The following is a 115343-nucleotide window of genomic DNA, read 5'->3' on the forward strand; positions in this document are numbered from 1 at the left end:
TAGAAAGTGACACGGCCCTTATTTTGGATAGAAAGGAACCCTCTGGATTTAAGCGATTTGTAAATGACAGTCTTATTGTATTGACCGATTCTCTAGCAAACAACTATGCCAATTCCGTGAACTCCGTGCATTATTTTGCCAATCTGCCCTACGGTTTGAACGACAGGGCCGTACAGAAGAAGCTTTTGGGTAAAGTCGACATTAAGGGCAAATCGTATTACAAAATCGAGGTTACCTTTAAAGAAGAAGGCGGCGGAGATGATTTTGACGATGTTTACATCTATTGGTTCCATACGGAAACCTTTAAACCCGATTATTTGGCCTATGAATTTCATGTTAATGGAGGTGGCCAGCGTTTTCGTGAAGCGTATAACGAACGTTATGTGGGCGATATCAGGTTTGTGGACTATAAAAATTATAAACCCAAATTAAAGAATACGTCCATCTACAACATTGACAGTCTATTTGTAAACAACCAATTGGAATTACTTTCAAATATTACCTTGGAAAACGTGAAAGTTAATCGGGGCAATTACAATTAAAAACCAATCGGGTACTTGAGGGGACACCGTTTACAATGGTCACTATGAACAAGGTTCCATTTTCAGCGTCGTCAATGGGAGCATATCGGTCCTCACCTAAAAGTAAGTTTACAAATTCTGGTGTGGTATTGCTATGGCCTACGACAAGAACATTTTTATTTAGATTGTCCTTTTTAAACTGGTCTATATCCAAAATTCTTGGATCGTAGTATTGCACGTCAATGTTCTTTTTCACCGATGTTGGTGCCGCTGTCATGGATGTCCTGTTGAAATTTGTGGAATAAATGGCATCCAAGTCCACTTCATTTAAAATTTCGGCCCAATGCATGGCCCTTCCCAGACCACTTTGGTTGAGTTCTGGGTCTGCATCCTCTGGATCGGTTCTATCCTTTTCTGCATGTCTTATAAAATAAAAGGTGGAAATACCCGAACTCGCATCCTGTTTTTCAACAGGCGTATCCTCTTTGCAGGAAAAAATAGTCAACAAAAGACAAATTGATAGAATCTTTAGTACATTCATAGTTCAGCGTTAACAATTGCGTTTATACAGAACTAAATTTACTTTAAAATAGTACGTTACACCGCTATTTTTTGTTTTTTTGCATATGAATAAATTTTGTGGGGCACTTCTTATTGTTTTTGTAGTTGTTGGTTTAAATGCTCAGGATGTTGCACTTCCTAGTGATTATCGACAGCACAATTTAACGGAATACAATTCCAGTCTACTGAACCCGGCCTTTGCATTGGATAGGAACGATCCATCCTCTTTTGCATTCTGGTCAAGGTGGCAATGGCAGACCGTTGATGGTGACCCAACGAGCTTATTTTTTAATTACTCCCATAGTCTGAACGAGCTTTCCACGGCAGGTTTGGGATTCTTTCAGCAGAATACGGAAATCTTTATTAATACAGGTATCGTTGCCAATTACGCCTATAATATTCCATTGAGCGAAACGGCAAGTTTGGGAGTTGGAATCAATATTTTGGGGTTTCAGCAAAAATTGGCGGACCAACGGTTTTTCATACCAAATCCGATACAGACCGAAATCACCAATGATTTCATTGTGCAAATGGCACCGGGCATCAATGTACGGATCGATAAGTTTAGTTTGGGACTGTCCTCGGAAAATTTAATGGATTACAATATCAGTACGAACGAAAGGAATACCAGTACCGACGGACGGATATTCCTGGCCCTCGCCAGTTACGATTTTCCGGTAGGTATACTTTCGTCGGATGAAAACTCGGTTTTAAGACCAACCATCTATTACAAATCCATACCCGGTTTTGATTCCCAGTTGGGAATTAATGCCCTATTAAGTACAAACAAGTTTTGGACGCAACTGGGTTACAATAGTTTTTATGGAATTTCAGGAGGTGCTGGAGGCCGATTTTTTAAACGCTTTTCACTGGGTGCTTTGGTGGAATTTGGTGTTTCCAATGACCTAAAAGGAACCGACCCTACCTTTGAATTGGTCACATCCTATAAATTGGGACCATTATCCTCAGAAGAACGATATCCACAGGAAGAGCTTATTGTTGACGAACCCGTTGAACCAGAGTTGACCAGATCCGAAAAACTGGCACAGCGTGAAGCACAAAAAGAGGAGGAGCGAATGGCCAAATTGGAACGCCAGCGGCAAAAAGATTCCATAAGGGAAGCAACTAGATTGGAGCAATTGGCCATGGAAGCATCAAAACTAGAAGTCCAAAGAAAACGGGATTCATTAAATTTTGCCAAGGAAAATGCGGCCTTGGCGGAAGCCCAAGCAATAGCTCAACAAAGAAAAATCGATTCTACCCATGCAGCCAAAAAGGCCATGGAAGAAGCCTTGGCATTGGAACAACAGCGCAAACAAGATTCTATAGCACAAGTAAAATTGGCGGAGGCCGAAGCTGCAAGGAAAGAGGTCGTAACCCCCGAGAAAGGCGAGCGTTATGAGGAAGTGACCAAACAGGGAACCTTGGAACCTGGCTATTATCTAATTGCCAATGTTTTTGGTACCAAACGTTATTTCGACGCCTTTATGGCTGATTTGCAGAAAAAGGGCCTGACCCCGGGATCATTTTATAGAGAGACGAACAAATACAACTACGTATTCTTGGCCCGGTACGATTCCATATCCGAAGCAAGGTCCGCACGGGATTCCAATTTTGGAGGAAAGTATACGGATAAGACCTGGATATTCCGGGTGGTTGGTGAATAATTCCTTATTAAAGGAGTTTATAGAAGAATGTGGTACGTGCTATAATTCCCGCTTTACCAGCACTTCCAAATAGGTCATGGTGTTCAGGAGATACTTTCGGTCCATTGTTATGGTAGACATGGCAACGGCACCTTGAACCATGGTAAATAATTGCTTGGCAAACTGTAGCGGGGATACCGGTATTTTGATTTCCCCTTTATTGACACCATTTTCCAATACCAAAGCGATTTTCCCCTCTATTTCCTTAATAGTTTCCTTAGCTGCCGAAGCCAATAGTTTATTGTTATGCTGGGCATCGACCCCAACATTCAAAACAGGACATCCACCCAAGGGAAGTGTAAAAGTGTCGTATTTCTTATAGAAATCCATGAGACTCTTTAATTTGTCCATGGTAGAACCGGAAACCCCAATGGCCTTGTCCAAAGCATCCAAGAGTATCTTGCTATTGTGTTCAAACGCCGAAAGCGCCAAGGCTTCCTTATTCTCAAAATTACCGTAAAGTGCTCCCTTTGTAAGACCCGTTGCATCCGTAAGGTCGCTCATGCTAGTACCTATGTAACCGTGTTTGTTGAAAATTGGGGCAACTGTTTCAATGATGTAGGCAGTGGTTTTTTCAGCTTTGGTGGACATGTTCCAATGTTTTATACGAAGATAAAAAAACAATACTGCATGGTATATAATACGAATAAAAAAACACCCTGAAAATATATTCAGGGTGTCTTTAGATTTAAAAATCCATTTACATGACCAAATCGTTCTGGTTTCTAAAGACCAGTTCGTCGTCAAATGCATCCAATAGAATCACACTATCGGATTTGATTTTACCGCTTAGGAGTTCCTTGGACATAGTGTTCAAAACCTCTTTTTGAATGGTCCTTTTTACGGGTCTTGCGCCAAATTGTGGTTCGTATCCACGTTCCGCCAGGTAATCAATGGCCTCATCGGTAGCATCCAAGGTAATATTCTGTTTGTCCAACATTTTTTTCAAGCCTTCCAACTGAAGCTTGACAATCTGCCTGATATCCTCTTTGGTCAGCGGAGTGAACATGATGATGTCGTCGATTCTGTTTAAAAATTCTGGCCGAATCATTTTGTGCAACAGCCCAAGAACTTCCACTCGTGCCGCTTCCGATGCACTATGGATATCCGTGGAGTTTTCAAATTTCTCCTGAATAATCTGGCTACCCATATTGCTGGTCATTATGATGATCGTATTCTTAAAATCGGCAACACGGCCCTTGTTATCCGTCAATCTTCCTTCATCCAAAACCTGTAGCAAAATGTTAAAGGTATCCGGATGTGCCTTTTCAATTTCATCCAGCAACACAACGGAGTAGGGGCGTCTCCTTACGGCTTCGGTGAGCTGACCTCCCTCGTCATAGCCCACGTATCCCGGAGGAGCACCCACCAATCTACTAACGGAATGTCTTTCCTGATACTCGCTCATGTCGATTCTGGTCATGGCATTTTCATCGTCGAACAAATAGGACGCCAAGGTTTTGGCCAGCTCCGTTTTACCAACACCCGTGGTACCCAGGAAAAGAAAGGAACCAATCGGTTTTTTCATATCCTGTAAACCGGCCCTGCTTCTTCGAATCGCATCGGAGACTGCCTGAATGGCCTCGTCTTGCCCCACAACCCTTTTATGTAAGACATTTTCAAGGTTCAAAAGTTTTTCCCGTTCGCTTTGCAACATTTTTGTCACAGGAATACCGGTCCATTTGGCTACCACTTCGGCGATATCCTCGCTGGTCACTTCTTCTTTAATAAGTGTGCCAGCATTTTGCTGTTGGTCCAGTTCTTCTTGCAGTTTTGCAAGGTTTTCCTGGGCCTCCTTGATTTTACCGTATCGTATTTCAGCTACTTTTCCGTAATCTCCATTACGCTCCGCACGTTCCGCTTCGGCCTTAAAGTTTTCAATGTCCATTTTGGTTTTTTGGATGTTATCCACAACCGATTTTTCAGTCTCCCACTTGGCAAAAATCTCGTTTCGTTCTTCCTTTACATTGGCGAGTTCCAAATTGAGCGATTTTAATTTTGATTGATCGTTTTCTCGCTTTATGGCCTCAATTTCGATTTCAAGCTGCATGATCCTTCTGTCCAGCACATCCAATTCCTCTGGTTTGGAATTGATTTCCATACGCAATTTTGATGCCGCCTCGTCCATGAGGTCAATTGCCTTGTCCGGTAAAAATCTATTGGTAATGTAGCGTTGGGATAATTCTACCGCAGCGATTACCGCTTCATCCTTTATACGCACCTTGTGATGGGTTTCATAGCGTTCCTTGATACCTCTGAGGATGGAAATGGCACTTTCCGTATCGGGCTGGTCCACGGTCACTTTTTGGAATCGACGTTCCAGTGCCTTGTCCTTTTCAAAATACTTTTGATACTCGTCCAAAGTTGTGGCGCCAATAGCCCTAAGCTCGCCCCTTGCCAAGGCAGGTTTTAAAATGTTTGCAGCATCCATAGCACCTTGTCCTCCGCCTGCACCTACCAAGGTATGGATTTCATCGATAAATAAGATTATGGCACCATCTGCACTCGTGACCTCTTTAATTACCGCCTTTAGACGCTCCTCAAATTCTCCTTTGTACTTGGCTCCCGCAATAAGGGCACCCATGTCCAGGGAGTAAATGACTTTGTCCTTCAAATTTTCGGGGATGTCGCCTTGCACGATTCTATGCGCCAATCCCTCCGCAATGGCCGTTTTACCAACTCCGGGTTCCCCAACCAGCATGGGATTGTTTTTGGTCCTTCTTGATAGGATTTGCAATACCCTTCTTATCTCTTCATCTCTTCCAATAACCGGGTCTAATTTTCCACTGTCCGCCAATTCATTGAGGTTTTTGGCATATTTGTTCAATGAATTATAAGTTTCCTCCGCACTTTGAGAAGTCACCTTGGTACCCTTCCGTAATTCATTGATGGCAGCTAGCAGATTTTTCTCCGTAACCCCTTGGTCCTTTAAAATCTGGGCTATTTTACTCTTAGATTTAAAGATTGCCAAAAGCAGGTGCTCTATGGAGACATATTCATCGCCCATATTTTTGGCAATGATGGAAGCTTCATTTACGGTCTTACCTGCTTCACGAGAAAGCATAATGTCGCCGCCCTGCACTTTGGGAAAGGAATTTAACTCCTTCTCCAAAATCTGTTTTATCAGGTTGGCGTTAAGTCCCAACTTTTTGAAAATGAAGGGAACCACATTTTCCTCTACTTCTGTTATGGCCTTGAAAAGATGTTCGTTCTCAATTTGTTGATGTCCCAATGACTGGGCAATAACCTGGGCCTGCTGTACGGCCTCCTGGGATTTTATGGTGAAATTATTAAAGTTCATATATGTAAATTTTGTGTTGAATGTTACTTTTGTAAGGAAGTACTCAACAATCCTACCAATTGAAATAATAGGACAAAATGTCCTGCGAAGTCAATTTTTTAAAGACATAAAGTCAGTTTTGACTAAAAGTTAAAAGCAATCATTTAAAGTTAGTTTAAGATGGCATTATTCGGGAATTTTTTTAATAAAAATAGTAACATTGAAAAGGATGGAAATAATGACATCCCGTGGATTACCCTTAACAATCCAGATCAATTGGAGGAAATCGTAGCAAAATCAAAAAATAAATCTCAGGCTATTTTTAAGCACTCAACAACCTGCGGGGTGAGCAGAATGGTGCTGAACATGTTCAATGCGTCTTTTTCTTTAGAACCCTCCCAAATGGACCTCTACTTTTTGGATTTACATGCGTTTAGGGCTATTTCCAACGAAATTGCGGAGAGGTTTGAAGTTTTGCATCAGTCTCCCCAATTATTGATAATTAAAAACGGGGTGGTAGTGGCGCATAGTTCGCATGGAGGAATCTCCGATATCAGCTTGGAAAAATATGTATAAAAAAACTCCGCAAAAGCGGAGTTCCTTTTTTAATTAAACCGTTGTCTTGTGAGTATGGATTTTAGATTGTTCTTTAAATCCTCACCGGCATCGTAGACCATTTGTTCGTTCGTTGGAAATGGTACCCGTGCCGCTTGTAAAAACGGTAAAAGATCATTGTCCAAGGCCCTTTTATCCCCATTGTAATTGGCATAAACATGTTCGAACACAAATTCACTTGCCAAAGGATACTGGTTTATTTGCTGTTGTTTTCGTAAATCCGTAAAATTGACTACTCCAACTACTTGGGCACTTTTGAACTGGGTGAACTGGTAGAAATCACAACGCACGGTTTTAAATTTGTCCACCTTGATCTTGTTTCCAAGACTGTCCTTGACAATGTTGCCATTTTGGTCCTCCACATACTGAAATCCGTCCTTGATCTGCTTTTCCTTTATGATCTGTTTTTCGTTTACCTGCTCAGGTGAAATGTTAATGTCCTGAAAGGAAACCTCCATCAAATAGTCGTAATCTATATTGGAAAGCCTATTGGTATGATATTCGGTCCAGAGGTTGTTCAACCCATAGGTATTCAGGTTCAATAATTCATCCTCCAAACGTTGGGGGATGACCTTATCCGTATTGTTTACCATTTCCACCAGGACAAAATCCAAACCTTTCTGATAGGCTTCGTCCATTTTATCTTTGGTATCCCGATAATTTGGATTGATTTCCTCTAAATACTTCAAATCGTCATAAGCTTCCCTATATTCATTTTTATATCTTGCATTTCCTAAAAGACCAACAGCATTGTTGTATAGATAATCCGACAAATAATCCTTGGAGGCAATAATATCGGAATCATAGTTATTGAAATTGAATCGGGCGTCCCTTCCCTCGTCCATGATGTATAAAGGAAGTAAGGGTCGGATCCCTTCCTGTATTTCCTTTAATCGAACATAGGACTCGTAAATGTTTTCATAATTTGCCGGGTTGCCATCCTTTTTTAGAAACTTGATGTTTTGAAGTTCCCTTTCCGTATTCTTTTGATAGGCCTCCTCCAAAAGGACAATGAATGCCTGATTACTTTTCTTTGTCTTGTTTTCAGCAATATTTACGATCGCTTTGTTAATGGCAGCATTGTAATTTCCTGTATTCAATGCCTCCTGAGTCCTTTTTACTCCATTACATGAAAGTAAAAAAGCACTTATTCCAAATAATAGTAGAAATCTTTTCATAACTAAAACTTTATGGGTTTCAATGTCATATTTCAAGACCTATGCCAGAAATATTCCCATACATAACGAAAAAGGATAAAGAATAGTGTAAAGTGAATGAACGGTACTTTTTAATTTCTTTTTAGGTACCATGTATGAATTCCCACATTTTAGTTATTAACGCTTGTTTAATAAAAATATATAGACATGCTAAATTTTATAGTAATAGAAATTAGGGCATATTGTACTTTTGCACAAGAATTAAAATTCATAAAGTCATGGAAAGGGATACCCGAATTTTTGAACTCATTGAAGCGGAAAGAAAGCGTCAAACAAATGGTATTGAGTTGATAGCTTCAGAGAACTTTGTAAGCCCACAGGTTATGGAGGCTGCGGGTTCCGTACTTACCAACAAATATGCAGAGGGATATCCTGGAAAACGCTATTACGGTGGTTGTGAAGTAGTTGATGAAGTGGAACAATTGGCCATAGATAGGGCAAAGGAACTGTTTGGTGCAGAATATGCGAACGTACAACCGCATTCCGGCTCCCAGGCCAATGCATCCGTATACCATGCCTGTCTACAAGCTGGTGATACTATACTAGGTTTTGATTTATCGCATGGCGGGCACCTTACCCATGGCTCACCAGTGAACTTTTCAGGTAAATTATACAATCCTGTTTTTTATGGTGTAGACGAAAAGACCGGAACCTTGAATTACGATAAAATCGAGGAAATCGCAAAAAGGGAGCAACCAAAAATGATCATAGCGGGAGCATCTGCCTATTCGAGAGATATGGATTTTAAAAGGTTTCGGGAGATAGCCGATAGTGTTGGGGCAATCTTACTTGCCGATATTTCGCATCCTGCAGGATTAATTGCTAAAGGTCTATTGAGCGATCCAATTCCCCATTGTCATATCGTTACCACCACCACGCATAAAACATTGCGGGGACCAAGGGGAGGCTTGATCTTAATGGGCAAGGATTTTGACAATCCGTTTGGGATTACTTTAAAAAACGGTAGTCTAAGAAAAATGTCCGCTTTATTGGATTTGGCGGTTTTTCCAGGGAATCAAGGTGGTCCCTTAGAGCATATTATCGCCGCTAAGGCCGTTGCTTTTGGTGAGGCCCTTACCGAGGAATTTGGCGTGTATATGACACAGGTAAAGAAGAACGCCGATGCCATGGCAAAGGCTTTTGTAGCCAAGGATTATAACATAATTTCAGGGGGAACCGAAAATCATATGATGCTGATCGACCTTCGTAACAAGGGAATTACTGGAAAGGATGCCGAAAAAGCCTTGGTCTTGGCCGATATCACCGCAAATAAGAATATGGTTCCTTTTGATGATAAATCACCGTTTGTAACCTCTGGCATACGTTTTGGAACTGCGGCCATCACAACAAGGGGATTGTTGGAAGACGATATGAAAACAGTTGTGGATTTGATAGATAAGGTTCTTACAAACCCAGAGGATACTCAGGTAATCTCCGAAGTACGGAAGCAGGTGAATGCGATGATGGGAGGTAGGGCCATATTCAACGAAATGACCGTTAAGGCTTAATTATCTACCTCGAGGCAGAGCCGTAGAGGTATCAGAAATCAAGACCGCTGCGCTACAAGAATAAAGAGATGAGACCTTTTGTCTTGGTCTTAGCCTTTTGTTTCCATTTAGGATGTGAACAACCTGATGCTATAACCGAGACAGAGACCAAAGGAATAGTTTAGATTAAACACCTTGGCAGCACTAATGAATTTCTTACTCGTATAAAAAATAATCAAGATTTGCGGAAATGAATTTTTTTTGCCGAACATCAAAAATTTCCCCTTCCTCGGCGGTATCCAAATAGATACCCCAATATTCGTTATACGAGGTTGGCTGTGGAAGCTTTTCCTGAAAATGGCAGTCAAATGGATTTGTCAATGAGTCTTCAAAAACAGGAATGAAAATTTCCTCGGGCTGTACAGTAAGTCCTTTTGTTATTGATACGTAGTGTTCTGCAATTTCTGTAATTATGTTGTTGAACTGATCAGGAATGCTATGCCGATATATATTCTTGATGATTACATTGGTATCCTTAAGGTAAAGGGTAAATTCCTGAATGTCTATTTCTAACTCTTTGTTTTGCTCCAATAGTACATTGAAACATTGAGCCAAAACGAAATTTGTAGCTTCGGTACTTCCCCAAAGTCCTTTGTTGAAGTGGCCTAGTACATCCAATAGATTTAATGGACAATCCAATTCCACAACCAAATCCAATTTTTGATTATATGTACCGGATGTTTTTAGGGTCACATCGGCAAAGAACCCTAATTCAATAGATTTTTTAAATTCTTCCAAGCCACCAACGGCATCCGAGCATTTTGCATTTTCAAAAAAAATATGTTGGTAATTATGTGGTTTGAAGTGCATACTTTATGAAGCTTTTATCATAAAGATAGCCGTAAAGAAAATCCGATGGACTTAGGAAAACCTTAGAATTTATGAGGATATTCTGATATTCTGAAATAAAATTAAATAATTGACTGAAAATCAACTACTTAAAATTTAACAAAAGTTAGTTATAAGAAGCCTCTTTTTTTGGCTTCCTCTATTAGTGCAAGATCATTACCATTTTTGACTCCAAATATGGACTTTAATTGTCGTTTCCGCGCTTCTACAGTTGTATTTGCCGATGCTATCAACGGGGCTATATCCCGCGTATTTGTTCCCAAGGATAAATAATAAAGAATTTTTTGGTCCTGCTCATCGATGTCAATATTACTGGCCATTCTCCTACGGACCGCTCCTAAGGCACTGGCCGTATAGTATGGAGGTTTTTTTACAACTGTATCCACCATGGTTCTTAGGGACATTTCATCTATTTCCGATTTTACCATGTAACCATCGGGATTCACGGCCTTGAAAATATTGTTGATTCTATAGCTATCACTGAAAGATGACATGAAAACTACTTTGGAGTCAGGTACGATTTCCCTCGCCAACTTACCCAAATCTACCCCAGATCTTGGATCTTTGGATTCAGCTGGGAATAATTGAATGTCCAATAGAATAATATCATAGGGGAGAGTTCGTGCAGAGTGCTCTATTTTTTCTTTACCCCTATCATAACTTTTAGCTATATCCACTTTCACGGTAAAATCTTCAAACTCTGAATCTTCAAGGATATACTTGTATCCTAAAGTTGTCATTTCATGATCATCAACCGCCAAAATCCTTACCGTTTTCATTTATTTTAATTAAATGGTCCTACTTTCAATTAACATCCAGATAAATTCTATAACAAGTTTTATTGATGCTTTATTGTTTTATTCTTTAAGCGAAATTAACTCAAACTTTCTGTAATGCGGCTTGAGAATTGGAATCCACATGTTGTAAGGGTATTTCCAAGGTAATAGTAGTTCCTTTCATGGGTTCTGATAATACCTTCCACGTTCCATTCAGTTTTTCTACCCTAGAACTGATATTACGCATTCCAATACCCCTCTTTTCCTTTTCCAAATCAAACCCTTTTCCGTCGTCGCCCATCTCTACATTTAGAATATTACCGTTTCTTTCAAATTTTACGAAGAAAGTTTTGCCATCAGAATGCTTAATGGCATTTTGCAAGCCTTCCTGAATCATTCGATATAAGTTTATCTTGATTTCACCCTTAAGCGCATCGTAATCCTCGTCTTCGTCGTAGTTGAAAATAGTGATTATTTGGGAACTTTCTTTGACCGTACCTAATAAATCTTCAACTGAGTTTATAAAATTATTGATTTTCTGGTAGGCACTATGACTCAGCTCATGAGAAATAGACCTTACTTCCTGCTCCACATTCTTTAGCGCGTTAATGGCCTCCAATCTCGCCTCTATAGCTTCTGGTCCCGTTCTTTTGTTTAGACCGGTCAACACCATTCTCGCACCTAACATTTTCCCAAGTACACCATCATGAAGTTCCTCTGAAATTCGTTTTTGTTCCAGTCTCTTGACCTCGTCCACTTTTTGTTTTTGGGTAAGCATCAAATTGAAAATCTCTTGATTGTTTGCCTGTTGCTGCTGGGCAAATAATAGTTTTTGGTTTTTGGCCCTTTGATTGATAATTATATAAACAGATATTCCCAAAAGAAAGAAACCCAATGCCACACCCGTCCAAATTTGCTTCTGCCTGGCCAATAGGGCGGTTTCCTCTTCCAATTGCTCGTTTTGCGCAATGAATTCATCCGTTTCAAAACGGATGCGTGCAAACTTATTGCGTGCCTGTCGTTCTTCACGTTGCAGACTATCGCTTAGCGTAATATATTTTTGGGCGTAATCTGAGGCATTGTCATGATCAATACGGGTAAGTAATGCGTAAGTATCCAGAGCCCTTTCGTTACTGGAACTCTCCAAAGCTTTTTCCAAGGCAGTTTTTGCATTGACAATAGCCTTCAGGGTATCCTTGGCATACAGGCTATATTGTGATAACGTGGAATAGGCGGATGCTAGGCTACGGGAATCCCCCAGGCTATCAAGTTTTTTGATGGAGGTTTTAATCAACTCTGCCGAACCCAGAGTATCGCCCAACTTAATTTTAGTCAGGGCCAAATTGTTCAAAGTTTTGGCATATAGATTTGGGCTTTGAATTAAAAGATTTTCTGTAGTCAAAAGGCCATCAAAAATGTTTTTAGAATTTTTATAATTTCCTTTATCCAAAGAAACAACACCCCTATTATGATTATTCTCCCATATTTCAATATCCGTATTTTCCATTTTTTTTAGATAAAACCGTGCTTCATTGTAATAATTAATGGCTTCATCATATTCCTCAAGGGCCTGTGAAATAATTGCCAAAGTATTGTAGCAATTATACAACTCCCTATATTTATTTAGAGGCTTTAACCTAGCAATGGCAGCGACCAAATTTGCTTCACTTCCTATATAATCACGTATCTCCTGTTGCTGTTTGCCCATATTATAGAGCATTCTCGCAGAATGGTACATATTTCCCTGTTCCTCAAAGATTTTCTGTGCATTGTAATAACTATAATATGAACTGTCCTTTTCTGAATTTTTAGCATAGAAATATCCTAGATCCCAATAGGCATTTGCCAAGGAAGTTGAGTCTTTAATTTTAAATGAGAGTTGCAGGGTAGCTGAATTTACCTGTCTAAAGAAATCCCTTTCCTCAGGAAGAATGTAATAGGAAAGATTGGATAGTAGTTTTAACCTCAGGCTATCATCGTCCAATTGCCTAATATAATCGAATGCATTTTGAAGATATGCTTTCTTATCTTGAATTGAAAGCGAATCGGCACTACTGAATTTAATTAAATCTTCTATTTCTTTTTTAAGCCTGGAATCATTATTTGAACCTGACTGAGAACAAATAGGGGACAAACAAGTGCCACAAATCAATATAAACCAAAAACAAATTCTCAAATCTTCTAGTTTTCACTTTGTAACTGAATACCTACAAGATAACAAAACGCCCTAACATTTATTGCAGGGCGCCTCAAAATATTTATTTATAAATTGACATTAAGCTTTACCATAAGGAGGATCTCTTCTATCGTCTTGTGATGAACAATTATCACAGGCCAACTTAGTGCTCAAATCTTTCATAAAGTCAAACTCGTTTGCGGTGTTTTCAACTACATAGGTGGTTAATCCTAATGCCATTAAGGCGACAGCTGCGATACTAACTATTTTTTTCATTTTTGTAAGGTTTTAAATTTTAGTGTTGCTTTTTTTATTACGTTACTAAAGTAATAGGTGTACAAGAGAATAAAACCTTGATTTCCCAAGAGTTAGTAGAGTGTCGAATTCTACGAGTATTTGAACCGGTTTTGAGAGAATCCGGTCAATTTAGCGAGGAGATGCTATTTTTGGATAAGATATTCTTTAGTTGGTCCATCCTGTCCTTGTAGGATTTTGAAAAGGGCAGATTTTTTTCGCCTTCCTTTAGCGCACAGATATTTTTACCAAAATTGATTCTTGACACAAAATCTGTATTAACTATGTAGCTTTGATGAATACGGATAAAATTTTGAGGCAGTTGGTTTTCAAACGTTTTCAGGGTCTTGAAAGCGTTTACAACCGTACCGTCCCTCATAAAGAATTCAGTGGTGTTATTGTCGGCCTGTAGATAGAGTATATCCTTAGTGTTCAGATATTGGAAATCATTGTAGGATTTTAAGCAGATGGTCTGAGGTTCCTGATTCTTAGGCATTCTCTTCCTCAGCTTTAACAAGGATTTTCTAATATCGAACTCATTGAAAGGCAACAGCCAATAATCAAAAAATCCGTTCTTTATGGCGTCATAGGCATGTTTCTTTGACTTTGATATACCAATGACCATAGGAATTTCCAAAAGGTATTGATGCATTTCCATCACCATTTGGAAAAGAGCGGGTGCCTTTTGGTCGAGGTTGATAAAAACCAAATCCGGTGCGAATTTTAAGATTTTGTTAAGTCCATCATCAGGCCCTTTGGCCATACCAGAGCAAACAAAGTCGCTATAATCCTCCAAAAATGTACCGAGTTGCAAATTGGAGACGGCATCAGAATCTATTATGACATACGAATATTCCAAATCCACTAGAGTTCTGGTGCAATTTACTAATAGACCAAAAGTCTTTGAACTAGGAAAACCTTATAAAAATGGAGGATATTGTAATATTTTCGCCTAATCAATTGATTATGAAAGTATTTTCCTCAATAAATATAAGATATAGACTACTCAATTTTTGCAATAGCTTGATAAACACCCAAATCCGGTGCGGAAGTTCTTGTGTTATTCAGTAAATCAAAAGGTACTTCCTGGGCAATAGGGATACTTCCTTTATTTATAACATCGGAATCAAGACCGATTCTAAAATCATTGTCACTGGGATTGAAATAATCCGGGTTACCATTTAAAATGATATTTTCAAAAGCAGGTCCCTCAAAATTATATAAAGTTTCGTCCTGTGAATCCGCACCCGATTCCCTGAATTTCAGGAAACAATTTTGAAATCGGTAATTGAATATGTTCTCCTTATTGGAGGCAAGCATGAGTTCCGACATGGAGTTACCGTCTATAATGCAATTACGGAAATCGGCCTGAATCAAATCGGCTCCAGCAGCTGTATCCATGCTTCCATAATTACTTAAGATCAAAGCTCTTCCCGTCCTAAAACCGTTCCAGTAATTGGCAATGGTGGCATGTGTAAATTCGTATCTGCCACCTAATTCACAATGTAAGGATGAACTACCCGAACTACCCAAAAGAAGATTTTTTGCAGTAATTGTGGACGACCGAGCCCAAAGATTATGAATAGCGCTATTATAGATCTGACTATTGTTAATCTCCAAGGAAATAGTATCGTTTTCTATATTCCCATCTACGTATATTCCAATTTCAGCATTTTTGATGGTAAGATGGTCAATGCTATTTTGGGTACTTCCACTGGAAATGAAAATGGTTCCCCACTGACCCGGAGTATTGGAAAAAGAAGGCTCCAATCTATCTCCCTCAAAAATCACCTCACCTTCCATTTGATCACGGTCGTTACTAAACGTTCCGTTTACCTTTAAGGAAGCCGTTGGTTTTACAAGTATTCCAGAATTCCTATGAAAATGGATCCTGGCACCTGCATCCATAACCAGCTCTTTGTTTTCCGGAACGGAGGCGTATCCATAAATGACATACGGTTTTTGGTTCGTAAAATGTAACTGGTCGTCCTTTAAATCGAACCCTTCCACAAAAACCTTTGAGATATCCTCTTGTGTAAATAATTCAATGGTCTCATTTTCGCCATTTGCATCCTTCTTTGGATAAAGAAAAATGGCATCCTTGACCAAGGTAACAAGCGTTACTTCCTGTTGATGGATATCGGTATCGAATTGAATGGCATCGGTATATAATAATTGTAGAGTTTCATCTGGAAGCGCGGTCACATTGGTTTCGATAAAGATAAAGAGGCTGTCTTCTGCATACAGGGGAATATCTGTAAAACTATTCCCAGCTTTGCCGTCCACATTCAGTTTATAATAACTATAGGGTCCGTTTCTTAACCCGATGGATGGAATGAGCACATCGTCCTTGGTGGTGTTGTATACTTTTAAGGTATAAGTACTACTCCCAATATTGCTAAATACAGTGTCCAGATAAACCGTATCCCTGGAAAAGGAAAGATGTCCGTCACTTGGCGCATATTCGAAATCCTTTCTGCAAGCGCTTCCCCAGAGTACAAAAAGGACCAGTATGATTACAATTGGAAATTTCAATTTTATTCAAATTATGACTTCAAGTAATTGAAAATTAACGGTCAAAAAATTCTGCAATCCAAAGTACACAGGAAAAGCATATATGTGCCCAATTAATTATAACAATATAAGATCTAAGAAAATATTTTTTTGATATCCTCCGAAATTCGCATAGGCTTGTTCGTGTCCTTGTTCAATAGACACCATTCAGTACATGAACGCACCAGAAGCGTATTTGTTATTTCATGGAACATTTCAACTATACGTACGGAAATAGCACCCTTGCTTTTTTCAATATAAGTGGAAATTAGTATGGGGTCGTTGAGAACTGCGGGCGATTTGTATTCAATGGTGTGTTTTAGTACTACCCAAATTACGCTGTTCTGTATTTGCAACGGTGCCTTTTCCTTCCAATGTTCCTTTGAAATATCCTGTATCCATTGCACGTACCTAACATTGTTTACGTGATTTAGGTCGTCCAAATCCTCAACAGAAACTTTTAGCCGTTTTGTAAAAGGCATATTACTTCTTTTGTATTTGGACTTCAAAAAGTTTGTCCCAGTCTTTTCCGGTCACAAAAAAAGTCTTTCTTTCAGGATGATAGGCAATACCATTTAGGACGTTCTCCGTATCTACCCAATTTTCTGTTTTGGTAACCTTATCGCTAAGCCCTCCAAAGTTTATGACCCCTTCAATGGCACCACTTTTGGCGTCGATTATCATGACACCCGGTTTCTGGTACACATTCGCATATATTTTGCCGTCTACGTATTCCAATTCATTGGTGTCCGCAAAAAGGGATTTATTCGTAGCAATCTCAATATGGTCCTCTTCTACTAGGGTTTCAGGGTTTAAAATCCAAATTTTATCCGTTCCATCGCTCTTATATAGCTTTTCTCCGTCATTGGCAAGTCCCCATCCTTCCCGACTTTTCCCGTATTGAAAATTGTCCAATTTTTTCATATCCTTTAAGTCATATATGAAGCCCATTCCACTGCGCCATGTGAGTTGATAAATTTTGTTTCCCAAAATTGTGATACCTTCCCCAAAATAGGTTTCGTCCAAATCGATTTGTTGATACACCTTTCCCGTTTTATAATCGAACTTTCTCAAAAAAGAGCGACCATTTTTTCCGGTACCCTCATATAAGGTATCCTTATAAAACTCCAATCCTTGCGTATAGGCGTTGGGGTCATGGGGAAATTCGTTCAGAATGGTATACGTATAAATGTCCGGGGCCTTGGAAGCCAAGACCTTTAGATTTTTAGTTACCTCTACGGTATTTCCCTCATAAGTTACACTGGCCTTCAATATTTTATTGCCCAATTTTGGAATGGAAAATTCCAATTGGTCGTTCACTAGCGGAAGTTCATTACTATCAATACTATAAATCACACTTTCAATTTCCTTGTTTTTGATGTTTTTAAGCGAAACACCCAACGCATCGTTTTGTCTTACTTCCTTTGCATTGCCCTCCAGTTCAATAGTAAACAGGGAAGAAGGCTTTTGATTTCCGCTACCACAGGCAAAAAATAACAGAACAATCAATAAGGTTAATGGGATTCCAATAATCTTCATGGGCAATTTAATGGAATAAACTATTTGAGAATAATTTTCTATAAATAACATGCTAAAAATTTAAGGCTCTCCTAAGTCGCCAGCAAGTTAATCCATTAAAATTAGAATCTAAAAAGGATTGCCAAAGATTTAAAAGGTTGTATATTTGCACCTGGCAAGTCCTACACGACCAGCTCCTGTAGAATCCCCCAGGGTGGGAACGCAGCAAGGGTATACGGTCGTAGCGGTGCGATGTAGGTAGCTTGCCTTTTTTTGTGCCTTATAGTTACAGCACTATGGCCATTTTCATGATGTATTTGAAAGAAGTCGGTTTTGACTTCAAACCAAGTTTCGGAGAATTCAAACACCATTTATCTCATCGGGAGAATTCGAATGCAACTCCAAATATATACGTCATTAGATTTTTAAAAAACGATTCCCATCGCTTACTTTTGGAACATGAATTCAAAGATCGTACTTATCACTGGTGGCTCTTCAGGCATTGGCAAAGCCATAGGAAACTATTTGAATCAACATGGTTTTATAGTTTACGGAACTACAAGAAACTTGGAAAAATATGCAAGTTTCAAAGATTTCGAATTGTTGGAGATGGATGTTAGGGTACCGGAATCCGTTACCAAGGCCATTGAATTATTGGTGCAGAAAGAGGGAAGAGTGGATGTCTTGATCAATAATGCCGGTGTAGGAATAACAGGACCTTTGGAGGAAACGCCTAACGCTGAAATACTAAATGCGTTTGACACCAATTTTATAGGACCTTTAAACGTCATTAAGGCTATTCTGCCGCAAATGCGCCAACAAAACAACGGATTGATCATAAACATAACCTCAATAGCCGGATATATGGGCTTGCCTTATCGTGGAATTTACTCGGCAACGAAAGGAGCGCTGGAATTAATCACTGAAAGCTTGCGAATGGAAACCAAACGGTTTGGCGTAGAGTGCACCTGTTTGGCCCCAGGTGATTTCGCCACCAATATTGCTGCAGGTCGTTTTCACGCTCCAATTCAAGAAAACTCACCTTATAAGGAATCGTATGGAAATATTCTCAAATCCATTGATAAAGATGTTGATAAAGGCGGTAATCCTAAAGTAGTTGCGCACAAAGTGCTTCAAATCATAAATGCCAAAAATCCAAAGGTACACTATACCGTGGGGGCATTTATTCAAAAGTTTTCAATCCGACTAAAAAAGGTATTGCCAGACACATGGTTTGAAACGTTATTGATGAACCACAGTAAAAAGTAGGGTATAAATACGGTAATCCTTAAAAATTGTTCCAATAGATATTGGAGAAAGCATCTACGATCAAAGCGTCATTGGTAATGACACATTTGTTCATCGGGTAGAGGATGAGGCTTTCGGTAAGTTGATGAAAATCTTCCGCCATAAATTGGCTATGGGCATCAAACTCAAATTTGTTGACAATAGCTTTCCAGTTGCTGGCATCGGTTCTGAAATTAATACCTATGTATTCGTATTCAGGTTTTTCAAGCTTTAGTTCGTTCACGCGATTGAAAATGTTCTCGTAATGATTTTTGTTGGTCCCTGACCAAAAGTAGAAAACCACTTTTTTATTCTTGCTCAGTGCAGGCAACGAAACCAATGAATCATGAATGGAAACCAACTTTATATCAGGTACTGGACTGTTGGGCTGTATATTGCTAATACCCTTATATAAGCGCTGTATCTCCTCAATATGCATGTTGTTCCCGGAAAAACGTTGGAATTCATCTATAAAAATCCTATTACTGTCGGCGTCATGCTCTCGTAACAAATAATCAAAGGCAACATTCCTAAAAAGGTTATCCCTTAATTCCTTTTCGCCCACCAAACTATCGATCATAGCAAGTTTGTGCTGATTAAAATGTAATTGATTATGTGCGGTACCATTGGATTTACCGCAAGACTTGGAACAGGTCATATAGGAAAGATTGCCCAAGTGGGATTTCATAAAATCATAATAAGGGCGTAAGTAAATTAAATTTCTATTGTTGTAATCGATTCCAGAGCGATACGCATAAAAAGTAGGTGGCAACTTATGAAGTTGCTCTTCTTTCAGTTTTCCTTTGTGTTTAAAAGGATAGACCTCCTTGAATCTATAAAAGGTATAATTGATACTGGCCTTGGCGATTTCATAGGCTATATCGGATAATTCCGCTTCGGAATTCAAATCTTCCAGATCCTGAATTTTTTCCTTTCGAAGACTTTCCACCTTCTCTGAAAATTCATCTATCTCCAATTCGAACAAATCGGAATACATCAGTTGTTCTACCTCTTCATCTTCTAAAAAGATTTCCAACAAAAAGTTGTTCAATTCCTCGTTAGTACCAGAAAATACAAGGGACTCGTCAAAATACAAAGTATTTAAGCGTATCCACACGCTATCACCTTTTTCTAAATATACATATTGTTGCTCTGGACTATGGTTAAAATGGTAGAGCCCATCATCCACGGCATCCAGTTGAAAAGAGAACCGGTTGGTATCGTCCAATTTTGCGGAATCCACTGCTTCACTGCCTTTATAAAGGACTACATATTCGCTGGTGGGATTCACAATTTCCCCTGCAAAAAAGACACCTTTGCTATCGGAAACGGGGGAATTACAACCAATCAAACCTAGAACAAGTGCAATAGGTAAAACTTTATCCATACACAAAACGGGCAACATTTATGGTCAAAAATAAGGATACGTATTCTCTGTGTCTGTTAATACCTAGTTAAAAATTAATGGATTAGGTTGTAAGGAAGGTTCTATAGGATGATGTGGAACGATAGTTGGTTTTCGCCTTTAAAATTCAGTATTTTTGCACGGATTTTTAAAACGTGTTATATGTTATCCGTATCCAATTTATCCGTTCAGTTTGGAAAAAGAGTATTGTTCGATGAAGTAAACGTGTCCTTTACGGAAGGCAACTGTTATGGTATAATTGGTGCCAACGGGGCAGGAAAGTCCACGTTCTTAAAGGTACTTTCTGGTCAAATAGACCCAACTTCAGGCCATGTGCATCTGGAACCGGGGAAAAGAATGTCCATTTTGGAACAGGACCATAATGCATCGGATGCGTTTACTGTTCTGGAAACGGTGGTCAAAGGAAACAAGCCGTTGTATGAAATAAAAAAGGAAATCGATGCCCTATATGCCGATTATAATGATGCCAATGCCGATAGAATAGGGGAGTTGCAGGTACAGTTCGAAGAAATGAACGGCTGGAACGCGGATAGTGATGCGGCCGCTTTGCTGTCAAATTTGGGGATTGGCGAAGAATTGCATTATACATTGATGTCTGACATGGATTCCAAATTAAAAGTAAGGGTGTTATTGGCCCAAGCACTTTTTGGTTCCCCGGACGTACTCATCATGGACGAGCCCACGAACGACCTGGATTATGAAACCATCAATTGGTTGGAAAACTTTTTGGCCGATTACCAGAATACCGTAATTGTGGTTTCCCATGACCGTCACTTTCTGGATACGGTGTGTACCCATATTGGCGATATCGATTTTGGCAAGTTGAACCTTTATTCCGGCAACTACACATTCTGGTACGAGAGTAGTCAGTTAGCGGCCAGACAAAGGGCGCAACAAAATAAAAAGGCTGAAGAAAAAGCCAAGGAACTTCAAGAATTCATTATGCGTTTTAGTGCCAACGTCGCAAAGAGTAAACAGGCAACGTCAAGAAAGAAGATGCTCTCCAAGCTTAAGGTGGATGACATTAAGCCATCCAGTAGGAGATACCCGGCCATTATTTTTGAAAGGGAACGGGAAGCCGGTGATCAAATTTTGAACATCGAAGGATTAAAAGCTACGACCGAGGAAGGCGAACTGCTTTTTGACAATGTGAATATCAATCTGGCAAAAGGGGATAAAATAGCGGTTATTTCAAGGGATTCTAGGGCAACCACCGCCTTCTATGAAATAATCAATGGTAATAAAAAGGCCGATGACGGAAAGTTCAGTTGGGGCGTAACCACCACACAATCGTACCTGCCGGCAGACAACTCTCATTTTTTTACCCAAGACATCAATTTGGTGGATTGGTTAAGACAGTGGGCAAAGACCGAAGAGGAACGTGAGGAAGTATATATTCGAGGTTTTTTGGGTAAAATGTTGTTCAGTGGGGAAGAGGCCCTAAAAAAGTGTACGGTGCTTTCTGGGGGTGAAAAGGTGCGATGTATGCTAAGCCGAATGATGATGCTCAGGGCCAACGTACTCATGTTGGATGAACCAACCAATCATTTGGATTTGGAGAGTATTACCGCATTCAACAATTCCTTGAAAAATTTTAAGGGAACGGTACTATTTACCACCCACGACCATGAGTTTGCACAGACTGTGGCCAATAGGATAATAGAATTGACACCAAAAGGCAACATTGACCGATATTCTACGTTTGATGAATATATGTCCGATAAGGCATTGAAGGAACAGAGGGGCAAGATGTATGCTGTTCCGGCATAAGGAAATATAACCCAAATCTTAACCTCATGAAGACCTACACCTACACGGTCGGCGTTATGCTGACGGTTTTTTTGGCTGCATGTAGTAAGTCAGCCACAGAACCCTTGCAAACGGAAACCCCTACCAACACGCAAGCAGATTACACCATTTTATTGGAGGCATCCGGTAGCTTGACAACGGAAAGTCTTAAAGCAACTGGAGATGACCTAACATTGAAAGCCAGTGAATTGGAATTTCCCCTTTTTTCCGATTCGGAAATTACCTTTGCCAATAATAACTCATTTAGTTTCTATGAAGTTACCGAAACGTGTACTGGAAAGGTCCTAATTTTTGATTTTAACACAGGAAATTACAAGCTGATAGATACCTTTTTAAACCTGGATGCCTGTAACTTAGAGGTTACTTCGGTTTCACATGATAGTGCGAATGTCTTCCTCACTTTTACCAAGAGCGAAATTGGTAAGGAAGATTTTCATTTTGTTCGAATAATAGATCAAAACAATACCGAGAATCAGGTAGACATACCGTTGAATTTAAAGCCGCTTCAATCAATTCCCTCCCAAGGTAAATTGTTCGTGCTGACCCTTGATGCAACAATCACGGATGAAAATGGCATTAGTGTCATCGAAATCGGACAACAATCCGTTGTTTACGAAAAACTGGTAGGCTTCAATGCAAAGAAAATTTTTAAGGACCCCGCTGGTGATATCGTAATCAGTTATCCAGAGCTACATACCACAGTGAATCGCAATACTTTTGAAGAAGCCTATACCCAATACGGGGAAAATATCCGTCCGAACCTATATCAATCCGTATATGCAACATTTGACACCTTTGGCAAGCTTTATTACACGATGAATATGGACGATGGAGGGGGAAAAAATCCGGCAGTATATGATTTTCAGGCCAATAAGGCCACTTTATACCTTTTTGAAAACTTCCTCTCCAATGAACAAATAACACAGTTACATATAAAGTCGGCAACGGCCATTGTCTATGATTTGGAACATGATTACATAGTGATAGGCTTTGCCAAGACGAATGGTACGGAAGGAGGAATACTGCGTATTACGCCAACACCGGATTTTAGGTATATCGATGCTATCGACCTGGAAGGAGTTCCACGAGCGATCATCGTGCAGTGAACAACCTCTGGGCAAGCCAAGGGGCATTCATTAAAAACGAACCCTTTATTTTGAACCAAGCATCGGGGTATTAAACCCCATTGGCGGTGCCAATAAAACTAGGCGTTATAATACTTACTGTTCCAAATAGCCGGACTGAAGTTTTTGCCCATCGCAAATCCATAGAATATAGCTATTGCCACGATGCTTTTGAACATAAAGAAAAACAGAATCCCGAATTCCGCTACGGAATTGGATTTTGAAAACAGGCCATTGGGAATTAACAGGGTCGTCAAATAGCTGATAAGCAAGATTACGAAAATAAGATTGCCCACATTCTTAAATGGCCACATCATTAATTTTCGAAACGGATTTAGGTCATTCCCCCATTTATGGATGAGATAATAATACCCGTTGCCCATTGGGGCAAATAAAAGTGGGTCATCCTTATCCTCAAGTTTAAAGAGCTTTGAAGGAGCAATAATCTTGAAACCCTTGAGCTCCGTATTGTGTTCCTTTTCAAGTGATCTTATCTTTGAATAGGCTTCGGCAGGAATTTCCCCTTTAAAATATTTTGTGTCCAAAAACCGTAGACGGTAATCGATACAGAGGTTTTTTATTTGATCGATATGGAAAATTTTATCGGAATCCAATAAATCGAAAGTAAAGGAATTCACCGAAGAACCTGACTGGGAATTGACCAGGTTTTTGGCAATGCGGGAATTGTGATCGTCCACTTTGGATAGGATGGCCTTTACTTCGTCCAAAATGAGTTCTTCTGATTTTCTAAGCTTCTCTTTTTCTAAGCGTAACTTCTCTAGTAGATTCGTTCTTTGGAATAGCATATTTCTTTTTTTTAGCAACTCTTTCAAAGTTAGACAATAAATGAATTTATAGTAAAGCCAAGAAAATCACATAATTGTTAAAATAATGTTAAAATTGATAATTGTCATGTTTTGATAGAAGGCACATACGTGTTAAGATTGTATCTTGTCCATGTTCAATGACCGTTCATCGAACAAGTACCATTGCCCCAAACCGAGAACCCTTTTGAAATGAAAAACTGGACATCCCCTGTGTCTTTTTTATGTATCCTTTTTACAGCGTTCTGCACTGCCCAAGAACCTAAAACGGATACATTTGAAACTACTTCCGCAAATTTCCTTCCCATAGGAAACTCATTATTGTCTATCACCGAAAAAACGGAAACGCACAGTGTGCTTTTGGCTGCCTTAAGGGCTTCGGAGTTGGATTGCCTGTTGGCGTACGATGCGCAATTCACCGTTTTTGCACCTTCCAATGCCGCCTTCAATAAACTATCTGACGTTACCAAGAAATTACTTCTAAATCCCGATAACAAGGAGAAGTTAAAAGCCATTATGTCCTATCACATCATTGCGGGAAAAATATCGGCCTCCACTATTTTAAGGGCGATGTGCAGGGGAAATGGCGAGGCCTCTTTCACAACCATATTGGGAGAGAAAATTACGGCTACCATGAACGGCATTGACATTGTGTTAACGGATCCAAAAGGCAATCAAGCTAAAATAGTCACAGCGGATTCCGAACAACGCAACGGGGTAATACACGAAATAGACAGTGTTTTTTTTCCTGTAAACCTTTTTTGATCCCTATCGAAGTTCGGCTTTAAGTTCCTTCTCGTAGGTACTTTGCAGCTTGGCCATTATTCTATCTATTTGTGCATCTGTCAAGGTGCCATTGGTATCCTTCAACGTAAAGCTTACGGCATACGACTTTTTGCCCTTCGGCAAATTGGTTCCTTGATAGACATCAAACAAGTTTATCTGCGTCAACAGTTTACGCTCCGTCCTAAAGCCAAGATCATAAACATCCTTGAAGGTTACGGCATCATCAAGAAGTAGGGCGAAATCCCTTTTTACCTCTGGATATTTTGAAATTTCCTTGAAGGTGATACCGGTTCTTTTGAGACTTTTTAAAACTTCGTCCCACTGAAAATCGGCATAAAAAATTTGCTGCTTAATATCGAAATGTTTTAAAATCCCTTTTTTAACGAGTCCGAAGGAAACGAGGGTAGTACCTTCATGATTTATATAGGAGACACCTTCCGAAAATAATTTGGAAGTGTCCGGTTCCACCTTTAAATCCTGAATCCCCAAACGTTCCAAAACAGTATCCACAATGGACTTGAGAAGAAAGAAATCCGTTTTTTTGGAAGGATCCGTCCAACTGTTTGCATTAGTATCACCACTTAAAAGGATACCAAGATATTTGTCCTCTTTGCGGTCCGTATCTTCATGGTAGTAGGTCTTACCGAACTCAAATAGCTTTAAATTCTGTCGCTTTCTGTTGATATTGAAACTGGCCGATTCCAAAGCTGTGAACAAGGAGGACTTCCTTAGTACCGATAATTCGCCACTCAAAGGATTCAAAATGGTCACATGTTTTCGTTCCTTTAAATCCTCCTCCAAAAGATTTTCGTAATCGGGGGAAGTCAAACTATTGGTCAGCGTTTCAAAATAGCCTCTGGAAGCCAATAAATCCCCAATTATCTGTTGAATTTTGTAATCTTCGTACGGACTTGAGGAAGCAACGGATGCATTCAATTTTTCGCTAAAAGCAATATTGTTATAACCATATACCCTTAGAATCTCCTCGATAACGTCCACTTGGCGCTGTACATCCACACGATAGGATGGTACGGTTAGCCCCATTCCGGCTTCTGTAACGTTCCGTACTTTGATATCCAACGAAGCCAAAATGGATTTGATGGTATCTTGGGGAATATTCTGTCCAATTAGTTTATTGATTTTTTCAAAGGCCAAAAAGACCTCAAAATCCTTGTGTTTTTTTGGGTATAGATCAACGATATCCGAAGTAATGTCCCCACCCGCTATTTCCTTGATCAGCAAAGCGGCCCGCTTAAGACTATACTCCACGTTTTCAATATCGATTCCCCGCTCAAACCGAAAGGATGCATCGGTGTTAAGTCCGTGCCTTTTTGCCGTTTTACGGATGGACACCGGATTGAAATAGGCACTTTCCAAAAATATGGCCGTAGTGTGTTCCGTAACTCCGGAATGGATACCACCAAAAACACCGGCGATGCACATGGGCTTTTCGGCATCGCAAATCATTAGGTCGTCCTCGTGCAATTCCCTTTCCACGCCATCCAGGGTAACGAATTTTGTTCCTTTTGGCAAGGTCTTCACCTCAATTTTACCCCCTTTTATTTTATTCGCATCGAATGCATGTAGCGGTTGCCCCAATTCGTGCAAAACATAATTGGTGGCATCCACCACGTTGTTCTTTGGCGTAAGACCAATGGCCTTTAAACGGTTTTTGAGCCAATCCGGTGATGGTTGCACCAGAATATTGCTAATTGTTACGCCGCAATATCTTGGTGCAAGGCTATTGTTTTTGACATCAACATCGATTCTTAGAGATCTGTTGGCAACATTAAAATGGCTCACGGGTGGGGTAATCAATTCCTTATTAATTTCCTTTTGTTTCAAGCCCGCCTTGAGGTCCCTGGCAACACCAAAATGACTCATGGCATCCGCACGGTTAGGTGTAAGGCCAATTTCAAAAACTTCATCCTTCTCAACCTTGAAAACTTCAGAGGCCAAAGTCCCCGGTTTCAAAGTGTCATCCAGGATCATGATACCGTCATGACTCTCCCCAAGTCCCAGTTCATCTTCGGCACAAATCATTCCATGGCTTTCCTCGCCACGTATTTTACTTTTTTTTATCTTCCATGCCTCTCCTTCCTTAGTGTACAGGGTAGTGCCTATGGTGGCAACGGGCACTTTTTGTCCTTTTGCAACATTGGGTGCGCCACAGACAATTTGTACCGGTGCTCCGTTGCCTATATCGACCTTGGTCACCTTCAATCTGTCGGCGTTTGGATGTTGCTCACAGCTAAGTACATGTCCTACTACAATGCCATCCAAACCTCCTTTAACGGATTCAAAGGGAGTTATTCCTTCAACTTCCAGTCCTAAATCCGTTAAAAGTTCTCCTGTTTTTTGGGAGTTCCAATCTATATTGATAAACTGCTTAAGCCAGTTGTAAGATATTTTCATGTGTCCATTTTAGAGCGCGTAAAGATAAAACAATGGTATAACAGATTCAACAGACGGCGGATTGTTTTATCCCGAATTTTAAAATGAGGTTTTTAAGTCGTTAATTCGCAATAGAATCCAAAAGTTATGAGAAAAGCCTTTATTCCCATTTTATTAATGCTTCTTAGCGGTTGTGCAAACAGTGAAAAAAAGAGTAGGCCAAAAGAAGGTATTTGGCAGGCCAGACTGGAAGTGAAGGACAAACAGATACTTCCCTTTAATTTTGAATTGACCGCTAATGAAGGGGAAACAATTCAAATGAAAATATTAAATGGGGATGAGACTATATTGGTTGATGAAATTTTGGTGGAAGGGGATTCTATTCTGATAAAAGCACCTGTTTTTGAAGGTTATATTTCCGCGAAGATCGATAGTGAATCCATGGATGGGGTATTTGTCATTGAAAGTTTGGATAGGACAGTTCCATTTGAAGCCGAATTTGGGATTGAAGAACGATTTTCAAATGTAAATTCAAACACTACCGATGCAACCGGAATATGGGAAACAGAGTTCAGCCCGGGAACTGATGACAGCTATATGGGCAAAGGTATTTTTAGCCAAAAAAATGGAATTGTTTCAGGAACCTTTAGAACAACTACCGGTGACTACCGATTTCTAGAAGGTGTCATGGACAAGGATTCATTAAAGGTTTCGGCATTTGACGGGGCGCATGCCTTTTTGTTTCAAGCAAAAGTAACGGATAGTACTATGTACGGGATTTTCTATTCGGGCAATCACTTTAAAGAACCTTTCATGGCCGTGAGAAACGAAAATTATGAACTCCCTAGTCCGGATTCCCTTACCTTTATAAAAGAAGGCTATGATAAATTCGACTTCTCCTTTCCAAACTTGGCAGGGGAAACGGTATCCCTATCCGATCCTACTTTCAAAGATAAGGTTGTCATTGTTCAACTTATGGGTTCCTGGTGTCCAAACTGTTTGGACGAATCCAAATTCCTTGTCGACTATTTGGAAAATCAAACAACTGGGGATTTAGCGGTATTGGCACTTGCCTTTGAACAGGCAAAAACAAAGGAACGCGCTTTACAGAGTATACAGCGGCTCAAGGATAGGATAGGCATCTCCTACCCAATTCTATTGGCACAATATGGCAGCTATGACAAAGAAAAGGCCCAACAGAAATTACCCATGCTGAATCATGTACTTTCCTATCCAACGACCATTTTTGTGGATAAAAAAGGCAACGTACGAAAAATACATACCGGATTCAACGGACCCGCAACAGGGGATAAATACGAAGAATTCAAGGTGGAATTCGATAGTTTTATAAAGAAACTATTATCGGAATAAGTGGGGTTTTGAACTAAATTATGGTAGACTTACCTAAATCAATGTTCTCATCGTTCATGTTGAAATGATCATCCAGTTCCATGATATTGTCCGCAATAAAATCGCCCACGTAATTGGTGCCATACTTACTGCTTCCCATAATATCTGGGGTAACAATTTTCTTTGAGAAGGATTTTAATACGGCCGCAACAAGGGCATCGGCCTCTTCGTTGAGTTTAAAATGCTGTAAAAGCATGCCGGCACTTAAAATAGCGGCTACAGGATTGGCAATGTTTTTATCCTTCGCATCGGGATAGGAACCATGAATAGGCTCGAACATGGCATGCTCCGTACCCACCGAAGCTGACGGGAGTAAACCTATAGACCCAGCCAGGACACTTCCTTGGTCGGACAGAATATCCCCAAACATATTGTCCGTCAGGATCACATCAAACTGGGATGGGTTGAGTATCATCTGTACCGCGGCATTGTCAATAAAAAGCGTTTCCAGCTCAATTTCAGGATAACTCTGAGCTATTGAGTTTACGACCCTCCGCCACAAACGGGAGGTTTCCAGAACATTGGCCTTATCGACCAAGGTCACTTTTTTTCTTCTGTTCTTTGCCGCTTTAAAGGCCAAATGTGTTATTCTGCTAATTTCCTCCTCGGAATAGGAACACGTGTCCGTGGCGACATTGGTACCGGAATCTATGGATTTATTTCCGTAGTAAATACCCCCGGATAGTTCCCGATAAATAACTAAATCGGTATCCTTGATCAACTTTTTATTGAGCGGGGATTGTTTTATAAGGGCGGGAAATACTTTGACAGGTCGGATATTCGCAAAAAGATCCAGTTCCTTCCGTAATTTCAAAAGTCCTTGCTCCGGCCATACCTTTGTGTTTGGATTACCATCATACTTGGGCATACCAATTGCCCCGAACAATATAGCATCGGAATTTTTACAAATCTTCAATGTTTCGTCCGGTAGGGGAGTCCCTTTTTTATCAATGGCCTCTGCACCGATCAAGGCCTTCTTGAATCGAAAGGTGTGTCCAAAAGTCTCTTCTACGGAGCGTAGGCATTTTAAGGATTGGGCAACGACTTCCGGGCCAATGCCATCCCCTCCAAGTACAGCGATATCCAAGCGCATATTTATCCTATACTTTGTAGATTCACCTTGCTGGACTCAATAATTTCATGGATGTCATCGTCAAGGATCTCCTTCTTTCTATCCGCAAAATTCAAAAATTCCTCATAGACTTTGTCCAGTTGGGTCTTGGTAAGCTCATAGCCCACCAACTTTGCACGGTAGGCCAATGCGGCCCTTCCGCTTCGGGCGGTCAATACAATGGAGGATTCGGTAACACCAACATCCGCGGGATCTATAATTTCATAGGTTTCCCTGTTCTTTATAACGCCATCCTGATGTATTCCAGAACTGTGGGCAAAAGCGTTCGCCCCAACGATGGCCTTATTGGGCTGGACGACCATACCCATTTTGTTCGATACCATTTTACTGGTATCAAAGAGCAATTGGCTATTGATAGTGGTATCCAAATTCAGACTAGGGTGTTGCCTCATAATCATGACAACCTCCTCCAACGAAGTATTTCCGGCACGCTCCCCAATTCCGTTTATGGTACATTCTATTTGTCGGGCACCATTGATTACCCCGGCAATGGAATTGGCAGTGGCCAAACCAAGATCGTTATGGCAATGGCAGGAAAGGATAGCTTTATCGATACCCTTCACGTTTTCTTTCAAATACTTCATTTTGGCACCGTATTCCTCGGGAAGGCAATATCCAGTAGTATCGGGAATGTTCAGAACAGTAGCTCCGGCCTTGACTACGGCCTCACACACCCTGGCCAAAAATTCGTTGTCCGTTCTACCGGCATCCTCGGCATAAAATTCAACATCCTCCACAAACTTCTTGGCATAACTCACTGCCTCAACTGCACGTTCAATAATCGCATCCCTGTTGGAATTGAATTTATGCTTTATATGTGAATCCGAAGTTCCTATTCCCGTATGGATTCGCGGTCTTTTTGCATATTTTAAGGCTTCCGCCGCTACCTCGATATCTTTTTTTACAGCCCTGGTAAGACCACAAACTGTGGCATTTTTTACCAGTTTTGCTATACTTTCAACGGATTTGAAATCGCCCGGACTGGAGATGGGAAATCCCGCCTCAATTATGTTTACACCAAGTTCGTCCAACCGTTCAGCTATAACTAACTTTTGTTCCCTGTCCAATTTACAACCTGGAACCTGCTCTCCATCCCTAAGTGTAGTATCAAAAATTTGTACTATATCTTTGCTCATTATATTTATGTAGTTTTAGCAAGTTAAACGAATATATAACGCTGCCGACGAAAAAAGCAAATTTCGCAGGAATATTTACAACGTTAATTTACTTTTCAATAATATCAATAAATTGATTTACAACAATTTAAACATATATTTTTACGATGACAAATGCTCATAAAGATGCGTTGTTCGTTTTGGTAAAATCGCTTTCAAAATCTGAAAAGCGGCAATTTAAACTTTATGTAGGTCGTTTGGGCGTGAATACCGATGCAAAGTTTCTAGCGTTGTTCAATCTTTTGGACAAAATTAAGCGATATGATGAAAAGGTAATACTTTCCAGCGGAATTGTTAAAAAAGCGCAGCTTTCCAATTTAAAGGCACATCTCTATAAGCAGATTCTGGTAAGTCTCAGGCTGAATCCCGTGAACCAAAATATTCGAGTTCAGATTCGTGAACAGCTGGACTTTGCCACCATTCTGTATCAGAAAGGGCTGTATAAACAGAGTCTCAAAATCCTGGACAAGGCAAAAACGACGGCCATTGAAAATGAGGAAAAGAACATCGCCTACGAAATTGTGGAATTCGAGAAAATTATAGAGACACAGTACATCACCCGCAGCATTCCGGACAGAGCGGATGAATTAGCGGTACAGGCAAAGGAATTGTCTGGGCAGAACGTTATCACCAGTAAACTTTCCAACCTTTCCCTGCAATTGTACAGTATGATGTTAAAGGTGGGGTATGTACGCAGCGATGAGGACCTTCAGAAAGTAAAGCAGTATTTTTCAAAACATTTGCCAAAGGTAGATGTGGAAACCTTGGGTTTTAGGGAAAAACTCTGGTTGTACAAAGCACATTTATGGTATAGTTTCTTGACCCAAGACTTCCTTTCCTCCTATAAATACGCTAGTAAATGGGTGGATCTTTTCTACGATTACCGCGAAATGATTTATTTGAATCCCGTATTCTTCCTTAAAGGAAATCACTACCTTTTGGAATCCCTTTTTTATGTGAAATACAGCTCCCAATTCAAGGAAACGCTCCAAAAAATGGAGGTGGTTCTGAAGGAGAAGGATTTCCCTAAGAATGATAATATTAATTCCCTGGCCTTTTTGTATCTCAATGCCAATAAACTGAATCTCCATTTTCTGGAAGGAAACTTTGAAAAAGGCCTATATCTGGTAAAGATCATTGAATACGGTATCGCCAAACACAAGGATAGAATCGATGCCCATCATGTGATGGTGTTGTATTACAAGATCGCCTGTTTGTATTTTGGTATTGGTGATAACAAAACCTCTATCGTTTACCTCAAAAAAATCATCAATAACAAGAATCTAAAAATGCGCGAGGATTTAATGTGTTTTGCCAGGGTATTGAGTTTGGTGGCACATTACGAAGCGGGTATGGACTATCACCTGGAAGTGCAATTAAAGAGTACCTATAAGTTCCTGCTGAAAATGAACGATATGCATGCGGTACAAAAAGAGATGATCAAGTTTTTGAGAAATCTTGGCAGTATCTATCCAAATGAATTGAGGGGGGAATTTGAAAAATTACATGCCGAACTTAAAAAATATGAGGACCACCCTTATGAAAAGCGTGCGTTCCTGTATTTGGATATAATTTCTTGGTTGGAAAGCCATTTGGAGAATAAACCTGTTTCGGAAATCATTCGCGAAAAAGCCCTGAAACAGACCCGATAGTTTCCTATGAATCGCTCCCATGTTTCCCACTTATTGGAAATCAATTTGGCGATGCTCTTTATTGCCACCTCCGGACCTTTGGGCAGGTTTGTGGATTTGCCCGTTCCCGTCATTACAGGGATGCGGGGAATTATTGCTTTTATCCTGCTGATACTTTTCTGTAGGTGGCGAAATATCTCGTTGAAGGTCAAAAATGGGGACATCCCCTTGATACTAGTCACAGGTGTATTGATGGCCGCCCATTGGTTGTTTTACTTTTATGCCCTGCAATGGTCCAGTGTTGCCATAGGCATGTTGTCACTTTTCACATATCCGGTCATAACGGCCTTTTTGGAACCCATTTTGTTAAAATCAAAGCTGCAAAGGATGCATCTCTTGCTCGGTGCCATGGTACTGTTGGGCATTTACTTTCTGAGTCCGAATTTCAATTTACGGGATTCCAATACCTTGGCCATTTTAATGGGGTTGGTCTCGGCCGTATCCTATGCCTTGCGGAATATCATATTAAAACTGAAGGTGGAAAAATACCAGGGAACCACTTTAATGGTCTATCAAACGGGGACGATTGCGATTTTGATGTTGCCCGCCTTGTTTTTTACCGCTCCAAAGGAAATCTTGGGTCAGTGGGAAGGACTTTTGGCACTGGGGGTCCTTACCACGGCCATTGGCCATAGTCTCTTCCTCATGACATTCAAGCATTTCAGTATCACAACCGTAAGCATTTTGAGCAGTGTCCAGCCCATTTATGGGATTCTAATAGGAGCCCTATTTTTGAACGAAATCCCAAAGGCTACCACCCTGTTTGGAGGAGCGCTTATATTAAGTTCCGTGGTTATTGAAAGTTTCCGAGCATCGAAAAAGCAACAGGTCAGTTCTCCGGATTGATGCCGGGTGCAAATTCTTTGATTACATTATTTCCGAGTGTTTCAAACTCATTGTTCTGGGCCATCTCACGGACTTTTATCGGGTCAAAATCGCCATTGAAGTACAAAAAAGAGCCAGTTTCGGCATTGTTATTATAAATGAGGATTTCCTTTACACTGTTTCGTTTTTCACGTATGGAAACCACGTTTCTTTTTAAATCATCGTTATTTCGGTAGACTTCTATAAACGAATTGCCGGTAATCCCGTTCATTTGCTGGTTCAAGAATTGAGTCCTTGCGGGGGTTGTGCTGGGAAACTTCATATATCTCAAATCCCTAGTGTTTCCTATAAGTGATTGCATTTCAGGCGATATGCCACTTATCAATTTGAGCATGAATTGAGGTATCCTAACGGCTGTTACTTGGGCATCGTTCTTATGTGCATTATAAAATGTGTCTATGGAATTATAACTGCCACAATTATAAAACAGGGCACAAATAAAAAGTATACAGATTTTCTTGTACATGATTATGGTGTTTAGTAAGCCCAATGTACAAAAATTATGTACAGGCATCCCAAATGGAATCTTTGGGGAGAGGAGCTAAAATGGTCAAAGGCTCATTTTTTACGGGGTGCAAGAATTCCAGCTTTCGGGCATGCAAGTGGATACTTGCATCTTTGTTGCTCCTGGGAAAGCCATATTTTAAATCCCCTTTGATGGGGCATCCTATGGCCGATAATTGTGCGCGGATCTGATGGTGCCTGCCTGTTTTTAAATCGATTTCCAAAAGAAAATATGTATTCAGGGCTTTGAGCATGCGGTAGTCCAGAACAGCCTTTTTGCTGTCCGGTACTTCCTTTTCATGGGCATACGACTTGTTTTGCTTCGGATTTCTTTTGAGCCAATGGACCATGGTATCGGCTCTTTTTGGAGGTGCATCCTTTACCACGGCCCAATAGGTCTTTTTTGCCTTTTTATCGGAGAAGAGCTTGTTCAATCTTGGCAGTGCCTTGGAGGTTTTGGCAAAAACCACCAGCCCGGATGTTGGTCGGTCCAATCTATGGACCACACCCAAATACACATTTCCGGGTTTGTTATACTTCTCCTTCAGGTATTCCTTGACGACTTCGCTCAAGGGCCTATCGCCGGTTTTATCACCTTGTACGATATCCCCGGGCCTCTTATTTACGATGATAAGGTGATTGTCCTCGTATAAAACCTGAAGGTTTTTTGGGGTGGACAGTACCTTTTCCGAAGCATCCATACCTGTTATATGGAGATTTTTTTCCCGAAAAGGCTCAAAAATAGAATCAGGAGTACCCCGGTAGTTACGGCGACATCGGCCATGTTGAAAATGCCTGTTTTAAAGAAGCCCAAGCGTATTTGGAAAAAATCGGTAACCGATCCCAAGGCGATCCTATCAATAAGGTTCCCAATTCCACCGCCAATTACAAAGGCAAAAGCCCATAGCATCCACTTGTTTGTATGGGTTCTCGTGAGGATTCTATACAACAAGACCAGTAGTACGATCAGCGGAAGTACTTGGAACAGCATCACCTTTAGGGCAGGTGGGAAGTTGGCCCCGAATCCCAACATGGCGCCGGTATTTTCCACATTGGTAAGAATGAAATGATCTTTGATCAGCGGGATATACTCCTGATAGGAAACGTTTTCACGTACGACCTTTTTGGAAACTTGATCACAGCCAATGTTCAAAAGCACCAAAAAGATGATCAAAAACCGACTCAAAAGCTTGCTACCGTTTGTTTTCATGATTCTCAATATTGTTCCTCATCATTTGGAAAATCCATGGATTTTACGTCTTTCACGTAGTTCGATATGGCATTACCCATCTCTTCGTATAAGTTCATATAGCGCCTTAAGAACCTAGGATTGAACTCATGGGTCATGCCCAACAGGTCGTGCACCACCAAAACCTGTCCGTCCGCATACTTCCCACCGCCAATACCAATAGTGGGTATGGTCAATTGTTCCGAAACTTTTTTGGTGAGGGCAGCGGGTATTTTTTCCAGAACGATGCTGAAGCAGCCTAATTTTTCTAACATCGTTGCGTCTTCCATTAATTTCCGTGCCTCTTCCTCTTCTTTCGCCCGTACGGTGTAGGTACCGAATTTATAAATGGATTGGGGGGTAAGTCCTAAATGTCCCATTACGGGAATACCAGCGGCCAAGATGCGCTTTACGGATTCCTTTATTTCATCACCTCCCTCAACCTTTACGGCATGGGCGCCACTTTCCTTCATTATTCGAATGGCAGACCTAAGGGCCTCCTTGGGGTCGCTTTGGTAACTGCCAAACGGCAGGTCCACAACGACCAGAGCCCTTTCTACTGCCCTTATAACGGAGGATGCATGATAGATCATCTGGTCCAAGGTAATGGGCAGGGTAGTTTCGTGGCCGGCCATAACATTACTGGCAGAATCGCCCACCAAAATAACATCGACTTTGGCCGCATCCACAATTTTAGCCATGGAATAGTCATAGGCAGTAAGCATGGATATTTTTTCCCCGTTGCTTTTCATTTCGACCAAGGACTTGACCGTTACCCGCTTATATTCCTTTTTTGCAGTAGACATAAAGATATTTTTGTTCCAAGCAAAAGTAATGAGTTTTGGTGAGATAAAATTTTAAGCAAAGTTTGAACGGCAAGGATTTGTGTTATCTTTAATTCACAATTAAAATTTTGCATTTTGAGAAGAACACTAACATCCCTGTTTATAGTAAGTACCCTAATTTCCTTCGGACAGTCCACCGATGAGGATGCTGTCAGAAATAAAGTTGACGAATTCTTTACCGCATTTCATGCCCAGGATTCCGCGGGATTGGCAAACCTTGTTTCGGAAAAAATCGTTTTACAGACCATAGGCACGGGTAAGGATGGGGAAACCATTTTGCGACAGGAAAATTTCGAGGACCTTATCCGGTCGATTGTAAGTATACCGGACTCCGTCAAATTCAGGGAAAAGTTACTGGATTACTCCATACAGATTGATGGCGCCATGGCGAACGCATGGACACCCTACGAATTTTGGGTAAACGATTCTTTTAGCCATTGCGGGGTAAACTCCTTTCAAATGGTCAAGCAACAGGGCGAATGGAAAATTATTTATTTGATCGATACCCGAAGGAGGGAAGGCTGCGAAGGTCAACCGGATTAATTCGCCAAACACTTTTACTCAACCTTTCCATTTTCTGGATGATGTACCCGTTTCAGAAGGAAAGTCGGAAGGCAACTCCTGCGTAACGTTTCCGGTTGCGGCCCATTCAGAACCTCTTTGTAGCGTGGTTATAAACCCGACACATTCCATCGAATAATCAAAGTGGCCCAAAGTAGTATGAAAGACCCTTCCCTTTCCATAATCAATGGCCATTAGCATGGGGACGTTCTGGCCCAAGCCCTTTACCTCGGGGTTCCATGGTGGGGCATTGCGTTCAACATCGGCGAAAGCGGTTGCCAGAATGGTGGCATTCTCGAAAGGACCACGCATCCGTTCGTACAATTCGTCCTGGGTATGCATCCATGTGGTAGGAAGGCCCTTCATTATGGGATGTTCCGGTGCACGCGTCGTAATGGGGAATTCATATTCGGGTCCGTGGGAACCACAAACACCGGCGGCTTCGTCATGGATCACTTCACCAGCATCATTATAATAAACATAAGGGCCCGTACTTTCATCCCGACCACCCCATGCACCCAGGGCGATCATTTTATTGAATTCATCCCAGTCGCCCCAAGCATTATTGGCGGCATGGACCACTACGAATCCACCTCCGTTGGCAATGTACTTTTCAAAATCGGCCCTAGTAGCTTCTGGCCACAGGGGTGATTCAGCACCTAAATTGGAAACTATGACATCGTATTTTTCAAAATCCATGGAGAAATTGGAAGATTGTATCGGCTGATGGGAAACGCCGTATTTGGTAGAATCCAACGGGTATTTTTCGATGAAGGAAGTGTAGGCTTCAGGTCGGGATTCATTGTACTTTATACCCAACCAAACGGAATCCATCCGATGGATGTCCACTTCAAAAAGCTTGGTTTCCACTAAGTAGTCTTTCATCATCATGGTGGTCTTAGGCCAAACATAATGATTGTTCTGTCCGTCTAAAATCAAGGCTTTTAATTTGGCAGGGGCCACTTCCTCGGGCGTTTCGTTTTGTTTCGCTTCTTCCTTACAGGCTATTGTCAACATAGCGATAAGTATAAACAAAAAATGTCTTTTCATCTGTTTATTTTAATTGTTATTCAAAGGTCAGATGTAATTCGCCTATAACCATCTTGGTGGGTATCAAGACTTGTTATGGCTCATTTCATGATGTTTTAGGTTGTATTGACCTTAAATGTAATGGAAGTTCCCCATATTTACAACAGAAGGTCTTGCAGGGAAGTTTATCGTATTCCTACCCAATTTTTCCTTGTTGATAATTAACAGAGGTGCTACCTTAGCTTTTAAATCAAACAGTAGGTATGCAATTATTAGGAATTGGGTCGCGCATTAAGCACGCAGAATTTGGAATGGGAGTGGTAACGAACGTCTCCTCAAAACACTATTGGGTAACTTTTATGGACAAAGGCCTGGAGACCATTAAAATCGATGAAGGTTTTGAAGTAATCGAAGCCTTGGAAAACGACGTGGATACGGTAAGCTTTTTGGAAGTGGAGACCTCATTGATGTCGATTTTAAAAAGATGGAGCGATGTAACCGAACAGGTAGCGATTGCCGATAAATGGAAAGGTGGTAATTTGGTTTTGGAACCTGGCGATTCCAGTTTGAGCAATAAAGAAATCCCGATAGACACCTTTTTTCACAAAATAGTGATGGTGCGCGACCGCATCCGGGTCATGGAACAAAAAATCAATGCCAGTAAAAATCTGGACGATCAGGAAAAAGTGGACCTGCAACAGTACATTACGAGGATCTATGGAAGTTTAACGACATTTAATGTCATGTTCAAAAATAAGAGCGACCAATTCGTTGGGGAGCGTTCTTCCTAATTGTAATTTTCTATTTTAATTAAAATAGCTTTCCAAATGAAGCTCACGGACCAGTTTTTTGTTTTATTTATACTAGTGGGGATATTCTCAATGGAAGGGTTCGCACAGACAAAACCCCAGGTACTACTGGACGCTGATACGGCGAATGAAGTGGATGACGCCTACGCGCTTAGCATCATTTTGATGAACGACAGCGTGGATGTTGTAGCCCTAAACGCCACTCAATGGCAGGCTTCCCAATGGACTACCGAAAATAGTATGGAAGACAGTCACAGACTCAATCAGACACTATTGGGGATTATGGGGTTGAATACCAAGACCAACAGGGGAGGAGCATCCCGCATGTACGATTGGGGAGACCGGGCCCAACATTCCGCTGCTGCCTATGAAATAATCAAACAGGCGAAAGCGCAAAAAAATGGTAAAAAGATAAATGTAATCGCGCTTGGGGCCTTGACAAACGTGGCATCCGCTGTATTTATCGAACCAAGTATTGCGGATAACATTAGACTTTATTGGCTGGGAAGTACGTATGATTTTGAAAAAGGGGTTTTGAGGCGGGATGATTTTAACTGTGCCATGGACCCCTATGCCCTGACCCATTTATTGTTTTCAACCGTGGAAATGCACATCATTCCCGTGAGCGTTGCTAGTAAAATGACCTTTGAGTACGAAGAAACCCGTGCCAAATTGAAGAATCATTTCTTGGGAGACTTTCTTCTAAAGGTTTGGGACGATCATATAGATGGCGGCCGAACCCAAAGAACCATCTGGGACCTGACCATTGTAAATGCTTTTTTACATCCGGAATGGATGAAGGAAGTGGAAATCAACACTTCAAAGGACAACGGTGGCAGAAAGGTATATTATTACAAGGACTTTGATGCCGACCGAATGCGAGCGGATTTCTTTCAAAAAATTAAAGCGTACAATCGGCCTTAACAATACTATTGTTTTGGGCTCAATTGAAGAATTCAATTTTCAAAGGCTTACCCGCTTTATAGCCTCTCTGGCAGGCCTTGAACCTAAGAAATGGTTTCCTACGAATGCGTCACGATTTGGCCTTAAGCTAGTTTATTAAACCGCCTCCTTCTTTTCACTCAAATATTTCCAGTATCTTTTGGGAATGTGTTGGGTATGTAGTTTTTTGTTGATACGGGATTTGATATTGGTACTTTTGAAATAATTGTTCCACAAATCCTGATAATCATACTCTTCGTTCGTCATTGCGGCACTTTTTTGGATACTGTTGCCAAAACCGTTGGAAAGGTCCATCGTAATGATTTCCACCCCATGCAGATCATAATACAGACCATAGTTGCGCTTTAGGTCATAAATAATCCACGGTTGGTCCGCATAGCGCTCCTTAAAGTGTTTGGAAATCAAAGGAAGTACATCAAATTCAGGTTCTACGTTCGCAAAATAGATGCCGTCCTTGGTCAATTGAAACCGAACAAATGCCTCCATACGGTGCTTTTCCCGATGTACCTTTTGCGCCGTCTGACTGATTTTTAAAATGCAGGCATCGGAGAAGTCGGATGCAACGTGTTTGGAGCCCATTATTTTTCGGATGTATTGATAGAGTAGGGGCTCCAGGTTTTTCTCCCCGCTCAAAAATGAAAAATAAATGTTCTTGATGGCCGAATTGCTTCGGCCTTTGATACCGTTCCACACCCTTTTGGCCAACTCGATATTGGTGAAAATGGTCTCTGTTTCGGAGAAAAGTCCGTTCTGCGCCAAACGTTCCTTTTGGATATCGGCGAAAGGCAATTTTTGTTCAAACCCTGCGAATACGGCGGTCAAAAAACCGTTAAAGCTACCGTCATAGATAAAAGTCTTTGTTGTTGTCATGAGGCTACTCTCTTAATTGAAAAGTGATAATTGATTGGAATACTGAGGTCTAAATTTTCCGTAGAACGTGCTTAAAATCAATCCTTTAATACGTTGCGGGTCCAAATCCCTACGCTCCCAATGGCGGGAGTCACACAGGATAAAATACTTTGCCCTGTTGAGGGCCACCCCCATTTTTTTGAGATGGTCCCAATCCAATTTTCGGAATTTGCGGGCCTTCATAATTTTATGGACCGAGGTCATTCCCACTCCAGGAATGCGTGCCAAAACGGACATATCCGCCTTGTTCACATCCACTGGAAAGTGTTGCAGGTTGAGTAAGGCCCAACTCAATTTTGGGTCCACATCCATTTCCAGATTGGGATGCTCTGTATTGAGTAGTTCCTGCACGGAAAAACCATAAAACCGCAACAACCAATCGGTCTGGTACAACCTGTTCTCCCTGAGCATGGGCACCTGGGTACCTATGGAGGGGAGTCGGCTATCGTTGCTCACCGGCACATAACCTGAATAATAGACCCTTTTCATGTGAAAGTTCTTGTAAAAGTGCGTTGCGGAGTACATCACATCCTTATCGGATTCTCCCGTAGCGCCTACAATCATTTGGGTGCTTTGGCCCGCAGGGGCATATTTTGGGGTACTTTTTAGGATTTTACGTTCTTCCTTGAATCGGATGATTTCGTTTTTGACCTTGAGCATCGGTTTTGCAAAATCTTCGTGCTTTTTATCTGGGGCCAATAGTTTAAGGCCGGATACTGTGGGAATTTCAATATTGACCGACAATCGATCAGCGTACAATCCGGCCTCATACATAAGTTCGTCACTGGCCCCAGGAATCGATTTTAAATGGATATAGCCATTGAAATTTTCTTCCAAACGAAGTTTCTTGGCCACGGCGATCAGACGCTCCATGGTATAATCCGGGTCCTTAAAAATTCCGGAACTCAAAAAAAGCCCCTCTATATAATTTCTTCTATAAAAATTGATGGTAAGGTCCACTACTTCCTGAATTTTAAAGGCGGCCCGTTTTATGTCATTACTTTTTCGGGTAACGCAATAGGCGCAATCGTAAATGCAATGGTTGGTCAGCAGGATTTTCAAAAGTGAAATACAACGTCCGTCCTCAGAATAACTATGACAGATACCGTTACTGGCATTGCCCAATCCCTTGTTCGTGTTCTTCCGGTTGCTTCCGCTACTAGAGCAGGAAACATCATATTTGGCGGCATCGGCCAGAATGTTCAATTTTTCCTTGATTCGGTTAAAATCCATGCTCATCTTCTCAATTTCGATAATAAATCAAAAACCAATTCGAATGTCCGGTCGAGCGCAGTCGAGACCTAATCCAAATGATTCGAAACAATAAACCTCTCTACAGCGCTCGAGGTTACCAATTGTATATTTTGATTTATCTGATATCAATTTTCTTTTAATTGATTTTGTAATTATTCCAAAATTATGGAAATATTCCTAATTATGGAAATAATCCAAATTTTATTTTGGAAATAATCCATATTGACTATATTTGAATATGGAAAACGAATTGACACTCAAAAGATTTACCGATGTTCGCCGGGAATTGGGCTACACTCAGGCCGAGTTTGCGGAGCTCCTCGGCGTAAAGAATACCACCGCCGATATTGAACGGGGTAGGACCAAATTATCCGGTAAAGTGGTAACGGAACTTCTAAAACATTTTAAAATCAATCCCTTGTGGTTGTTCGGTGAAAGTGACAACCAATATTTGGAAACCTCCAAAACGAGCGTCATTCCCAAAGTGGTCACCGTGGACAGTGCCGATCGGGACAATATGGTGTTGGTCAATGCAAAGGCAGCGGCAGGTTATCCGCAGAATATTTCGGATACCAGCTGGTACCAACAATTGCCGGCATTCGATTTGCCCATACCGGAGTTCCGGAATGCCACCTACCGCGGTTTTCAGGTAGAGGGAGATAGTATGTTACCCAATTTGCGTCCAGGCGAATGGGTATTGGCGAGGGCCATAGAACATATTGACCATGTGAGTGCCAATAAAATGTATGTGGTGGTCTTGCAAGATTCCGTGATGGTGAAGAAAATCGAGAAAAGGCCCAATTCCAATAACATTACCTTGGTTTCCTTGAACGAATCCTATCCACCGTATGATATCAAACCTTTTTTGATCCAGGAAATCTGGGAAGTGAGCAGTAAGATTACCTTTAATGTGGATGCCACTACGGACAATGGCTTGCTAAAGCAGTTACAGGAATCCATGCAGGAACTTAAAAACCAATTACAGCACGTAAAAAAGGTATAGGGCTACTGGAATTTTTTAATGTACAGTCCGCTGTTCTTCAAGGTAAATCCCAGACTTTTATAGAGACCGATGGCAGCCGTTCTGTGATGCCCGCTGAAAAGGAGCACATCATTAAGTTGTCTTTTTTCAGCCTGAAGTAAAAGTATATCCATTAATTTCCTGCCGATGCCCCTTCCCCGATGGGTTTCGGAAACGACGACATCCTCGATCATACCTTTATATCCCGATACCACCTTATAATTTGCCATCATCGCAATCCCGATGAGTTCATTATTCTCCAAGCAAACGGCAATATCTATATAACCCTCTTCTTTAAGAATTGTTTTCAGGGAAAGTTGTTTTAATTCGGCATTGAGTTGCAGATATAATTTTGAAAGTTGTTCTTGTAGGCTTTCAGTCAGGTCTTTCTTGGATAAGAGTTTTATTTCCATTGTTTTGGCTATTGGCTGTTTGTTGATGGCTGTTTGTTGATGGTAAAATCTACATTTTTCACTTTCCGCTAAATGCTATGCGCCATAAGCTATGCGCAAATCGCTTCAAAATTTGAATCTCATGCTTCCAAAAACCATTTGCTAACAGCTATTCATTTTTCACTTTACATTTTTCACTTTGCCCTCTGAACTCTGAACTCTACATTCGCAACTAAACCCATTTTTTTGTACTTGAGTTTGTATTTGTAATTGAATTTTTAGATTAGTGATTATACCCCCTTACCTCTCCCATGGAAAATTCCAGTGGACCCATTACATGGGACTTGGGTAGAAACGCACCACTTTCCGTCACCAGCCATTCATCCCAGGTGGCCTCCACACCGCCAATAGGGATAATTTTGACCCACATCTTAAAACTTTTCGGGAAACCACTGGGTTGTAAAACCCATAAATAAGAATCCCCCGGGGTAGAACCTCCGCTGTTGTAGGTCACCAAAAGTCCGTCTGAACCATCTTCCAAGGGTACGACTTCCCTTTGGGTTCCAGGGTCAAAAACCTTGTACGGGGCCACCAGCCAAAAAGAATCGTTGTTGAACATGGAAATAGCTTTTGCCACTACGTCTTCATTTTCATTGGCATTGAGGCGTTCCCCATTCCTAAAACCAATGCTGGAACCGGTATTGATCAAATCCAATTCCACTCGGTACTCATCCCATTGTACTTCTGCTTTTCTCAATTGCCGGTCCCACTTGTACAAATGCGAACCGTTTCGTAGGGACCACTCTAAAAATCGGGTGTTTTCATACAATTCATGGTTCAAGGAAGCTAGCATTTTTTCGGCCAAGGCATCCGCCTCAGGACCCGACCTACCTTTGGGCAACGGCTCGTTGAAAATGGCGTAAAGAACCCCCAAGGCGATTACAAATACCAATACGATAATTCCTAGGATTTTCAATAATCTTCTAAGCATACTTTTTTTGTTATTTGTGGCTATTGGCTATTAATATGAAATTCAAGTTAAATGTTTTACCCAATTCCAAAATCTAAATTCTTACTTCAACATTTTCACTTTTAACTTTAACTTTTCATTATTCACTTTGCACTCTTAACTCTTAACTCTTAACTAATTCCATCTTGAACTTTACACTTGAACTTGTACTTGAGTTAGAATTTGACACTTGAACTTGAATTTAATATCCTACAGCGGCATCATCCCCGCGTCTATCTGCGCCACCTTCCAATTTGCCATCGGGTAGTATTTTAATTGCGTCCACTTTACCAATAATGGGCGTTCTGTCTTCATTGATGATATACCCTTTCGCTTTCATTTCTTCCTTTAAGGTATCGGAAAAACCGTCTGGCTCAAAAATGACCATATCGGGCAACCACTGATGGTGAAAACGTGGCGCGTTTACGGCGTCCTGCATGCTCATATCGAACTCGTAGGCATTTAGGATGGTTTGGGCCACAGCTGTAATAATGGTAGAACCGCCGGGGGTACCAACAACCATCCAAAGTTTTCCATCCTTTTCTACGATTGTTGGGGTCATGCTACTGAGCATTCGCTTTTCAGGGGCAATACTATTGGCTTCGGCGCCTATGAGTCCGAACATATTCGGTACCCCGGACTTGGAACTGAAATCGTCCATTTCATTGTTCAGGAAAAAGCCCAGTTCATCCGAATACAATTTGGAACCATAGGCCCCATTTAAAGTGGTGGTAACGGAAACCGCATTACCTTCAGCATCTACAATGGAGTAATGGGTGGTTTCCATGCTTTCCACGATTTCCACGTTCCCTCGTTCTACCTCCGAGGATTTGGTGGCCCTTTCGAAAGAGAAATTCTGCATACGCTCTTTTAAATAGGAATCGCTCAGCAATACATCCAAGGGAATATCAACAAAATCCGGGTCCCCCAAATAATAATTCCGATCCGCATAGGCCCTTCTTGAAGCTTCGGTAAACAATTGAATGGTCTTTGCCGAGTTATGGCCAAAATCCGACAGCTCATAAGGCTCTATCATTTTAAAGATTTGATTGATGGTAACCCCGCCACTGCTGGGCGGACTCATAGATATGATTCGTAGGTCCTTGTACTTAAAAATGATGGGCTGTCGCCAAACCGCTTCATACTTTTCCAGATCTTCCTCGGTAACAAATCCGCCCTTTTCTTGGATAAAGGCCGCCAGTTTTTGGGCGGTTTCCCCCTTATAAAATCCGTCCCTACCACTTTGGGCAATCCTACGCATGGTATTTGCCAAGGCCGGATAGGAAATGATGTCCCCCTCCTTGAATTCTTGGGCAAACTTGGTGCTATCTCCGTTCACTTGAATGAACAGTTCACGTTGACTGGCCAATCGTTTTTCCTGATTTGCCGTTACCGGCACTCCTTTTTCGGCCAAGGCGATAACGGGTTCAAAAATTTCTTCCAAGGGTAGTGACCCAAACTTTTTATGTACCTCTATAATTCCCGCCACGGTACCCGGAACACCCACCGCGGTGGCACCCAACGTACTCATATTGGGAATCACATTGCCCAGGGAATCCAGGTACATGTCCTTGTGACCCGCAAGCGGTGCTTTCTCCCGGTAATCCAAAGCGCCAATATCACCATCGGCCTTGCGATATACCATAAAACCACCGCCGCCCAAATTCCCGGCAAAAGGATAGGCGACGACCAAGGCCATTTCCGTGGCGACCATTGCATCGAAGGCATTGCCTCCCTTTTTCATGATTTCCACGCCAATTTTGGAGGCTTCCTCACGGGCCGAAACCACCATCGCTTTTTCGGTCACGACCCCTGTAGGCGGTACGGGAGCCTTTCGGCAATGAATAAATAATAGAAGGGAGAGCAGCGGTATGTAATATTTTCTCATATAGTTTAGGTTTGGTTATTGTTAGTTAACAATGTGTTGTATTTCTGTTTGGAAAAGATAACCAATTCCTCAAAAAAGTCCGTAAACTCCCTCTCAAAATCGCTATAGTGTTCCTCCAAGTCCAAAATCGCAAAATTCATCTTAGACCTGTTCTGGGTCCTGCGGTTCATGCCCCTTAAAACGTTCGCAATTCCGTCTATATTCGCATAATTGAGCAACCAGTTATCGGCAATCATATACGGCATCATATGTTTGGTGCTATCGGGAAGGAGAGGGTAGTAGGTCTCCAAGGAATCATAGAAATCATCCACGAATCTCTCCAAGGGAATATCGGAATACATATCCCAGTTTTTTGCCAAAAAATGATCGTAGTAGATATCCACGATTACCCTACTATAATGACTGTAATTCTTATGCAGCCGTTTACTGCTCATTTTGGGAATTTTATGGGCATCCGTAAAAGTATCTATAGCCCTATGCAACAAAATACCCTTTTGAATCTTACCGGGCAGGTGTTTGTATTTGTTGCCCCGTATACTATCCGCAATAAAATTGCCAATTGAGACCTCTTCATCGTTAAAGGAAAGATAGATATGGGCCAAGAAGTTCATTGAACCTGAATTTTGCTTTAAAAGTCGAATTTACGAATTGAAGAACTTTCAAATTACCCTAACCCTTTATATTTGCAAAAACTTACTATTATTTATGACACTCATTAAATCGATTTCAGGCATACGAGGCACCATTGGAGGTAAACCGGGAGACAACCTAACACCCATTGACGCGGTAAAATTTGCCGCTTCCTACGGTATTTGGTTAAAGGACTATTCTAAAAAAGACAAATTGAAAGTCGTGATTGGGCGCGATGCCCGTTTATCCGGTGAAATGATCCAGAATTTGGTAGTTTCCACCCTTGTGGGATTAGGAATCGATGTCATAGACTTGGATTTGTCCACAACGCCTACGGTCGAAATCGCAGTGCCATTGGAAAAGGCCGATGGTGGTATTATCCTTACGGCAAGCCACAACCCAAAACAGTGGAACGCTCTCAAATTATTGAACGAACGGGGCGAGTTTTTGGACGCCGCCCAAGGTGCCAAGATTTTGGAAATTGCCGAAAAGGAGGATTTTGATTTCTCCGAAGTGGACCACTTGGGTGAAATCATTAAAAACGATAGCTATATTGATATCCATATTGATGAAGTGCTGAACCTTTCCTTGGTAGATGCCGATGTGATTAGAAAAGCCAAATTCAAGGTGGTGGTAGACGGTGTCAATTCCACGGGAGGCGTAGCCATTCCGAAGCTTTTGAAGGAATTGGGCGTGGAAGTGGTTAAATTATACTGCGATCCCACCGGTCATTTTCCCCACAACCCGGAACCCTTGAAAGAGCATTTAGGCGATATCTGCAAAATGGTTGTTGAGGAAAAAGCCGATTTTGGTATTGTTGTGGACCCAGATGTAGACAGATTGGCCTTTATCAGCAACGATGGGGAAATGTTTGGGGAGGAGTATACCTTGGTAGCCTGTGCAGACTACGTTTTAGGAAAAACCAAAGGAAATACGGTATCTAACCTATCCTCATCTAGGGCCTTAAGGGATATTACCGAAAAACATGGGGGCACTTATGAAGCCGCTGCCGTAGGGGAGGTCAACGTGGTGACGAAAATGAAAGCGAACAATGCGATTATTGGTGGCGAAGGAAACGGTGGAATTATTTATCCAGAAAGTCATTATGGAAGGGATGCCTTGGTGGGTACCGCTTTATTCTTGATGTTGATGGCGGAAAAGGGAGGTACCGTGGCCGAATTACGAGCGAGCTACCCTAGTTATTTCATGAGCAAAAAGAAAATAGAGCTGACCCCGGGATTGGATGTGGACGGAATATTATCTGCTATGGCCGATAAATACAGAAACGAGGAAATTTCCACGATTGATGGGGTGAAAATCGATTTCCCCGAAAATTGGGTGCACTTAAGAAAGTCCAATACAGAACCGATTATACGGATTTACACAGAGGCGAAAAGTCAGGAAAATGCGGATGCCTTGGCAGACCGGATTATTGGGGAAATCAAGGAAGTCGCAGGTCTCTAACCCGACCTGTTTGCCATATAATTTGCGCGTACAATTTTAGATGTTTTATGTTCCCCGGTATGGCTCCATCCTGGGGGCATAAAAATATAGGCCAATTTGTTTTTTACACCGGGAGCTTTCCAAACATCCTTGCCCAAAGCAATAATTTCCCCAAAATAAACATCCAAAAAATTACCACTGTTCACTTTTCGGGTGATGCCGTACTCGGGTTTTGTGTCCGTTTGCTCTTCCTGATAGGTACCAAAGACACGATCCCAAATATTCAGTAGATTACAAAAATTGGTGTCCATGTATAAAGGATTACGTGCATGGTGAACCCTATGATGAGAAGGTGTAAGCATAATTTTATTCAAAAATCCAAATCGGGCATCCTTGATCATGTTTTCTCCAACATGGATAAAAGCACCGTAGGTACCGTCAATAAACATGATCAAAAACAGCATGGCCGGTTCCACGCCCAACAAAATACAAACCGTAGTTCTAATCGTATCGGCATAGGGAGCTTCCAGAAAAAAATGGGCATAGGTTACGGACAGGTTCATATTTTCCGGTACATGATGCGTGGCATGCAGGCACCAAAAGAGTCGGACTTTATGGCCCAAATAATGGTAGATGAAGTGCCCAAATTCCCAGACTATATAGGCAAAGATGAACCAATACCATGTGGGTCCCGTATTGATCAGGGCGTACGGTTCAAACCACCCAATACACAGCGTCACCATTGCTATGGCTATAAACCGACCTACAAACCTATTGAAAACATAGATAAGAAAATTGACCTTGTAGACCTTGGTTTGAGGTTTTTTGTAAACAAGCCCTAATACAAATTCCAATAATACCAAAAGGGGAATAATTGGAAAAATAAGGCTCTGTACCCCTTCAAAAGTCCTGAAAGAACTGTATTCCCCTGATTTAATAATTTCCCAAGCCTGGGAAATACCCAAGAATCCAATGATTTCATTGTAAAGCGTATCCAATACCTCCATATGATTTTAGCATTTTAACGAAAATATCAATAAATATTAGAAATTAAAATACTCAAAGGTAGCTGGTTATATCCTGGGAAGTGAAGGTAGTTAAATTACCTTGGCAAATGAGGCGGGCGTTTTGCCCCTGTGCTTCCATCGTTTATGGGTCCATAAATAATGTTCCGGTCGTTCCCTTATTTGCTGTTCCGTCAATCTAAGGAAGGCTTCGGTAATTTCGTTTTCCTCGGTATTCTTACCGTTTTCGGTAATGGGGATAAATTCGGCCTGATAATACCCACGTTTGACCTTGCTGACCTTTAGGAAAACGACCGCCAGTCCCATTTTACGTGCCATGATCTCCGCCCCATTGAAAATAGGCACCTTCACACCCATAAATTCGGACCAATATTGTGCCCTGTGGGCCTGGGGGGATTGGTCGCTGACCATTCCAAAAATACCAATGATGCCATCCCGCTTATCCCTAACTACGGTTTTGACCGTTTGTTGTTGGGTAATCAAGGTCGTATTCCAACGCCCCCGCACCTTCTTAATGAAACGATCAAAATACTTGTTCTCTATTTTTTGGTAGACGGCATATCCTTTGGCCTTTATATAGTTGTTCATGCTAACGTTCCATTCCCAATTGGCATAATGTGAGCAGACTACCAGGATACTTCGTTTTTTTTCAATTTCATTGATCACTTCAATGTTAAGTACCTTGTATTTCTTTTTGATCTGTTCCTTGCTCAAATTCATGGACTTTATCATTTCCAGGAACATATCGCACATATGTCGGTAAAACTCCTTTTCTATCCTATGGATTTCCTTTGGGCTCTTCTCGGGAAAAACCAAATTCAAGTTTTCCTGAACGACCTTGCGTCGGTACCCAATGACCCTGTACACCAAAAAGAAGGCAAAATTGGAAAAACTATAAAATAGTGGGTACGGCAAAATGGAAATAATCCACAAAAAAGGATAGGTCAAAATAAAAACCAGTAGTTGCATGGCATCTTTCATACTGGGCAAATATAGCTATATTTGAAAGCATAAATATTGGATTTATATGTACAACTTGGACATCGCCACCATTGCCGTTATAGCAGCAAATATTATGGTTTCCCTGAAAGGTTTTAACGATACGTATTTTTTTGACCGATATAAATTTAGCATTGGTGCCATTAGAAGTGGCCAAAAGGAACGCATGCTTACCTCCGGGTTTCTACATGTAGATGTGGCCCACCTCTTCTTCAATATGTTCACCCTATACTTTTTTGCTGATGTGGTCATTAGCTGGTTCGGGCAGGGAAATTTCATTATCATTTACTTTATAAGCCTTCTAGCAGGGAGTCTCCTGGCCCTGTTCTTTCATAGGGACGAAACCTATTACAGTGCCGTTGGTGCCAGCGGTGCGGTTACGGGAATTTTATATTCGGCCATACTCTTACAACCAAATGACAGTCTATACCTTATGTTCATTCCCATTCCAATTCCTGCCTATGTCCTTGGAATTGGCTATTTATTGTATTCCATTTACGGTATGAAAAGTCGTCTGGGCAATATTGGCCATACCGCACACTTTGGTGGAGCGGTAGGCGGCTACTTGATCACCCTAATTTTTATGCCAAATCTTTTGGCTACGGATACGTTGATGGTCATCTTATTGGCTATACCCATCATACTGCTTTTTGTACTGGCCAAACTGGGAAAACTCAATTAAGTAATACTATTCTTACGGATTTTTACTTTTTATAGTTTTTTTCTTGTATTTTATCGAAAAAGACTACGAAATCATAAGGAATACGGGGTCGGTTCGTTGTTAAGGGACTGAATAAAAACCAAATCTTTTACCAATGATAAGAAGATTCCCCATTTTGATTGCCACTATAGGTGCAGTGTTCTTTTCCTGTAGTGACGAAACCACCGTGTATGAAGATCCAAACAACAGGGACAACCTGAGATTGGAGTCCAATGAAACACTTTTGGAAAATAGTGTTTTATATGATAAAGCCGGTGTGCTTGACATCTTGGACGAAGCTACCATAACAGGCAAATACGCTTCCAGCGCAAAGGCACAACCTGCGGGAGATTATCCCTTGACCTTGGTGGCCCAGGTAGATGTACCGTCATTTCAAGGCGGTGAGAACCTGACTGCGTCCCACGTGGCAGTGGAAGGGGACTATGCCTATGTTTCCTACAATACGGTAGATGCCAGTTTTGTCGGTGCCGTGGATATTATAAATGTGAAAAACCCTAGAAATCCAAAGGTGTCCTCAAGACTGTATTATACCAATGCAGACATCAATGCCATTGCACATGATAATGGTTATGTTTATTTGGCAGGGGGAGTTGATTCCGAACTTTCAGTTACCGCAACCGCCAATTCCTTTGTGGCCAAAATATATGCCCCTGACGGACGATTTGACCTGGATGCCGGAATAACCTATGGTTTTCAGGATGGTTACAATGCCACGGATGTGGAAGTCGTTTCTGATAAAGTGATAGTCACAAGTGGTCAGCAAGGTTTTGTAAGAGTGTATAATAAATCGGATTTAAGCACGGTTGTTGAAGCTCCTTATGCAGATTTAAGGGCCGTTGCGGCCAATGAATCCAACATTGCCGTATTGGATGCCAGTGCAGGCGTTTCCATTTTGGATCAAAGTCTGAATACCATAAAGGACATCGCCATTGATTCCGATTTTGGGGAAAACACGAAAAGAACATTGGATTTTTATGGCCCCAACGTTATCGTTTCGGAAGGATCCAAAGGTGCCGGGGTCTATAATGGAAGTACGGGAGACTTTGTGGAATATATTCCTATTTTATTGAACCCTGAAACCGTTGACGCTGCGGATGTTGTTACGAATGCCGTGGCAACGAATGACAATGTATTGTTAATGGCAAACGGAGGTGCCGGACTTTGTCTATCCGAAGACAAGGAAAATGCCGATACCAGTTTGGTGGGTATCATCCAATTGGAGGGCTCCATCAACTTTGTGGCCTCCAAAGACGATTATATTTTCGCCGCTTCCGGTTTGGAAGGCTTGCAGATTATTAAGTTGAACAGACCTGATGAAAGTTTGGTTGCCAGATGCTCCAACTTAAATGGCTACAGCGGCAGTTCTAACTTGAACGTAGATTCAGGATCCACTCAAAGTTACAGAGGTTCAAAACGCTTTTTTGATTTTGATGTGTATGGTGAACTTTTACTTTGTGGCTCCTGGACCGTAAGAAATCAAGTCGTGATACACGAAAATGCGCTATTTGAGATGAACGGACATTTTGCAGTGGCACGAAATTCCAGAAGGGGAGATGTCACCGTTAAATCAGGTGCGACACTAAGAATAGAGGGTAACCTGACCATTTACGGGGATTTGATCCTGGAAGATGGTGCATCTGTGGAATTCATCGGGGAAAATAATGCCGTCAACATTTTTGGTTCCGTTACGAGAACGGGAGATACGACCGTAACAGGTACATTTCTAGATGTAAGGGGCAAATTCTAACCGAAACCTGAATAAAATAAAAAAGGCCAAGTGTAAAATCTTGGCCTTTTTTATTCATGAATCTTTCGTTTAATTGAGGAGTTCCGCAACCTTTTCTTCCAGGGCAGGGCCTCGTAAGTTCTTGGCAACAATGACCCCATTTTCATCCAACAGGAATGCGGCAGGTATCGCATCAACATTATAGAGTTTGGCGATTGCATCGTCAAAATAAGCGATGTTGGAAATATGGTTCCATTCCAGTCCGTCGTCCTCAATGGCTTTTTTCCAAGCATCTGCGGTTCTATCCAAAGAAACGCCTACAATGTTCAGTCCTTTATCATGGTATTTTTTATACACGGAAACAATGTTCGGGTTTTCGGCCCTGCAAGGTCGGCACCAAGCGGCCCAAAAATCCACCAAAGTCGCCTTTCCCAATAAATTTTTGAGCTCCAAGGTTTCCCCGTTGGGATTTGGACCTGAAAAATTGGGTGCCGTTGCACCAATGGAGGTATTCTTATCGGCTTCTTCGGACGCTTTAAGCCGTTCCAACAAATCTAAAATTCGTTGTCCCGGTTTGGAATCCTTGATTTCAGCCGAAAAAGTATCATATAGTTCCTGTGCTTTGGATGATTCAATGGTCTTTGTACTTATGGACCGCTCCAAAAGCAATGCGGATATCAAGGCATTGGGATTCTCCGAAACAAATTTCGTCTCAAAACCTTGGTATTCTTCGGTAAGTTCCTGCATTTCGTCACGTAGGGCCGCAATATTTTCGGGCGAGCCACCTGAGGTTGTTGCACGCTGTAAATCCTCCTGAATGGATTTCGCCTGAAATGAAATTTTTCGGGATTCCTCCATATAATTTGCAAAAAAATCATTTTGGGGCGTACCTCCAATATCCGCAAAGCCAAGGCTGTCGATGGATGCCTCAAAATCGATATCGCCATTTTCTAGAATTACGGCGGTATATCCTTGGGCCTTATCCACGAATATGTAATATAACTCGGGTTTTTCTGCCACTCCGGAGAATTTGAATTTTCCTTGGGAAATGGTGGTGGTATCCACTTCAATGGGCTGATTGCCCTCACCAATCGTCTTGAGGAAAACCTGTGTACCATCTTCCAAATCTCCCCGTAAGGATCCATTGATGGTGTAGCCATCCTTTGCTTGGTTACAACTACTCATTGCCATGGCACATAGCGAAAACAACAATAAACTTCTCATATTCTATTTTTAGTAAAAAACAAATGTACTATTATCCCATAGGATAAAAAAAAGGCCCTTCAAAAATATCTTGAAGGGCCTTTTGTTTTTATTAGGAAGTGAGCGACTAAAAGGTATACCGTACACCAAGCCCTATGTCAAAATCAAAATTATCTGAGAAACCGTCATAGCCTAGAACACCTATTTCCGGTCTAAAATCCAATGATAAGAGCAATGGAATGTCAAATTTGTATTCCACCCCAATGTCCCCGGCCGCAAAAATAAAGAGTCCGCCTTCATCGTCTACCCCTGGAATATTTGGAAAATCAACACTTCCCAAACCGCCACCAACGCCGTAGTACCAGTTAAATCCTCCCTCAATGGGTCGTACCCACTGATAAAGCGCGGCTAATTTAAATGCATCGTAGTTCCTACTGTCCCTCCAGCCAAGGTCAAACTCGGCCCTGTTGCTTCTACCTATTGATTTTTGATAGGAAATTTCCGCTCCAAAACCGTCGCTATCGCCCAAACGCAAACCAAGGGCATGATCGGAAATTTCCTGGGCGTTTACTGAAACTGTTCCCACTAACAAGAAAAAGGATAAAATTTTTAAAACTTTCATGTATTCTAGATTTTTTATTAATAACAAAAAGCAACATTGTTGTATATGTTGCTCAGACAATAAAACTTAATTTAGCGGTCAAAATTGTGCTACCTTGAATATATTATTGTCCCATTTACAACTAGAATTAGAAGGAGAACTTCAGATAGGCGACCTGTACAAGTCACTATATGCCACGGATGCTTCGGTTTACCGTAAGATTCCCTTGGCAGTGGCATTCCCTAAGTCCAAGGAAGATATCAAAAAATTGATAGGCTTTGCAAAGGAGCATAAGGTTGGACTAATCCCAAGAACGGCAGGGACTTCCCTTGCAGGACAATGTGTTGGTGACGGTATTGTGGTGGACGTGTCCCGATATTTCACGGAAATAATACATTTAGATACCGAGAAAAAACAGGTAACGGTACAGCCCGGGGTGATCCGCGACGAACTGAACCTATATTTAAAACCGTTCGGTCTTTTTTTTGGCCCCAACACGTCTACTTCGAACCGATGTATGATCGGGGGCATGGTAGGCAACAATTCGTCCGGTACCACATCCATTCAATATGGGGTGACAAGGGACAAAATAGTTTCGCTAAAAACCATTTTGTCCGACGGTAGTGAGGCCGAATTCAAAGCAAGGACAGCCTCTGAATTGGCCAAAATCGAATCATCAGATTCATTTGAAGCTTCTATTTACAAAAGCATATCCAAAGAACTGGCTAATAAGGATATAAAAAATGAAATAATCAAAGAGTTTCCCAAGCCGTCCATCCATCGAAGAAATACGGGATATGCGGTTGACGAACTTTTGAAATCCGAAATCTTTGGCGGAGAAAGACCAACGTTAAACTTGGGAGAATTACTATGTGGAAGTGAGGGCACCTTGGCGTTTACTACCGAAATCACCCTCCAATTGGATGACCTACCACCAAAATTATCGGCTATGGTGGTGACGCATTACCACACTTTGGAGGATTGCCTTATGGATGTTGTTCCCGTCATGGAACATTCCCTTCAGCTTTGTGAAATGATGGACAAGGTAATCCTGGATTGCACCAAAAACAATCGTTCACAATTGGCGAATAGGTTCTTTGTAGAGGGCGACCCAGCCGCGCTGTTGATGTTGCAGGTAAGTGCCATTGATGAGCAGGCCTTGGAAACGGAAGTCAAAAAACTGATGGCGACCATTGAAAAATCGGGCTTAAGCTATGCCAGCCCTGTTCTTTTCGGTGAAAATATCAACAAGGCCATAGAGTTGCGAAAGGCGGGCCTTGGGCTATTGGGAAATATCGTGGGGGATATGAAAGCGGTTGCCTGTATAGAGGATACCGCGGTTGCCGTAGAAGATTTAAAGGATTTTATCGGTGAATTCACCCAAATTATGAAGGGCTACGGGCAAAGCGCGGTGTACTATGCCCATGCGGGAGCGGGCGAACTTCATTTAAGACCGATTCTTAACCTTAAGAAACGGGGAGACGTTACCCTATTCCGCCAAATTACCACGGACGTGGCGAAACTCACCAAGAAATACAAAGGTTCGTTCAGCGGGGAACACGGTGATGGCATTGTCCGCGCTGAGTTTTTGCCCTTAATGATCGGGGAAAGGAACTACGAACTGCTCAAGCGGATTAAGTCCTATTTCGACCCCGATAATATTTTCAATCCGGGGAAAATTGTAGATGCCTATCCCATGGATGAATCCTTCCGCTATGAGATTGACCGTAACGAACCGGAAATAGAGACCTTAATGGACTTTTCGGACAGTGAGGGAATCCTAAAGGCTGCCGAAAAATGCAACGGCAGTGGGGATTGCAGAAAGACCCATCTGATGAATGGCGCCATGTGCCCCAGTTATCACGTTACCAAAAATGAAAAGGACACAACCCGGGGAAGGGCGAACGCCTTACGGGAATTTTTAACGAACCCTAAAAAGACCAATGGTTTTGACAGCCAGGAGCTCAAAGAGGTCTTTGACCTGTGTTTGAGCTGCAAGGCATGTGCCAGCGAATGCCCAAGCAATGTAGATGTCGCTACTTTGAAAGCCGAATTTCTTTACCAATATCAGGAATCCAATGGATACCCCTTACGCGGAAAATTATTCGCCTACAATACCCAATTGAACAAAATTGGGAGCAAGGTTCCTGGTTTGACCAATGCCGTTTATGGGTCCAAGTTTTTAGGAAAAATCTTAAAAAAAGCATCGGGCGTAGCACTGGAAAGAGAATTACCAAAAGTGTATAGTTTTAATTTCGATAAACACCTTCAAAATATTAGTAATCAAAAAGGTATAAAAAAACAGAAAGTTGTCCTCTATATTGATGAATTCACGAATTATGTGGATATTGAAATAGGGAAGGACGCCATTGCACTATTGGTAGGTTTAGGATATGAGGTGGAACTCTTTTATGCAGAAAGTGGCCGGACCTTCCTGTCCAAAGGGTTTTTAAAACAAGCAAAAAAATTGGCGGAAAAGAATTCAAGGAAGTTGGTTGACTTTGCCAAAAAAGGAAGGCCGGTTCTTGGCCTGGAACCCTCTGCCGTATTATCTTTTAGGGATGAGTATAAAAGGCTTTTGGCAAATAAAGAGGCTTCGGAGTCGATAGCAAATAATTGTTTCCTGATCGAAGAGTTTCTAGCCAAGGAGATTCAAGAAGGCAAAATAGATGCCTCGTTTTTTACGGAAGTATCGGCAGACATAAAAATCCACAACCATTGCCACCAAAAGGCATTGAGCAATCAAAAAGTAACCTTTGACATTCTCAACTTGCCCAAAAACTATAAGGTTACCATCATTTCTTCAGGTTGTTGTGGGATGGCGGGATCTTTTGGTTATGAGAGGGAACACTACGAAACCAGTATGAACGTAGGCGGATTAAAATTGTTCCCCGCGGTCAACAACGCATCACCGGAGACTATCATTGCTGCTAACGGTACCAGTTGTAGACATCAAATATTTGATGGCACCAAACGAATCGCCCAACATCCGGTAAGCATATTGGCAAAGGCACTGAAATAATTATGCCCCAGGAGGAAGCATCCTTTTTTGTTCTTCCTTGAGTTCTATGGAAGCGATGAGTTGATTGAGGTTCATTTCCTTAAGGGCTTCGTCCATAAAGAAAGGCGATAGCTTATCGTTTTTATAATGGTACATTTTCCAGCGTTTCAAGGAATATTCCAAGGCCGTTAGATTTTCCACCCAATCCCCGGAGTTCAGATAGGTGACCCTACCACCACGTTTTTCAATATGTTCCTTTTTGGGTGTATGGATATGACCGCAAATGACATGATCGTATCGGTTTTGAATGGCTACGTCGATTACGGTCTCCTCAAAATTAGAAATATACCTTTCGGATTTTTTTTCGTCCTTTTTGATTTTTTTGGACAGGGAGTACTTTTCCTTCCGAAGTCTTTTTAGGAACCAATTGTTCAATTTGTTGACAGTGATCAAAAAACCGAAACCCAGGCTACCAAATTGGGCCACCCATCTGCCATTTATCCAGGGTATATCAAAAACATCGCCATGAAAGAACCACATTTTCTTTCCATGTAAGGTCAAAACCAACTTACGGGAAAACTGAATATTTCCCAAGGAAATATTTGCCAAGGTTTTGGGTGCCTCATCGTGGTTTCCCATGATATAGTGTACTTCGGTACCCTTTGAGGCCATGGAAACTATTTTCTTGATGACGTTTAAGTGGGACGTTGGAAAGTAGCTTTTCTTAAATTGCCAAATATCCACAATATCACCATTAAGAATGAGGATTTTAGGCTGTATACTGCACAGATATGCCAGAAGTTCATCGGCGTACGTGTCATACGTACCTAAATGAACATCGGAAATAACGGCAATTTCCAACTTTCGCTTTTTCACCTACTTAAACATCAAATAGTTAACCATTTCGTTTTATTGGGGTATTTTGTCTCTACAAGAAAACCCTCTATTAGGGTTCATCCCTAAAATATTCACAAAATTAAACCTAATGGTATATGCAATGGTTAACTGCCATATCATCAATTGATAAGGATACCGTTAAATTATCATTACCGGCCAAATGAATAGGTTAATTTAAGTTTAAGAGAACTGGATAATTTTCCATAAGGCTATTAAAGTTTACATTTGTAGGTATCTTTTAGTAAAAACGATTATGGCGGGTAATTCCTTTGGAAATATATTTAGGGTAACGACATTTGGCGAATCGCATGGCAGGGCCATCGGCGGGGTCTTGGATGGTTGTCCAGCGGGCATCCCATTAGATTTGGAATTGATACAAAAAGACCTGGACAGGCGTAAACCGGGTCAGTCCGCCATAGTAACCCAACGCAAGGAACCGGACGAAGTTGAGATTTACTCTGGGATTTTCGAAGGAAGGACAACAGGAACACCTATTGGATTCGCCATTCACAATACCAACCAGAAATCCAAGGATTACGGCCATATAAAGGATTCCTACCGGCCTTCCCATGCAGACTATGTCTACGACCAAAAATATGGCTTTAGGGACTATAGGGGCGGTGGAAGGAGCTCAGCCCGGGAAACCGCTAGTAGGGTAGTGGCCGGAGCCATAGCCAAACAGTTTTTAAAGGGTATCGAAATCAACGCCTTTGTATCACAAGTAGGCACCCTGAAAATGGAAAAAAGCTATTTGGAACTGGACCTGAAAACGGCAGAAGACAATATCGTTCGGTGTCCGGATCAAGAGATGGCCGTAAAAATGGAGGAATATATTAAAGCCATCAAAAAAGACGGGGATACCATTGGCGGCGTGATTACCTGTGTGGCCAAAAATGTACCCGTAGGGCTGGGAGAACCTGTTTTTGACAAATTGCATGCAGAATTGGGAAAGGCCATGTTGTCCATCAACGCAGTGAAAGGCTTTGAATATGGTAGCGGTTTTGAGGGAGTGACCATGAAGGGCAGCAAACACAATGACCCTTTCAACACGGACGGTTCCACAAAGACCAACCATAGTGGGGGAGTGCAAGGAGGTATCAGCAACGGTATGGACATTTTTTTTAACGTAGCCTTCAAACCTGTTGCAACCGTGATCCAAGGGTATGAGACCATAGACAAGGAAGGGAACATTGTGCAAACCCAGGGTAAAGGAAGGCACGACCCTTGCGTTGTCCCCAGGGCAGTACCCATCGTGGAGGCAATGACAGCATTGGTTCTTGCGGATTATATGCTCCTTTCCAGGGTGAATAAAATTTAATCTTTGGGGGAGTGGCGTGTCTGCTTTCTATTTGGTATCTTGAGCCAAAAGATTAACATATGCGTAAACTGGAATTGCACTGGCAAATATTGATAGGAATGCTCTTGGGCATTCTTTTTGGTTTCTTGATGACCCAAGTCACCTGGGGAAAGGACTTTGTAGGGGACTGGATACAGCCTTTTGGAACCATTTTCGTCAAACTTTTGAAGTTGATTGCAATCCCCCTTATTTTAGCCTCACTAATTAAAGGTATTTCAGACTTAAAGGATATTTCAAAATTCAGGAACATTGGCGTAAGGACCATTCTAATTTACATTACAACAACTGTCGTCGCCATAACCATAGGGTTGGTTTTGGTGAATATCATGCAGCCTGGTGAGGGTATTTCAGAAGAAACCATTACGAAATTGACGGACACCTATGCCAGCGATAGCGGCGTTACTTCAAAGATGGAAGAGGCATCCAGACAAAAAGGGGCGGGACCGCTCAAATTTTTGGAAGATATGGTCCCCGATAACGCCCTCGCTGCTATGACCGATAACAGTCTCATGTTACAGGTAATCTTTTTTGCCATATTCTTGGGGATCTCTATGTTATTGATCGGAGAAAAGGATGCCGAACCGCTCAAAAAGTTCTTTGACTCTTTGAACGATGTTGTGTTGAAAATGGTGGACCTTATCATGTTAACGGCTCCCTATGCCGTATTCGCTTTGTTGGCCGGAGTCGTAGTCTCTTCCAGTGATCCGGAACTATTGCTGGCTCTCTTGAAATATGCCGGTGTGGTTGTATTGGGGCTGGCATTAATGATTCTGTTTTATTCCATTGTTGTATCCTCGTTCACCCGGTACAATCCTTTGACATTTTTAAGTAAGATGAGCCCGGCGCAGTTGTTGGCTTTTTCTACAAGTTCCAGTGCTGCCACCTTGCCCGTCACTATGGAACGGGTAGAGGAGCACATTGGTGTGGACAAGGAAGTCTCCAGTTTCGTCCTACCCGTGGGGGCAACGATCAATATGGATGGGACCAGCTTATACCAAGGAGTCGCGGCCGTCTTCATTGCGCAGGCATTGGCCTTTGACCTTACCTTGGCGAACCAGTTGACCATAGTTTTGACCGCTTTGTTAGCTTCTATTGGTTCAGCAGCCGTACCGGGCGCTGGAATGGTAATGCTTGTAATCGTACTGGAATCCATTGGATTCCCACAGGATAAATTGGCCATTGGTCTGGCATTGATATTTGCGGTGGACAGACCCTTGGACATGTGCAGAACCGTTGTAAACGTTACGGGAGATGCTACCGTAGCGATGATGGTGGCCAAATCCGTGGGAAAACTCGGAAAGCCAAAAGTAAAAAATTGGGACGACCACTATGAAGAGGTGAAATAGGGAGGAATAGATCAAGTTCAAGTAACAAATTCAAGTATCAAGTTCAAGTAACAAATTCAAGTATCAAGTTCAAGCACAAAAGCTGTTGGCTGTTAGCCGTTAGTGGTTAGGGGTTAATGAAAACCATAAAAACCAACTCTAATTGCCAATAGCTCTCCGCGTATGGCGTATAGCTTACAAAAAATTAATAATCTACCTGAATCGGCCAAAAATGAAGCAAGAACCTATGATGGAAAATTTGGTGAACGCGTATCCATATGTTTTCGAAATTGATGGAAACCTTGACCGGTTGATAAGGAGCATAGAACTCCTAAGCTATGTAAACCCCTTGAACATCGAGAAGGAAAAGCACGCTTTCTTTGCTTCAAAATATACCCAAAATCCTGAGTTTCGCTATCCCAAATTAAAGTTTGACCCTTATAAATTGCACCGTTTGTTCTTTTCGCAACGTTTGGAACGTATTAAGGACGAAAAATTGAGAACGGCCTATCAGGAGATTATCTATTACTATTCCAACATGGTTCAATGCATCCAGACCATTGGCCAAAAGAACAGATTTCATTACAATTCCCTTAGGGTATATGGATCCCCGACTGAAAAGGACGTTGAAAATGCCAAGTATATATTGCATTTTACCGATGAAACCCATGGTCCGGATATGGAAAGAAAATTTACCCCTCTCGAGGCCAAGGAATATTTTGAAGAATTTGCAAGTAGGTATGACTTCCCCCTAAAAATAAAATATTCCACCAGCATTGCCGCCGATGCCATGGTAAGCAATGCCACCAAGACATTATTGGTTAAGAAAAATACCAAATTCAGCAAGAATCAACTACTGACCTTGGCCAACCATGAAATCGGTGTTCACATGGTTACCACCTTCAATGCACAGAACCAACCCCTAAAAATATTTTCCAATGGATTTCCCAAAAACGTGGAGACGCAGGAAGGACTAGCCGTTTTCAGTGAGTATATGAGCGGTGCCTTGACATTAAAGCGTTTGAAAGAATTGTCGCATCGAGTTTTGGCATCCGATAGTTTGATTAAAGGCTACACTTTTGCCGATACCTTTGACATGATTCATGCCCAGTACAAACTTGATAGGGATACGGCTTTTTCCATTACGCTAAGGGCCCATAGGGGAGGAGGGTTTACTAAAGACCGATTGTACCTGAGCGGACTACGCAAGATATATAAGCGATATCAGCAACAAAAACCCATGGACATATTGTTATCCGGTAAGGTTTCCTTGGATTGGGAAGAACTGATTGAACATTCCTTAAAGATAGGTTTAGCCGTTCCCAATAGCTATGACAATTTTGCCTTTCAAACAAATAAAAATGAGAATAAAACCTTGGATTTTATATTGAACAACCTTAAATAAGGGGCTCCAAACCGTAAAGGATTAACCGCAGCTCAATTTAAATATCGAATCGACAATTAACCTAATTAAAGGAGCGATATCGGGCCATGGTAAACATATAAACGCCATAACAGGCAAGTCCAGCAGCAACAATGCCCATCAACCATGGTCCAGAAGAATTTTGCTGCAAAAAGGAAAATGCGCTCTCAGTGCCTTTCATTTCACCAGAAGTATTACCCACAGAAAGCCCGGCAGAAATGAAGAAATAGGCTATGATTCCAACTAAAATACCCCGGGCCGACAGTCCGGCGTAGCCCATATTTTTAATGAATTTTATTTTAGTGGTTTCCGACATGGCTTTGAGATTGAATTTGGAAATAAAAGTTCCCGTATAGGCCTTTACAAATTGATAAACACTTTTTCCTGCCAAACAAAAACCTACTACAATAAAAAAGGACTGCTGATATTCAAGTGGTATCAAGGAAGATTTACTTCCTCCATTATTTCCGGTTTGTGAGAATGCGTTTATCAAAGATAAAAATCCAAGCCCCATGTAAATTAGTCCACTAATGAAGAAACTTATGCGTTTAATCGTACCTTTTCCATCATCCCCTATGTTTTCAGGATCTTGGATACTTTGAATAAAACGCCACAATGCATAGCAACAAAGTCCTAGTCCAAGTGCCACCAAAATAAATTTCCCAAAAGGTTGCTTTTCCAAAAATTCAATGACCTCTAATTTACCGGCTTTTTGGCCACCTAGATTAAAGGCTGCCAAAAAGGCCAATACACCCGTAATCAAATAAACTACTCCTTTTGAAACAAAACCTGTGCGTGCCGTCTTTATAATTTTATCATCCATGTTTACAAGTTTCCATATTTAATCCAGAAAATGTAGCTTGTAAGCTATGGTTGTTAATCCAATCGAAATAACTAGAGAAATTTGGCCCTGATTTCAGGACTTGGAACCATACAGGCTTCCCTTTTACCGAACCATTCGTATCTATATTTTGCAATTAAATCGTATACGATATCACGTATTTTACTGGGAATCAATTGAAAAATTTTAGAAACTGTCCTATATCCTTTTAAAGACTTGCCTACTTCCAGTGCAGCATCGGATTTTATATAAAAAGCCACTCCCGGTTCGATCAGCACAACGGAATCAATTTTAGTGGTGTCAATTTTTCGTTCTTTTAGAAGTCGTTGGCCCACATCGCTTTGTAAGGAAGTAAACTGAAAAACATCCTTGTGGTCCCGTTTTATAACGAACTGGACGAAACCGTTACAGACGTTGCATACCCCGTCAAATAGAATAATTTTTTTTGCTTTTTCCACAACACAAAGATAATGCAGCTTTAATACTAGACCTAAGGGTTTATAACGTATTTAAGAATTGGTTCAAATCTGTTTCCTTGTCCAGGCCCAGTTTCTTTTTGAGTCGGTACTTGGATTTGAGGATACTATCCGGTAAAACGTTGAGGGTTGCCGCAATTTCCTTAGTGGTGAGGTTCATGCGTAGAAAGGCCGCCAAGCGGATTTCCTTTTCCGATATATCCGGATAAATGGTCTTTAGTTTTTGGTCAAAATCGTTGTGCACCTCCGCAAAATAGCTTTTAAAGACCTCCCAATCCTTGTCCGATGCATTTTCCTTTTTTAATAGCATTACGATACGCCTAAACTCCATTTTGAACTTTTCCGGGGAGTTTTTGATGTTTTCCAGGTTTTCCATGAGTTCTTGGATAAAAGTGTTCTTCTGGACCAAGTGCAAGGTCTGGCTGGCCAATTCCTTTTGTTTGTGCTCGATTTCCTGTTGGTAGATAGCTTCTTGTTTTTCCCTTTCGATTTTGTTTTTCTTGATTCGCTGCCTGAATCCAAAGAATAAAAGTCCAGAGACCGTTAGGGCAGATGCCATGCCACCGGCATAAAGACCTTTTTTAAGATTACTGATTTCTACCTCTTGACTGAGGGTTTTTATTTCTTCTTGCTGAAGTGCAATTTCTGCTTCTTTCTTTTCGGTTTGATACTTAATTTCAAGATTGTTTATTCTTTCCGTTACCTCAACACCCTTAAGGCTGTCATATAATTGGTTGTACTTTGTCCTATACTCATAGGCACTTTTGAAATTATTGGTAGCCGCCTTAATTTCTGCCATTTTTCCATAACTACGAATAAGTCTTTCTATATTCCCTGTACTGTTGGCTATGACCATTGCTTGTTGCATGTATTCTTCGGCTTGATTATAGTTTTTTTCTACCATAGCCATTTCGCCCAAATTCCTTAAAATCAATCCCTTTAATTGTGGCTCCCCATATTTTTCTGAGTGCTGCAGTGCCAAGGAATAGTACGATTTGGCCTTTCCAAAATTCTCCATGTCGTCAAAAACGGCTCCTATATTATTATACTCCCTCGTCAATGCAATACTTGGATTTTTTTCAAAATGTGTTATACTCTTGTAGTGGTACTCGAGTGCTTTTTCATAGTGCCCTTCGTAGCGATAATTTGCTGCGAGGTTTCCCCAACATTTCGGGATAAAATCATTCAAACCATATTTCATGCATATTTCTTCACTTTGGAGATAGTACTTATTGGAAGCCTCCAAGTTTTTTACATCGAACATCAGATTGCCCATGTTCAAATAACTTCTAGCCAAATCTATAGGGTCTCCTTCTATTTTTTCATTAAGTTGAGCTGCTATTTGATGTGATTTCAAAGCCTCGTCATATTGGCCCAAATAGCGCTGGGAAATACCCAATTGATTGAGTGTATTGGGCATGGGACGCTCCATTTTTAGCTGTTCCAATAGATTCAATGCTTTTTTGCAATTATCAATGGAATTTTGAAAGTCCGATTTCAGATAGAAATAATGCCCAAATAGTTGATATGCCTTGGCTTCAAAATAAATTTCCTTTTGTTTAATTGCATTAAGCATTAGGCTATCGACAATAAGTTTAGCCTCTTCTAAATTATTTTCGACTGATTCCTGATAACGCAGTATTTGAGCTTCGAAGGCCAAGCTATCCAATTTCATTTTGCTACCGTTTTGGGCAATTATCGATGCAAAAGAGAATGTTAGTATTAGAATTGCAAAATATCGCATCATAGCGTGTTTAAAAATTGGTTCAAGTCGGTATCCTTATCCAAACCCAGTTTCTTTTTGAGTCGGTATTTGGACTTTAAAATACTATCCGGTAAAACGTTGAGGGTTGCCGCAATTTCCTTGGTGGTAAGGTTCATGCGAAGAAAGGCCGCCAGGCGGATTTCCTTCTCGGAAATATCCGGATAGATGGTCTTGAGCTTTTGGTCAAAGTCATTGTGAACATCTGCAAAATAACTCTTAAAGACCTCCCAGTCCTTGTCAGAGGCATTTTCTTTTTTTAGAAGCATTACGATACGCCGGAATTCCATCTTGAATTTCTCCGGAGAGTTCTTGATGTTCTCTAGGTTTTCCATAAGCTCCTGGATAAAGGTGTTCTTTTGGACCAAATGCAGGGTCTGACTCGCCAATTCCTTTTGTTTGTGCTCAATTTCCTGTTGGTAGATAGCCTCTTGTTTTTCCCTTTCGATTTTGTTTTTCTTTATACGTTGCCGGAATCCGAAGAACAACAAACCTGAAACGGTCACAAAGGTGAACATGCCACCGGCATAGAGCCCTTTGGTCAATGTATCCACTTTGGCCTTTTCATTTAAGGTGTTGATTTCTTCTTTTTGCAGGGCAATTTCCGCTTCTTTTTTTTCGGTTTCATATAAAGTTTGTAGTTGTTCTATTTGCTTGGATTTCTTGGTATTGAAGATGCTATCCTTTATAAAATTCATTTTAAGTAAATCTTCTAAGGCATTCGTTTCCATACCCCAAAGCGCATAGGATTTTGACCTAAATTCCAACGCATTTTTAAGCTCATTGGCTTGGCCCAAAGAGTCTGACCAAGAAATAGCCCTGTTAAGATGAAATAAAGCAGAATCCTTATTTTTAAGAAGGGCATGGGTATAGCCCACATGATATTCATGGACAATTCTGTTGGCCATACTTTCATCATGTTCAGTGTTTTTAGTCGATTTATGAAAACTATTCAGGGCCTCCTCAAGTTTTCCCTGTTCCCGAAGTGCAATGGCCAAGTTGCCTAAAGATAAAGATCTAGATTCCTTAAAACCGTAATCTTCGCAAATGGTGAGTCCTTTTTTATAACTTTCAATAGCATTGTCATACTGTTTAAGTTCCAAGTAGACATTCCCAATATCCGACCAAACATAGGATTGAAATAGGTAATCATCAACTTTTTCATAAATATCATTGGCTTTAGTTAAATAAGAAAGTGCGTCTTCAAAATCTTTTTCCTGATAGTTGAGTTTGGCGATATTTCTATAAACATCTCCTTGGCGAAAAATATCCCTCGGAATAGTATCAAGTACATTCAATGCCGCCTTGAAACCTCTCATGGCGTTTACGTAATCTCCCTGTTCGTAAAAATGGTAGGCCCTATTATTGAGCGTAACTCCATAATTGAGATAATCCTTTTCTGCAAGGTTCATTTTTGCGACAGTATCCATAAGCTTTATAGCTTTTAGATAATTGCCATTTTGTCCTTCTATAACACTTATATTGGCCATAGCACTGGCCAAATTTCTATTACTGCCAAAATGCTTTGAGAACCTAATGGCCTCTTGATAGTTCAGCATGGCACTATCCATTATTTGCAATGCTCCATAAGCATTTGCCTTAAGAAAATGTCCGTCAGAAAGTCCATTTCCATAATTGTTATTTTTACTAATACTTAATATTAAATTGGCTAGAGCAATGGATTCCCTTGAGTCATTATACATATGATGTTCTACCATTTGAGCCAAAATATCCACACTATCCTTGTAACTCTTACTTAGCTTTAATAATTCACCAAGACTATCCGATTTTACCAGAGGTTCTTGCGAGAACAGGAGTGAATTAATAGAAATCAAAAAAAACGCTAAATTTTTAATACAGTTCATAGTTATAAATGAGAAATATCAATAGAGAAACTACAAGTTAAGCTTAATTACCTCAAATTCAGTCCTGTCCATACTTTGTCCATGAATTTGAAGTCAATAGATAATTATAAATTTATTTAAAATATTGATTATCAGATTTCTAAAAAAAATAAGTCAATGTCAATTTACAATATGTCCATACCCAATTTATACCAATATGATTTCACTTGTCCATACTTTGTCCATGGACAAAATTAGGTAAGCCATTGATTGAAAGATAGTTTTGAGGTGTTGAATCCAAAAAACCTTTCAATTATGAAAACAAGTATCCTTTCAATTAAATCACGATTTTATTGTCTACCCTTTTTGTTGTTGCTACTTCTGGCATCGTGCAGTAGTGATTCCGGTGATAATCCAACATTGACAAACGATGAATTCACCGACGCCGATTTTTCCAAAGTGGTGGCTTCCGCAGGTGAATTGGAGGCACCTACCACTTCAGAAGAAATAGTAGAAGAAAAAGAAACCAACGAAGTAATTGATGGTGAGGTATGGAACTGTACTACCAAAACCTATGATGCCCTTAAAGGTGGTGGTACGGGACGGGATGGGTTTCCACTTTTCAATCCTAACGCTTCGGTAATTTACCCCGGTAGTTTGTTGCAGGGCAAATCATTAAAGAAAGCAACACCGGACATCATAGCCGTAGCAAGGGCGGGAGGTGCCGTTTCCTACAATTTGATCAATGGCAACCTAGTCTCCGGTTTTGAGGTAGAGGAAGTTTCCAAACTTTCCATTCAAAATGCCATGAATAACATTATCGCGAATTCACCCCAAGACCTCCCTGCTAACTTTACGTTTAGTTATAGTCAAGTACAGAGCAGGCAAGCATTGGCCTTAAGTATGGGCATCGATTTTGAAAATGCCTTTGCAGATGTTAGTGCCGATTTCGATTTTAGTACCGAAAAGGAATATAATAGGATATTGGTGAAACTGACACAAAATTTCTATACCATGTCCTTTGAAATCCCCACCAGTTTGAAAGGAATTTTTGCCGATTCCGTAACTCCCGAAGATTTGGCAAAATATGTACAGCCCGGTAACCCGGCAACCTATATTAGTGACGTATCCTACGGCCGAATCTATTATATGTTGATCGAGTCGACCTCCTCCTATACCGAAATGAATGCAGCGGTAGAGGCAGAGTTCCAATCCGTAGCCAACAAGGCCGAGGTTGACATCGATGCGAGTTATCTGAATGAGCTGAGCGAAATCAAGATAAAAGTGATGGCCTTTGGAGGTGAATCGTCATCCACCATACAAACTATTGGCGGTAACCTTTCCGATTTGGTGAACCTACTTGCGGAAAGCAGTACCATTTCAACAGGCTTGCCCTTAAGTTATGTGGTTAGGAGTGTAAACACGAATCAAATTGTAGGAGTGCAACTTGCTACGCAATACGATGTAACGGAATGTACTCCTGCCAGCGGCACGGGAGGCGAACCCATACATACGGCCCACTGGAAGGGACAAGTATTGTCAAAAATGGGGCCGGTAGGAGCCGCCTATTGTGTTGAGGGAACAGAATTTGTCCTAATCAGTGCGGATGGTAAAGAGTTTATGCGTAGTGCCAACGCGCAATTGGATGGTCCTTACCCCATTGAAGAACTTTATGAAGGTGAGTATCCATTTGGTGATGATGGTATTGGTGCGGCATGCAATACTTCCTTGGGAAGTTCAACGGATAATACGATTATGTTCATGTCGCAAAGCGGCCTATTTTACAATTACGTTTTAGACGGACAAACTTGGAGAAGCAGTCTCAATAACATTGAAAATCTGGCGGCGGGTGACAATCCCTTTGCCGTAAATGGCATAGGGGCCATAGTTTTCAGAAGTTACAGTGGCGGTCCGTCAGATAGATATATGATCAATAGGGATGGCACCCAATTTTCTAGATATTCAAACAATCCAAATCAATTTAACGGAGTTTTTGATATATCGGAATGGGGTAATGGTACACTTCCATTTGAAACTGTTGGCGCTGGAATTGGCTTCTATCTTGGTAATAATCGTCAATATTTACTCTTTAATAAAGCAGGCACTCAATATGTGATATCAAACGCCGACTTGAATTGGGGCTTTATAGGACCTTTTGATCTTTAATTTAATTATGAATAATTTAATTTGAGTTAGTACAGTCGGCCGCTCAAGTTGGGTTCAACAACTTGATGCCGGCTGTTTTTTGACGATGGCTTTTAATGCTATTAAGGAATTTCTTAATCCCGGTCATTCTTTGAACATAGCCTTCTTAAGGCATTTAAATCAAATGCAAACACCTCAAAAAAGAACCAATATGCAAAAAAATGAAAAACTATAACAACACCGCGCTTTCCCAATTAACACGCATTTCCATATCCATTATCCTATTTATTGTCCTAGGATGTAGCCAAAGTGATGATGCAAGGGTAGAGATACCCAATGAAACACAAGAAGAGGAACCTACACAGGAACCCGATACAGAAATGGAGGTCAGTTTTGCAGATATCCTAAAAGTGGGTGTATTGACAAATGTCAGCAATAATAGTGCTACAGACACGATAAATGTTGTAACGGCCGAGAGTAAATTGGTTCGACAACTATTTAATAATAACATGGAAGATGTTCGTTATGGCTGTTCCAATTACACCATTGAAAGTTCCAAGAGTGAAACGCTATTCCCCATCTACGGTGAAATTGCCACCGCTCTTTATAGCGGGAGCTTTATTCAAGGTAATAGCTTGGAAACAGGAATACCAACCTCAATACCCTTATCGAGGTCAGGAGGAACCCTATCCATTAGCAATAGTGCACAAACGTTATTGGGAACGGTATCCATTGACGAGTTTAATCCTACACAGGTTGCTTTGGCTCGAACGGAACTATTGGCACAAAATAATCCATCGCCTGGTCAATACACCAACAAATTGAAGCAAATATCTTCATTAGGACAGATTGCCTTCGAGGTAGGCCTCACCGAAGAAATATATAATACCCAATTGAATAACGGGCTAGGAATTCCCGTAACATTCGAGAATTCGGCCTTTTTAATATCCATTCAGCAAGATTTCTACACCATTAACTATGATTTGCCATTGAATAAGGAAGGTTATTTTGAAGCCTCGGTAAAACCAAGCGCCTTAAATCAGTATGTATCTGGATCCAATCCAGCAGCATATGTGGCAAAAGTAAATTATGGTCGACGATTTATTATTGTAATTGAAACAAGTACATTTACCAACACGGCCCAAGAAACCATAGCGGAAGCTTTTAGCTCGTTTAATGGTACAACCCAAGGAACATTAAATACTACGGCACTAAACGATTTGGAGGATTTAAGCTTAAAAGTAATTTTACAGTCTGCCAACTCCCAAGGCCCTGTTGAAAGGATTGGAACTATTACCCTGTCTGAACTTGAAGCACATCTTTCAGAGCCTGCCTTATTATCTTTTGCGCAGCCATTGGGGTATGAAGTTAGAAGTATCAATGAACCTGACAGAAGGGCCGGAACATCCCTTAATTTAACCTATGAACAAAATTCATGTACCATCGATGGCGCTTTACCACCCGAAAACTTTAGGCCTTTGGTCAATCTGTTTGAAGACGGAGTAGGTGCTGCTTGTTTTTTTAGGAATGGTCTTATAATCGTATTTAATGGGGCGGGCACGGAATATGTATGGCTGAACGCTATAACAGGTCAGGTTTCCCAAAAATCAGGTATAAAGGATACTGACGGATTGTTACCCGCTCTTAATGCGGATGCAGTTTCGGCGGCGTTTGCCGAAAGTGCTAGTGGCACCCTGTATTTCTTTAATTCATCGGGTACTAGTTATGAAATCCATGTGAACAACAATACTTTCGGGTCAAATGCCCCGGATGCCTTTCCAACGGAGGCCCCTGTTAGACCCTTTACAAGCAGCGTTACGGGGGAACCAATAATAACTGAAATAAATCCTTTTTGGCAGGTAGCATCCGCTCCTGGGGAAACAGCGCCATTTTTGGAATCGGGAGTGGAAGCTGCCGCATATACCGGAAGGGCCAACCAAACCGATCCCACTGATGAATTTTCATACAGTGACTATCAAGACTTTTTTGAAAAAGGACGGTCAAACCGATGTGCAGGACGGGATGTAAGGGTCGTAAACCGATCTGCAGACTATTTTTGGACAGATATTTTTGACTTAAGGGATATTTCCAGAGATGAATTCCCTTTTGAAGAAGTGGGTGCGGCATGTGCCTTGGAAGTGGAGCGAGGCATCCTTCAACAAATCTATTTCAATTTGGAAGGGGATAAGTTCTTTATTGCAAATATGGACAAACAACTGGTAGCAGGCCCCTATCTTTTATACTAAACGATAAGAAAAAAAATACCGGGGTTGCTTGGCCTTAGATTGATTTAGATGTGATTCATTTAGAGCTTTACCTTACTTTGGCAAAGGTGAATTCAGTGCAGTAAAAAACTGATCATAATAAATAAAAAGTTTCAAAGGGTCAAAAAACAAATGGATAATAAATTTTAAATCAGTCGGCACCTAAAGTTGCGATTCAACAACTTGGTGTCGGCTGTTTTTTAAAGAATTTCAGGGTGCTGCATCGTAGTAAATCGTATACGATTTAAGATATATACTTGATAATCAATCCCTATTTCGACTTTTCTACCAAATCTAACTGGTCCACACTTACGTTCGTGGTAAACATGCCATAATTGACAATGGCTTTTCCTTTTTCCAGGGAATCTATGGTGCCAACGGCCTTTCCGTCAAACATTCGTACCCGATCGCCCACCTTAAAAACAGGTCTGGGTTTGCTTTTTTCCTTTTGGATGGCCTTTTTCTTTTCTACTTTCTTTTTCTCCCGAATCACCTTGACCTCCTTTTGGACTTCTTGCGCTACCTTGGCCTGCTTGGCCCGTTCCTTTTTGGCCTCCGCAGCCGATTTCTTCTTGCGCTTACTATTTTCTGTTTCCACAATCCGCAGTAACTCGGAAATCAAGGGTCTCTTTTTGTTGTTCTGGAAATATTTGTCCGCAGCAATATTTACTTTGTTGCCCAACTGGATCATACGCTGGTCATGGTCGTACAGCTCCTGGTAGTTTTCCAATTTGGACTTTATCTTGGCATTCAATTTTTCCAATCGTTCCGCCTCTTCACGTGCCTTGGCTTCTTCTTCTTTGAGCTTGGAGCCCGTTTCCGCCATTTTACTGCGTTCCTTCTGTAATTTGGCAATTGTGGCATCGAACCTGACCTTCCCGCGCTCAATTTTCTTTTTGGCCTTGTTGATAAGCGAGTAGGGGATGCCATTTTTTTGTGCCACCTCAAAGGTAAAGGAGCTTCCTGCCTGACCCAAGATTAACTGGAATGTCGGTTCTAGGGTCTTACTGTCAAAAAGCATGTTGGCATTGGTTGCGTGCGGCAGTTCATTGGCCAATGCTTTCAAATTGGCATAATGGGTGGTAATGACCCCGTAAGAGCCCCGTTCATAAAACACTTCCAAAAAGGTTTCCGCCAAGGCACCGCCCAGTTCCGGGTCACTACCTGTTCCAAACTCGTCGATCAGGAACAAGGTGCTTTCATTGCAACGTTTTAAGAACTGGTTCATGTTTTTGAGTCGGTAACTGTACGTACTTAAATGATTTTCAATGGATTGATTATCTCCTATATCGGTTAATATTTTATCGAAAAAGCAGACTTCGCTTCGTTCATGTACAGGGATCAAAAGTCCGCTCTGAAGCATTACTTGCAATAGTCCTATAGTCTTTAGGGTAATACTTTTACCGCCCGCATTGGGTCCGGAAATCACGATGATCCTATTCTCGGCATTTAGTTCGATGGTTTGGGGAAAAGTTTTCTCCCCCTTTCGCTTATTACTAAGAAAAAGAAGAGGGTGGAAGGCATCCCGTAGATACAATCTCCGCGCTTCATTCAATTTAGGCAAAAGAGCATTGATATCCTGCGCGTACTTCGCTTTAGCCGCAGTAACATCTATTTGGGTCAGATAATCCTGATAATCGCTTAAAAGAGCTCTAAATGGCCGGATTTGACTTGTCAAACGATTCAAGATCCGTTGTATTTCCTCCTTTTCGTCAAACTCAAGATTGTTGAGTTCCCTACTGTACTTTAAAGAGGCTTCGGGTTCAATGTACACGATACTTCCCGTTTTTGAGGTCCCCATGACCGCACCGCGCACCTTTTTACGGTACATCGCCTTAACGGCCAATACGCGCCGGTTCTCTACTACTGACTCCCGTATTTCATCCAGATAGTCGGAAGATTGGTAAGTGGCTAGCGCATTGCCAAAACTTTGACTTATTTTTCCCCTAACTTGGTTCATCTGTCTTCGAATCCGCAAAAGATTATCTGAAGCGTTGTCCTTTACCTCGCCAAATCGGTCTATAACACCATTTACAAGTTCCGGAATCTCTTTATTGGGTTCCAATTCCAAGGCAATATCATGCAGCAGGGGATAGTACTCCTGGAATTTTTTGAAAAATTTCTGATGTGCCAACACCGTATCGCAAATATGGGCGATACGCTTGAAACCTTGAAGCTCCAAAGTTGTATTTTCAATTTTCAATAGTCGCAACTCACCATTGATACTATCAAAACCATGATTTGGGATACTGTTCTCGCTTACGATGGAAGAAAGATACTCGGATGTCATACCCAAAGAATGCGTCATAAGGGATGCATTGCCCAAAGGTGCTATTTCTAACGACGCCTCTTTTCCCAGGGCAGTGTTACATCTTATGGAAATCTGTTGCAAAACTTTGGGGAACTCGAGATCCTGTAAGGTTTTAGAATGAATTTTGGCCATATATCTATTTAGATGGCGGTAAAGGTAGCTATTGGCAACGATATAGAGAAAGGCGTCAATTGCAATAATCAGTGGCTTGGTGGAGCATATTGGTCCAAAAAAGATACGAAGATATATGTTCCTCGAATCAAGGAATTTTAAAACCTTTCATAGTTTCTTCCGGATACAATAACTGTCGAGGATAATTAATTCGCCTCAGAAGTTGCGGCCCAAATATCCTCTTGTTCCCTCGTAGGTTCCAAAATAGGTTGGATTTGCGGCTTGATGCGCATGTATTCCTGAAAGCGATAGGATTCCAGCACATCGGCCATGGCCATGGTCTCCTTGCTCGAGAGCTGCTTTAACAGCTCGTATTTGGCCTTGGGAGAAAGGGTTTCATCCTCTTCAATGGCCTTCCGTTTCACCAAGAATTTGGCCACGGTTCCTTGAAATTCAAGGGCCTGGTCCATACCCATAACCAAACGGGGCTGGTATTTAGCAGTGATGTCCACGGCTTCGGAACGTATTTTACCATTAATTTTAAGGGCATACAGTGTCTGGCCCGAAACATGAGAAGAGCAGAAAACGGCAATTACTGCGATTAATACCGTCTTCACTACAAAGTTTTTCTTCATAACAAACATGATATTAATGAGTTACAAATTTAATAACTAGATTGTTCTTTGTCAAGTAGAAATTTTGAAATCCTATGATTTTATCGCAATCAAACACCTTTGGCTTGCCCTTCAAGGAATATACGCCTAGCTTTGTAAAAAGTAGATAAACGCGCCTATGGATGTACAAATGGAATCGGGTTGGAAATCGCAACTGCAACTTGAATTTGAAAAACCCTATTTTAAGGCCTTAACGGAATTTGTGAAACGGGAATATACACAAAACAGGTGCTACCCAAAGGGCTCGGATATATTCGCGGCCTTCGAACATTGCCCTTTTGAGGCGACCAAGGTCGTCATCCTTGGGCAAGACCCTTACCACGGACCGGGACAGGCAAACGGACTCTGCTTTTCGGTAGCGGACGGAATTCCACATCCTCCTTCCTTGGTGAATATTTTTAAGGAAATTGAGACGGACGTACAAAAACCCTATCCAACCAGCGGTAATTTGGAACGATGGGCAGACCAAGGGGTACTCCTATTGAATGCCACCCTTACCGTTCGTGCGCATCAAGCGGGCAGTCATCAAGGAAAAGGGTGGGAAACCTTTACGGATTCCGTCATCGAAAAAATATCCGAAAACAGTGAAAACGTGGTCTTTTTGTTATGGGGCGGCTTTGCGAAGAAAAAAGCTAAGCTGATCGATGGGAAAAGGCATCGGATATTAACATCGGGCCATCCTTCCCCCCTAAGTGCCAATAGGGGATATTGGTTCGGGAACCGTCATTTTTCTAAATGCAATAAAATTTTATCGGCTAAAGGCAATAAAACTATAGATTGGTAGGTTTTAGTTTTATCTTAAATAGGAATTTTCTTATTTTTCTGAATAAAAACGTTTACACCATGAATAAATTTGAGCAGGTAAATTCCATATTGCTGATTGACGATGATGAATCCAGCAACTTCCTTCATTCCATTTTTATAAATAAACTAGGCCTTGATATAGAGATAAATACGGCCCTTAATGGTCAGGAAGGCTTGGATTTCATTATGAACAGGGGACTTGAGAGACTTTCTCTTCCATGTATGGTAATGTTAGATCTAAGAATGCCCGTTAAGGACGGTTGGGATTTCATGCGAATGTACGAGGAACAAGTGCCCGAGGAATTAAAACAACAATTGGCAATCGTTTTGGTTACGGTCAGCGACAACCCTGAGGATAAGGAGCGGGCAGCGGCAAATCCCCATATTCTGGATTACGCACAAAAACCGCTTTCGGATAGTACGTTCAAAAAGCTCATAGGAAAGCATTTTAACCTAAAGGAAACGGTTTAAATATCCTCCAAGTAATGTCTTAACGGTAACGCCTTCTCAATCAATTTAAGTTGCTGGAGCGTGTCAAGTACGTTTTCAAGGACACCGGAATCCAATTGATTTTGACTCCAGGATGTCAAGGACAACCAAGTCTGTATATCCTCCAATTTTTGTCCGTATCTATTGGCTAGGGTCCTATCGATACTGGGTATATTCTTGAATTCAGCCGTGTAAAGATTGATAACTTCCAAAATGTGCGTTATCAGTATTTTATTTTCCTCCAGGAATCCATTGGTGGCTACCAACATAAAACAGGGCCAAGGTGTGGGGCAATCCCCCAATCTTCTGAAAACACCATTGTCCACGATGGGTTTTGTGGTAAAATGTTCCCACATGAAATAATCGGCCGTGCCCTCGCTCAAACTTTTAATGGCTCCCTCTAGGTCATTGATAACCTCAAACTGCAATGCATTTAGGTCCCATCCCTCGTTTTGGGCCTGCACAAAGGCCATCAAATGGCTTCCGCTACCAAATCTACTAATAGCGGCTTTTGCGCCCCTTAAATCGCTTAAATGTTCAAAATCGCTTTGGGCCGATACATGAACGCCCCAGAGCAGGGGAGACGCGATGTATTCCTGAACGATCTTGACCTGATTTCCTTCAGAAATGCTTTTGACAATACCTTCGGTTAGAATAATGGCCAGATCGGTTTTGTTCTCGGACAAGAGTTGGCACATACTCCCGGTACCCTCGGGAATATCCTCCCATTGCAAATCGATACCGCGGTCTTCAAAGGCACCTTCCTCCATAGCCAAGTGCCATGGAAGGTTAAAATGTTCCGGTACGCCTACTATTTTGACAGTTTTCAATCCGATATTATTTTTTGAAGTGCAAAAGTAATCAGTTCTTGTACCGATGCTTCGGGATTTTTGGAAAATTCCCCGGTAGCCCTGTTTGCAAGGATGCAATTTAGGGAGACGGCTTGGTGCCCCAGCAATTTTGAAAGCGCGTAAATGCCCGAAGTTTCCATTTCCAGATTGGTAATTTGCCTGTCCCGATACCTGAAATTGGAAATCGATTCAATAAAACCGTTCGTACTTGGCGCAAGTCGTAACGTTCGTCCTTGAGGTCCATAAAATCCTGTATTTGTGGTGGTTATTCCAAATCGTATACGATTTGATTTAAATTTTTTGGCCAAATCTGCATTGAATTGCACAACATAGGGCCTCGATTTTTTCGGTGACCAGCCGGTCTGAAGGATAAATGCATCCTCCATTTCCATAAAATCCGAAAGCTCATTTTTGTAAAAATGCAAGAGCCCGTCAAACCCTATGGCCAACTCCGTAAGTATCCAGGAATCTATCGGTATGTCCTCTTGGATGGCTCCGGAAGTACCAATCCGGATAATTTTTAATCGTATACGATTTTTTTTAAGCTTTCTGGTCTCAAAATCGATATTGACAAGGGCGTCCAATTCGTTCAGGACAATATCGATATTGTCCGTCCCGATTCCCGTGGAGATAACACTAATTCGTTTTCCATTGAGTAATCCCGTATGGGTTAGGAATTCCCGTTTTCCCTTTTTGATTTGTATGGAATCGAAATGACTGGAGACTTCGGTGACCCGGTCGGGATCACCTACCGTAATGATGGTCTCGGCAATATCCTGAGGTAATAGATTGAGATGGTAGATGCTGCCATCGGCATTAAGGATAAGCTCGGATGGGCCTAGACGCATTCTAGAGTTTTAAAATTCTGTTCGAATCCGTATTGTAGAGGAAATCATATTTTAAGGCTCCTCCCAAATAGACGTCATTGTCCTGTATACAGGAATAGTAACTGGTCTGTCCGTCCAATATTTCCTTTCCTTTTTTGGTCAATCGTACTGGGTTCAATGAAGAAAACAATGGTTTTAACCGTTGTAAGGCCCTTTCGTATTGGGAATCCCCAAAGCCTAGGTTGCCTTGATTGTTTAAAATGGTGCCTAAAAATTCACTTTTGGACTTAGGCTTTTTATCGATGGCCAATTGCAAAATGTTGTTTTCCATCTCGTTGAGACCATTGGCAATACTAGGAAAACGTCTTAAATGTGTTTTGACCGCATCGCCTAGATAAGCAAAATTGTAATCGTTGAAATCAGTCAGGTTTTCAAGACGGATAGGATTGTTGCTGCAATACAATTGCCATACATAATCGGCGTATTCCACATCATCTTGGTTCAGCACCACCTTATGCTTATATAATTTCAAAAGATGTTCGTCTGAAAGCTCGTTCAACGAGTATAATTTATCCGTATTGTCTTCCTTGCCACTACACACCAAAGAAATTTGGGCATATCTTCTATTGGTCAACAACCAGCTTATGACCGCTAACATATTGACCTGACAAAATAAATCATACTCGAACCAAAGTACTATTTGGTCCTGCTGTTTGTGATTACAAAGAGAACGATATTCCTTAAGCGTTTTCTCAATAAACCAAGACTTTGAAACCTTGTAATTCTTATGTAGGAACTCAAACCTGGTCTTCCAAAAGGACTCACTGCCTACGCTCGTAAGCGTTTTACCCTCACATAGCATTTCACGCCATGTGATGATATCGCCTTTTAAATTCAACTTCTTAAGACGCTCCGTAAATGCGTCTCCGTTTGTTATGTGTAGCAGGGAACTCATTTTCTGATAGTGGTTTAGGTTGAACAGTTAAAAGTACGGTTTAAAGCAAAAAAACAAAAAAAATTAACAAAAAAAGACGCAACCTATTCGCTATCCGTGCATTATATTAAGTTTTTAACCCCCAACCCTTTTGACGTTGAAGCCTTTTTCTTTTAGGATTTCCATGATTTTATCCCTATAATCCCCTTGGATGATAATTTGGTCGTTTTTGAAGCTTCCCCCCACGCTCAACCGTGTTTTTAGTTCCTTGGCCAATTTTTTGAAGTCGGAATCCGCCCCGGTATATCCTTCTATGATGGTGATCGGTTTTCCTTTTCGTTTCTCATATTTACAGATCATAGGGCTGTCCTGTAACCAAAGGTCGGTTTGCGGTGCTTCCTTCTGGGGTTCTTCCGGTACATGGTCCGGAAATAGGTTTTTCAATTGATCTTTTAGGTCCATAATTACTTTTTAATCAATCCCAACTCAATGAGTCGCTCGTGAAGGAATACACCAGCCGTGATATCCTCATAAAGTTTAGGTTGCTCCTTGTCAATACAGTTTTCAAGGCAATTCAAGGGCATTTCACTGATGGGGTGCATAAAAAACGGTACGGAGTACCTAGACGTTCCCCACAATTCCCTTGGGGGATTCACCACCTGGTGAATGGTGGATTTCAATTTGTTGTTGGACAACCTGGAAAGCATATCCCCCACATTGATCATCAACTCGTCCGGCTTTGCGATGGCATCTACCCATTCGCCTTTATGGTTCTGTACCTGCAGCCCTTTCCCATGGGCGCCCATAAGCAGGGTAATCAAGTTGATATCCCCATGGGCCGCCGCTCTTACGGCGTTTTTAGGTTCCGAAGTAATGGGAGGGTAATGGATTGGCCTTAAAATAGAATTCCCGTTCTTAATGTATTCATCGAAGTAGTCCTCATTTAAACCCAAGTGAATGGCAAGTGCTCGCAACACATATTTTGCAGTCTTTTCCAACATTTTATAGGTTTCTTTTCCTACCTCATTGAATTTTGGAAGCTCATCCACCGTTACATTATCCGGGTATTCCTCTTTCAACTTTGGGCTGTCTTCCACATACTGGCCAAAATGCCAAAATTCTTTCAAATCACCTTCTTTTCTTCCTTTTGCATGCTCCTTCCCAAAGGAGGTATACCCGCGCTGACCGCCAATGCCCTCGATTTCATATTTGTCCTTGATCTCTTGGGGAAGATTGAAAAATTTTTTGATTTCGGAGTAAAGGTCTTCCACCAACGTATCGGACAAAAAATGGCCGCTAAGCGCCACAAAACCGATATTTTCAAAAGCCGCTCCAATCTCCTGTACGAACTTTTGTTTCCTGTTAGGGTCGTCGGACAAAAAATCCCTCAAATCAACACTGGGTACTACACTCATGAAAAAATTATTTAGAATATATTACAAAGCTACAAATTCTTGCGTTCATCCAAAGTGTTGGATTTCCAACAAGATGATGTGTTTTTTGTTACATTTATTCCCTGATTTCAACCAATGTTCCTACGTATGGATTTTAAAGCTTTTAAGGTATCCAATGATGTTAAGCTAGCCTTGTACCGCGCCATGCTGAAACCTCGCATGATCGAGGAGAAAATGTTGATTTTATTGCGACAGGGAAAGATTTCCAAATGGTTCAGTGGTATCGGGCAGGAAGCGATTTCCGTAGGAGTGGCATTGGCCATGCAGAATGAGGAATATATCCTTCCCATGCACCGTAATCTGGGAGTTTTTACCACAAGAAACATTCCCTTACACCGACTCTTTTCCCAGTGGCAAGGGAAAATGGGCGGTTTTACCAAGGGCAGGGACCGCAGTTTTCACTTCGGCACGCAAGAATTCAAGATCATTGGGATGATATCCCATTTGGGACCCCAAATGGGTGTGGCAGACGGCATCGCGCTTGCGCATAAACTGCGAAAGGAGCCACATGTAACCGCTGTCTTTACCGGGGAAGGTGCTACCAGCGAGGGTGATTTTCACGAAGCCCTGAACATTGCTTCCGTTTGGGAATTACCCGTTCTGTTCTGCGTTGAGAACAATGGATATGGGCTATCCACCCCAACCAACGAGCAATATCGCTGCGAACATATTGCGGATAAGGGAATAGGGTACGGCATGGAATCCCATATTATCGATGGAAACAATATTCTGGAGGTTTTTTCCAAGGTAAACGATTTGTGCATGGATATCCGCAAGAACCCCAGACCCGTTTTACTGGAATTCAAGACCTTTCGTATGCGCGGGCATGAGGAAGCGAGCGGCACCAAATACGTGCCCGAGGAACTCATGGAAACCTGGGCGGCGAAAGACCCCTTGGAAAACTATACCAAATACTTAATGGAAACCGGTCTGTTGACCGAAACCATGGAGACATCTTTCCGTGAGGAAATTACACGTGAAATTGACCAGAATCTGCAAATGGCCTTTCTCGAGGAATCGATTTCAGCCAATATAAGTAATGAATTACATGATGTGTATCAAAAATTTGATTACAAAGAAGTTACACCCTTGATTCATAAACGAAATATCCGTTTTGTAGATGCTATTTCCCAAGGTTTGGAATCGGCCATGGAAAAACATGACAACTTGGTCATCATGGGTCAGGATGTAGCCGAATACGGCGGGGTTTTTAAGATTACCGACGGATTTGTGGAGGCCTTTGGCAAGGAACGAGTGCGAAATACTCCCATCTGTGAATCCGCCATCGTCTCAACGGCCATGGGGCTGTCCATAAATGGGATGAAATCGGTCGTTGAGATGCAATTTGCGGATTTTGTCAGCAGCGGTTTTAATCCAATCGTCAATTATCTGGCCAAAAGCCACTACCGATGGGGAGAAAAGGCCGATGTGGTTATTCGCATGCCCTGCGGGGGCGGGGTGGGGGCAGGACCCTTCCATTCACAGACCAACGAAGCCTGGTTTACGAAAACCCCAGGGTTGAAAGTGGTGTACCCGGCGTTCCCTTCAGACGCAAAAGGACTTCTGGCCACGGCCATCGAGGACCCAAATCCAGTGCTCTACTTTGAACACAAAGGGCTGTACCGTAGTGTCTATGAAGATGTCCCCGTTAATCCCTTTACGATACCTTTTGGAAAGGCCAATTTATTGAAATCCGGTAGGGATATCACCATCGTTACGTATGGTGCGGGGGTGCATTGGGCCTTGGAAATCTTGGAAAGGCATCTGGACATAAGCGCCGACCTACTTGACTTGCGTACCTTGCAACCCTTGGATACGGAGGCAATTTATACATCGGTACGGAAAACGGGGAAACTCCTTATCCTACAGGAAGATAGTCTTTTTGGTGGAATTGCCAGTGATATTTCTGCCTTGGTCACAGAAAACTGTTTTCATTATCTGGATGGGCCCATTAAACGGGTTGCCAGCTTGGATACCCCCATCCCTTTCAATAATGCCTTGGAACAACAGTATTTGGCCAAATCCAGATTTGAACAGGAACTCCTGGATTTGATGGCCTTTTAGTGTTTCGGTCAACAAAAAATGGAATCGAGCGAAGCTAATTTGATACTTCTACAAATATTTGTGGGTATTAAATCGTTATAGGCCTAAATACATCCAAAAACTTATTTGGTATCGTATATAGGGTAATCTTAAAAACAATGCTATTTATGAAAAAAGCAATAGTTCTTACGGGGATTTTCGCAATGATGCTATCCTCTTGTTCCATTTCCAAGGACGCAAGGTCCAAGCGCAACCTGCTCAGTGGTACCTGGTCCTTAAACGATGTTTCCTTTGAAAACAATACCGGTAACTTTAAGGCGGTCCTGTTCAACGATGTTGAGGATATCTGTCTTGAAGGAAGCGAGTGGTTCTTTAGGGACAACAACAGCACCGGAAGGTACACTATTTCCCCATCTACCCTTTGCAACGGGGGAGATCGCTATATTAGATGGTCTGTTGTGGAGCGTGCGGAAAACTATCAGAGTCAATTACAGTTCAAGTTTATTGACGAAAGGAACAAGGACATCTCCGGAGGTTTGGGCTACCGACTCAACATTGAAAGCCTTACGGAATCTACAATGACCTTAAAATCCAATGTACAGGTAAATGGAGAACCCGTTACCGTGGTGTACGATTTTACAAAGAAATAAATCCCCAATTTTTAAAAACAAACAGATGAAATCTAGATTATTAAAAAATACAAGTTATGTTTTGGCTTTGGCCATGGTTATGAGCTGTAGTACCGTCAAAAATGCCAACAAGACCCAAAAAGGTGCCGCAATTGGTGCTGCGGGAGGTGCCGTAATAGGTGGTGTCATTGGAAACAACGTTGGAAGCGGAAACAACACTGCTTTGGGTGCCATTTTAGGAGCCGCTATTGGAGGTGCTGCGGGTGGTTATATCGGCAACCGTATGGATAGGCAAGCGGAACGTATCGAAGAGGAAATTCCAGGTGCCGAAGTGAAAAGAGTGGGCGAGGGAATCAACGTTACCTTTAATGAAGATGCCGGTGTGTATTTTGACACCAATAAATCCGATGTTAAGGGAACTTCCGCCGCCACTTTGGATAAATTGGCCGGTATTTTTAAGGAATATCCTAAATCCAATATTTTGGTGGAAGGACATACCGATAGTGCAGGCTCCGACGAATACAATATGAAGCTCTCCGAACAACGTGCTACTTCCGTAACCAGTTATTTGGTAGCCAAAGGTATTGATCCCTCCCGGTTTACGACCAAGTGGTACGGGGAGAATCAGCCTGTAGGCGATAACAATACGGTTGAAGGCAAGGCCCAGAACAGAAGGGTAGAACTGGCCATTGTGGCAAGTGAGGAATTGAAGGAAGAGGCCGTACAACAAACCAAAGGATAACCCTGGTAAAGATCAGGGGGGCTGTCTAAATACTTTAGCGGTTACCCCGTTGCAAGCTGCGAAGCTTTTTTTTACGAGTAAGCTACCTCGGGGCATTCGTAGGAAACAATTTTTTAATTACACTGCAAGCTTGGGGATATTAAATCCTTTTGTGGTGCCAATAAATCCCTGCCTTGTGCGGGGATTATTTTTGGATTGCGTACTTTCAGGATGTGAACGAACATCAAATAGGCATTGTAGGGGGTGGTTTGGCTGGACTAACGGCCGCCATTGCGCTTTCCCGCTATGGATATGACATCGCGGTTTTTGAAAGCAATACCTATCCACATCATAAAGTGTGTGGTGAATACCTTTCCAACGAGATCCTTCCGTATTTAAATTCACTTGGGGTCGACCTTTTAGCGGCGGGTGGGAAGTCCATAGACCGATTTGAAATCAGCAGCAACCAGGGTAAAATTGCAGCGTGCCGACTTCCCTTGGGTGGCGTGGGTATTAGCAGGTATGCGCTGGATAACCTATTGTACGAAACCGCCAAGAGCCAAAAGGTTACCTTTTACTTCGAAAAGGTGCAGGATATCCGGTTTGATGGAAATGGGTTTAAGGTGGAAAGCCGACAAACAAGGGTAAGCGCTCCCATGGTTATTGGCGCCTATGGAAAAAGATCGGGGTTGGATAAAACCCTGGACCGTTCCTTTATCCAAAAAAAGACACATTGGTTGGCCATAAAGGCACACTATTCATTTTCTGAATTCCCCAATGATCTCGTGGCCCTGCACAATTTCAAGGGCGGTTACGGCGGACTTTCAAAAACGGAGAAGGGTTATGTCAATTTTTGTTATTTGGCGCAATATGATGTGTTCAAGGAGTTCAAGGACGTATCGGCCTTCAATGAAAAGATTGTTTCGCAGAATCCGCATTTTAAGCATTTTTTAACAAAGGCCGAACCGGTTTTTGAACATCCCCTGAGCATCGGTCAGATTTCCTTTGAGCCAAAGGAACCCATCGTAAACCATGTGCTCATGTGCGGCGATACGGCGGGATTGATACATCCGCTCTGCGGCAATGGTATGGCGATGGCCATTCATGCGGGAAAACTGGGTTCGGAGTGCGTACACGATTATTTCAACGGAACCTATAAAAGTCGAAGGGATATGGAGGAAGCCTACCAAAGTTCCTGGAACGCCCATTTTAGGCGTCGGTTGCTGTATGGACGTTATTTCCAAAAATTATTGTTAAAGGATAGTTTTTTGAATTGGGGCATTTCCACCTTTGGTCGGTCTGAAGGTCTGCTACAAAAAATGATTGCCAAAACCCACGGAAAAACGGTTTCACCATGATGGATTTGTCGGTACGAAGTAACCAAGAAGAACAGTTGGACGACTTTCAAGGTTCCCAAAAGGAGCTGGAAGTCATGTTGGAGGACATCAATCGGGTAAACCGACTATTAGGAGGTATCCATATCACCTCAAACGCCGTATTCAGGATGCTTCGGGAACATAAAAAAGAATCGTATACGATTTTGGACGTAGGTTGTTCCGATGGAGACATGCTCAGAAAACTCGCCTTGAAGGCCAGAAAGTCGAACATCACTGTAAATTTAATCGGTCTGGACCTAAATAGTGACGCTTTGGAAATCGCCCGAAAAAAATCCGTAGATTTTCCTGAAATTTCCTACCTAAATCGGGATGTATTTACCTTGAATTCCATCGAAGTGGATATCGTCATCACCACTTTGACCTTACATCATTTTAGCAATGCCAACATCCCCATATTTTTGGAAAGGTTTGCCAATGTGGCCCATATCGGTGTAATTATTAACGATTTACAGAGAAGTCGGCTCGCCTACTACCTTTTTAAGGCATTTAGTGTTATTTTTATTAAAACGGAAACCGCCAAACACGATGGACTGATTTCCATCTTACGGGGTTTTAAAAAGAAAGAATTGCAAACCTTTTCCGACCAACTTCTAAATGTACAGTATCAAATTTCATGGAAATGGGCCTTTAGGTACCGTTGGATCCTTAAAAAGTGCGCCTAAAATATATGAATAGTACCAAAATTGTGACCGTTTCCAAGGCTTTGCCCGCATATTCAAGCGAAACCAAGGACATCATCCCGTATGTAAACGCATGGCTTAAGGACCAAGAGGACCGCTTTCGAAGAAAAGTCGTGAAAATATTTGAAGGCGCGGCCGTGGACAAGCGCTACGGTATCATGCCGGTGAAGGAGGTATTCACGGCGACTTCGTTCGAGGAAAAAAACCGTCGCTATGCCGCGGCGTCCAAGCAATTGGGGAGCGAAGCCTTAAGATCGGCCCTGGAAACCGCGGGCTGGTCGGCAGATTCTCTAGATTATATCATCACGGTAAGCTGTACTGGTATCATGATTCCTTCCTTGGATGCCTATTTGATCAACGAACTGGGATTGCGTCAGGACGTGGTCCGACTCCCCGTGACGGAAATGGGCTGTGCGGCCGGGGTATCGGGATTGATCTATGCCCATAATTTTTTACGCAACAATCCCAATAAACGCATCGCCTTGGTGGCGGTGGAAAGTCCCACGGCTACCTTCCAATTGGACGATTTCTCCATGGCCAACATGGTAAGTGCCGCTATTTTTGGGGACGGTGCGGCCTGTGTATTGCTTTCTTCCGAAAAGGAAGTGGTAGGTCCAACAATTAAGGGTGAGGAAATGTTCCATTTTAAGGACGCCACCCACCTCATGGGTTTCGATTTGGTCAACTCCGGACTCAAAATGATATTAGATCCCGCCGTACCCGAAACAATTGCAACCTATTTCCCTGATATCGTCCATCCTTTTCTTGAAAAATACGGGAGCAGTATCGAAAAGGTGGACCACTTGATCTTTCATCCCGGCGGACGCAAAATAGTACAGACCGTTGAGGAACTTTTTGGTAGTTTGGGGAAGAATATAGATGATACCCGAGAAGTACTCCGTTTGTACGGAAATATGAGCAGCGTCACGGTTTTATATGTGTTGCAGCGCTTCTTGGATAGGGGTTTGACCCAAGGAGAGCAGGGCATGGTACTCAGTTTTGGTCCCGGGTTTTCGGCACAACGGGTATTGTTGGAGTGGTAAAAAGCCCCACCCTTAAAAACGATTTCTATGAACACTAAAAAAGAATATTATTCTAAAACCTCTGGAGAAATTCAAAAGGCAAATGGGACCTGGGCCCTTATTTTGGGAGGTAGCAATGGGTTGGGCCTGGCGACTGCCAAAAAATTGGCGAGACACGGTTTCAACATCATCATTGTACACCGGGACCGACGCACGAACATGGATGAAATCGAGCGGGACTTTAAGGAGATATCGGCCCTAGGGGTTCAGTTCAAATCCTTCAATAGGGACGCAATTCACCCTGAAAAAAGACAGGAAATACTTTCGGAAATTGCAGCTTTCCTGCCGGAAGGACACAAAATCAAGGTGTTGGTGCACAGTATCGCCAAGGGAAATTTGAAACCTATGCACGCCGAAAATCAGTCCGTGCTTACGCATCAGGATATTGAAATCACCTTTGAGGCCATGGCCCTAAGCCTGTACGACTGGACCAAGGAAATACACGAAAGAAAGTTGTTTCATGAGGATACCAGGATCATTTCCTTTACTAGTGAGGGCAATACAAAGGTGATGCCAGGTTATGGGGCGGTTTCCGTAGCAAAAGTCGCACTGGAGGCCCTTACCCGAAATATCGCCTTGGAATTCGCCCCGGCAGGCATCAAGGCAAATTGTATCCAGGCCGGGGTGACCCATACCAAGTCCCTTGCCATGATCCCGAGATATGAAAAACTGATGCAACATGCCTTGAAGCGCAATCCACAGGGCCGACTCACAACCCCGGAAGATGTCGCGAATGCAGTCTATTTATTGACTACGGATGAGGCCAAATGGATAACAGGGACCGTCCTAAAAGTAGATGGGGGAGAAAGTTTGAGATAAGATACTATGACGCACCAGGAAATCTTACGTTTACTACCCTACGAAAAGCCATTCTTGTTCGTCGATGATTTGTTGGAAGTCACGAAGGATAGTTCAAAAGGCGCCTTTACCTTTGACAGGAATCTCGATTTTTATCGGGGACATTTTAAGGAAAATCCGGTGACACCGGGCGTTATCCTCACGGAGTGCTGTGCACAGATCGGGTTGGTCTGTCTGGGTATTTATTTAATGCGAAAAGAGGAACTGGAGAAGTCAAATATACTGATAGGTATGAGTAGCTCTGACATGGAATTTTTAAAACCTGTTTTCCCCGGTGAAAAAGTGATCGTAGTATCCAAAAAAATCTACTTCCGGTTTCAAAAATTAAAATGTGAGGTTTTCATGTACAATGCCAATAAGGATTTGGTCTGCCATGGAACGGTATCGGGCATGCTAAAAATTGAAGTGGATGGATAGAAGGGTGGTCATTACCGGCTTGGGCGTTTGTGCCCCCAATGGCGTTGGGCTTACTGATTTCACCGAAGCGCTTCACACAGGAAAAAGTGGTATTCGCTTTCAATCCAGATTGCAGGCCTTGGGATTTGGTTGCCAAATCGCAGGGGAACCGCTCATTAAGGACAATCTGTTGGAAAAATATTTCACCCCGCTACAATTAAGGGGACTCAACGCCTCCGGACTGGTCTATGGTGTCATTGCGGGCAGGGACGCGTGGGCCGATGCCGGATTGGAGCCCAATACCGGCAGCAGTCCCAACTGGGACCATGGTATTATTTTTGGAACTGGCATGTCCGGAGCCGATAAATTTCGCGATGCGATCTACCAAGTGGATAATAAAGAGGTACGTAGATTGGGCAGTACTACGGTCGTGCAGACCATGGCCAGTGGCATCAGCGCCTATTTGGCGGGCATGTTGGGCTGTGGCAATCAGGTTACGACGAACTCCTCCGCTTGTACTACCGGTACGGAAAGCATCCTGATGGCCTATGACCGGATTGTATCGGGGAAGGCGGAGGTGATGCTCTGTGGAAGTTGTAGCGACAGCGGACCGTATATCTGGGGCGGTTTTGATGCCATGCGCATTTTGCCCCGGGATTATAACGAGAACCCCAGTGCAGCTAGCAGGCCCATGAGCGCATCGGCACAGGGCTTTGTTCCGGGCAGTGGGGCAGGGGCCTTGGTGCTGGAATCCTTGGAAAGCGCCCAAAAACGAGGAACCAGAATCTATGCGGAAGTATTGGGGGGCGAAGTGAACAGTGGCGGACAGATAGGCGAGGGGTCCATGACAGCGCCCAATGGCGAGGCGGTACGGCGATGCATCCAAAAGGCCGTCCAAAGCGCCGGTATCCAACCCAAGGAGATAGATGCGATCAACGGACATTTGACGGCCACGACCAAAGATGCCGTTGAAATTTCCAACTGGAGCGAGGCCTTGGGACTGCAAGAGGGCGAATTCCCCTATATCAATTCTTTTAAAGGAATGATAGGTCATTGTCTGTCCGCCGCAGGAAGTATTGAATGCGTAGCAAGTATACTTCAACTGGAGCAAGGGGTACTATTCGGCAATGTTAATTGTGAGGATGTCCATCCAGAAATAACCAAAATCATTGAAAAAGAAAGAATTCCCCAAAAAACGATTCCATACCGACCAAAAATTATCGCAAAGGCCAGTTTTGGTTTTGGGGATGTCAATGCGTGTGTTATTTTTAGTTCCTTGAATCGTTACAACTACTAATTTAAAAATGCAGGAAAAAGAAAAATACCAAAAACTAAAGGATATCATTCAGGTGTATCTGCCATCGGATGTATCGGTAGATAACATTCAGCCCAGCAGTAATTTTATTTCGGAACTGAACATCAATTCGGCAAATTTGGTGGATATCATCCTGGATGTGGAGGATGCCTTCGACATCCGTCTGGAAAACGAGGATATGAACCAAATGCAGACCGTTGCCGATGCGTTACAGATCATCGACAGCAAATTAAATGGCTGATTTTATGGATCAATTTCTCCAATATGCAAAGATAAAGTTCAAGGTGGACAAAAGGCTTATTTTAGTATACTGCTTGGTATATTTGGTGTGGGGCCTGGGCATGAACTGGTTTGGTACCTTTATGGAAATCGCCCGCTTTACCTATTGGTGGCAGGTCATTACGTGCTATATCCTATACATGGTGCCTATTTCGCTTTTACTGAGAAACCGACCCTTCCGTGAACAGTACGCGTACGGACTCATCGCCATGGGTTTTTTGGAATTTGGTGGATATGCCCTGCAAACCTCCTATGCCTATCCGGACAACCTGTTGGATAAATTCTTTGGCGGACGCACATTTGCACTAGGGATGGCCCTTTTCTTCGCGCTATATTTTCCTGCCGGAAATTGGCTGGTAGGCAAAATCTATGACCGAATATTTCCGAAAGCCACCCAAAATTGGTGAATATTTCAAATCAGGTCTAGCGACCAAATCAAAGGAGTCCTTGGTTCAAAAAAGATAATTGGAATTTGGAACTTTTATTTTAGAATTTGGGTTTTGGTATTTGGATTTTGGAATTCTAAATCTCCCAAGCACTTATTCCAATTCCATAAACTATCAATCCTTTTCAGGGATGTAGAGCGAAGCCAAAATTCCACCGTTTAGGGAAACCGAGATAACCGTGAGGGATACCCATTCCGGTAAATGGATGTAATGTGAAAAGAGCATCTTCAAGCCGACAAAGGCTAAAATTACTACCAGACTGTAATTGATATATCGGAACTTTTCCAGCATTCGGGAAATCAAAAAATACATGGAACGCAGTCCTAGGATGGCCAAAATATTGGAACTTAAAACTAGGAAAGGGTCGGCCGTAATCGCCAAAATCGCAGGTATACTGTCGAGGGCGAAAAGAATGTCGGTCAATTCTATCACCATCAATGCCACAAATAGGGGAGTGGCTGCCCGTACGCCCATTTTCTTGATAAAAAAATCGTGCCCCTTGATTTCGGAAGTAATTGGATACAGCTTCTTCAAGTTCCTAAAAACAAAGGATTTTTCCGGATGAAAATCCTCGTCATCGCCCCGTAGCATTTTAAATGCCGTATACAGAAGAAATACCCCAAAGACGTAAATGACCCAATCGAATTTTGTAATCAATGCCACCCCAAAGAAAATCATCAAGGCCCTAAAAACAATGGCCCCCAAAATACCCCAAAACAAAACCCGATGCTGAAATACGGGCGGAATCTTAAACGAGGAAAAAATAACCGCAATTACAAATACATTGTCCACACTCAAGGACAACTCGATAAGGTAACCAGTAATGTATTTTAATACAGCCTCGTTTGCGGTAAGACCGGTGGGATTATCCATCATCCCATTAGAAAACAACCAATAAACCACCCCGCTAAAGGCCAAGGCTATGGTCACCCAAATGGCCGTCCAAATGCCCGCTTCCTTCGACTTTATGACATGGTCGTGTTTGTGGAAAACACCTAGATCTAGGGCCAGAAAAACAAGAATACAGGCAAGAAAAATAATCCAGACTAACATACCTATGTATTTAAAGCGGTCGAAGGTACTAAATTATGTGGTCTTCTCCATTGACAATCGTCATATGAGGTGCTAAAACCCTCCTCGAGGAATTTACTATTTCCAGTTCCAGCAGTTCTAAAAAACATAAAGTTTAAGAATCAAGCTAGGGACCTCCTATAAGACACACAAAAAAGGGGATGGATTCAAGTTAATATTTGTCGCATTCGCACAAAGAAATTTTCCCTTTAGACCTTATCTTCCTTACAAGCAAAGTAAAACCATAAAACTAAAAAATGACGACAGTAGAACAGTTACAATTAGACAAAATTGCCAAAAACGATTATCAAATATATCCCTTGCTAAAACAGCGGTACAGTCCTAGAATCTTTAGCGATCAAAAGCTTACGGAAAAGGATGTTAACAGACTCTTCGAATCCGTTCGTTGGTCGGCCAGTTCCTACAACCGTCAACCATGGCGTTTTATTTTTGCCCATAAGGGTTCCAAAGGATACGATCGGATTATGGACTGCCTGAGCGAATTCAACCAAAAATGGGCGGGAAACGCCCCATTTTTAATGTTGGCCGGTTACAAAAAAAATACGGACGAAGGAAAAGAAAACTTCCACGCCCTGCACGATTTGGGACTTTCCTTGGGAAATATGACCGTACAGGCCGAATATATGGGTATTGGTTTGCACCATATGGCCGGTGTGGACTGGAAAAAGGCGCATGAAGTGTTCAACGTTCCAGAGGGATTTCACATAGCAACGGCTGTCGCTATCGGTTTTTATGGGGGCGACTTGAGCAATTTACCGGAAGATTTAAGGGAACAGGAAGGCGCGGAAAGAACCCGCATTTCCCAGACCGAATTCGCGTTTGAAGGAGGGTGGAAATAATAATGACATTCATAAATAACAAAAATGGTCGAAATCCATATTTTGGGTTTCGGCCATTTTTGCTAGCAGAATTTGGTCAAGCTAGATCAATGATGCGTCTGCATTTTATCCTTGCGTTTCTGCAATTGTCTATGCAATTCCTCTACGGACTTTGCAATGGAAGCCTCAAAACTACCTGTACTGGCATCGGCAAAAATCCTGGGTCCAGGTGCGCTTAACCGTATGTTACATATCTTTCCGGTCTCCGGGGAAGAAGTGTTTTCCGTTTTGAAGAAAACATCGGCCCTCACTATAAAATCAAATTTGTCCAACAGTTTTTCAAGTTTCTTCGCGGCCATAATCTCCAATCGGTTGCTGGCCTTTACGTCGTCGTACTCAAAATTGATATTCATATGCTTTCTTATTAAATGTTTCGTTCAAATTACAAAATTCCTACAGGTTTCAGGTGCTGTTTTTAAATAATTCTGAATTCAAAATTAAATTATAGTTAAAGTATAATTAATGACCAAAATCATAGTCTCGTTATGGATTAATTTTGTACCTTATTGTATGAAAAATCCTTAAAAATAGTACCTTATGACTGCAGAATCTTCAAAAAGGACTACGAGTGTTTTGGACAGTAATTCCTGCTTGGTTTGGCTGGACCGATGTTATAAGGATTTGCTACAATGGAAGCGAACCTTGGAATCCTATCTCTTTGAGCCGACTACCCAGCGACAGTTCGAACTAAAACAGCGACTCACCGATGCCATGGAACGCCTTTTAAACCGATACCGGGAACTGGTGACCGTAGCCAGAAACAATAACAAGCTTGTAGGCAACCAGGTCGAGCTAATTAAAAACTATATGATTGAAACCCGAAAGTTGGAGGATGGGGTACAAGAGTATATCGTAATGCTGCACCAGGCCTCCTAATGGATAAAATGAGAGTCTATACGTACATATTATTTTTACTGGGAACGTTCCTGCTATTGAGCTGTGGAAGTGCTTCCAAAGTATCCTATACCCAGGAACAACTAACGTCCTTTACCAATTTCCTAGACGCAAAATCCTATAGGTTTTTGGCGGATACCGCAAACCCTACTATGACCAATGGGGTTTCAGCCGTAGCCAATAGTGGACTATGGCCTCCTGGAGGTACATTTTCGAACATATTACTACAGGGAAGCAACAATTACATGACGGTCAAGGGCGATAGTATTATGGCCGATTTACCCTATTTTGGGGAACGCCAAATGGGAGGCGGTTATGGCAATAATACCGGTATTACCTTCAAGGGTATCCCAAGTCGGTACAAAGAGGAATTCGATGTCTCAAAAAACGAAATGCAAATCGTCTTTACCATTACCGATAAGGTGGAAACCTATCAGGTTACCCTCAATGCCTTTCCCAATAAAAAGGCCACCCTCATTATCAACAGTTCCCAGCGTTTTCCCATTCGCTATTTAGGGGAATTAAAGGAACTGGAAGCCGAAGCATCGGTTAGTCGATAATAGTTAGGTTTTCGGTTTAACCATACGAATGATTTAGTAAAACAGACCTTTTTTTGTCAATTCAAGCACCCACCTTACTAAAAAAATTACTCCATGCTTGTAGTCATGGGTTTAAACTTTTTAATTGGAACATAACGCCAATGCACCCGATGGGTCATACGTGTGGAACCCAATTGTTTATTAGGCACATTATTCACAAAAATATTTAGAAATCGTTCAAAACGGACGTTTTTCTATAATTTTTGGCCAAAACCTGTTAAAAAAGGGTGAAAACCAGGATGTTTTGACCAATTCTTCGTTGAACGGTTTTGAGAACCCTACCTTTGCCGCTTATTGAAAATTATTAAAGAATTTATACGATGAGTAAAGTAAAGGAAGGTGATTTGGTACGAGTACATTATACGGGGAAATTGGAAAACGGACAGGTTTTCGACAGCTCCGTGAACAGGGAACCGCTTGAAGTGAAGTTAGGGCAGGGGAGTCTCATTCCCGGTTTTGAAAAAGGTTTGCTAAATATGGAACCAATGGAAAAGAAAACAATCGTCATCCCAAAGGAGGAGGCATATGGTGAAAAGAAGCGTGAGCTTTTTCAAAGTGTGCCCAAAGCCAATTTACCGGAAGGAATGAAGCCTGAAGTAAATATGGGCTTGGTAGCGACCAATGCAGATGGCACAGAAAGACAGCTACGTGTGGCCGAAGTCAATGAAAACGATATCATCGTTGATGGCAACCATCCCTTGGCAGGGGAAGACCTAACCTTTGAACTTGAATTGGTCGAGATAAAATAGTATTTGCTTTTTTAAAATACCAAACCGCCCCAATGGGGCGGTTTTTTTGTTCAAATTACCCAAAATTTAGATTATCAAAATATCCTTTATATTTGATTGTACCTGACCATCTTCCTGAAGGAAGGACATAACTTTTTGTACAATAATAACCAACAACCTAAACCTATGTTCCTATGAAAAGAGCACTATGTAACTTCTTTGGCCTAATTACCGTTTTTTATTGCTTGCACGGGCAACGCAAACAAAATAGTACCCCAAAATTGACGGAAAAATTATACGAGTCAATGACCTATAGGAACATTGGACCTTTTAGAGGAGGACGCTCCACAACAGTTACAGGAATCCCTGATGACATTTTTACGTATTACATGGGCGCCACGGGAGGAGGTGTCTGGAAGACGACCGATGGCGGCACTACCTGGAACAATATTTCGGACGGATTTTTCAACACGACAGGTATTGGTGACATTACGATTGCACCTTCAGATGCTAATATCATCTATGTGGGTACGGGCGAATCGCCCGTGCGGGGCGTAAAGACTTCCCATGGGGACGGACTTTATAAGTCGACCGACGCCGGAAAGACCTGGAAACATATGGGACTTGAAAAAACACGGCATATAAGTGATGTGTTTGTGCATCCCAAAAATCCCAACAAGGTATATGTGGCCGCCCAGGGCAATCCTTGGGGTCCCAATCCGGAAAGGGGCGTTTACCTGTCCGAGGATGGAGGTACTACGTGGGTAAAAATCCTGTTCGTGAACGAGGACTCCGGAATTGTCGATATGACGGTGGATGCCACTAACCCGGATATTATGATGGTGGCTTCCTGGGATTTTCATCGCAAACCTTGGGTCGTGCACAGTGGGGGTCCTGGAAGCCGAATTTACAAAACCACCGATGGAGGCAAAAACTGGAAGGAAATCACAAAAGGACTACCTGAACTTAAAGGTAAAATGGGCGTTGCGATTTCACCGGCCAATCCCAATATCGTCTATATTGCCATAGACGCCCTAGGGGATAAGGCCGGGGTTTACCGTTCGGAGGATGGGGGAGAGTCATTTGTACAAACTACCAATGATGCCACCATCTATGCCCGTTCTTGGTACTATATGCATATCATCGCCGATCCCAATGATGCCGACGAGGTATGGGTCATGAACAGCTTTGCCATGAAATCCATTGATGGGGGAAAAACCTTTAAAGGCAACCCCGGAAGTCATGTGGACCACCATGATCTTTGGATCAACCCCAACAATAGCAACATAATGATCAATGCGAATGATGGTGGGGCTGCGGTGACCTACAATGGTGGAAAGACATGGTCTACGCTTTACAATCAGCCTACCGGCCAGTTTTATAGGGTCATTACGGATAACGGTTATCCATATCGCGTTTATTCTGGGCAGCAGGACAATAGCACAATCGCTATAGACAGTAGGGTTATGGACGACGGAATAGGGGAGATGCATTGGGATGTGATGCGTGCCGGGGAATCCTCCACGGTTGCGGTGGACCCCAATAACCCTCGATATGTATACTCCACATATTTTGCAAGCAATTTTGTAGAGTGGGACAGGGATATCGATAATACACGGATGGTGATGCCATACCCTACTAGGGTTACGGGGGAGCAGCCAAAAAATTTAAAATATCGCGCTAATTGGAACGGGCCCGTAATCGTATCGCCACACAATCCTTCTGTTATTTATTACGGCTCTCAATACGTTATGAAATCTACAGATCGTGGGGTAACCTGGAAAGTCATGAGCGAAGACCTTACCCGAAACGATAAGGAACATCAAGGAAAGGGAGGCGAGCCTATCAGCAATGAACAGATAACAGCAGAGAGTTACAATAATTTATTCAATATAGAGGAATCCCCGTTGGTAGAAGGCGTCATTTGGGTGGGTTCCGATGATGGGCTTGTGCACCTCACCCGTGATGGCGGCGAAACCTGGACCAATGTAACCCCAAAAGGATTGAAGGAAAGCATTATCAACGTGGTGGAACCTTCGCCCCATAATCCCGCTACTGCCTATATAGCCGTAACGGGATACAAACTGAACGATTTTACCCCGTATATCTTCAAGACGAACGACTATGGTGCCACCTGGGTGAAAATCGTCAATGGAATACCAGGGGATACCTTTGCCCGCACTGTTCGCGAGGATCCGGACCGCAAGGGACTTTTATTTGCCGGTACAGAAACGGGCGTCTTTGTCTCCTTTGACGATGGCGGCAATTGGTTGCCCTTACAGAACAATTTGCCTGAAGTACCCATTACAGATCTAAGGGTTCAACGTAAGGATTTGGTCGTAGCCACACAGGGGCGTGCCCTCTGGATTTTGGACGATTTGACCCCATTGCACCAAATCTCAGAGGCGGTAGCGCAAGCGGATTCCTATTTGTACGATCCTAGGGATGTGTTTACTGAATTATCCGTTGCCTATAGTACGGATGGCGGATATGGCGAAAATCCGCCTCCGGGTCTTCAAATCCATTATGTATTAAACAAGGAAGTACCAGAGGAAACGACTATGACTTTGGAAATCCTGAACAAGGATGGGGAAGTGGTCCACTCGGAAAGCACCAATACCACACCTGTTGGCTGCGATACCCTTGTTAAACCCCAATTAAAAAAGCAAATAGGAGCCCACCGCTACCAATGGAACATGAAAATTGGAAGGTTCGATTGTCTTACGGAACTCTATACCACCAATCGGGACCTTACGGCCTACAATGCCCCGCCAGGAGCATATACGGTAAGATTGAAAGTAGGGGACAAGGTCCACAGTCAGGATTTTAACATCGATATAGACCCCAGATTGAAGAATAGCATACCCAATTTGGAGGAAGCCTATAAAGAGCGGGATGCCATTTCAATGTCCATCTATAAAGGTGCTATTGAAATGGCCAAAGGGGTTCGTGATGTACGTATGGTACAGGAGCAGCTACACCTTCTTTTGGAAATGACCGAGGACGAAGCCGTGAAACAGGAAGGGAAGGAGCTGGACACCCTGATTGAAACTTGGATAGAAGCCATTCTACAGAAGGAGATGCGTACCTTTCAGAGCAATTATATGTTCGAGGCGCGCTTGCTCATAAAGTTCAAGGATTTTCTGAACAGCATTGAAAAGGGCAATTTACCCGTAACACCGGGCGTGCGCGATGTAAGTGCCGATTATCTAGCGCAGTGGGCCGCATTAAAAACAAGGCTTTCGGACATTAGGCAAAAAGAAGTACCGGAGATGAATACGAAATTGGAACAAGCTGGACTGCCAGAATTGTATTGGCCCAAACCGTAAGTCTCTTTATTGGCTTTGAAATAAAGATACGGGCAAATTGGACGCACCCTAATTTTGTGTATTGATTAATGAAAATTATTGTCTAGATGTATAATCGACCCATTTAACCCAAATTATGCATTAGGACTTATTGATGAGGGTTCAAAATACAATAAACACAAGTGTTTTCTTAATTTTTGCATAGCATCGCTATGGTTAAATTAAAAAACAGCTTAAATAGCGTGTGTTTGAAGTAGTTTGAAGCCGTAATAGATTTTCTATTGCATATTTTGGGTTTAAGAATCACCAGGGAATTTGGAATTTTAGGCTTGAATTTTCGTCTATCTAAAACCCATGGGTCCCAATCCATAACCAACTCTTTATTTGAGTAGCGTACACATGCATGTATGGGTAGCTACTTCAAGACATCAAACCGATGCGTGTATTTTATGGTTAGGGTCTGATTGTCCAAAAAATCCAAAGGGTTATCGTCCCGTACAATATTGAATACCACGAAGAGTCCGGTGTTGGCACTTTGTAGCCATCCAAAACGGGCATTTACCGAGGTGATCTCGGAAACATTGTTGCGCTGTATCAAGCTTTGTAAAAAGATGCGCGGGGTAAAACTATAAGCCAATCGGAGTCCGCCCACCAAGGCCGTCGTATTTCCGGTTTCCAGCTGGATATCGTTGTGGCTCATGGTCAGAGAGGATACAAATTTGTTCCCTACCCTAAAATTGGCCGTACCGCTGTTGGAATAACGCATACCGTTGAAATAACCACCGATGAAGGTACGGGTACTGACGGAAAAAGCATTATTCGGGTTGGTAATCAACACAAACTGTAATTCCTCATTTTTGTATTCGCCGATGGGTACCGTCACATTGGAAATATTGAAGGGAGCGAATACCCGTTCCTGGGTGAAATTGATACCGGTATGGATCTCAAAGCCGCTGCGCCATACCCAGTGGTTGTCCACATGTAGAAAGCCCGTAACCTGCTCATTGTCAAAGTTCCAGTACCCACGATAGGAGAGGTGGGGACGCATTTCCAAGAAACTCCCGTTCCCATTCACCCGGTGTGCCTTAAAAATCAATAACTCCGGCTTTTTGAAGGCGGTCCGTTGTAGAAAACCGACTTCAGGATTGAATCCCGGAGCCACCTCGGTGTAGCCCGCGTTCAGGTTCCATCCGTCCCATTCGTAGTTGGCCAATAATTTAAAGGCATGGTCCTGCCCGTTGATGGAAGGGGTGACGCTCTTGGCAAAAAAGCCGTTCACTTCCGCCTTGTTTCCGATGCCCCATTTGCCGTCTATGGCATACACCCGGTTAAAATCATCATCGAGGCCCGCCAAACCTTGTCGGTTTACGAATATACCGCCCAAGGAACTTCGGGAATTCCCAAAGTTATGGTTGACACGCGCCACGGAGAAGTTGTTTTCCGTAATACCTGCCGATTCCACATCCTCCGTAAACATACTCAGCAGGCCCACATTGGTTTGTCCGACTTTCCCGGAAACCCGGGCTCCGCCGATGATTGGTACGATACTACCATCCTGACCCAAACCGATACGCCGACTAAAGAACAAGTCTACCTCCCCGGGACTTCCGACCGAAAACTGACCCGCATTTTCAAGGAAAAAGGCCCTTTTTTCGGGGAAGAAGAGGTTGAATCGGTCTAGGTTCACCTGTTCGTCGTCCACTTCCACCTGGGCAAAGTCCGTGTTATAGGTGAGGTCTAGGGTAAGGCTGGGGGTAATGCTGTATTTGACGTCCATACCCACTTCCGCGTCCAGTTCCTGTTCGCTGGGGGAGACGGATTGGTCGTTGATACCCTGAACCAGGGCATAGGGTATCAACTTTAGGTTCCCAGGATTTTTCAGATTGAGTCCGGTCAATTTACCGGCCAAGGCCAGGCGTTTGAGGTCGAAACCCAATGGGAGGGAGGTCCAGTAGGCAATTTCAGTGTTTTTACTTATGTTCCGCTGAAAATTGAGCCCCCATGTTTTGGCCTCCCCGGAAGCGAAACGCAGGGAGCGCAGGGGAATGGCAAACTCGGCGCTCCAGCCATAATCGCCCAATTGTGTCTTTACGGACCAGGTAGCGTCCCAGTTGATGTTGGTACCCCCAATTACGCCGCCCTGTTGACGATTGGCATTGTTATTTCCCTTGCCTTCGTTGTTGATCTGTGCGTCGTATTCCATACCTTGGGCATTGGTGCCAAAAAGGAAGCCGTTTTGCTGGTCGTTATAGGTATCGATGATAAAGAGAAAACTATCCTCATCGTTGAGATCCGCATCGCGGCGACTGTCGGAGACCACAATTTTATCGGGTTCCGTATCATAGCAGACGACGGCCACATAAAAGGTGGTATTGCTATAAGCGACACGAATTTCCGTTTTTTCGGACACGGGGGCGCCAAAGGAAGGCTTTATCTGAATGAGGTCCGGGGCCAAGGGAACCGACTCCCAAAGGGCTTCGTTGCGGATTTCGCCGTCTACGACAGGTTCGGTTTCCAAAAAGGTCGCTTGGTAAAAAGGACGGTTAAATTGTTGATTTTTTGGGGTGGTCTGTGAAAAGCCGGCAACACAACAAAACAGTACGATGCCTAGAAGGAATCGTTGAAATGGATCGGATATCATATAGTTTGGTAATTGGTGGAATAAATATACATTTCTTTTCTATGGAAATGTTTTTAAAAGTTGGTGGTTATGAATTCTAAAGCCAAAGAGAAGAGGAAGCGGCTAAAAACGAAAGAACTATATACCAGGTTTAAAAAAGTCTATTTTACATAATATAAATTATAGTACAGATTCTTATGGGTAGCAAATTGCGTATACCTATGCTATTTGATATAAAATCAGTTCTAGCGCTTTAGTGCTATAACGATACCGATTTTATGTCAAAGCAATTTGCTGATAATGTTTATTACTGACCGCATTCGTAAGTTATAATTATATATTATATAAAATATCCCTCGGCAGTTCGTCAGCAAATAAAATTTACAACGGGGTCATTAAACTTTTTTTTAATCGGTAAGCTTCGCTTGAGCTTGTTCGCATTTGTATCTATAATTTGCCGTTATGTAAAATTGCTTTGGTAGTCGTACTCAGGTTTTGAATCCTTACATACAGAAGACTTAAACTGAATTATTGGAATTATTCAGGCAACCGGTTATTTATCGTCCCAATTTGCCCCATATGGTTGGCCGAGTGTTCCATGACGTGGTACCAGATATAATGGTAGTTCAAGCCCTCCTCAATGTTCGAGGCGAACCAGGCATCATCCTTGGTTTTGAATGCGGCCAAGGTTTTTTGCCGTACTTCCTCCCATAGATCCAGATAATGAGCAATAGGCTCCCCTTTCAGCATGCTATTTACGTTGGCATTCAATTCTCCCGCAATACCAAGGCTTGCAAGCTCCGCTTCCGTCCATTCCCTAGCCTCCAAGGTCGCTACTTGGTAATAGGATTCCGTAGAGACCAAATGCATGATTAAGGCGCCAATGCTGTTCGCTTGGGCATCATATTGAAAATCGGTTTGGGATTGGTCCAAGTCCTTAACCTGTTCGGTAATGCGGTCTTTTAGGTCTTCCAACATATATACCATTCGTCCGATGTTTGGCGAATAGCCTTCCACCGACTTCAATTCGCCCTGTGCGTTCAACAATAACATCGGCAGGAATAAAAATAAAAGAAGGGTTTTTGTTTTCATGGTTGTTTAATTTTAAATGAATAAAAGAATATAAAGCCTTTGGAGGTTCTTCTTACTGGCCCTTCAAAAATATGGCAGAAGATACCCCGATCCTAAGGAAACACGCTAGTTGAAAAACAATTTGACATGTTTTTAACAGAATATCCCTTCGTATCATCCAAAATTGAACATACATGCAAAAGTATCCTTATAATTCAGCCCATACCCCACACAACAAACCAAAAACCAGCACGTTATATGATATGCTTCAATTCCATTGTTTAGAGCGGGAGTTTCAGGGACATACGAGAAAAACGTACCTAGAAATGTAATAGTGAGTCAATGGCGTAATAGAAGTCTAAAAAATAAAAGCTATGAAATGAGCCATAACAAGTCTTGATACAAACCGGGATGGTTATTGGCGAATTGCATCTGACCTATGAAAAACAATAAAAATATACAGATGAAATATATGTATTTGCTTTTGGTACTGGTGCTTGGTATGGCGGTCAGTTGCTCCTCATCGGACGACGGGCCAATAGCTCCACCCGATCAAACCCTCTATTTTCCACCCATTGGAAGCAATACGTGGGAAACCGTTCCACCCAGCAGTCTACAATGGGACGAGTCGCAACTAGATCCCTTGAAAGATTTTCTCATCCAGACCAATTCCAAATCCTTTATGATCCTCGTCAATGGCAGGATCGTGATAGAGGAGTATTTTGACGGACACACGGCCCAAGAGCCTTGGGAATGGAACAGTGCCGGAAAAACCTTGGCATCCGCCACCACGGGCATTGCACAGCAAAACGGACTGATAGATATCGATAACAAAGTGTCCGACTATCTAGGGGAAAACTGGACCAATATGGACTTGGAAAAGGAAAACCTAATTACGGTTCGGAATTTGCTCACGATGACCTCTGGCATTGACGATACCAAACAATTGGTGGTAAAATCCAACCTCACCTATATCGCCGATGCCGGCACCCGATGGGCCTACGGAAACGTGTTTCAAAAATTGATGGATGTGGTGGCCGAATCCAGTGCGACCGATTTTGAAAGCTACTTCAACACAAACCTCAAGGCGAAGATCGGTATGGACGGTTTTTGGAACGAAGGAACGATCTTCACCATCTTTCACAGCACCACCCGAAGCATGGCCCGTTTCGGGCTACTCAGCCTAAATAACGGTTCGTGGGACGGGGAGCAGGTCATCGATGCATCTTTCTTTACCGAATGCGTGACCACATCCCAAGACATCAATCCCTCCTACGGATACTTATGGTGGTTGAACGGAAAGTCCCAATACATGCTTCCCAGCGACCAAACCGTGTATCCTGGGACTTTGATTCCCAATGCCCCGGCCGACATGGTGGCGGCCATGGGTGCCAAGGACCAACGTATCTATGTGGTTCCTAGCAAAAACATGGTGGTCATTCGTATGGGCAATGCATCGGACCCGCAGAATGCCAATTTTGCGGTATCGGGATTTGACAATGCCCTTTGGGAGAAAATCAATGCAGTGATCAATTAACCCCCCTACTGTATTTTTTAGATCTTATATTTTAAAATTTTATAAACCGATAAAATCAAAGACAATGACAACAAATAAATATCTCACTGCGACCCTTATACTATTGACGGCCTTTTTTGCTTCGGCCCAGAATGCCAAGGAAGCCGTTCAGGACCACCGACAGATCAAGGTCGGGAACGCGCAATTGGAACGGGACACCAAAGAACTGGAAAGCTTTAAAGCCGATGTATCCGAATTCCAGTCGGCCCTTGAAAATGGCGATACCAAATTGGCCCAAAAGTATCGGAAGGGAATCCTGACCGCCATGGAACGGGAAATCCAGCAGACCGAGGGAAAAATAGCCTGGGCAAAGCGGGAAGTCGTGCAAAGTTCCGTGGAAAAAGGGACCAACCGTAGGGAAAAAAGAAGCAACCGCAGAACTTTCGAAGGCACCCCGGACGATAGAAGGGATATGCGCCGCGACCGAAGGAATACCCGTGACGACCGCCGCGACAAACGGGACGATGTGGCCGACCGTGCCGAATTGGAGGCCCGATTGGAAAACCAACAGGTCCTCTACGAAAGCGCCAAAGCCGATGAAACGCTTGGAAACGGTATCCTTGAAAAGTTTATTACTACCATGAACAATGACCTTTTGGGGACCCAGGAAGAAATCCAAGAGGATAAAGGGGAATTACGGGAAGACCGTCGCGAACGCAGGGACGACCGTAGGGAGCGCAGGGAAAATAGATTAAACGGTTAGACCTTCAAGCAAACGATAGATACCCTATTGCGAGCAGGATTTAATAGTATAATCTAAAATCCAGAATCTTACAGGCATCGTAATGCCTGCGGTGCAGTTCTTCCACAACCTCGAACATATCGTCCCCTTTCTTGAACAGGTTGAAAAAGGCCTTGTCCAGCATGGCACTGCTGATGCCCTGTGAGGGGTGGCCATAGCCGGATACGGCCTTGGCATTGGTAATGTCCAAAAAATACTGGGCCTCCTCCTCGTCCAGATCCAGCACTTTGGCGTTGGAAAAATGCACGATCTTGCCCCGTAACCTACCCTCAAAGAGTTCCGCGATTTCCTGCAAACTATAGTAGTAGTCGTTCAAGCAAATACTATTGGCCTCGCCTGTCATTACCAGGTAGATGATCTCATAGTCCTTAAAATGATGGTCGTCCATGACCAAGGCATTGAGGCTGTCTTCCAGCCCCTCAATGGTATCGCAGGTCTTATAAATACTCGCCACGCCGTATTGCATGGCCAGTTGTTCCAGGCTTTTTTGTACTTCGGTGATTTGGTCCAGTTCCGCATCGGCCACCGCTTCCAGGCAGTAGATGAATTTTTCGGAATCCATAGGGTATTCCTGGGGCAATTGTCGTCTTTTCGCTAGCACGTTTGAAGGTTTCCGCCAAAGTAAAAAAACACCAAATCAAGCCAAGGATTTTTATGATTTTTAACGTTTAACCGCTTCCCTACCGACTATTTATACTTCGATTCCCAAAGCGCTTCCATTTCACCCACGCGTGTATGTAACTGTTTTGCGGCTTCCTGTGTGGCGACCGTGGGTCGGGCATCGGTTTTTTGCAAGACGTTGAGCAGAAAAAGTAATTTGGATTGCAGTCCGACTAGCGTTTCATCCTCCAGATCCGACGCATAAATACTTCCATAAATCAAATCGCCATCTTCCGGGGCGCCATCCCCTCGAAAGGCCATCAACTTTTCCTTCTTTCTACCTTTTGCCGAGCTGGCGTCAATCACTTCCCGAATCTCCTGCAATCTTCCGTAATCGGTGTAGGTCTGCAGGGACAGGCCGGTTTGTAGGGCAAGGGCTTCCTCGCTCATTTCGGAGCGTGGGTCCAGTTTTACCGTGATATTTTTTTCCAAAGTTTCCCCATCGGCCTTCAGTTGGATGGTATACGTTCCCGGAGCTACAAAAGGGCCCTCGGGTCCGCTGGGGGTATCGTATTGCACGGCCGCAATGGCAAAGGCCCGATGGGCACCCTGGGGCTCCTTGTACCGTAAATTCCAAACAAATCGGTGGTGCCCAGGTTCGCCCGACAAGCCTTTAAACGGACGTATCCAATACGAAGGATGCTGCATTTGGGTCGTATCCAACACTTCCGCCACATCATCACTGGAAAAATGGTTGACCAATCCGCCTTTCGAATCCAAGATATTGAGTTCCACTTTTTTGGCATCGGCTCCTAAATAATAATCGATAAGGGCGCCATCCGGCGGATTCTGTCCCGTAGGTTCCTCCGGGGGCAAGGGCGTGTCGCTAAACATATTGAACCGTACCCGGTAGGCATCGCTGGGTTGAAATAAATGTACTTTGGAATCGGACAAGCCGACCAACTCCCGCAGCGGACTAAAATTGTCCAAGATCCAAATGGAGCGGCCGTGGGTACCAACGACCAGATCGTTTTCATGCACCACCAAATCCCGAATGGAAGATGCGGGCATGTTCATTCTTAGGGATTGCCAAGTGGCCCCATCATCCGCCGAAAAATAGACCTCCCGCTCCGTTCCGGCAAAGAGCAAACCTTTTTGTTTCGGGTCCTCCCGCACCACGTTAACCGGCCCGGAGGGATTCATCCCTGTAACCACTTCTTCCCAGGTTTCCCCAAAGTCATGGGTCTTGTAAATATGGGGTTGCATATCGTCCTTGCGAATGGCATTCACCGCCACATAGGCCGTTCCGGCCTCGAAATGTCCGGCATCGATCTGTGAAATTTTATCCCAAGAAGTAATCGAGGTCGGTGTTACGTCGGTCCAGGTGTTGCCCCCGTCCCGTGTCACCTGAATGAGGCCATCGTCCGTACCCGCCCAAATAATATCTTTGTCCAAGGGAGAAGGTCCAATGGCGTACACGATGGCACGTTGCGGCATGTTTTCCATCGCCTCGGTTTTGTAATCACCGACACTGGCGGGCACTTCGGGTCGTGGTCTGGTGAGGTCGCCACTGATCTGTTCCCAGTGCTGTCCCCCATCATGGGTTTTCCAAATCACATTCGTCCCGAACAACAACATACTATCATCGGCCGGATGAAACAGCAAGGGCATCGTACGTAGGTATCGGAAATCCCGGGAACGCAACACTTCGGGACCGACAAACTGCGATTGCCCCGTTTTTTTATTGAAGCGAATCACCCGTCCTCCATAGATGATATTGTTGTCCAAAGGGTCCGGGGCCACATAGGCATATTCATCGGCACCCACCCCTATAAATTCCCGGAAGGAGATTTGTCCCCCATTGCTCCTACTGGCAATGCCAATGGCACCACTTTCTTGTTGGCCCCCGTAGACCCAATACGGAAATTGGTTGTCCGTGCTCACATGGTACAATTGTGACGTGGGCTGGTTGTACCACGAGCTCCAAGTCTCCCCACCATTTACGGTGATGACCGCTCCCTGATCCGCGGCAAAAAGCATGATTTCCGGTTGCAGGGGATTAATCCAAATCCTGTGGTAATCGTCCCCGCCCGGGGCGCCTTTGATGGAGGTCCATGTTTTACCGCCGTCTTCCGATTTGTACGAGGCGATATTGCCCACAAACACTGTATTTTCATCCTTGGGATGTACCTTGATTTCGGCAAAGTCACTGCCCCGGCCCCAGAGTCGGTTTTCCGTGGTGACCAGGCTCCAGCTTTCACCGGCATCGGCACTGGTATACACCCCACCGTTTTCCCGGGCATCCACCGTGGCATAGAGGCGTTTGGAATTGCTGGCCGATAGCGCCACCCCTACCCTGCCCAAGCCCTCTTCCGCTCCGGGGAGTCCGTTGGTAATTTGTCGCCAGGTGTCCCCGCCATCGGTGGATTTGTAGAGTCCGCTGTTGGGGCCGGAGAATTTGGCGTTCTCCCACGGTCCTTCCTGATGTTCCCACATGGCCGCAAATAAAATATTTGCATCGTTAGGGTCCATTTCTATTTGCGTGGAACCGGTGGTTGGATTTAGATATAAGGTCTTTTTCCAGGTCTTTCCACCATCAACCGACTTAAAAATACCCCGCATTTCATTGGCACCGTACGGATGGCCCAAACCGGCGACATACACCACGTCTGGATTGGCGGGGTGTACGATCACCCGACTCACTTGTTGGATATCTTCCAGCCCGATATGTTCCCAGCTTGTACCGCCATTGGTGGATTTAAAGATGCCATCCCCCACGGCAAGGTCCGGCCGGTGCAGCCCTTCGCCGGTACCGACATAAATGATATTGGGGTCCGAGGGCGACACCGCCAAATCCCCTACGGAACCTGTGGGCGCGTCATCAAAAATGGGGTTCCAGGTACGGCCATAATCATCCGTTTTCCATACTCCGCCATTGTTTACCCCAATAAAGAATACATTGGGTTGGGAAGGTACGCCCACCGCCCCTACGGTCCTCCCGCCACGGAAGGGCCCGATCATTCGATACTCCAAATCTTGGTAATAGGACGGGTCCACTTGTGCTTGGGACTCAAAGACTGTGAAAAAGCAAAGACTAAATAGGAAGGTTTTTAGGATGGTGGCTTTCATGGTGGTGGTTTTTAAAAAAGGTTTTTCTAAGGTGTACAAAGCATTGGCGCTATACCTTTCAAAAGATACTACTTTTCTGTGATGGATTAGTTGTAGGTACTAAAAGTCCTATCTAAATACTGTATAAATGCTAAAAGTGGATTTTATGAAATTCTAAATTAAGAACTCTTAAGGCAAATTTTTAATCTATATCCCCACTAATCTTTTCACCGGTCAAATTGAAAAATTATTGTAGACTCAACCCAATTTATTAGTAACTAATTTATAAGGCAGTTTAAAATGAATTAAAATCCATAGGACGAAATCCATTTATCAATTAACCTTACTTTTCTTTATTTCTTTGATAATAAATCTTAATAAATTAAATAATATTAAGTATGAGGAAAGGCTAAATGTTTTTATCTTCTACTTTTTGAAAATTTAATTAATGGATTACTTTAAAAAATTCATGCTAAAACAGTTTAGAATAAATCTAACAGAAAGGGATAAGGATCCTGTTGTTACCTTTTCTAAATTAAAATACTTTTATGATTATTCTGATATCTGTTATATAGTCGATAATTTAAATCCTAATAATAGAACTCATGAAAAGTTGATTTATGGTTGTTCTACTCCAAAATCTATTTCTGAATTAGGAGATACAGAAACTTTGCATACTGATAAAAATGACGATTTAATTAAAGAAATTAATTGGGCTCTTTTATCAGTTAGAAAATTTGAAAACGAAATTAATTCCTTCGTAAAATTAAGAGAGCAGTACGAAAATGCTTTATTAATTGGAGAATATGAAGAATCACTTAAATATATCGATGCAATAGAAAGAGATATATGTATATCTCTTTGGAGTATTGAGCAAAGATTTATACTTATTGAAATCCAAAAAGGTTTAAAGGAAAATACCGCTTTCTTGACCAAAATTAATAAGGATAACAAAAAATGGTTCATAAAATACTTTTCTCATTTCTTTAGTTTGAAATCTGAAAAAGAGGTTTCTATTAACCAATACAAGATGAGTCTTGCCAGATTATTATTCAAATCTTATGAAGATCAAAATCATATGGATTTAGAATACTACAATTTTAAGTTAAACTTCTTAGAGGTTGATTCTTTTCAGTATTTACCCGCATTTTTAACATTTGAAGGCTACCATTCTATAATCGATAAGTACATATCGTTAATTAGAATTTTACAACTTGAAATTTTAAAACCAAAAAAAGAGAAAAAATATTCGCATGCATTAGACAGTCGACTCTACTACCTTTCAAAAAAAATAAAGGATTCACAAATTGATAAACTTCAATTTGCGTTGGATACTAAGTTCGATTGGGATTATAAAATTTCAAATATTGATAAAACGACAATTATTGCTTTAGATCTTTATACATCTGGAAACTTTGTTGAAGCAGAATGTAAACTTTTAGACATTATTTTAGAATGCCCCAAAAATATTGAGCTCTATGAAGTTTATATAAAAACCCTAATCTTACAGAATAAAAAATTTAACCCAATAGGGAAAATAAAAGATTCATTTCAAAATAGAATATTAATGAACCTTTTTAAACTTTTTGAGAAAAAGGATGGTAATTTGGAATCTCTCAATGAATTACAAAGAATAGCATATAATCTTAGTTCTATAAATTCAGTTTCATACACGTTAATAAATTATTATCATTATGAGGAAGAAGGTGTGAAAAAGATGGTTCCATTAGCCATGTTAAATTCAAATTTCTTTAATCCTAAATTATTATTTCAATATTGTTCAAACAAAACTTTTAAAGTTGTTGAAAATAAACTTGGTCCTAGTTTGACTTTTGATTTGTTAAGCCTGCAGAATAATGTTGACTTAAATAGAATCAAAAGCCATCAAAGCTTATCATCTCAAAGAAAATTAATTCTGGAGGCAAATTACTATCAAGAAACAAAATCATATGCTAAGGCCGTAAAAATTTGGGAAAAAATCCTACTTCAAAAGGATTTAAGAGATTTTCAAAAAGAATCAATTTTAATTAATTTATTTGTTTGTAAAGAACACTTACACCTTTATGATGAATGTATTGATTTATATGTAAACCAATATTTTGAAAATGCCGTTTTAGTCAAAAACATTAAGGTTGAAGAAATAAAAAAAGAAATAAAGAAAAGAAAATATAAAATTGTAAAGCACACTATTAATCTTCCGATTTTTTATAAGTTGACAGATTCAGAAGACTACGAAATACATACTGCTTATGAGTGCTTTCTTCAGAAAAATAAATTTTTCACACCAAAAGATCTTACCCTAAAAGTTCCACAAATTGAGTATGTTAGGCTCGTATTTTTCCTTGAAAATATATGCACATTAGATATATTCAAACACTCACCGTTCATAACAAGTTCCAAACATAAAATTGATGAAAGAATTTCGGTTTGCAAATTTCTTTTGGATATTAATCAATCCAAGGCTGATGATTATTTAAATGAAATTGAAAGATTAACCAAAAAACAAATTATCCAAAAGGGAATTCAAGAAATTGACGAGAGTAAAATTTATGTGAATCAAAATGGAATAATAGAAACCGAATTAAAGAATATTCAACCGATTTATAATAGGTTTAAAGCAATAGGTGAATTAAGTTCTGAAACTAATATTTCAATCATAAGTCTTTATTCTGATAAGGTTTTAAGTTTTAAAAATTCTAAAAAGAATGATGGGAATGAGTTTTCTAAAGACCCACAATTTGATGTATTTAAAGATATTTTTCATTACGTTCTTAATAAGTTTTTGTTTAGCAATTATGGACTTCAGCAATATCTAAGTGCTAGAATACGCCATGGTGTATTATTAGGTGAGATTCGCCCAGAATTTGAACTTTTAAACTTGATAACGGAAATTGAAAAAGGTATTGATAAATATAAACCTAATGATTTTTGGAACGTTGTACTTCAATTTGAAAATGAAACTCAATATAACAAGGTTCAATCCATATTCGGGGATTTTTCAAGAAAGATTGACACTTTAATAAATGAAGAAATATTATCCAAATTTTTACAAATTAAATTAGAAAACAACAATCCAGAGGGTTGGTTGGATTATACTTTTGAGGACTTCCTTTTACAAATACACTATATACCACTTAAAGATTCAAAGAATATAGATGTGTTCTTAAACAGCATTTTTGATATTCTATGGCAGCGCACAGAAAAAAATTTAGAAATTGTAAGGGAAAATATTAACGAGAAGATACGTGATGATTTTTTTAAAATAATTCTAGAACTAGAAAACAATCTTTTAACGGAACTAGATAGTATCCCTGAAGTTTTGTACAATAATATCACAGAATCTAGGGTCAACATCGAAAATAAACTTAATAAAATTGCCAGTTGGTTTAATATTACCGATAGTAATATATCTGACTTTAAAATGTCTAAAATTATTGATGTCAGCCTAGAATATAGTCAACAATCAAATATTAACAAAGCTATCGATCTGGAATTAAATTTAAATGATACCGATTTAATAAAAGGTATATTTTATCCAGCGTTTGTTGATTTATTTAGGATTTTCTTAGAAAACTCACTTAAGCATTCAGGATTTGAAGAAGGTGAAAGAATACCAATTTCGATTTCAGTATTTCATTCAAATGGTTTTTTACAGATTGATATAATTAACTCTTTATCTGAATTAATAGATATAAATGAAATAAGGTCAAAAATTGATTCATTCGTAATGGACTTAAATCAATCAATGATAGAAGGACGATCTGGTTTTCATAAAGCTATGAGGATAATTAAATCTGATTTCAATAATGATTCCAATGATATGAGAATGAGCATAGACGAAAAAAATCAGTTTTGTGTGAGTATTTCGATTTCATCCAAAAATCTTTTAGTATGAAAATCTTATTCATTGAGGATAACCCACAAAAGCTCAAACAAGTTTTAAATTATATACAAGAAAACCATTCTAACTGCCAAGTAGAGATAAGAAAATCATATAATTCAGGCTTGAGAGAATTAATTAGTAATGATGAGTATTCACTTATTTTATTGGATATGAGTTTACCAAATTATGACATAGAACCAGGAGAATCCGGTGGTGATTTTGAAAAATATGCCGGGAAATATCTACTAAATGAAATGTATCGAAGAGACATAAATACAAACGTTTTGGTTATTACAATGTATCCGAATTACGTAGATAAGGAGTTTACAAATGAGTTAAAAGGTAGTTTTTCAAATTATTTAGGCGTGATTTATTACAATGTAAAAGAACCAGATGGTTGGAAAAACGAACTAACAAAAACTTTAAATAGCTTTTAGATGATAAATATAATCGTAGTCGAAGATGATAAAATCAAAAATGAAAAGATTAAGGAATCAATTTTATCGAGTATTGATATTCCATTAGCAAATATTGATTTTGCGGAAGATATTAAAAAGGCTAAAAGATTAATTTATCAAAAAAGCTATGATTTAATGATTTTGGATTTAGTTCTTCCATTAGAAGAAACTAGTGATCCAAAACCAGAAAATGGATTAAATTTTCTCAAAGATATTCATTCCAATCCCCAGGTCAAGCCAATAACTCACATAGTTGGTTTAACTGGATTCAGTGAGTATTTAAATAAATATCAAAAAGAATTTGCAAATCATTTATGGCAATTAATTGATTACAAAGCAGAAGAAATTGATTGGAAAGAGAAATTAAAGAATATGCTTTACCATTTAGTAAAAACTAGATCGGAGTTTTTACAAAGGGATAATCTTGATTATCAATTTGATATTGCAATCATAACCGCTCTCCATGACCCAGAATTAACCCAAGTTTTAGAACTTGACGCTAATTGGGAAGAATTTAAATTTGGTAATGATGCAACAAAATATTATAAAGGTACATTTGCAAATAATGAAAAAAGTTTAAGTGTAATAGCAACTTCATCACCGCAAATGGGAATGGTGGCAGCCTCAGTCGTTTCAATGAAACTAATACACAATTTCAGGCCAAAATATATCATAATGACTGGTATAGCCGCTGGAATTAAAGGAAAAACTAATTTTGGGGATATATTAGTTGCAGACCAAGCATATGATGGTACTAGTGGCAAAATAAGCACAAATGAAAACCTAGAAAAAGAATTTTCACCTAACCCAACGCCAATAGCACTAGACGCGGATTTAAAGGAAAAAGTGCGTTCTTATCAGTCAAAAACAAAATTGTTCTTCGATATTAAAGAATCATGGAAAGGTAATTCCCCTGATACGTCTATAAAACTACAAATTGGTCCCGTTGTCTCTGTTCCATATGTAATTCAAAACCAAGAAGAACTATTGAACTTAAAAGATAGTCAGCGCAAATTAATTGGCTTGGAAATGGAAACATTTGGTGTTTTTTATAGTGCCTTTAATGGTTTTAATCCAAAACCAAAGCCTCTATCCTTGAAAGTTGTTTGCGATTTTGGAGATAAGGATAAATCAGATGACTATCAAAAATTTGCAGCTTATGTAAGTGCAAAATTTATGTACGAGTTTGTAATGAATGAGTTATAATATCATTCCATAGATATTCTTACTGAGCAATAAACATCTCTTTGGCAAATAGTATTGCGTTATTCCTAAAGCGATATTCTTAAAAAAGGAAAAAATCAATCAGGTCTGCAGAATCAAATGGCACTTTTAATTCTTAAACGATTTGCACTAGTCCCATAATATTCATTACAATCATTTTAGTAGGTCACAAATTTGTTGTTAGGACCATTTGCTAGTACAGACCTTTGTATTTAAAGGACTCTAGGTAGTGTCCATATGGTTAGCCTGTTTGTAGGCTATTACTTATAAAATCTCCTGTGGGAGCTCTTATTTATTAAACTCCTTCACCCAGTCTGTTGAAAATTTGATAAAATCTCCTATTGGCATTTCCTCAATTTCTTTTTTGCTATAAGTTGCTGACAAATTGGTATTAAGGTCATCGATAAATTGATTATAGGCAATCCAAATTTCGCTAGGTCCAGCTATTGTTGAGGTAGGGAAGTTTGCAGAAAACCAATTTCTTACTTTGGTTATTAAGCTTTTCGGATCGTCATCATGATTTTCAATATCTTGACCAGCGATGTCAGAAATTACTTTTTGGTAATGATATCTATTAGTCTCCAGAATTAGAATTCTCTTTGTTTTTAAATTACGAGTTCCGAATTCTAATGCGCCAATATCAAGTCCTAATTCGTAAGGCATATTGAATCTAGGTAATTCTCCTTTTTTCATTGCCTTACTTCGTGATAGGTCATGAATCCCATATTTACAAGACCTAATTATTTCTTTAATTTGATTTATTCTAATCGAAGAAGATGATAGAGTTTGGGATAGTTTTGGTTGAAAACCTAAGTATATCAACTCGAAGCAAAGAGCTCTTAGTAAGGGTTTAAAATTGTCGTCGAAAGGACAGTTGATGAAAACGTTTTTGTCAAATGGCATTAATCATTCAGTTATTTTGCCAAGGAAACCCGTTTTTCAATTTCACCACTTTTCTTATGAATAATAACTTCTCCCTCGATTTTATTTGCGGTAGCTTTAGCGAATTTAATAGCACTTAGTCTTGTTGGAAAAACTTTAGTAGCCCTAACATTACCATCAGCAACAACATTCCATTTTTGTCCTTCACCAACAATAACATGGTATTTACTAGATTTTTGAGGTCTTGCGGAAACCGCAACTCTAGTACCCAATTTTTTTGTGTAGATTTTTTTACTTGACATGTTTTAAAGATACATATTTTGTTTTGAATCTTTTGCTTGTTTAATCTTATATTTTATATAAATGAACTTACCTCTATTCAATAGGAAGTTACCCTCACCCTTAACCCTAAAAACCATAAACCGCGCTCCATAGCGAACCCGTCAATCCCCTACCCTTTAGGATTAAGGAAATCCGTTCCTAGCCTCTATTTTGGAAGAAATAAAAAAAAAGAATACTATGAATGTAGAAAACAAAGTAATACTCGTCACCGGAGCCTCAAGCGGCATCGGTAAAGCAGCCGCCCATAAATTGGCCCAACACGGCGCCAAAGTGGTGCTTATGGCCCGGAGCGAAGACGAACTCAACGATTTAAAATCGGCCATTGAAGCCAACGGTGGGGAAGCACTGGTCGTGGTCGGGGATGTCACGAAAAAAGAAGATTTTGAAAAGGCGGTCTCCCAGGCCAAAGCGGAATACGGAACCGTAAACGCCCTGATCAACAATGCCGGTTTGATGCCCCTCTCCTTTGTAGAAAAACTGAAGACGGATGAATGGGAAAAAATGGTGGACGTAAACATTAAGGGCGTACTCAACGGGGTGGCCGCGGTACTACCCGAACTAAAAGCCAATAAGGACGGGCATATCATCAATATATCGTCCATGGCGGCACATAGATACTTTCCGGGCGGAGCGGTCTATTGCGCCACAAAGGCCGCGGTTAAGATGTTTTCCGAAGGCTTGCGCCAAGAACTGGCTCCAAAATATGGTATCAACGTCACATCCATAGAACCGGGTGCGGTAGCGACCAATTTAACGGATACCATTACCGATGAAGACATCATGGAGAAAATGAAGGAAATGCAGCAAATGGACACCTTGGAAGCCGAGGATATTGCAGATGCCATCTACTACGCCCTCTCCCAACCGGAGCGTGTAAACATCAACGATGTGTACCTGGTACCCAGCGAACAACAGTAATTCACTAAAAAACAGAAAATAATGTCAACGACAACAACAGATAAAACATTTAAAACAATCAATCCCGCGAACGGGAAAGCCCTCACTACGCATACGTTAATGACGGATGAACAGGTGGCCGACACCATTCAAAAATCCCACGAGGCCTTTAAAAAATGGCGCTTCAAATCAGTGGAGGAACGGGGCAAAATCATTTCCGCCATTGGGGAGGAACTACAAAACTATAAAAAGGAACTGGCGGACATGATGACGTCCGAGATGGGGAAACTCCTGACGCAAAGCGAACAGGAAGTGGACCTATGCAGTGCCATCTGTAGCTTTTCCGCCAAGAATGCCCCTGAGGAACTCAAAAGCGAGGAACGCAAAATTTCCGATGGTGGCCGAGGCATCATCACCTACGCCCCTTTGGGCGTTATTTATGGGATTCAACCCTGGAACTATCCGGCCTATCAGGTCATTCGCTATACC

The 115343-nt window shown here is 41.7% G+C and carries 101 protein-coding genes and 1 other RNA gene (2 of these 102 only partly in view); 50 read left to right on the forward strand and 52 right to left on the reverse strand.

The annotated features are described in order from the left end of the window. On the forward strand, positions 1 to 542 hold the 3' portion of the coding sequence (locus tag ACZ41C_RS16765; RefSeq protein WP_138258169.1) for a DUF6503 family protein. The gene continues 211 nt to the left of window position 1, outside the view; only the last 542 of its 753 coding nucleotides appear in the window; its start codon lies beyond the left edge, outside the window; the stop codon is at positions 540 to 542. Here the strand turns inward: ACZ41C_RS16765 and ACZ41C_RS16770 are convergent. Continuing rightward, positions 520 to 1062, reverse strand: a complete 543-nt coding sequence (locus tag ACZ41C_RS16770) for a SixA phosphatase family protein (protein WP_464563075.1) — start codon at positions 1060 to 1062, stop codon at positions 520 to 522. The two genes, ACZ41C_RS16765 and ACZ41C_RS16770, sit on opposite strands and share 23 nt — an antisense overlap. Before the next feature lie 85 nt (positions 1063 to 1147). Here ACZ41C_RS16770 and ACZ41C_RS16775 point away from each other — a divergent pair, with 85 nt between their 5' ends. Then, positions 1148 to 2749, forward strand: a complete 1602-nt coding sequence (locus ACZ41C_RS16775) for a PorP/SprF family type IX secretion system membrane protein (protein ID WP_464563077.1) — start codon at positions 1148 to 1150, stop codon at positions 2747 to 2749. 39 nt (positions 2750 to 2788) lie between these two features. Here ACZ41C_RS16775 and ACZ41C_RS16780 read toward each other — a convergent pair whose 3' ends face one another. Continuing rightward, positions 2789 to 3379, reverse strand: a complete 591-nt coding sequence (locus ACZ41C_RS16780; protein WP_138258172.1) for a TetR/AcrR family transcriptional regulator — start codon at positions 3377 to 3379, stop codon at positions 2789 to 2791. A 109-nt stretch (positions 3380 to 3488) separates the two neighbouring features. Beyond that, positions 3489 to 6089: an ATP-dependent chaperone ClpB gene (gene clpB, locus ACZ41C_RS16785; RefSeq protein ID WP_464563080.1), complete on the reverse strand. Its 2601-nt coding sequence runs from the start codon at positions 6087 to 6089 to the stop codon at positions 3489 to 3491. A 159-nt stretch (positions 6090 to 6248) separates the two neighbouring features. On the opposite strand from clpB, the gene ytxJ reads away from it, so the two are divergent. Continuing rightward, a complete protein-coding gene (ytxJ, locus tag ACZ41C_RS16790) occupies positions 6249 to 6644 on the forward strand; it encodes a bacillithiol system redox-active protein YtxJ (RefSeq protein ID WP_464563082.1) in 396 nt (131 codons plus the stop codon). Positions 6645 to 6673: 29 nt separating this feature from the next. Here the strand turns inward: ytxJ and ACZ41C_RS16795 are convergent, their stop codons facing one another. Then, the gene (locus ACZ41C_RS16795; protein ID WP_464563084.1) at positions 6674 to 7861 is read right to left on the reverse strand and encodes a hypothetical protein; all 1188 of its coding nucleotides are present in this window, start codon (positions 7859 to 7861) and stop codon (positions 6674 to 6676) included. Between the two features lie 257 nt (positions 7862 to 8118). Between ACZ41C_RS16795 and glyA the strand changes: the two genes are divergently transcribed. Beyond that, on the forward strand, positions 8119 to 9408 hold the full coding sequence (glyA, locus tag ACZ41C_RS16800) for a serine hydroxymethyltransferase (RefSeq protein ID WP_464563086.1): 1290 nt from the start codon (positions 8119 to 8121) through the stop codon (positions 9406 to 9408). A gap of 195 nt (positions 9409 to 9603) precedes the next feature. Here the strand turns inward: glyA and ACZ41C_RS16805 are convergent, their stop codons facing one another. From ACZ41C_RS16805 to ACZ41C_RS16840, 8 genes are all read right to left on the reverse strand, one after another. After that, positions 9604 to 10257 (reverse strand): hypothetical protein, encoded by a 654-nt coding sequence (locus tag ACZ41C_RS16805; protein ID WP_464563088.1) that lies wholly within the window; start codon positions 10255 to 10257, stop codon positions 9604 to 9606. A 149-nt stretch (positions 10258 to 10406) separates the two neighbouring features. Beyond that, complete coding sequence (locus ACZ41C_RS16810; RefSeq protein WP_464563090.1) at positions 10407 to 11075, reverse strand: response regulator; 669 nt, start codon at positions 11073 to 11075, stop codon at positions 10407 to 10409. Positions 11076 to 11175: 100 nt separating this feature from the next. After that, a complete protein-coding gene (locus ACZ41C_RS16815) occupies positions 11176 to 13248 on the reverse strand; it encodes a tetratricopeptide repeat-containing sensor histidine kinase (RefSeq protein ID WP_464563092.1) in 2073 nt (690 codons plus the stop codon). Positions 13249 to 13347: 99 nt separating this feature from the next. Next, positions 13348 to 13524 carry a hypothetical protein gene (locus ACZ41C_RS16820; protein ID WP_464563094.1) on the reverse strand — a complete coding sequence of 59 codons (177 nt, stop codon included), beginning with the start codon at positions 13522 to 13524 and terminating at the stop codon, positions 13348 to 13350. Between the two features lie 145 nt (positions 13525 to 13669). Beyond that, positions 13670 to 14401, reverse strand: coding sequence for a LytR/AlgR family response regulator transcription factor (locus tag ACZ41C_RS16825; RefSeq protein WP_464563096.1), 732 nt, complete (start codon positions 14399 to 14401; stop codon positions 13670 to 13672). A 143-nt stretch (positions 14402 to 14544) separates the two neighbouring features. Further along, entirely contained in the window at positions 14545 to 16077 is a 1533-nt protein-coding gene (locus tag ACZ41C_RS16830) for a hypothetical protein (protein WP_464563098.1), read from the reverse strand. A 113-nt stretch (positions 16078 to 16190) separates the two neighbouring features. After that, entirely contained in the window at positions 16191 to 16577 is a 387-nt protein-coding gene (locus ACZ41C_RS16835) for an acyl-CoA thioesterase (RefSeq protein ID WP_464563100.1), read from the reverse strand. A 1-nt stretch (position 16578) separates the two neighbouring features. After that, positions 16579 to 17685: a glutaminyl-peptide cyclotransferase gene (locus ACZ41C_RS16840; RefSeq protein WP_464563102.1), complete on the reverse strand. Its 1107-nt coding sequence runs from the start codon at positions 17683 to 17685 to the stop codon at positions 16579 to 16581. A 101-nt stretch (positions 17686 to 17786) separates the two neighbouring features. On the opposite strand from ACZ41C_RS16840, the gene ffs reads away from it, so the two are divergent. After that, positions 17787 to 17885, forward strand: an RNA gene (gene ffs, locus ACZ41C_RS16845) — signal recognition particle sRNA small type. A gap of 187 nt (positions 17886 to 18072) precedes the next feature. Continuing rightward, positions 18073 to 18882, forward strand: coding sequence for an SDR family oxidoreductase (locus tag ACZ41C_RS16850; protein WP_464563104.1), 810 nt, complete (start codon positions 18073 to 18075; stop codon positions 18880 to 18882). Between the two features lie 19 nt (positions 18883 to 18901). On the opposite strand, the gene ACZ41C_RS16855 is transcribed toward ACZ41C_RS16850, so the two are convergent. Further along, the gene (locus ACZ41C_RS16855; protein WP_464563106.1) at positions 18902 to 20287 is read right to left on the reverse strand and encodes a transaldolase; all 1386 of its coding nucleotides are present in this window, start codon (positions 20285 to 20287) and stop codon (positions 18902 to 18904) included. 180 nt (positions 20288 to 20467) lie between these two features. Here ACZ41C_RS16855 and ACZ41C_RS16860 point away from each other — a divergent pair, with 180 nt between their 5' ends. Together ACZ41C_RS16860 and ACZ41C_RS16865 are read left to right on the forward strand one after the other, a co-directional pair. After that, the gene (locus ACZ41C_RS16860) at positions 20468 to 22096 is read left to right on the forward strand and encodes an ABC-F family ATP-binding cassette domain-containing protein (RefSeq protein WP_464563108.1); all 1629 of its coding nucleotides are present in this window, start codon (positions 20468 to 20470) and stop codon (positions 22094 to 22096) included. 26 nt (positions 22097 to 22122) lie between these two features. Then, entirely contained in the window at positions 22123 to 23241 is a 1119-nt protein-coding gene (locus tag ACZ41C_RS16865; RefSeq protein ID WP_464563110.1) for a hypothetical protein, read from the forward strand. Between the two features lie 98 nt (positions 23242 to 23339). Here ACZ41C_RS16865 and ACZ41C_RS16870 read toward each other — a convergent pair whose 3' ends face one another. Continuing rightward, on the reverse strand, positions 23340 to 24065 hold the full coding sequence (locus ACZ41C_RS16870) for a hypothetical protein (RefSeq protein ID WP_464563112.1): 726 nt from the start codon (positions 24063 to 24065) through the stop codon (positions 23340 to 23342). A 210-nt stretch (positions 24066 to 24275) separates the two neighbouring features. Between ACZ41C_RS16870 and ACZ41C_RS16875 the strand changes: the two genes are divergently transcribed. Then, positions 24276 to 24848, forward strand: a complete 573-nt coding sequence (locus ACZ41C_RS16875) for a fasciclin domain-containing protein (protein WP_464563114.1) — start codon at positions 24276 to 24278, stop codon at positions 24846 to 24848. Between the two features lie 3 nt (positions 24849 to 24851). On the opposite strand, the gene pheT is transcribed toward ACZ41C_RS16875, so the two are convergent. Continuing rightward, the gene (pheT, locus tag ACZ41C_RS16880) at positions 24852 to 27284 is read right to left on the reverse strand and encodes a phenylalanine--tRNA ligase subunit beta (RefSeq protein WP_464563116.1); all 2433 of its coding nucleotides are present in this window, start codon (positions 27282 to 27284) and stop codon (positions 24852 to 24854) included. Positions 27285 to 27410: 126 nt separating this feature from the next. Here pheT and ACZ41C_RS16885 point away from each other — a divergent pair, with 126 nt between their 5' ends. Further along, positions 27411 to 28634 carry a TlpA disulfide reductase family protein gene (locus tag ACZ41C_RS16885; RefSeq protein ID WP_464563118.1) on the forward strand — a complete coding sequence of 408 codons (1224 nt, stop codon included), beginning with the start codon at positions 27411 to 27413 and terminating at the stop codon, positions 28632 to 28634. Between the two features lie 13 nt (positions 28635 to 28647). Here the strand turns inward: ACZ41C_RS16885 and leuB are convergent, their stop codons facing one another. Continuing rightward, a complete protein-coding gene (gene leuB / locus ACZ41C_RS16890; RefSeq protein ID WP_464563120.1) occupies positions 28648 to 29766 on the reverse strand; it encodes a 3-isopropylmalate dehydrogenase in 1119 nt (372 codons plus the stop codon). Positions 29767 to 29768: 2 nt separating this feature from the next. Further along, positions 29769 to 30941 (reverse strand): 2-isopropylmalate synthase, encoded by a 1173-nt coding sequence (locus tag ACZ41C_RS16895; protein WP_138258192.1) that lies wholly within the window; start codon positions 30939 to 30941, stop codon positions 29769 to 29771. A gap of 146 nt (positions 30942 to 31087) precedes the next feature. On the opposite strand from ACZ41C_RS16895, the gene ACZ41C_RS16900 reads away from it, so the two are divergent. Next, complete coding sequence (locus tag ACZ41C_RS16900; RefSeq protein WP_154919341.1) at positions 31088 to 32632, forward strand: hypothetical protein; 1545 nt, start codon at positions 31088 to 31090, stop codon at positions 32630 to 32632. Between the two features lie 6 nt (positions 32633 to 32638). Further along, positions 32639 to 33517, forward strand: a complete 879-nt coding sequence (locus tag ACZ41C_RS16905) for a DMT family transporter (RefSeq protein ID WP_464563123.1) — start codon at positions 32639 to 32641, stop codon at positions 33515 to 33517. On the opposite strand, the gene ACZ41C_RS16910 is transcribed toward ACZ41C_RS16905, so the two are convergent. From ACZ41C_RS16910 to panB, 4 genes are read right to left on the reverse strand one after another with little or no spacing between them, the layout of a single operon-like run. Further along, positions 33501 to 34022: a DUF4252 domain-containing protein gene (locus tag ACZ41C_RS16910; RefSeq protein WP_464563125.1), complete on the reverse strand. Its 522-nt coding sequence runs from the start codon at positions 34020 to 34022 to the stop codon at positions 33501 to 33503. The two genes, ACZ41C_RS16905 and ACZ41C_RS16910, sit on opposite strands and share 17 nt — an antisense overlap. Before the next feature lie 34 nt (positions 34023 to 34056). Then, the gene (locus tag ACZ41C_RS16915) at positions 34057 to 34761 is read right to left on the reverse strand and encodes an RluA family pseudouridine synthase (RefSeq protein WP_464563127.1); all 705 of its coding nucleotides are present in this window, start codon (positions 34759 to 34761) and stop codon (positions 34057 to 34059) included. 5 nt (positions 34762 to 34766) lie between these two features. Further along, positions 34767 to 35270, reverse strand: a complete 504-nt coding sequence (lspA, locus tag ACZ41C_RS16920) for a signal peptidase II (protein WP_464563129.1) — start codon at positions 35268 to 35270, stop codon at positions 34767 to 34769. 5 nt (positions 35271 to 35275) lie between these two features. Further along, complete coding sequence (gene panB, locus ACZ41C_RS16925) at positions 35276 to 36094, reverse strand: 3-methyl-2-oxobutanoate hydroxymethyltransferase (protein WP_464563131.1); 819 nt, start codon at positions 36092 to 36094, stop codon at positions 35276 to 35278. 114 nt (positions 36095 to 36208) lie between these two features. On the opposite strand from panB, the gene ACZ41C_RS16930 reads away from it, so the two are divergent. Next, positions 36209 to 36676 (forward strand): nuclear transport factor 2 family protein, encoded by a 468-nt coding sequence (locus ACZ41C_RS16930; RefSeq protein WP_464563133.1) that lies wholly within the window; start codon positions 36209 to 36211, stop codon positions 36674 to 36676. A gap of 18 nt (positions 36677 to 36694) precedes the next feature. Here the strand turns inward: ACZ41C_RS16930 and ACZ41C_RS16935 are convergent, their stop codons facing one another. Then, entirely contained in the window at positions 36695 to 37744 is a 1050-nt protein-coding gene (locus ACZ41C_RS16935) for a ThuA domain-containing protein (protein ID WP_464563135.1), read from the reverse strand. A 242-nt stretch (positions 37745 to 37986) separates the two neighbouring features. On the opposite strand from ACZ41C_RS16935, the gene ACZ41C_RS16940 reads away from it, so the two are divergent. Next, on the forward strand, positions 37987 to 38514 hold the full coding sequence (locus ACZ41C_RS16940) for a hypothetical protein (protein ID WP_464563137.1): 528 nt from the start codon (positions 37987 to 37989) through the stop codon (positions 38512 to 38514). Positions 38515 to 38550: 36 nt separating this feature from the next. After that, positions 38551 to 39456, forward strand: coding sequence for a nucleoside hydrolase (locus ACZ41C_RS16945; protein ID WP_464563139.1), 906 nt, complete (start codon positions 38551 to 38553; stop codon positions 39454 to 39456). 135 nt (positions 39457 to 39591) lie between these two features. Here ACZ41C_RS16945 and ACZ41C_RS16950 read toward each other — a convergent pair whose 3' ends face one another. Both ACZ41C_RS16950 and ACZ41C_RS16955 read right to left on the reverse strand, forming a co-directional pair. Then, the gene (locus tag ACZ41C_RS16950; protein WP_464563141.1) at positions 39592 to 40365 is read right to left on the reverse strand and encodes a TIGR03915 family putative DNA repair protein; all 774 of its coding nucleotides are present in this window, start codon (positions 40363 to 40365) and stop codon (positions 39592 to 39594) included. 12 nt (positions 40366 to 40377) lie between these two features. Further along, on the reverse strand, positions 40378 to 41637 hold the full coding sequence (locus tag ACZ41C_RS16955) for a putative DNA modification/repair radical SAM protein (RefSeq protein WP_464565773.1): 1260 nt from the start codon (positions 41635 to 41637) through the stop codon (positions 40378 to 40380). A gap of 259 nt (positions 41638 to 41896) precedes the next feature. Here ACZ41C_RS16955 and ACZ41C_RS16960 point away from each other — a divergent pair, with 259 nt between their 5' ends. Continuing rightward, positions 41897 to 42661, forward strand: a complete 765-nt coding sequence (locus ACZ41C_RS16960) for an XRE family transcriptional regulator (protein WP_464563143.1) — start codon at positions 41897 to 41899, stop codon at positions 42659 to 42661. A 2-nt stretch (positions 42662 to 42663) separates the two neighbouring features. On the opposite strand, the gene ACZ41C_RS16965 is transcribed toward ACZ41C_RS16960, so the two are convergent. From ACZ41C_RS16965 to ACZ41C_RS16980, 4 genes are all read right to left on the reverse strand, one after another. Next, positions 42664 to 43092 (reverse strand): N-acetyltransferase family protein, encoded by a 429-nt coding sequence (locus tag ACZ41C_RS16965; protein WP_464563145.1) that lies wholly within the window; start codon positions 43090 to 43092, stop codon positions 42664 to 42666. Positions 43093 to 43354: 262 nt separating this feature from the next. Further along, the gene (locus ACZ41C_RS16970; RefSeq protein WP_464563147.1) at positions 43355 to 44062 is read right to left on the reverse strand and encodes a hypothetical protein; all 708 of its coding nucleotides are present in this window, start codon (positions 44060 to 44062) and stop codon (positions 43355 to 43357) included. Between the two features lie 220 nt (positions 44063 to 44282). Continuing rightward, positions 44283 to 45968, reverse strand: coding sequence for a gamma-glutamyltransferase (gene ggt / locus ACZ41C_RS16975; protein ID WP_464563149.1), 1686 nt, complete (start codon positions 45966 to 45968; stop codon positions 44283 to 44285). Positions 45969 to 45973: 5 nt separating this feature from the next. Continuing rightward, entirely contained in the window at positions 45974 to 46579 is a 606-nt protein-coding gene (locus ACZ41C_RS16980) for an acyl carrier protein phosphodiesterase (protein ID WP_464563151.1), read from the reverse strand. A gap of 94 nt (positions 46580 to 46673) precedes the next feature. Between ACZ41C_RS16980 and glmM the strand changes: the two genes are divergently transcribed. Beyond that, positions 46674 to 48062 carry a phosphoglucosamine mutase gene (gene glmM, locus ACZ41C_RS16985; RefSeq protein WP_464563153.1) on the forward strand — a complete coding sequence of 463 codons (1389 nt, stop codon included), beginning with the start codon at positions 46674 to 46676 and terminating at the stop codon, positions 48060 to 48062. Here glmM and ACZ41C_RS16990 read toward each other — a convergent pair. Together ACZ41C_RS16990 and ACZ41C_RS16995 are read right to left on the reverse strand one after the other, a co-directional pair. Beyond that, the gene (locus tag ACZ41C_RS16990) at positions 48059 to 49048 is read right to left on the reverse strand and encodes a sterol desaturase family protein (protein WP_464563155.1); all 990 of its coding nucleotides are present in this window, start codon (positions 49046 to 49048) and stop codon (positions 48059 to 48061) included. The two genes, glmM and ACZ41C_RS16990, sit on opposite strands and share 4 nt — an antisense overlap. A gap of 90 nt (positions 49049 to 49138) precedes the next feature. Continuing rightward, complete coding sequence (locus tag ACZ41C_RS16995) at positions 49139 to 50035, reverse strand: lysophospholipid acyltransferase family protein (RefSeq protein WP_464565775.1); 897 nt, start codon at positions 50033 to 50035, stop codon at positions 49139 to 49141. 58 nt (positions 50036 to 50093) lie between these two features. Between ACZ41C_RS16995 and ACZ41C_RS17000 the strand changes: the two genes are divergently transcribed. Together ACZ41C_RS17000 and ACZ41C_RS17005 are read left to right on the forward strand one after the other, a co-directional pair. Next, positions 50094 to 50747, forward strand: a complete 654-nt coding sequence (locus tag ACZ41C_RS17000; protein WP_138258208.1) for a rhomboid family intramembrane serine protease — start codon at positions 50094 to 50096, stop codon at positions 50745 to 50747. A gap of 133 nt (positions 50748 to 50880) precedes the next feature. After that, positions 50881 to 52533, forward strand: coding sequence for an LVIVD repeat-containing protein (locus ACZ41C_RS17005; RefSeq protein WP_464563157.1), 1653 nt, complete (start codon positions 50881 to 50883; stop codon positions 52531 to 52533). Positions 52534 to 52602: 69 nt separating this feature from the next. On the opposite strand, the gene ACZ41C_RS17010 is transcribed toward ACZ41C_RS17005, so the two are convergent. Both ACZ41C_RS17010 and ACZ41C_RS17015 read right to left on the reverse strand, forming a co-directional pair. Further along, complete coding sequence (locus tag ACZ41C_RS17010) at positions 52603 to 53736, reverse strand: redoxin domain-containing protein (protein WP_464563159.1); 1134 nt, start codon at positions 53734 to 53736, stop codon at positions 52603 to 52605. 106 nt (positions 53737 to 53842) lie between these two features. Continuing rightward, positions 53843 to 54337 (reverse strand): hypothetical protein, encoded by a 495-nt coding sequence (locus ACZ41C_RS17015; protein ID WP_138258211.1) that lies wholly within the window; start codon positions 54335 to 54337, stop codon positions 53843 to 53845. A 94-nt stretch (positions 54338 to 54431) separates the two neighbouring features. Here ACZ41C_RS17015 and ACZ41C_RS17020 point away from each other — a divergent pair, with 94 nt between their 5' ends. Next, entirely contained in the window at positions 54432 to 57338 is a 2907-nt protein-coding gene (locus tag ACZ41C_RS17020; RefSeq protein WP_464563161.1) for an FAD-binding and (Fe-S)-binding domain-containing protein, read from the forward strand. On the opposite strand, the gene ACZ41C_RS17025 is transcribed toward ACZ41C_RS17020, so the two are convergent. Further along, positions 57339 to 58193 carry a UDP-2,3-diacylglucosamine diphosphatase gene (locus ACZ41C_RS17025; protein ID WP_138258213.1) on the reverse strand — a complete coding sequence of 285 codons (855 nt, stop codon included), beginning with the start codon at positions 58191 to 58193 and terminating at the stop codon, positions 57339 to 57341. Positions 58194 to 58467: 274 nt separating this feature from the next. Between ACZ41C_RS17025 and aroC the strand changes: the two genes are divergently transcribed. The 3 genes from aroC to ACZ41C_RS17040 all read left to right on the forward strand — a co-directional run bounded on the left by aroC (position 58468) and on the right by ACZ41C_RS17040 (position 62301). Then, a complete protein-coding gene (aroC, locus tag ACZ41C_RS17030) occupies positions 58468 to 59532 on the forward strand; it encodes a chorismate synthase (RefSeq protein WP_154919300.1) in 1065 nt (354 codons plus the stop codon). 59 nt (positions 59533 to 59591) lie between these two features. After that, entirely contained in the window at positions 59592 to 60917 is a 1326-nt protein-coding gene (locus ACZ41C_RS17035) for a dicarboxylate/amino acid:cation symporter (protein WP_154919298.1), read from the forward strand. Positions 60918 to 61128: 211 nt separating this feature from the next. After that, positions 61129 to 62301, forward strand: a complete 1173-nt coding sequence (locus ACZ41C_RS17040; protein WP_464563164.1) for a flavohemoglobin expression-modulating QEGLA motif protein — start codon at positions 61129 to 61131, stop codon at positions 62299 to 62301. Between the two features lie 61 nt (positions 62302 to 62362). On the opposite strand, the gene ACZ41C_RS17045 is transcribed toward ACZ41C_RS17040, so the two are convergent. The 4 genes from ACZ41C_RS17045 to ACZ41C_RS17060 form a co-directional block, all read right to left on the reverse strand. Further along, entirely contained in the window at positions 62363 to 63142 is a 780-nt protein-coding gene (locus ACZ41C_RS17045; protein WP_464563166.1) for a DUF1206 domain-containing protein, read from the reverse strand. 71 nt (positions 63143 to 63213) lie between these two features. Beyond that, positions 63214 to 63618: a thiol-disulfide oxidoreductase DCC family protein gene (locus ACZ41C_RS17050; protein WP_464563168.1), complete on the reverse strand. Its 405-nt coding sequence runs from the start codon at positions 63616 to 63618 to the stop codon at positions 63214 to 63216. 40 nt (positions 63619 to 63658) lie between these two features. Further along, on the reverse strand, positions 63659 to 65311 hold the full coding sequence (locus ACZ41C_RS17055) for a tetratricopeptide repeat protein (RefSeq protein WP_464563170.1): 1653 nt from the start codon (positions 65309 to 65311) through the stop codon (positions 63659 to 63661). A 68-nt stretch (positions 65312 to 65379) separates the two neighbouring features. Next, positions 65380 to 67233 carry a tetratricopeptide repeat protein gene (locus ACZ41C_RS17060; protein ID WP_464563172.1) on the reverse strand — a complete coding sequence of 618 codons (1854 nt, stop codon included), beginning with the start codon at positions 67231 to 67233 and terminating at the stop codon, positions 65380 to 65382. 324 nt (positions 67234 to 67557) lie between these two features. On the opposite strand from ACZ41C_RS17060, the gene ACZ41C_RS17065 reads away from it, so the two are divergent. Both ACZ41C_RS17065 and ACZ41C_RS17070 read left to right on the forward strand, forming a co-directional pair. Further along, positions 67558 to 69408 (forward strand): thiol-activated cytolysin family protein, encoded by a 1851-nt coding sequence (locus tag ACZ41C_RS17065; RefSeq protein ID WP_464563174.1) that lies wholly within the window; start codon positions 67558 to 67560, stop codon positions 69406 to 69408. A 200-nt stretch (positions 69409 to 69608) separates the two neighbouring features. After that, positions 69609 to 71633 (forward strand): thiol-activated cytolysin family protein, encoded by a 2025-nt coding sequence (locus ACZ41C_RS17070; RefSeq protein ID WP_464563176.1) that lies wholly within the window; start codon positions 69609 to 69611, stop codon positions 71631 to 71633. A gap of 289 nt (positions 71634 to 71922) precedes the next feature. Here the strand turns inward: ACZ41C_RS17070 and ACZ41C_RS17075 are convergent, their stop codons facing one another. After that, positions 71923 to 74094, reverse strand: a complete 2172-nt coding sequence (locus tag ACZ41C_RS17075) for an endonuclease MutS2 (RefSeq protein ID WP_464563178.1) — start codon at positions 74092 to 74094, stop codon at positions 71923 to 71925. A gap of 185 nt (positions 74095 to 74279) precedes the next feature. Then, the gene (locus ACZ41C_RS17080) at positions 74280 to 74708 is read right to left on the reverse strand and encodes a hypothetical protein (protein ID WP_154919284.1); all 429 of its coding nucleotides are present in this window, start codon (positions 74706 to 74708) and stop codon (positions 74280 to 74282) included. Between the two features lie 157 nt (positions 74709 to 74865). Here ACZ41C_RS17080 and ACZ41C_RS17085 point away from each other — a divergent pair, with 157 nt between their 5' ends. Both ACZ41C_RS17085 and ACZ41C_RS17090 read left to right on the forward strand, forming a co-directional pair. Then, complete coding sequence (locus ACZ41C_RS17085; protein WP_464563180.1) at positions 74866 to 75531, forward strand: uracil-DNA glycosylase; 666 nt, start codon at positions 74866 to 74868, stop codon at positions 75529 to 75531. A gap of 59 nt (positions 75532 to 75590) precedes the next feature. After that, positions 75591 to 76022 (forward strand): response regulator, encoded by a 432-nt coding sequence (locus ACZ41C_RS17090; RefSeq protein WP_138258224.1) that lies wholly within the window; start codon positions 75591 to 75593, stop codon positions 76020 to 76022. On the opposite strand, the gene ACZ41C_RS17095 is transcribed toward ACZ41C_RS17090, so the two are convergent. The 5 genes from ACZ41C_RS17095 to ACZ41C_RS17115 all read right to left on the reverse strand — a co-directional run bounded on the left by ACZ41C_RS17095 (position 76019) and on the right by ACZ41C_RS17115 (position 80067). Further along, entirely contained in the window at positions 76019 to 76870 is an 852-nt protein-coding gene (locus tag ACZ41C_RS17095; RefSeq protein WP_464563183.1) for a substrate-binding domain-containing protein, read from the reverse strand. The genes ACZ41C_RS17090 and ACZ41C_RS17095 overlap by 4 nt on opposite strands. Beyond that, on the reverse strand, positions 76867 to 77739 hold the full coding sequence (locus ACZ41C_RS17100) for a nucleoside phosphorylase (protein WP_464563185.1): 873 nt from the start codon (positions 77737 to 77739) through the stop codon (positions 76867 to 76869). The genes ACZ41C_RS17095 and ACZ41C_RS17100 overlap by 4 nt, the downstream gene beginning before the upstream one ends. 1 nt (position 77740) lies before the next feature. Further along, positions 77741 to 78673, reverse strand: a complete 933-nt coding sequence (locus ACZ41C_RS17105) for a DUF1835 domain-containing protein (RefSeq protein WP_272636961.1) — start codon at positions 78671 to 78673, stop codon at positions 77741 to 77743. Between the two features lie 114 nt (positions 78674 to 78787). After that, entirely contained in the window at positions 78788 to 79114 is a 327-nt protein-coding gene (locus tag ACZ41C_RS17110) for a translation initiation factor (RefSeq protein WP_464563187.1), read from the reverse strand. A 2-nt stretch (positions 79115 to 79116) separates the two neighbouring features. Next, positions 79117 to 80067, reverse strand: coding sequence for an isopenicillin N synthase family dioxygenase (locus ACZ41C_RS17115; RefSeq protein ID WP_464563189.1), 951 nt, complete (start codon positions 80065 to 80067; stop codon positions 79117 to 79119). 126 nt (positions 80068 to 80193) lie between these two features. On the opposite strand from ACZ41C_RS17115, the gene ACZ41C_RS17120 reads away from it, so the two are divergent. The 11 genes from ACZ41C_RS17120 to ACZ41C_RS17170 all read left to right on the forward strand — a co-directional run bounded on the left by ACZ41C_RS17120 (position 80194) and on the right by ACZ41C_RS17170 (position 89913). Further along, on the forward strand, positions 80194 to 82170 hold the full coding sequence (locus ACZ41C_RS17120) for an alpha-ketoacid dehydrogenase subunit alpha/beta (protein WP_464563191.1): 1977 nt from the start codon (positions 80194 to 80196) through the stop codon (positions 82168 to 82170). A 146-nt stretch (positions 82171 to 82316) separates the two neighbouring features. Then, positions 82317 to 82799 (forward strand): lipocalin family protein, encoded by a 483-nt coding sequence (locus tag ACZ41C_RS17125; protein WP_138258230.1) that lies wholly within the window; start codon positions 82317 to 82319, stop codon positions 82797 to 82799. Between the two features lie 25 nt (positions 82800 to 82824). After that, positions 82825 to 83520: a YiaD family glycine zipper/OmpA-like lipoprotein gene (locus tag ACZ41C_RS17130; protein ID WP_464563194.1), complete on the forward strand. Its 696-nt coding sequence runs from the start codon at positions 82825 to 82827 to the stop codon at positions 83518 to 83520. A 173-nt stretch (positions 83521 to 83693) separates the two neighbouring features. Then, entirely contained in the window at positions 83694 to 84857 is a 1164-nt protein-coding gene (locus tag ACZ41C_RS17135) for an NAD(P)/FAD-dependent oxidoreductase (protein WP_464563196.1), read from the forward strand. Continuing rightward, positions 84854 to 85558 (forward strand): methyltransferase domain-containing protein, encoded by a 705-nt coding sequence (locus tag ACZ41C_RS17140; RefSeq protein ID WP_464563198.1) that lies wholly within the window; start codon positions 84854 to 84856, stop codon positions 85556 to 85558. Before ACZ41C_RS17135 ends, ACZ41C_RS17140 begins: the two co-directional genes overlap by 4 nt. 5 nt (positions 85559 to 85563) lie before the next feature. Next, on the forward strand, positions 85564 to 86619 hold the full coding sequence (locus ACZ41C_RS17145; RefSeq protein WP_464563200.1) for a type III polyketide synthase: 1056 nt from the start codon (positions 85564 to 85566) through the stop codon (positions 86617 to 86619). 27 nt (positions 86620 to 86646) lie between these two features. Next, positions 86647 to 87477, forward strand: coding sequence for an enoyl-ACP reductase FabI (locus tag ACZ41C_RS17150; protein ID WP_464563202.1), 831 nt, complete (start codon positions 86647 to 86649; stop codon positions 87475 to 87477). 6 nt (positions 87478 to 87483) lie between these two features. Beyond that, positions 87484 to 87933: a 3-hydroxyacyl-ACP dehydratase FabZ family protein gene (locus tag ACZ41C_RS17155; protein WP_464563204.1), complete on the forward strand. Its 450-nt coding sequence runs from the start codon at positions 87484 to 87486 to the stop codon at positions 87931 to 87933. Then, positions 87926 to 89209, forward strand: coding sequence for a beta-ketoacyl-[acyl-carrier-protein] synthase family protein (locus ACZ41C_RS17160; protein WP_464563206.1), 1284 nt, complete (start codon positions 87926 to 87928; stop codon positions 89207 to 89209). The genes ACZ41C_RS17155 and ACZ41C_RS17160 overlap by 8 nt, the downstream gene beginning before the upstream one ends. Positions 89210 to 89216: 7 nt before the next feature. Continuing rightward, complete coding sequence (locus ACZ41C_RS17165) at positions 89217 to 89468, forward strand: acyl carrier protein (RefSeq protein WP_154919249.1); 252 nt, start codon at positions 89217 to 89219, stop codon at positions 89466 to 89468. 4 nt (positions 89469 to 89472) lie between these two features. Beyond that, positions 89473 to 89913 (forward strand): hypothetical protein, encoded by a 441-nt coding sequence (locus tag ACZ41C_RS17170; protein ID WP_464563208.1) that lies wholly within the window; start codon positions 89473 to 89475, stop codon positions 89911 to 89913. Positions 89914 to 90066: 153 nt separating this feature from the next. Here the strand turns inward: ACZ41C_RS17170 and ACZ41C_RS17175 are convergent, their stop codons facing one another. Continuing rightward, on the reverse strand, positions 90067 to 91005 hold the full coding sequence (locus ACZ41C_RS17175; RefSeq protein ID WP_464563210.1) for a TerC family protein: 939 nt from the start codon (positions 91003 to 91005) through the stop codon (positions 90067 to 90069). A gap of 275 nt (positions 91006 to 91280) precedes the next feature. On the opposite strand from ACZ41C_RS17175, the gene ACZ41C_RS17180 reads away from it, so the two are divergent. Then, positions 91281 to 91883 (forward strand): nitroreductase family protein, encoded by a 603-nt coding sequence (locus ACZ41C_RS17180; RefSeq protein WP_464563212.1) that lies wholly within the window; start codon positions 91281 to 91283, stop codon positions 91881 to 91883. 86 nt (positions 91884 to 91969) lie between these two features. On the opposite strand, the gene hpf is transcribed toward ACZ41C_RS17180, so the two are convergent. After that, positions 91970 to 92275, reverse strand: coding sequence for a ribosome hibernation-promoting factor, HPF/YfiA family (gene hpf / locus ACZ41C_RS17185; protein ID WP_154919241.1), 306 nt, complete (start codon positions 92273 to 92275; stop codon positions 91970 to 91972). A 184-nt stretch (positions 92276 to 92459) separates the two neighbouring features. On the opposite strand from hpf, the gene ACZ41C_RS17190 reads away from it, so the two are divergent. The 4 genes from ACZ41C_RS17190 to ACZ41C_RS17205 all read left to right on the forward strand — a co-directional run bounded on the left by ACZ41C_RS17190 (position 92460) and on the right by ACZ41C_RS17205 (position 97472). After that, entirely contained in the window at positions 92460 to 92798 is a 339-nt protein-coding gene (locus ACZ41C_RS17190; protein ID WP_464563214.1) for a hypothetical protein, read from the forward strand. A gap of 8 nt (positions 92799 to 92806) precedes the next feature. After that, positions 92807 to 93376, forward strand: coding sequence for a DUF4251 domain-containing protein (locus ACZ41C_RS17195; RefSeq protein WP_272636975.1), 570 nt, complete (start codon positions 92807 to 92809; stop codon positions 93374 to 93376). A 359-nt stretch (positions 93377 to 93735) separates the two neighbouring features. Continuing rightward, positions 93736 to 94164, forward strand: a complete 429-nt coding sequence (locus tag ACZ41C_RS17200; protein WP_154919235.1) for an FKBP-type peptidyl-prolyl cis-trans isomerase — start codon at positions 93736 to 93738, stop codon at positions 94162 to 94164. A 173-nt stretch (positions 94165 to 94337) separates the two neighbouring features. Beyond that, on the forward strand, positions 94338 to 97472 hold the full coding sequence (locus tag ACZ41C_RS17205) for a VPS10 domain-containing protein (RefSeq protein WP_464563216.1): 3135 nt from the start codon (positions 94338 to 94340) through the stop codon (positions 97470 to 97472). A gap of 394 nt (positions 97473 to 97866) precedes the next feature. On the opposite strand, the gene ACZ41C_RS17210 is transcribed toward ACZ41C_RS17205, so the two are convergent. Both ACZ41C_RS17210 and ACZ41C_RS17215 read right to left on the reverse strand, forming a co-directional pair. Then, positions 97867 to 100092 (reverse strand): carbohydrate binding family 9 domain-containing protein, encoded by a 2226-nt coding sequence (locus ACZ41C_RS17210; RefSeq protein WP_464563218.1) that lies wholly within the window; start codon positions 100090 to 100092, stop codon positions 97867 to 97869. Between the two features lie 516 nt (positions 100093 to 100608). Then, positions 100609 to 101163 carry a mycothiol transferase gene (locus tag ACZ41C_RS17215; protein WP_464563220.1) on the reverse strand — a complete coding sequence of 185 codons (555 nt, stop codon included), beginning with the start codon at positions 101161 to 101163 and terminating at the stop codon, positions 100609 to 100611. Between the two features lie 442 nt (positions 101164 to 101605). Here ACZ41C_RS17215 and ACZ41C_RS17220 point away from each other — a divergent pair, with 442 nt between their 5' ends. Both ACZ41C_RS17220 and ACZ41C_RS17225 read left to right on the forward strand, forming a co-directional pair. Beyond that, entirely contained in the window at positions 101606 to 102679 is a 1074-nt protein-coding gene (locus tag ACZ41C_RS17220; RefSeq protein ID WP_138259631.1) for a serine hydrolase domain-containing protein, read from the forward strand. Positions 102680 to 102743: 64 nt separating this feature from the next. Further along, on the forward strand, positions 102744 to 103421 hold the full coding sequence (locus ACZ41C_RS17225; RefSeq protein ID WP_464563222.1) for a hypothetical protein: 678 nt from the start codon (positions 102744 to 102746) through the stop codon (positions 103419 to 103421). Between the two features lie 40 nt (positions 103422 to 103461). Here the strand turns inward: ACZ41C_RS17225 and ACZ41C_RS17230 are convergent, their stop codons facing one another. Both ACZ41C_RS17230 and ACZ41C_RS17235 read right to left on the reverse strand, forming a co-directional pair. After that, entirely contained in the window at positions 103462 to 104061 is a 600-nt protein-coding gene (locus ACZ41C_RS17230; protein ID WP_464563224.1) for a DUF6642 family protein, read from the reverse strand. An 86-nt stretch (positions 104062 to 104147) separates the two neighbouring features. Continuing rightward, positions 104148 to 107189 carry a WD40/YVTN/BNR-like repeat-containing protein gene (locus tag ACZ41C_RS17235; protein ID WP_464563226.1) on the reverse strand — a complete coding sequence of 1014 codons (3042 nt, stop codon included), beginning with the start codon at positions 107187 to 107189 and terminating at the stop codon, positions 104148 to 104150. A gap of 427 nt (positions 107190 to 107616) precedes the next feature. Between ACZ41C_RS17235 and ACZ41C_RS17240 the strand changes: the two genes are divergently transcribed. Genes ACZ41C_RS17240 through ACZ41C_RS17250 form a run of 3 tightly spaced genes read left to right on the forward strand, consistent with a single transcriptional unit; the run spans position 107617 to position 112715 of the window. Beyond that, positions 107617 to 111063: a hypothetical protein gene (locus ACZ41C_RS17240; protein WP_464563228.1), complete on the forward strand. Its 3447-nt coding sequence runs from the start codon at positions 107617 to 107619 to the stop codon at positions 111061 to 111063. Then, positions 111060 to 111488 (forward strand): hypothetical protein, encoded by a 429-nt coding sequence (locus tag ACZ41C_RS17245; protein WP_464563230.1) that lies wholly within the window; start codon positions 111060 to 111062, stop codon positions 111486 to 111488. Before ACZ41C_RS17240 ends, ACZ41C_RS17245 begins: the two co-directional genes overlap by 4 nt. Then, on the forward strand, positions 111489 to 112715 hold the full coding sequence (locus tag ACZ41C_RS17250) for a phosphorylase family protein (RefSeq protein WP_464563232.1): 1227 nt from the start codon (positions 111489 to 111491) through the stop codon (positions 112713 to 112715). Between the two features lie 306 nt (positions 112716 to 113021). Here the strand turns inward: ACZ41C_RS17250 and ACZ41C_RS17255 are convergent, their stop codons facing one another. Together ACZ41C_RS17255 and ACZ41C_RS17260 are read right to left on the reverse strand one after the other, a co-directional pair. After that, positions 113022 to 113426 (reverse strand): hypothetical protein, encoded by a 405-nt coding sequence (locus ACZ41C_RS17255; RefSeq protein ID WP_464563234.1) that lies wholly within the window; start codon positions 113424 to 113426, stop codon positions 113022 to 113024. A gap of 221 nt (positions 113427 to 113647) precedes the next feature. Beyond that, on the reverse strand, positions 113648 to 113917 hold the full coding sequence (locus ACZ41C_RS17260; protein ID WP_464563236.1) for a DUF2188 domain-containing protein: 270 nt from the start codon (positions 113915 to 113917) through the stop codon (positions 113648 to 113650). 217 nt (positions 113918 to 114134) lie between these two features. Between ACZ41C_RS17260 and ACZ41C_RS17265 the strand changes: the two genes are divergently transcribed. Then, complete coding sequence (locus tag ACZ41C_RS17265; protein ID WP_464563238.1) at positions 114135 to 114875, forward strand: SDR family oxidoreductase; 741 nt, start codon at positions 114135 to 114137, stop codon at positions 114873 to 114875. A gap of 21 nt (positions 114876 to 114896) precedes the next feature. After that, a protein-coding gene (locus ACZ41C_RS17270) for an NAD-dependent succinate-semialdehyde dehydrogenase (RefSeq protein ID WP_464563240.1) crosses the window boundary here: on the forward strand, positions 114897 to 115343 show its beginning. It continues 951 nt past the right edge of the window; only the first 447 of its 1398 coding nucleotides appear in the window; the start codon lies at positions 114897 to 114899; its stop codon lies off the right edge, out of view.

It is taken from the genome of Maribacter sp. C-4077 (genome assembly GCF_055378385.1).

Excerpts from the sequence above, each read along its gene's own strand:
- ACZ41C_RS16770 (WP_464563075.1), bottom strand. The coding sequence starts at position 1,062 with ATGAATGTACTAAAGATTCTATCAATTTGTCTTTTGTTGACTATTTTT.
- ACZ41C_RS16775 (WP_464563077.1), top strand. The coding sequence starts at position 1,148 with ATGAATAAATTTTGTGGGGCACTTCTTATTGTTTTTGTAGTTGTTGGT.
- ACZ41C_RS16780 (WP_138258172.1), bottom strand. The coding sequence starts at position 3,379 with ATGTCCACCAAAGCTGAAAAAACCACTGCCTACATCATTGAAACAGTT.
- clpB (WP_464563080.1), bottom strand. The coding sequence starts at position 6,089 with ATGAACTTTAATAATTTCACCATAAAATCCCAGGAGGCCGTACAGCAG.
- ytxJ (WP_464563082.1), top strand. The coding sequence starts at position 6,249 with ATGGCATTATTCGGGAATTTTTTTAATAAAAATAGTAACATTGAAAAG.
- ACZ41C_RS16795 (WP_464563084.1), bottom strand. The coding sequence starts at position 7,861 with ATGAAAAGATTTCTACTATTATTTGGAATAAGTGCTTTTTTACTTTCA.
- glyA (WP_464563086.1), top strand. The coding sequence starts at position 8,119 with ATGGAAAGGGATACCCGAATTTTTGAACTCATTGAAGCGGAAAGAAAG.
- ACZ41C_RS16805 (WP_464563088.1), bottom strand. The coding sequence starts at position 10,257 with ATGCACTTCAAACCACATAATTACCAACATATTTTTTTTGAAAATGCA.
- ACZ41C_RS16810 (WP_464563090.1), bottom strand. The coding sequence starts at position 11,075 with ATGAAAACGGTAAGGATTTTGGCGGTTGATGATCATGAAATGACAACT.
- ACZ41C_RS16820 (WP_464563094.1), bottom strand. The coding sequence starts at position 13,524 with ATGAAAAAAATAGTTAGTATCGCAGCTGTCGCCTTAATGGCATTAGGA.
- ACZ41C_RS16835 (WP_464563100.1), bottom strand. The coding sequence starts at position 16,577 with ATGCCTTTTACAAAACGGCTAAAAGTTTCTGTTGAGGATTTGGACGAC.
- ACZ41C_RS16840 (WP_464563102.1), bottom strand. The coding sequence starts at position 17,685 with ATGTTATTTATAGAAAATTATTCTCAAATAGTTTATTCCATTAAATTG.
- ACZ41C_RS16850 (WP_464563104.1), top strand. The coding sequence starts at position 18,073 with ATGAATTCAAAGATCGTACTTATCACTGGTGGCTCTTCAGGCATTGGC.
- ACZ41C_RS16855 (WP_464563106.1), bottom strand. The coding sequence starts at position 20,287 with ATGGATAAAGTTTTACCTATTGCACTTGTTCTAGGTTTGATTGGTTGT.
- ACZ41C_RS16860 (WP_464563108.1), top strand. The coding sequence starts at position 20,468 with ATGTTATCCGTATCCAATTTATCCGTTCAGTTTGGAAAAAGAGTATTG.
- ACZ41C_RS16865 (WP_464563110.1), top strand. The coding sequence starts at position 22,123 with ATGAAGACCTACACCTACACGGTCGGCGTTATGCTGACGGTTTTTTTG.
- ACZ41C_RS16870 (WP_464563112.1), bottom strand. The coding sequence starts at position 24,065 with ATGCTATTCCAAAGAACGAATCTACTAGAGAAGTTACGCTTAGAAAAA.
- ACZ41C_RS16875 (WP_464563114.1), top strand. The coding sequence starts at position 24,276 with ATGAAAAACTGGACATCCCCTGTGTCTTTTTTATGTATCCTTTTTACA.
- pheT (WP_464563116.1), bottom strand. The coding sequence starts at position 27,284 with ATGAAAATATCTTACAACTGGCTTAAGCAGTTTATCAATATAGATTGG.
- ACZ41C_RS16885 (WP_464563118.1), top strand. The coding sequence starts at position 27,411 with ATGAGAAAAGCCTTTATTCCCATTTTATTAATGCTTCTTAGCGGTTGT.
- leuB (WP_464563120.1), bottom strand. The coding sequence starts at position 29,766 with ATGCGCTTGGATATCGCTGTACTTGGAGGGGATGGCATTGGCCCGGAA.
- ACZ41C_RS16895 (WP_138258192.1), bottom strand. The coding sequence starts at position 30,941 with ATGAGCAAAGATATAGTACAAATTTTTGATACTACACTTAGGGATGGA.
- ACZ41C_RS16900 (WP_154919341.1), top strand. The coding sequence starts at position 31,088 with ATGACAAATGCTCATAAAGATGCGTTGTTCGTTTTGGTAAAATCGCTT.
- ACZ41C_RS16905 (WP_464563123.1), top strand. The coding sequence starts at position 32,639 with ATGAATCGCTCCCATGTTTCCCACTTATTGGAAATCAATTTGGCGATG.
- ACZ41C_RS16910 (WP_464563125.1), bottom strand. The coding sequence starts at position 34,022 with ATGTACAAGAAAATCTGTATACTTTTTATTTGTGCCCTGTTTTATAAT.
- ACZ41C_RS16915 (WP_464563127.1), bottom strand. The coding sequence starts at position 34,761 with ATGGATGCTTCGGAAAAGGTACTGTCCACCCCAAAAAACCTTCAGGTT.
- lspA (WP_464563129.1), bottom strand. The coding sequence starts at position 35,270 with ATGAAAACAAACGGTAGCAAGCTTTTGAGTCGGTTTTTGATCATCTTT.
- panB (WP_464563131.1), bottom strand. The coding sequence starts at position 36,094 with ATGTCTACTGCAAAAAAGGAATATAAGCGGGTAACGGTCAAGTCCTTG.
- ACZ41C_RS16935 (WP_464563135.1), bottom strand. The coding sequence starts at position 37,744 with ATGAAAAGACATTTTTTGTTTATACTTATCGCTATGTTGACAATAGCC.
- ACZ41C_RS16940 (WP_464563137.1), top strand. The coding sequence starts at position 37,987 with ATGCAATTATTAGGAATTGGGTCGCGCATTAAGCACGCAGAATTTGGA.
- ACZ41C_RS16945 (WP_464563139.1), top strand. The coding sequence starts at position 38,551 with ATGAAGCTCACGGACCAGTTTTTTGTTTTATTTATACTAGTGGGGATA.
- ACZ41C_RS16950 (WP_464563141.1), bottom strand. The coding sequence starts at position 40,365 with ATGACAACAACAAAGACTTTTATCTATGACGGTAGCTTTAACGGTTTT.
- ACZ41C_RS16955 (WP_464565773.1), bottom strand. The coding sequence starts at position 41,637 with ATGGATTTTAACCGAATCAAGGAAAAATTGAACATTCTGGCCGATGCC.
- ACZ41C_RS16960 (WP_464563143.1), top strand. The coding sequence starts at position 41,897 with ATGGAAAACGAATTGACACTCAAAAGATTTACCGATGTTCGCCGGGAA.
- ACZ41C_RS16965 (WP_464563145.1), bottom strand. The coding sequence starts at position 43,092 with ATGGAAATAAAACTCTTATCCAAGAAAGACCTGACTGAAAGCCTACAA.
- ACZ41C_RS16970 (WP_464563147.1), bottom strand. The coding sequence starts at position 44,062 with ATGCTTAGAAGATTATTGAAAATCCTAGGAATTATCGTATTGGTATTT.
- ggt (WP_464563149.1), bottom strand. The coding sequence starts at position 45,968 with ATGAGAAAATATTACATACCGCTGCTCTCCCTTCTATTATTTATTCAT.
- ACZ41C_RS16980 (WP_464563151.1), bottom strand. The coding sequence starts at position 46,579 with ATGAACTTCTTGGCCCATATCTATCTTTCCTTTAACGATGAAGAGGTC.
- glmM (WP_464563153.1), top strand. The coding sequence starts at position 46,674 with ATGACACTCATTAAATCGATTTCAGGCATACGAGGCACCATTGGAGGT.
- ACZ41C_RS16990 (WP_464563155.1), bottom strand. The coding sequence starts at position 49,048 with ATGGAGGTATTGGATACGCTTTACAATGAAATCATTGGATTCTTGGGT.
- ACZ41C_RS16995 (WP_464565775.1), bottom strand. The coding sequence starts at position 50,035 with ATGCAACTACTGGTTTTTATTTTGACCTATCCTTTTTTGTGGATTATT.
- ACZ41C_RS17000 (WP_138258208.1), top strand. The coding sequence starts at position 50,094 with ATGTACAACTTGGACATCGCCACCATTGCCGTTATAGCAGCAAATATT.
- ACZ41C_RS17005 (WP_464563157.1), top strand. The coding sequence starts at position 50,881 with ATGATAAGAAGATTCCCCATTTTGATTGCCACTATAGGTGCAGTGTTC.
- ACZ41C_RS17010 (WP_464563159.1), bottom strand. The coding sequence starts at position 53,736 with ATGAGAAGTTTATTGTTGTTTTCGCTATGTGCCATGGCAATGAGTAGT.
- ACZ41C_RS17015 (WP_138258211.1), bottom strand. The coding sequence starts at position 54,337 with ATGAAAGTTTTAAAAATTTTATCCTTTTTCTTGTTAGTGGGAACAGTT.
- aroC (WP_154919300.1), top strand. The coding sequence starts at position 58,468 with ATGGCGGGTAATTCCTTTGGAAATATATTTAGGGTAACGACATTTGGC.
- ACZ41C_RS17035 (WP_154919298.1), top strand. The coding sequence starts at position 59,592 with ATGCGTAAACTGGAATTGCACTGGCAAATATTGATAGGAATGCTCTTG.
- ACZ41C_RS17040 (WP_464563164.1), top strand. The coding sequence starts at position 61,129 with ATGAAGCAAGAACCTATGATGGAAAATTTGGTGAACGCGTATCCATAT.
- ACZ41C_RS17045 (WP_464563166.1), bottom strand. The coding sequence starts at position 63,142 with ATGGATGATAAAATTATAAAGACGGCACGCACAGGTTTTGTTTCAAAA.
- ACZ41C_RS17055 (WP_464563170.1), bottom strand. The coding sequence starts at position 65,311 with ATGAAATTGGATAGCTTGGCCTTCGAAGCTCAAATACTGCGTTATCAG.
- ACZ41C_RS17065 (WP_464563174.1), top strand. The coding sequence starts at position 67,558 with ATGAAAACAAGTATCCTTTCAATTAAATCACGATTTTATTGTCTACCC.
- ACZ41C_RS17070 (WP_464563176.1), top strand. The coding sequence starts at position 69,609 with ATGAAAAACTATAACAACACCGCGCTTTCCCAATTAACACGCATTTCC.
- ACZ41C_RS17075 (WP_464563178.1), bottom strand. The coding sequence starts at position 74,094 with ATGGCCAAAATTCATTCTAAAACCTTACAGGATCTCGAGTTCCCCAAA.
- ACZ41C_RS17080 (WP_154919284.1), bottom strand. The coding sequence starts at position 74,708 with ATGAAGAAAAACTTTGTAGTGAAGACGGTATTAATCGCAGTAATTGCC.
- ACZ41C_RS17085 (WP_464563180.1), top strand. The coding sequence starts at position 74,866 with ATGGATGTACAAATGGAATCGGGTTGGAAATCGCAACTGCAACTTGAA.
- ACZ41C_RS17090 (WP_138258224.1), top strand. The coding sequence starts at position 75,591 with ATGAATAAATTTGAGCAGGTAAATTCCATATTGCTGATTGACGATGAT.
- ACZ41C_RS17100 (WP_464563185.1), bottom strand. The coding sequence starts at position 77,739 with ATGCGTCTAGGCCCATCCGAGCTTATCCTTAATGCCGATGGCAGCATC.
- ACZ41C_RS17105 (WP_272636961.1), bottom strand. The coding sequence starts at position 78,673 with ATGAGTTCCCTGCTACACATAACAAACGGAGACGCATTTACGGAGCGT.
- ACZ41C_RS17110 (WP_464563187.1), bottom strand. The coding sequence starts at position 79,114 with ATGGACCTAAAAGATCAATTGAAAAACCTATTTCCGGACCATGTACCG.
- ACZ41C_RS17115 (WP_464563189.1), bottom strand. The coding sequence starts at position 80,067 with ATGAGTGTAGTACCCAGTGTTGATTTGAGGGATTTTTTGTCCGACGAC.
- ACZ41C_RS17120 (WP_464563191.1), top strand. The coding sequence starts at position 80,194 with ATGGATTTTAAAGCTTTTAAGGTATCCAATGATGTTAAGCTAGCCTTG.
- ACZ41C_RS17125 (WP_138258230.1), top strand. The coding sequence starts at position 82,317 with ATGAAAAAAGCAATAGTTCTTACGGGGATTTTCGCAATGATGCTATCC.
- ACZ41C_RS17130 (WP_464563194.1), top strand. The coding sequence starts at position 82,825 with ATGAAATCTAGATTATTAAAAAATACAAGTTATGTTTTGGCTTTGGCC.
- ACZ41C_RS17140 (WP_464563198.1), top strand. The coding sequence starts at position 84,854 with ATGATGGATTTGTCGGTACGAAGTAACCAAGAAGAACAGTTGGACGAC.
- ACZ41C_RS17145 (WP_464563200.1), top strand. The coding sequence starts at position 85,564 with ATGAATAGTACCAAAATTGTGACCGTTTCCAAGGCTTTGCCCGCATAT.
- ACZ41C_RS17150 (WP_464563202.1), top strand. The coding sequence starts at position 86,647 with ATGAACACTAAAAAAGAATATTATTCTAAAACCTCTGGAGAAATTCAA.
- ACZ41C_RS17155 (WP_464563204.1), top strand. The coding sequence starts at position 87,484 with ATGACGCACCAGGAAATCTTACGTTTACTACCCTACGAAAAGCCATTC.
- ACZ41C_RS17160 (WP_464563206.1), top strand. The coding sequence starts at position 87,926 with ATGGATAGAAGGGTGGTCATTACCGGCTTGGGCGTTTGTGCCCCCAAT.
- ACZ41C_RS17165 (WP_154919249.1), top strand. The coding sequence starts at position 89,217 with ATGCAGGAAAAAGAAAAATACCAAAAACTAAAGGATATCATTCAGGTG.
- ACZ41C_RS17170 (WP_464563208.1), top strand. The coding sequence starts at position 89,473 with ATGGATCAATTTCTCCAATATGCAAAGATAAAGTTCAAGGTGGACAAA.
- ACZ41C_RS17175 (WP_464563210.1), bottom strand. The coding sequence starts at position 91,005 with ATGTTAGTCTGGATTATTTTTCTTGCCTGTATTCTTGTTTTTCTGGCC.
- ACZ41C_RS17180 (WP_464563212.1), top strand. The coding sequence starts at position 91,281 with ATGACGACAGTAGAACAGTTACAATTAGACAAAATTGCCAAAAACGAT.
- hpf (WP_154919241.1), bottom strand. The coding sequence starts at position 92,275 with ATGAATATCAATTTTGAGTACGACGACGTAAAGGCCAGCAACCGATTG.
- ACZ41C_RS17190 (WP_464563214.1), top strand. The coding sequence starts at position 92,460 with ATGACTGCAGAATCTTCAAAAAGGACTACGAGTGTTTTGGACAGTAAT.
- ACZ41C_RS17195 (WP_272636975.1), top strand. The coding sequence starts at position 92,807 with ATGAGAGTCTATACGTACATATTATTTTTACTGGGAACGTTCCTGCTA.
- ACZ41C_RS17200 (WP_154919235.1), top strand. The coding sequence starts at position 93,736 with ATGAGTAAAGTAAAGGAAGGTGATTTGGTACGAGTACATTATACGGGG.
- ACZ41C_RS17205 (WP_464563216.1), top strand. The coding sequence starts at position 94,338 with ATGAAAAGAGCACTATGTAACTTCTTTGGCCTAATTACCGTTTTTTAT.
- ACZ41C_RS17210 (WP_464563218.1), bottom strand. The coding sequence starts at position 100,092 with ATGATATCCGATCCATTTCAACGATTCCTTCTAGGCATCGTACTGTTT.
- ACZ41C_RS17215 (WP_464563220.1), bottom strand. The coding sequence starts at position 101,163 with ATGAAAACAAAAACCCTTCTTTTATTTTTATTCCTGCCGATGTTATTG.
- ACZ41C_RS17220 (WP_138259631.1), top strand. The coding sequence starts at position 101,606 with ATGAAATATATGTATTTGCTTTTGGTACTGGTGCTTGGTATGGCGGTC.
- ACZ41C_RS17225 (WP_464563222.1), top strand. The coding sequence starts at position 102,744 with ATGACAACAAATAAATATCTCACTGCGACCCTTATACTATTGACGGCC.
- ACZ41C_RS17235 (WP_464563226.1), bottom strand. The coding sequence starts at position 107,189 with ATGAAAGCCACCATCCTAAAAACCTTCCTATTTAGTCTTTGCTTTTTC.
- ACZ41C_RS17240 (WP_464563228.1), top strand. The coding sequence starts at position 107,617 with ATGGATTACTTTAAAAAATTCATGCTAAAACAGTTTAGAATAAATCTA.
- ACZ41C_RS17245 (WP_464563230.1), top strand. The coding sequence starts at position 111,060 with ATGAAAATCTTATTCATTGAGGATAACCCACAAAAGCTCAAACAAGTT.
- ACZ41C_RS17250 (WP_464563232.1), top strand. The coding sequence starts at position 111,489 with ATGATAAATATAATCGTAGTCGAAGATGATAAAATCAAAAATGAAAAG.
- ACZ41C_RS17255 (WP_464563234.1), bottom strand. The coding sequence starts at position 113,426 with ATGAAAAAAGGAGAATTACCTAGATTCAATATGCCTTACGAATTAGGA.
- ACZ41C_RS17260 (WP_464563236.1), bottom strand. The coding sequence starts at position 113,917 with ATGTCAAGTAAAAAAATCTACACAAAAAAATTGGGTACTAGAGTTGCG.
- ACZ41C_RS17265 (WP_464563238.1), top strand. The coding sequence starts at position 114,135 with ATGAATGTAGAAAACAAAGTAATACTCGTCACCGGAGCCTCAAGCGGC.